Genomic DNA, 115,343 nt, shown 5'->3' on the forward strand with positions numbered 1-115,343 from the left:
AATTCCAGCGCGAAAGTCGTATTATGCTGCAATCGGTTAATGATATGAAAACCAATTAATAAATAAACAGTTACCCTTTAAAACGCCCATCATTGATGGGCGTTTTTTTATGGATTTTAACAGGTCACATTGTATTAATTAGCAATTGCTTAAGGTGATCTTTCTCTAACATTTAGCATCTCACTTTAGAAATGACTGTCGCTTATGGCACGTTTAGGTAGACTAGTTTTAAACATGCAAAAATAAAGCATGAATTTAAATTAGGAGTCTATCCATGTTCTGTATTCAGTGTGAGCAAACCATTCGTACACCCGCTGGCAATGGTTGTAGTTATTCCCAAGGTATGTGTGGCAAGTTGGCGGCAACGTCCGATCTGCAAGACTTGCTGATTTACATGCTACAAGGCGTGTCTGTATATGCGGTTAAAGCTCGCGAGCTGGGCATTATCGATGCTGAAATTGATAGTTTTGTGCCTAAAGCCTTTTTCGCGACCCTCACCAACGTCAACTTCGATGATGAGCGCATTATGGCCTATACCCAGCAGGCGGCTAAGTATCGTGCTCAGTTAAAAGCTTCTTACGAAGCGGCTTGTGAACAAGCCGGTATTGCTGCTGAGCAAGTGCCGCAAGTCGCTCAGTTAGTGCTGGGGACAAGTAAGATTGAAATGCTAGCGCAGGCACCGATTGCACTGCTGAATAAAGATAAGCATGAAGTTCATGAAGACATCATGGGATTGAGGTTATTGTGTTTATATGGCCTTAAGGGCGCGGCTGCTTATATGGAGCATGCTCGCGTGTTGGGGCAGACTGATGCTGATGTGGCAGGGCGCTTCCATGAAATCATGTCTTTCTTAGGTGAGCCGAGTGTAGATGGCGATAAGCTGTTTACTACGGCTATGGACATAGGTCAGTTGAACTACCGCATAATGGCAATGCTGGATGCGGGTGAAACTCAGGCCTTTGGTCATCCTGAGCCAACTGTGGTCAACACTAAGTCAGTTAAGGGCAAAGCCATACTAGTCTCTGGCCATGACATGAAGGATTTAGAGCTTATTCTCGAGCAGACTGTAGGCAAGGGTATCAATGTGTTTACCCACGGTGAAATGCTTCCTGCACTGGCGTATCCAGCCTTTAAAAAATATGCACATCTTGTCGGAAATTACGGCAGTGCTTGGCAGAATCAACAGCAAGAATTTGCCAATTTCCCTGGCGCTGTGGTGATGACATCTAACTGTATTATCGATCCAAATGTGGGTAGTTATAGTGATCGTATCTTTACTCGCAGCATAGTGGGCTGGCCTGGTGTGGTGCATATCGAAGGAGATGATTTCTCGGCTGTCATTGATAAAGCGTTAGCCTTAGAAGGCTTTATCTATGATGAAATCCCACACACTATCACTATTGGTTTTGCCCGTAATGCCTTGATGGCCGCAGCGCCCGCCGTGGTTGAAAATGTGAAGAGTGGTGCGATTAAGCATTTCTTCCTTGTTGGCGGTTGCGATGGCGACAAAGCCGACAGAAGCTACTTCACTGAACTTGCTAAATCCACACCTAAGGATTCAATAATCCTGACGCTAGGCTGTGGTAAGTACAAATTCAATAAGCTCGAATTTGGTGACATTAACGGTATTCCACGTTTGCTCGATGTGGGCCAATGTAACGATGCCTATTCAGCGATTCAGTTAGCGATTGCATTAGCTGAAGTGTTTGAATGTGATATCAATGAATTACCTCTGAGCTTAGTGCTTTCTTGGTTTGAGCAAAAAGCCATTGTAGTACTGCTGACGCTGTTGTCACTTGGCGTTAAAAATATTCGAACAGGCCCGACGCCACCTGCATTCCTGACGGCCAATTTAGCTAAAGTTTTGGAAGATAAGTTTGGCTTGCGTAATACCACGACAGTCGAAGCCGATTTAAAAAATATGTTAAACGTGGCTTAAATCAACCAAGAATTGTTGCTGAACTGCGGTTTTGGCTTGTTTACTGAGGCCGCAGTGTTTTGTGGGTAAATGCTATGAACATGAGTGTGATAGCGGGAGCGCGGGCATTATCGGTTTCGCCCCATAAACCCGGAAGTGTTAATCAATTAGTGTGCGTCGAACGCTGGAATGAAACCTCGGATGTCGTGAGTTTTCGTTTTCAAGCGGGCGAGCCGATGAAGTTTGACTATAAACCCGGTCAGTTTATGACCTTTGTGCTTGAGATTAATGGCGAGCAAGTGTGCCGCAGTTATACCTTGTCATCATCGCCATCTAGGCCCTATTCCTTGATGGTGACGATTAAGCGTGTTGCGGGTGGACTCGTATCTAAATATCTTATCGACAATCTATTACTCGGCCAGAGTGTACGAGTGCTGCCGCCCGCGGGGCAATTTAATCTGTTTGATATTGCTCGGCTAAGCCATAAACAGCCAGAGACTGAAAAGTTAGATGCTAATTTGTTAGCTATAACGGCGCAGAAATACCTTTTTTTGAGTGCTGGTTGCGGTATTACCCCCATGTACTCTATGTCGCGTTATCTGACTGATACACAAATTGATGCCGATATTGCCTTTGTGCACAGTGCGCGATCAGAGAATGATATTATTTTTAAGTCATCATTGGCGACTATGGCCAACCGTTTTAATGCATTTAAGCTCAGCTACGTACTTGAGACTGTCACTGAAACACTGGGGTGTTCACCAAAGATAGCATTCGATTTCGGGCGGTTAAGTGCACAGATGCTACAAACCTTAGTACCTGATTTTGCAGAGCGTACTATCTACCTTTGTGGTCCAGAACCTTATATGCAAGCGGTAAAAGCCTTATTGGTCGAACTCAATTTTGATATGAGTCGGTTATACCATGAGAGTTTTGCCACGGCCGAGAAAGTTGCCCGTAGTCAGCTTATGCAAGCAAACTCGTCAGATGGAACGAGTGAAAACCCACCAGAAGTGGCTTTCGCCTTGTCTATTGGCGATCGAAGCACGACGCTAAATCAAGGACAAAGTCTGCTGGAGGGAATTGAGGCGGAAGGGTTGCCGATTATTGCGGCCTGTCGTTCGGGCGTTTGCGGCGCGTGTAAGTGTCAAGTCTTGGAGGGCGAAACGGTATCGACAAGCGTGATGACACTGACTACTGCAGAAATTGAAGCCGGTTTTGTACTCGCTTGCTCCACAAAATTAGCATCCGACGTGACACTTAAACTTTAACGTGCTGCTAATTAGCGTCATTTACTTGTGACTTATTTTTAAATGGATGGAAATATTTCTAATCCTTAGTTGCGCTTATCTCAGTGAGAACGTAAGGTTAATGACAAGGGCGTATGATGTTTGCGCCCAGTCTATTAGTCTGGCTGGAGTCTCTCAATGACAATGACAACCACTTATGCCGCAAAAATTGAAGACCGTACTCTGGGACATTTGTTGTACGCCTTGATGTCGGGTTTTCCCTTATTATTACTTCCTGTGCTGCTAAGTTTGTTCATTAATGTTTCCCAACGCCAATTCCATGGTAATCCATTATTGGCGTCGCATTTACGTTGGCAACGGCATTCTAATCTCGCCTTTCTTGGCTTACTAGTGCTCGGCTATTGCGTTCCACTGACTTGGCTCAGTCTTTCGATTTATCTCTTTGGGATCATTTGGTTTTGCCACAGGATCATTAAAGGGTGGTTAAGTCTATTGGATGGTTTAGAAATCTAAACTTGTGCTAGAGTCTCTAAATTGATGATTTTTAGAGGCTCTTATGTCCAGCTACCAAATTCTGTGTGTCCTCTGCGCATTGGCGCTAGTGACTTCGGTTATCTCCTCTCGCGTCCATAAACTGCAGGAAACTGTGGCCATTACTGCTATTGCCCTAGGAATGAGTTTGTTGTTGCTCCTTGGGGGAAAGGCTTTAGGTGGGGACGTTTATGTGTATTTTGTCTCTGGCTTAGAGAAACTCGATTTTCAAGCTTTACTGCTCAATGGCATGCTCGGTTTTTTACTCTTTGCCGGCGCATTACAAATCCGCTTAAAAATACTGAGGCATCAAAAGTGGGAGATCCTAATCCTTGCTTTTATAAGCACCTTATTGTCGACATTTATTATAGGTGAGCTGTTATTTTGGTTCGCGCCTATGCTAGGTCTCCCGCTAGAATTCAGCCACTGCTTACTGTTCGGCGCCTTGATTTCGCCCACCGATCCTATCGCTGTTTTGGCTATTTTAAAGAAAATGGGGGCGCCGGAAGATATTGCGATTCAAGTAGAAGGAGAATCTTTATTTAACGATGGCATAGGGTTAGTGATTTTTGTGGCAATATCGCAATTGGCTTTCTCCACCGAGCCTCTGACGTTTATCCATATCTCTGAGTTATTTATTCGTGAGGCGGTAGGTGGGGTTATTTACGGTGGCGTACTTGGCTTTTTATTGCATCATTTTTTCCACTACTGCGAGGAAGAAACGCAATTAATGCTGGTTACCCTGCTGATCCCAACCGCGGGATATGTCATGGCGGATGTGCTTGGTGTTTCAGGTCCTTTAGCTATGGTGAGTGCGGGGATCATCATAGGAAATTTCAGTGTGCCTAAGTTTTTTGCTCGCAACGAGCGAGTGAAACTATTTACTTTTTGGTCGCTGATTGAATCCTTCTTTAATGCCTTACTCTTCCTATTGCTTGGTTTATTACTTTTGTTAGTCACTTTCAAAGCGCCATTATGGTGGTTTATGTTTGTGGCTATACCAATAGTCTTGTTGGCGCGTGCAATGAGTGTGTTATTACCTTATTTAGGCTTTCGATTGTTTAAGTCATACAACCCCTATGCAGAGACGATTTTGATTTGGGGTGGCTTAAGGGGAGGATTAGCCCTCGCTATGGCGATGAGTTTGCCAGAGGGTATCGTCATAGATGCTATTGGTGGTGTGGAGCTGCGGGAGTTGTTGTTAGTGATGACCTATGCCGTCGTCGTATTTTCGATTCTAGTGCAGGGCTCTACTATGACAGGGCTTATCCGTAGGAGTAATGCCGTTACTGAACCATCGAGTGCTGTTGGCTCTTCTTAAAATGCATAAAAGCTCGCTGCGCTGCAATACTAAACAATATTAAGCCTGCTAGTCATCACACTGGCTAGCAGGCTTGTCTGAGTCAATTAGGGATAAAAGATGTCTTATTTATCCCTTAACACACTTCGAACTAACCACATTTCACTTTAAATTAAATCACTCAAGATCAAAGCTTTAGTTCGCCCGATATAATTCCCGTACCACAGCGCTTATTAAGTTAAGCGACTCATGGTCATCACTGCTAGATAGTGGACAATTGAGTATCAATCCATCCACTTTAAGCTGTTTAATTCCTTGTGTTTGAACCAATAGGGCATCATCTGATACGGCATAACTTGGGTTGATTAAAATCGGCAAATGGCTCGTGGCTTTAATCTGGATCAGACTCGCTAAATCGAGTGAAGGTAGATTGGCGTTATTTAAGGTTCTAATGCCTGAGTCACACAGAACCAGTTGCTGATTGCCTTGGCTTAAAATGACTTCTGTTGCCGTGAGTAATTCTTCAAAACTTGCCATATCGTTACGCTCAAGTATTAATGGTATCGGTAGGGTTCCAGCTTGAGTCAGTAAAGTTTGGTTAAACATCTGCTTGCCTGCGAGGAATAACATATCGGCGTGCTGGACTGCTAATGGCATATCAGCTTCTTGCGCTATGGCAATAATGCACACTAGGCCATATTGATGCAGGATTTGGCGTAGTTTAGCGAGAGTAACTTCTGCCATAGTCAGTTGATTAACAGCGCTGAGCAAAACGGCTTGGAATCCCGCTTCTTTAAGCTGCTTCACTTGCTGCTCGAAAGCCGATAATGCTAAATGTGAAATGTCATTATTCAGTGTGATTTGGGCTATGGCACAGACATGCCCTGCACCGATTGTCATTGCGCCGCAGTTAATTTCACTGGCTTGCTCTTTATAGGCTTTGCTATATCGAACTGGACTGGCATTAGTACCATTTTCGCTGATGACTTGATCCTTAGAGGTGCTGGGCTCAATCAGTAGCTGGCTGTTGCTCAGCTGTGTGGGCTTGACTGTTTCACAAGGATAACAGCCTAATACTTTGATAAAACGGGTGATCCGCTCTAGTTGCTTTAAACCTGCCTGCATAGATTCACTGGAGATATTCGCGTCGATATCCAAATAGAACATCTCTTCCCAAGGAGTTCCTGGAATCGGGCGTGACTCTAATTTACTCATGTTTAACTGATGCGCTTTTAGAACAAGTAAGGCTTCCACTAAAGCACCGGCTTTTTGGCCCGTCGCCATGATCAATGTAGTCTTAGCGGGTAACTGCTCTGGTACGGCAACGGCTTTGCGCGCAACAACGATAAAGCGACTTTGGTTGATCTTCTGATTCGCTAAACCTGCTTCTATGGACTCAAGTTGATAGAGTGCACCACCTTCGGCGCTGCCAATCGCTGCTGCACTGTTATCTGGACTTTGGTTTACCTTTTCCATTGCTTCTGCGCTGCTTGAGCAGTATTCCAGTCTCAAGTCTTTGTGTTGAGTTAAATATCTGCTGCATTGGCTAATAGGCTGAGGGTGGGCATAGACAGTTTTGATATCAGCTAATTTACTGCCAGCTTTTCCTAGTAGGCAATGGCTGACTTCAATCGTCGTTTCGCCAACAATCGACAGACTGGTATGCTGTAGCACGTCGTAGACTTCGTTGATTGAACCTGAAGATGTGTTCTCAATCGGCAGGAAACCATAATCAGCATGTCCAGACTCAACGGCTTGCACTATTTCATCGAAACTTTGGCAACCTAAGTCCAGCATTTCAACTTGGCGACGTTGGCAATAGCGTGTAGCTGCGAGATAAGAGTATGAACCTCTAGCACCGAGGTAAGCGATACAATACTGTTGTTTTTGTGTCTCTGGATTGGCGCGGCCGTGAAGGTAAGCTTGTTGATTCAATACTGAATCTTCAATGATGCTCTGGTAAAGGGAGATAACATAGTGGGCATCTAATCCTTTCTCTCTGCCTTCTTTCACAAGTCGAGCGAGCAGTTCTTTTTCCCTTTGAGTATCTCTGATGGGTCTGACATCCACTTCTTTGCTACGGGCTACTTCTAAACTTAAGCGACGGCGCTCTGCGAGTAATGCCAGCAGTTCATTATCCAGATGGGTGATCTGCTCTCGGGTTTGATTTAAAGGCTGTGGTGTATGCATTCTGACCTCAATTGCCGCCATGTATTTTATCAATCGTTTAAGACAAAAAAGCCTCCCAGTTGGGAGGCTTTGGATTTTTACTTTCGTTTTTACACAGTAAATCCGCCTCCTAGAGTGGGGGTGTAAAAAAGAAAGTAAAAAAAGCTGCTGTTATCATTTTCATAGTCTTAAAACTAAAGGGCTAGGACTTAGCTGTCAATCAAAACTTTCTTAAAGGTAATCTAAAAAGAAAGCGCACCCGAGGGTGCGCTGGTTTGGTTCAAGTATGTATATGGTCAAGCGAGTTTATCCTCCTTATGGTCAGTGTGGGACAAGGTAACACATTCGTTTATCTTACATTTACGTGTAACAGTAAAACGTTGACAACTCACTAGATAACGACTTGCATTTACAATGAACATTAACAAGTACTTTATGCGGCATAGCGTATAACCTTGAAACTATGCAGTTTGCAGTACCAGCGAACTTACGTTGACATGTCTTGCACTTATATTTTAACAATTAACACTTGCATGGAGCTATAACATTAAAAACTAACACTAACAAAACGAACATTTAAAAATAAACGATTTACGGCTCATTGGTTGTACTAGGTACATTTTGCTGTAAGAACAGCTTAGCCTTGTCACGCGTTTAGGTCTTGCTACTTACATTATTACTTTTTACTTTAAAACCTAACATGTTAATACATGGAACGTATAAAAAGCTCTCATTTACTGTTATTACAATTTTCGTCAAGTCTAGATTCCCTCCTTTTTAATTGATAAGTAAACATTATTTAAGGTGTCTATAAATATCAAAACTCAACTAATGGTAAACGTTAACACATTACATAAATAAACATTTATACGATTTACAGTTTTTACTATACAAATAACACTAAGTAAACTAATGACTTTTAATCAAACCAACGTATTGCACTTACATTAAATCACACGCTAAAAACGCTAACTAACATATCTGTGTAAATATTACTCTCTTCAAACTAATCTACATCTAACTAAACGTGACAGTTGTTACCTCATTTATCTCAGTGTTTAGCACGTATTGGTGCTGACCCGTTTTACAATAAACGCTTTTATTCATGTAGCTTTTGTTAATGTGACTTTTGTTTATGTTTACCTAGGCCTCCATTGTGGATATAAAAAATTTGATAGTTAAAGGTTTTGCTAATGTACTCGTTGCGCTGTATTCGGCTCCTTATGTTAACTCTGGTATTCAGCAATGCCGCCTGTTTCTGGTGGTCATCCTGATATTGGGTCAAAATTGAGTACTGCTTTTAGTGAATGCCAACATACTTGATTGTTTCTAAAATCAAATTGTTCGCTCTTGTGTTGCCTCCTTTCCAAACTTGCTATTGAAAGTGGAACCTAGCTGAAAATAAAAATTGAACTTTTAAACGTAGAAATTATAAGTAAAATTAATCATTAACAGTAAACCTTAGTACTTAAAACTATATAGCTTAGATTAGTAGTGCTCCTTAGTTATATCCAGTAACGTTACTTAGAACTTAAGATCTGTTAATCAATATTTGTAAATCAAAATTTAAAGTAAATCAACATTTGAAACGATTTAAATCCGCACCACTTCGATTCTTGCTGTCACTTTGTAAAGTGTAGTAGGTATTTAGTCAAAAGAACTGTTTTTTTCATCATTAAAATGATTGCACTAAGCTTTTGTAAAAACTGTGATCTGATTAAATATTTCTACTTTATTGCTCTCAAAGTGATGCGTTTCTCGCACTCACTAGATTTAAATTATGCCGCATCTTCCTCCTCGTACTCGTCGTCAATTTCAACAACATTATTAGTCGGTGTTAGTGATGTGGAGCGTTGAGCTTCAGGTTTGTGTGTTATGCGATTGAGCTGCTTCTCTAATTTTTGGCCCATAGCGTTAATCGCAGTATATAAATTTTCATGTTTTGCTTGAGCGAAGAGTTCTCCATTTGGGATGCCAACCGATGCTTCAATTTTGAAACCAGGTTTCTCCTCCGTAATGATTACATGGGGATTTATCATTTGCACATCATGCCTTGAAAGTTTTTCGAAACGGCTTTCAATACGTTCGCGAATAGGAGATGTGACTTCAAGTTGCTTGCTAGTAATCTTTAGCATATTTCGAACCTTCTGTTGTTTCCTTGGATTTCAGATTACCAAGGTCTGTACTATAAAACGAGATGTAGATCACATTTCTGTGCCGGTTAGTTACTGTTCGTTGGATATTTGATCACTTAGACAAATATCAATAATTCCTGGCCAAAAAGCCTTGTATTGCCTGCTAAATCGGGTCATATTCGATGGGATAACTCCGCAGTCTTTGCCCTTATTTACTTATATTTACTTTAAGTTTCATCTCAAATCCCGATAAAATACCTCAACTTATTTCATTCGTTCACTTTGAGTTTGCCCATTTTATGAATACTGAACACGTTAAGATTAAGGTCTGGGATTTACCCACGCGAATTTTCCATTGGGGCATGCTGTGTCTGTTGGCGCTTCTATGGTGGAGTGCTGACGCTGGCGAAATGCAGTGGCATCAAATTTTTGCTTATAGTTTGCTGATCCTCATTGGATTTAGGATCCTTTGGGGGATCATTGGTAGCGATACGGCAAGGTTTAGCCATTTTGTTCATCACCCTAAGGTTGTGCTCGACTACTTGAAAGCAATCAAAACTAAGGGAATGTCCGTTGTGCTGGGGCACAATCCTATTGGTGGCTACATGGTTGTCGCACTGATTGGGATCATTAGCTTGCAATTAGTCACAGGCCTTTTTGCGACCGATGATATTTTTACCGAAGGTCCGCTCTATAGCTATGTCAGTTCAGATACCAGTGGATTTTTGACTTGGCTACATAAGATGAACTTTAACCTTATCCTAGCGCTGAGTGCCATTCATGTACTGGCAGTGGTTATCCATGCCATCAAGGGCGATAAGTTAGTTGGTGCTATGCTCAGTGGCTACAAGAAGGTCTCTAAGGTGACACTGTCATCAAGCGTGAATCGTGATCTTACATTCAAGTCAGAGTGGCTTGCCTTAGTGCTGCTGGCTGTATTAGCGGCAGTGGTCTTTGTGTATTTAATGTGGCCGATAGTGCAAGTGCTATAGTTTTACGTTGAGTGTTTGAGTAACAAAAAGCCTGCTAATTAGCAGGCTTTTTGATGGACGAAAAACTAAATAGACTAGTCTTTCTTATAAACGTCGTGACAACCTTTACAGCTTTTTCCTGTATTCATAAAGGCTTGCTTGATTTCAGCTTGATCACCTTTTTGAGCAACAGTAGCAAGAATGGCGGCATTCTCTTGGAAAGTTTTCATTTTTGCATCGAAATCAGCTCTGTCCTGCCAAACTTTGGCTAAGGCTTCAGTGTCGCCTTTGTCTGAGCCATCAATAAAACCTTCGAAAGGAATTTTGGATAATGCAGCAACATTCGTTGCGCGCATTGCGAAGGTTTCCGCTTCGAAAGGTTTTTTGCCTTTCATCATGGCAGCCATATCGCCGAAGTTATAAGCAATAAGACCAAATGCAGATTGGCGGTATTCAATCGCATCTTTAGAATCTTCGAAATTGTGTGCCTGTGCAGCTGAAGCCAATAGAGTACTGGCAACGAGAGTAAGTAGTAATTTTTTCATCGTATTCTCACAAATTAGCGTCGAAGTGTGACATTGCGCTTCTATTGTACACAAATTAACTTGATGTACTAGAAGCATTTTTGTCTGGATAAGATGACTAAACGTAACAAGTTATTTGTATGAAAATTGATGTCGGTTTAACAACAACACTAATCTAGATGGTTTTAGTGTTAAGCCAGTCATTGTCTAAGAAAGATTTGGCTATATATGAATTTAACAGTAAGCGACTAATTTTTGTATTTAACATAGATACAAGAAGGGCGCCTAGTGGCTGCCCTTCATTCAGTTAGAACCAATCATAACAAGTGAATCAGAGTAAATGAGAAGCTTAAGCTTCTAACTTAGCGAATTCTGATTTTTGTTCGTTGAGCTTGTCCATGTCACGCTTGAGATCGGTCATCTTAGCGCGCTCTTTGTCGATAACGTCGGCTGGAGCTTTTGCCACAAAACCTTGGTTCGACAATTTGCCTTCGATACGAGCGATCTCTTGGCCGAGTTTTTCAAGCTGTTTGTCGATACGGGCCATTTCGGCGGCGACATCGATTAAGCCTGCCATAGGGATCAGCAGCTCCATTTCGCCAATCAAACCTGTGGTCGACATAGGCGCAGTTTCGCCATCGGCTAAAATGGTCATGCTTTCTAAGCGGGCAAGCGTAGTGAAGAAGGTTTGGTTTGCTTCTACACGGGCTTTATCCTGCGCGCTAACACCACGAAGTAGGGCATTTAGCGGCTTAGATGGGGCAATGTTCAGTTCGGCGCGAATGTTACGCACCGCGACGATTACTTGCTTAACCCATTCTAAATCGGCCATTGCTGCGCTATCGACTTTAGCGGCATCAAATGTTGGGAACGGTGCCAGCATGATGGTATCACCTGTGACACCGGCTAACGGTTTAACGCGCTGCCAAATGGTTTCAGTGATATACGGCATCATAGGGTGCATCAGGCGTTGCATCGCTTCGAGCACTGTCACTAAGGTGTGACGGGTGCCGCGCATTTGCGCTTCGCTGCCGTTTTGCAATACCGGTTTAGTTAACTCTAAGTACCAGTCACAGAACTGGTTCCAAGTGAACTCATACAGGGTATTGGCCGCTAAGTCGAAACGATAGTTCGTCATGTGATCGTCAAAGGTCTTAACGGTTTGATTGAACAAGCCAATAATCCAGCGATCGGCTAACGACAGCTCCATCTCGCCACCTTTGTGCTCTGGTGAGCCAGGGCCGCAATCTTGATCTTCTGTGTTCATCAGCACGTAGCGTGAGGCGTTCCATAACTTGTTACAGAAGCTACGGTAACCGTCTAAGCGCTTCATATCCCAGTTGATGTCACGACCCGTTGATGCCATTGCCGCAAGCGTAAAGCGCAGTGCATCTGTGCCGTGGGCTTCGATACCGTCGGCAAACTCTTTGCGAGTGCTCTTTTCAATCTTGGCGGCCAGTTGTGGCTGCATCATATTACCGGTACGTTTTTCAACTAAATCTTCAAGGCCGATACCGTCGATCATGTCTAATGGATCGAGTACGTTGCCCTTAGATTTTGACATCTTGTTACCCGCTTCATCGCGGATAAGACCGGTTACGTAGACGGTTTTGAACGGGACTTGTGGCTTGCCGTCTTCATCTTTGATGAAGTGCATGGTCATCATGATCATACGGGCAACCCAGAAGAAAATGATGTCAAAACCTGTCACCAACACGTCGGTTGGGTGGAAGGTTTTTAAATCTTCTAAATTATCAGGCCAACCTAAAGTCGAGAAAGTCCACAGGGCAGAGCTGAACCAAGTGTCCAGTACGTCTTCGTCTTGGCGTAATGTCATTGAGTCGCTGATATTGTGCTTAGCACGCACTTCGGCTTCGTTGCGGCCGACATAGACTTTGCCATTTTCGTCGTACCATGCAGGGATGCGGTGACCCCACCACAATTGACGCGAAATACACCAGTCTTGAATGTCACGCATCCACGAGAAGTACATGTTTTCATACTGCTGTGGCACAAATTTGATGCTGCCATTTTCAACGGCTTCGATAGCGGTTTTCGCCATTGGCGCAACAGCCACATACCATTGGTCGGTTAGCATCGGTTCGATAACCACACCTGAGCGATCGCCATAAGGAACTTTTAAGGCGTGTGGCGCGATTTTTTCGAGCAGGCCTAAGGTTTCAAATTCAGCGACGATAGCATCGCGCGCTTTAAAACGATCAAGTCCGGCAAAGCGTTCTGGTAAGCTGCCATTGAGGGTGTTGTTAAAGGTGCCGTCAGAGTTTACCACTTCGGCGCTCACGCGAATGGCGGCATCTAAGGTCAGCACGTTGAACATGGGTAGGTTGTGACGTTTACCGACTTCATAGTCGTTAAAGTCATGGGCTGGGGTGATCTTCACGCAGCCAGTACCAAAGGCCATGTCGACGTAATCGTCGGCCACGATAGGAATGCGGCGGTTAACAATCGGCAACAGAATAAACTTACCGACCAGCGCTTGATAGCGTTCATCATCGGGATGCACTGCAACCGCACTGTCGCCGAGCATGGTTTCTGGGCGCGTGGTAGCGACTTCTAAATAGTCTTTACCATCGGCTGTCAGTTCACCGTCGGCCAGTGGATAACGCAGATGCCACATGTGGCCCTGTTTTTCTTTGCTTTCCACTTCTAAATCAGAGATAGCCGTGTGCAGCTTTGGATCCCAGTTGACCAAACGCTTACCGCGATAAATCAACTCGTCTTCGTACAGACGTACAAACACTTCTTGCACGGCCTTGGACAAGCCTTCGTCCATAGTGAAACGCTCGCGGTCCCAATCAACAGAAGCGCCCATACGACGTAGCTGCTTAGTGATAGTGCCGCCCGATTGCGCTTTCCATTCCCACACTTTATCCATAAAGGCATCGCGACCTAGGTCATGGCGATTTTTGCCTTCTTCGGCTTCAAGCTTACGCTCAACCAACATTTGGGTGGCGATACCCGCATGGTCAGTACCGACTTGCCATAGGGTATTTTTGCCTTTCATCCGTTGGTAACGGGTTAAGGTATCCATAATGGTGTCTTGGAAGGCGTGGCCCATGTGCAAGCTGCCCGTCACGTTAGGTGGCGGGATCATAATGCAATAATTGCCTTTGGATTCATCGCCGTGTGGCTTGAAGTAACCTTGCTCTTCCCAGTTTTGGTAAAGCGTTTGCTCGATGGACTGCGGATCGTATGTTTTTTCCATGGGAACGTGTCTGTCTCAAACTAATTAAGTGGATGTGTTGCTAAGTCTTGGGTCTGTAAATTGACCCCTAAGCCGCGATACTGTCGATAACGTTCGCGAGCGACCGCTTTATGCTGATCGTCATTGGCAACAAAATCGATAATGTGGCCAAAGTTTACCGCAAATGGGGGCGCTTGGTCTGCAAGATTAATCAGAACTTGGCGACTTTTGTTGGCGCCGAGGCGATCAAAACCAATTTCTACCGGCGATCCCGTCATCGGGCCCTCACCTTTGAGGTTATGGGGCACAAAAGCACTTGGCTCAAACTGCCATAAAAGTTCATCAATTGCATGGGCTTGCTGTTTATCTTGGCAATGGATATAGACCCATTGTTGCTTCACAAAAGCCTGTTGCGCCAGTTGGCATGCCAGAAGATGCATCTCGCAAAGTGCAGGGTTCGCATTCGCGGTTTCAACAGGTGAATCAGCCTTGGCTTTGGCAGGCGATGCCACTGGCGGCATAAGATAAAACAGCACTTGAGTCATGATTTCAATGCCTTGCTTCACTTGTTTTAGTGGCGAACGAAAGCAGCAGTTTACACTAAAAGTCAGTATGGGTTAATGCTTAGGGCAAACCTTACGGTGAGGTTTTATCTATCACTGTCTGGCGGGACTTAATGGGATGCTTTCAAACCGTTGGAGATGCAGAGGGTAGAACTATAACTCTTTGAAAAATGATTCTAAAACCATTAGTTGTTCAGTTTTTTTATTTTCTTAATTTATTCAGGAAATCGATTTTCTGATTAAATTAAGAAAATAAAAAAGGCGAAGATTTTCATCTTCGCCTTTCATTTATCGAGCCTTTAACACACTAAGGCCGGATAGTTGGTTATTCGCCGAGTTCGACGCCAGCACGATTGATCAGGAACTGAGTCAATAGTGGCACTGGACGGCCCGTAGAACCTTTGTTAGCACCGCTATTCCAAGCTGTGCCTGCAACGTCTAAGTGAGCCCAGTTGTACTTTTTAGCAAAGCGCGAAAGGAAACATGCTGCTGTGATAGCTCCAGCAGGACGGCCACCTAAGTTGGTCATGTCAGCAAATGGGCTGTCGAGCATATCTTGATACTCATCCCACAATGGCATGCGCCATGCGCGGTCACCACTTTGCTCACCAGCACTTAATAGCTCGTGTGCCAGAGGGTTATGCGATGAGAACAGACCCGATGCGTGTTTACCAAGGGCAATCACACACGCGCCAGTCAGGGTTGCAGTATCGATAACCAATTCAGGATCGAAACGCTCAACATAGGTTAATACGTCACATAGGACTAAACGGCCTTCTGCATCGGTATTTAACACTTCAACGGTTTGGCCTGACATAGTGGTCAGAATGTCACCTGGACGGTAAGCATTACCCGATGGCATGTTTTCACAGCCAGCCAGAATACCCACAACGTTGATAGGTAACTTCATATCACAGATGGCTTTCATAGTGCCGATAACACCCGCTGCGCCACCCATGTCGTACTTCATTTCGTCCATGGCTTCGCCAGGCTTCAATGAAATGCCACCCGAGTCGAAGGTTAACCCTTTACCGACTAATACGATGGGTTTTTCTGTGCTATCGACAGCGCCCTTGTATTCCATCACAGTCATGATGGATTCGTTGGCACTGGCGCGACCGACTGCAAGGTATGAGTTCATGCCCAGTTTGGCCATTTGCTCTTCACCAATAGTGGTGACATGCAGAGTGTCGTGTATTTCAGCCATTTGGCGAGCTTGAGAAGCTAAATAGGCTGGATTACAGATGTTCGGTGGCATGTTGGCTACATCGCGACATAAATGCATACCAGCAGATACTGCCATACCATGCTCGATGGCGCGCTCACCTAAGGTTAATTCACGGCGAGTCGGGACATTGAACACTAATTTACGCAATGGACGGCGAGTTTCACCTTTGCGGGTCTTCAAGGCATCAAAGCTATAAAGACTGCTATTAGTGGTTTCAACCGCTTGACGTACTTTCCAATACGTATCGCGTCCTTTCACGTGCAGTTCAGTTAAGAAGCAAACCGCTTCCATTGAACCCGTTTCGTTAAGGGTGTTGATTGTTTTAGTGATGATTTGTTTGTATTGGCGTTCGTCTAATTCTCGTTCTTTGCCACAACCCACTAATAATACACGTTCACTCAATACGTTAGGAACATGGTGCAGCAATAACATCTGGCCAGGTTTACCTTCCAGATCGCCGCGACGCAGTAGGTTACTGATATAACCTTCGCTAATTTTATCTAATTGCTCCGCGATACCCGACAGACGACGGGGTTCATAAACACCGACCACGATACAGGCTGAGCGTTGTTTTTCGGGGCTACCGCTCTTTACGCTAAACTCCATGAGCACTCCTAGATTCTTAAAGACAAATTTTTATATTTATTGGATAATGTCTGCTTGTCCCGAAAAGGGCCTAAGTTATTACTCCAAAGGTGATTTATTCTCGGCGCTTGAGTCACGCATTTCGTGACGTTAAGTTTACCTAGAACCCCTGAAGCTGGTCAGAAAACTATCAAAAGTAAACAGTTTACATGAAAGTTAGTCTGTTACCAGCAAAAAGATAAGTTTAGAGACCGGATCCTGCCTGTGATTGTATTTAAATACCTTATTCGAGAAGTTTTAAAGGCACAAATTGCGGTACTTTTAGTGCTGTTAACTATTTTTATTAGCCAGCATTTCGTGCGTATACTGGCCGATGCCTCCGACGGCGATTTTCCCGCCTCTTTAATCATGACTCTGATTGGGCTTAACTTGCCTTATCTGGTGATCTTAGTGCTGCCGTTAAGTTTGTTCTTGGGTATTTTACTGGCCCACGGCCGTATGTATTCCGAAAATGAAATGGTCATTCTCCACGGTGTTGGGGTCAGTGAGTGGTATGTCACCCGCGTAACGCTGATCCTCGCCGTGATCAATATGCTGTTTACTGGCTATTTATCCCTTTATGTAGCCCCTTGGGCAGAAGAACAGCAAAACCAAGTGCTCGAAAAAGCCCAGTCCGAAGCGGGTCTTGCCGCCTTAATCCAAGGGCGTTTTCAGGCGAGTCCCAATGGTCGCGCGGTATTATTTGTTGAGCGTATTGGTAAAGATAACGAGTTAGATAAAGTGTTTGTAGCCCAGTTACCTGATCCTGATGATGAAACTGGCGTGACCAATGTCGTGGTGGCTAAAGGTGGACGAGTACAGGAAGATAGTTCAGGTGCTCAACAATTGAACTTGAATGACGGTGTGCGTTATCAAGGCAGCCCGAAGGCGAAGGACTACCAAATGATCGAATTTGGTGGTTATAAAATGCAAATTAAAGAGCAGCAAGTTGATGAGCGTCGCCGAAAGTTATCTGCACTGCCCGTTGATGAACTCGTTAAAATTGAAGGTGCTGAAGCCGCTGCTGAATTCCACTGGCGTCTTGCTATCCCGCTCGCGATTCCAATTATGACCCTGATTGCTGTGCCGTTGGCGCGGGTGAATGTGCGCCAAGGTAAGTTCGCTAAGATGTTCCCAGCAGTACTTTTGTACCTTGGCTATTTTGGGCTAATGGTCGCGGGACGTAAGGCATTGCAAGATGGGATTATTCCATTGTATTTAGGTATGTGGTGGATCCATGTTTCTGCGCTCTTGATGGGGTTATTCTTGCTCGGTAAAGATAGGCCTATTTTCAGTCGTATATCGTCCTTGTTTGCCAATAAGAAGGTGGCAGCATGAAGATATTAGACCTTTATATCGCCAGAATATTGTTAAGCACTTCAGCGCTTTGTTTGCTGGTGTTGACTGGTTTGTCGGGCATCATCAAATGGGTTGATCAGCTGCGTTTAGTTGGCCGTGGCACCTACAGCATGATGGATGCTGGCATCTATGTTTTATTTTTAGTGCCACGGGATATTGAAATGTTTTTCCCTATGGCCGTCTTGCTAGGCGCTTTGATTGGTATGGGAATGTTGGCATCAAATTCCGAACTTGTGGTGATGCAAGCTTCTGGCATGTCACGTTTACAGATCACTATGTCGGCGATGAAAACTGCTGTGCCTTTGATGTTATTGGTGATGGTTTTAGGGGAGTGGGGCGCACCGATTGCTGAGCAAAAAGCGAATGAGTTACAAGCTGTTAAACTCTCTGGTGGGAGTTTAATTAAGTCCCACCGTGGAATTTGGGCAAAGGATGGTGATTTGTTCGTTAATATTGGTGAAGTTGAAAACATCAATAAACTCAGCAATATCACGCTTTATAAATTCAATAGCGAACTTAAGCTCACCAACGTAGTTCACGCAGACCGAGCGGTATTTTCCCAAGATCGCTGGCGTTTATTTGACGTTAAACGTACTGATTTAAGCTATGAAAAAGTCGTGCTTGAGTATCTTGAAGAAGACCAATGGCAGTCGAGTTTAACGCCAGATAAGCTCAGTGTGGTTTCGATTAAACCCGAGGCGTTATCTATACGTGGTCTGGTCGGTTATCTTGATTACCTTAAAACTAACAGTCAAGATCCCAGCCGTTATGAGCTTGCTTTATGGCGCAAGGTGATGCAACCCGTGACGGTCGCAGTGATGATGTTAGTGGCACTGTCGTTTGTATTTGGTCCGCTGCGGACTGTGACTATGGGTGCGCGCGTATTACTTGGGGTCGTAGCAGGTTTTAGCTTTTATATCAGTAATGAGATTTTTGGCCCCATGAGTATAGTGTATGAGCTACCTGCTTATGTGGGGGCTGTTGCGCCAAGCTTGTTGTTTACTGGCGTTGCCTTCTACTTTATCCGGCGATGATACGCAGCTTATTACTCCTTACTCCGGATTCCGTCAATTAAGAATAGTCCATAAAAATAGCCCATAAAAAACGACGCTTTTGCGTCGTTTTTTGTATTTCGGATTTACTTAAGAATAAACTTATGCCCCATGCCAGTTACGCATTTGGTTGGCTTCTTTAGACAGTACGACCACCTCTGAGCGAGTCATCATATCCTGCAGTGCGCGCTTATCATCATTGATTAAAATCCATAAATTGCCAATGCCGAGCAGTGACCAAATGATGCGAGCGTAGGCAGTGATTAGACTTAAGTTTTGGCCATTAGGATGTTGAATTTTAAGCCGCCAAGCGCGCATCCCTAAGGTTTGACCGCCCTTACTCCAGAATAATGCGTAGAAAGTGCCGACACACAAGGCAAGCCAGAGTTGATAAATTCCCTGATAAACTGGCGTGCCATTGAGTGCATCTGAGACATGTTCAAAGCCATTCATGCCAGCCAGTCCTGAAGCGGTGAGGCCGTAGAAAATCCCAAAGCCCATTGCGCCCGCAACCATATAGACGGCCACGGCTAACATCGAATCGTAAATTGCAGCGCCTAGGCGGCGGAAGAATCCTGCGCGGGGGAAATTAGCATGTTCGGTATTGAGCATTACAGTGTCCTGTTATTGAAGTGCTTACAGCTAATACAAAAAACAATTAATACATTAGCCTAGGCTTCAGGTTCTTCATCTCTGACAAAGTGGATATTGCTAAAACCAAAGCGGGCAAACTCTACTTTCCTGAATTCCTTTTCAGCCTTGGCACCTTTACGAGATGTCATGGCGACTTGTTGTTCCATAGCCAAAAATTTGGTCAGATCTATGCCTTCGGCTTCGGCCACAGCTTCATATAAATCATGGTGTTTGTCGTAGCTAAAGGCGATAGTTTTCGTCTTACCTTTGAAGGTATAAGTGACTTGACGGGCCATGGGGGAGCTCTCCTGAAATAAGTCTGAAATTAATTAAATTCACTTCTAAAAATAAAATACACAGCACCTAAGATGCACAGTCCTGCCCACAGATAATCGAGCTTCAATGGTTCTTTCATATAGAAATAGGCAAAGGGGACAAACAAACTTAAGGTGATGACTTCTTGTAAAATTTTTAACTGGCCGACATTCATTACTGTGTAGCCGATACGGTTAGCAGGCACTTGCAGCAAGTATTCAAATAGGGCGATACCCCAGCTCACTAAGGCCGCAATAATCCAAGGTTTTGAGCCTAGCGTTTTCAAATGCCCGTACCAAGCAAAGGTCATAAAAATATTACTTAAGCAAAGTAAACCGATAGTGGTTAGGGTTGGATTCATTTTTCATCTCTATGATTAAATTTATAAATCATATACATAGCATCGTTAGTATAGCTGCCAAGGCACTTGTCTATGGCCTGAGGTTTAAAGCCCATTTTTAGCCAATAACTGTCGGCGCCTTGAACGGCAACAAGGGACAAGGAATTGAGATTATAACGATCCGCCAGCAGTGTTAAGCGAGTGAGCGCCTTAGCACCTGCGCCTAAACCTTGGGCTTTGGCTGAAAGCGCAATATCGTGCAGATATAAAGTATCAGCCTTAGGTAAATGGGTAATGGGCTGATAGAGCGCTGGCGGCATATTGGTGGTCCAAGGGTGAGCCAAGCAATAACCGACAACTGAGCCATTCACTTCGAACACAAAACAGGACTGTGGCGATACCTGCCATTTACTTTGCAGCACGTGCAATGGCTCAGGGTCCAGTTGTGAGTAACACTCATCTTGGATTGCTAAAATGGCGTCCCAATCCTGTGGGGTGATTGCTCGCAGTAACATGGCCGACAATTATCCTGTTTCAAAAGTCCTGTTGAAGGAACTCCGTTGAAAGAGTCCTGATTCAAATAAGCTCGGCATTATAACCTCAAGCGGCTTCAAAATGCAGGCTTCAGCGGCAATATAAAGCGCTTTAAAACCCGTATAAACTGAGCTTTCAGCGCTTGTATACCCAAACAACCTGAAGATGCAGGATTCAGCGGGAGTTTAACGCACTTTAGGCAAGGCGGTTATTTGCAGACCTAGCGGGCTAAGTTAAAAATAACCAACGCAGCATAAAGTGCGTTAAAACCCGCCGGGACGGAGCGCCTAGGGCACTTCACTTCCGTGTTGCATCAATTCAAAAGGTGGCCGACATTCTGTCATTGATGCGCCTTGAATTGATGCACCCTAGGCGCTCTGAAACTCGACTCTTCAGGTAGCTTGGGTATAAGCGTTCGCAGCGGTTAAATGCCCAGATATCGTTGACGCAGGTGACGCTCAAGATATTGACCATTTAAGGTTTCGCCCGTTGCTTGGCGGATCAGTTCATCGGTCGTGAGCAAGGATCCCTTTGACCAAATGTGCTCGCGCAGCCATTGGAATACCGAGTCCAACTTGCCTGCATCGATTAGGGCTTCAATCGGTCCTAAGGCTTTTTCCATCGCAAAACGACATTGAGCGGCATACATGGCACCTAAGGTGTAACTTGGGAAATACCCTAGCTCACCGACAGCCCAATGGATGTCCTGCATGCAACCGTCGCGGTAATTGCCATCAGTATTGATCCCCAGTAGTTGTTGCATCTGCGTCGACCAAAAATCAGGCAAATCCTCTACGGTTAAGCTGCCGTCGACAAAGGCTTTTTCCGCCTCAAACCGCAGCAAAATGTGGCAAGGATAGGTGACTTCATCGGCGTCGACGCGAATAAGTCCGGGATTTACGCGGGTATAATGTTGTGCTAATTCTTGGGCTCTGAAATGACAGTTAAGATGCTGCGCGATTTTGGGCTGCAACTGACGCAAAAATGCCGGATTTGCTCCAAGCTGCATTTCGCAAAATAGACTTTGGCTTTCGTGGATGCCCATAGAACGTGCAAGCCCAGCGGGTTGACCGCGCCACGCTTGAGGTAAACCTTGCTCGTATCTGGCATGGCCTGTTTCATGAACTATGCCCATGATAGCACTGCTAAAATCGGCCTCATTGTAGCGAGTTGTTATCCGCACATCGCTTGGCACGCCGCCACAAAATGGATGGCTACTCATATCCAGCCTGCCGTGATTAAAGTCAAACCCCAAAAACGCCATGACGTCACGGCCAAGGGCTTGCTGCGCGCTGATATCGAAGGGGCCATTGAGCACAAGCTTAGGCTCGTTTGCCTGCTTAGCCAGCACTTCTTGGATGAGTGTCGGTAGCCAATCTTTCAGGCCGCCAAAGGTTTGTTCTAGCTTTGCCGTGGTCATTCCCGGTTCAAATTTATTGAGCAGGGCATCATAGGGCGTGATATTTTGCGCTTCGCCGCGGATCTGCGCTTCTTCCTTGGCAAGGTCGATGACCGCTTTTAGATTGGGCTTAAAGCCCTGCCAATCATTATTTTTACGCTGCTCGCGCCACGCATTCTCGCATTGATAAGCCATCTTGGTTTTGGCTTGTACTAGGTCGCCGGGCACTAAGTTGGCCTGTTGATACTGGTACAGTATTTCCCGCAGATTGGCTTCTTGCTCTGTTGAGAGAGATTCGTCCGCCGCGCCGTGTAAGTGCTCGGCTAAGGCGGCTGAGGTTTTGAGACCGTGGATATGCAGCGCCAGTTCTGCCATAGCATCACCGCGATCTTGACCACCGCCCATCGGCATCATGGCCGCTTGATCCCAGTCACCCAAAGCGCTGAAATGTTCAAAGTGAGAAATTTTCTGGAAATGTGCCGTCAGTTTGTCGTAACTTGGCGTTGGTACTTTAGTCTTAGGTGTGCCCATGGGATTTCCCTTCTGGCGCATAAAACCTGCGCGAATAAATAACAATAACAGGATGATAATACAATGAAGTCAAAATCATATAGCACTAAAACGCTTAAGGCTGCGCTGTGCCTGACCCTCGCCGCTATCGCTTCGACGGCGCAGGCGGGTGTCGATAAATTTGTGGCTGGGCCTGCTATTCCTGAGTTTGGTCAGATTGCTAAAGTCGATAGCATGATGCCCATTCCTAAGGGCATGAAGTTTAAAGTGGCTTTTGATATGAGTAAGGCGGCCGATGTGGGCAAGACGAATCGTCAGCTCGAAAGTTTAGCGCGTTTTATCAACATGCATGTGGCGGCAGGCGTTAAAGAAACAGATATCGAACTGGCTATGGTGGTGCACGGTGGCGGCATCAGCGATTTAGCTGATGATGTTTTTTATGCCAAGCAGCATTCAGGTGCCGTAAACGCTAATCGCGCTTTGGTTAAGGCTCTAGTTGATCACGGCGTGAAGTTTTATATCTGCGGACAGAGCGCCGCTTATTTTGATTTAACCAATACCTCATTATTACCTGGTGTTGATATGGCATTATCGGCGATGACAGCCCACGCTATTTTGGCGCAGCAGGGTTACAGTGAAAATCCATTTTAGGGTAAATTTTTAGTTTGGAAATAAGGCTTGCCTTGCTATTCTGTTGTGGTTAAGTCGATAATTACAGTGAAATAAATGGAATGCTGTATTGTTCAAGGAGATGACTATGTGGGCGTTTTTAGTTGAACAGCCTAATTTACCTTACACCATAGCTTTTGCCTGTGTTCTGGCCCTTGGTGTGTTTGAAGTCTTCGCATTATTCATAGGTTTAAGCATGTTAAGTGCGTTAGACCAATGGGTGCCTGCTGATGTGGAATATGATGCTGATGTGGGCGCGGGTGGACTCACGGGCATTGCCGGTTGGCTGTGTCTAAATAGACTCCCATTACTTATTTGGTTTGTGCTTGCGCTGACCAGTTTTGCGATTGCGGGTTATATCGTCAATTTTATCAGTGTTAGTCTTGCCGGTTTTTTACTGCCGCAACTGTTCACTTTACCCATTGCTATTGTCGCTAGTGCATTTTCTTGCCGTTATTTTGGCCGAGTACTTGCTGATCATTTGCCTAAAAATGAATCGAGTGCGATCTCGCTAGATGATCTTAGCGGCTATGTCGGCACTATCACCTTAGGTTGCGCAATTAAAGGCATGCCCTCTGAAGCTGTCGTTCGCGATAAACATCAACAAAAACATTACGTTTTAGTCGAGCCCGAAACTTCGGATATCGAGTTTGCCTCAGGCACTCAAGTCGTGCTGCTTAAGCGAGAAGGCCGAGTCTGGTCTGCTACGCGTTTTGATAATTAATCTTCCCAAGCCATAAATCAATTGAAAGGAAATCAAATGGATGTGTTAACAAACGTAGGTTCATCCGGTAGTTTTATTTTGCTCGTTGCGGGTATGGTGCTACTCGGCCTGATTGTGATCGGGTTAATTTTCGCTAAGTTATATAAACGTGCAACCAAAGAAATGGCCTTTGTGCGTACCGGCTTTGGTGGTGAGAAAATCATTAAAGATGGCGGCGCTATTGTGTTGCCTGTATTACATGAAACCATCTCGGTAAACATGAACACTTTGCGTATCGAAGTGGAGAAAACCCAGAAAGATGCGCTGATCACTAAAGACAGAATGCGTGTCGATGTGAAGGCCGATTTCTACTTGCGTGTAGCCCCACATTCCGATGGTATTTCAATGGCAGCACAAACCTTAGGCACGCGTACAAACCGCGTTGAAGAGCTTAAAAAGCTGATGGAATCTAAGTTTGTCGACGTGCTGCGTGCCGTGGCCGCCGAAATGACCATGACAGAAATGCATGAGCAGCGTGCCGATTTTGTGCAACGGGTGCAAAATAACGTCGCCAACGATCTGGAGAAAAACGGTCTCGAACTCGAATCTGTTTCATTAACGGGTTTCGATCAAACTGATTTGCAGTTTTTTAATGAAAACAACGCATTTGACGCCGAAGGTCGTGCGCGTCTGGCGAAGATTATCGAAGAGAAACGCAAAGAAACTAACGATATTCAGCAGGAAAACCGCATTAAGATCGAGCAGCGTAACCTCGAAGCTGAAAAGGAATCCTTAGAGATTGAAAAGTCGGAAGAAGAAGCGCGCCTGATCCAGCAACAGTCGTTAGAATTTAAACGCGCCGATCAAAAAGCGGAGATTATTAAGCAGAAAGAAAATAAGGCCCGTGAAGAACGCGAAGCCGAGATTGCCAAAGAGCGCGCCATCGAAACCGCTGAAATCGAAAAGACCAAAGATATCGAAACCCGTGAGATTGAAAAGTATAAGTCGATTGAGCAATCGCGCATTCAACAGCAAAGGGATATCGAAGTTTCTGAGCAGGAAAAACGCATTGCGGTTGCGGCCAAATCTGAAGAAGAATCAGCAGCTCGTGCCCGTGCAGCTGAAGCCGAAAAACTGAAAGTTGAAAAAGAAGAAGCGGTAATCACAGCGCGCCAAGTGGCAGAAGCTAATCGCCGCAAAGAGATTGAAGTGATTGATGCCCGTAAGGAAGCTGAGCGTGATGCAGTCGGCGTAACAGTGCAGGCCGAAGCTGAGAAACGTGCAGCTGAAGACAGATCGAGTGCCATTCTGATTGAAGCGCGCGCCAGTGCCGATGCGAAAAAACTGCAGGCCGAAGCGGATGAAAAAGTGTATGCCGTTGAAGCTGCGGGTAAACAAGCGCTTTACGAAGCAGAAAACGTTTTAAGTGATGAGCAGATTGCCCTGCAAAAATCCCTCGCCATTTTGAAGGCCTTGCCTGAAATTGTGGCCCAAGCCGTTAAGCCGTTAGAAAACATCGAAGGTATTAAGATTCTTCAAGGTTATGGTGCAGGTCATCAATTTGCTGCGGGTGGCGAAGGTGCTCACCATCAAGGTGGTATCGCAGAGCAAGTGACCAGTGCAGCGTTAAACTATCGCGCCAATGCGCCTGTTATCGATGCCATGCTCAGGGAGTTAGGATTAGTGAATGGTGACTCTGGAACCTTGAATGATTTATTGAACGGTAATAACACCTTAACCGCCGAAGCCTTAAGTGGTGTGACCTTGTCGAACTCTAGACCTAAGGACTATAGCCAAACGCAGGTAGTAGAGAGCCAAAGTGTGCTCAAACCTTAATCTCAACGACATTAAACTAAGTCAAATCAAGTAAAGCGCTCGCCGTTGCTCTTTTGAGCCTTGTGCGGACAAAAGATTGATAAATAGGACGAATGAAATAAAACCGCTCACCATTATGGTGAGCGGTTTTTTTTGCATTAAATCAAATCTAACGGCTTATTTGTGTACCTTGTAGACCCCCGATGAGCGACCTTCGGCATGACAGGTTGCGCATGACTCCTGTCCTGATTGGTAAATTCGACCACCGCTGGCATCGCTTTGGTAAACTCCGCCAAAGCTGCGTGCATGGACGACTAAACTATCGATAAGCGTGTGACAAGCCGTGCAGGTTGCTAAGGTTGGTGAGTACTCGGCAATTTGCCCTATGTTGGCTGCATCGGGTGTGGCAACTAACAGGGATTGCTGTGCACTTAGCCCCTCGAGACGGAGCTGTCCTGCGTTATGGCAAACACTACAGTTATTTTTTGCATTAGGGTAAGTGAGTTCGGGACGTGGGTTATCAAAACCCACTACAGTGCGGGTTCCCGCATGCAGTGAATGCACCATTTCCCTGTAGCTCAAAGTATTGTTGATGGTGCGATAGGGCTTGATTTGGCTGGCCCCAGGAGTATGCATCACATTGGCATTGAGATACATAATCGCATCATTACTGTGGCAACTTTGACATTGCCCATCGGTCAGTGCGGTTGCTGTTTGCGGTGCATGACAGGTGCCACAGCTGCTATTGGGTTCAAAAATTCCTTTCATTTGATGCGTCGACAGAACTCTATCTTCTAATCCTTGATCATGACATTGGCGACAGGCCTGTTCATCGACCTTAGCTTTTGCAGTAACAGCTTGACCTTGCAGGCTTAGCGAATTAATGGCACTGAGACTCACCTCTTGATTTGCGATATTACAGTTAACGGCAAAGCCGGTATTTTTATCGGCACAGAGCACCAGTTTACTGTAGAGTTTTGACTGACTCAGATCGCCAAAATCGGCAGCCGACAGGTTAGATATAGTGACTGTTAGCTGATTGGGCGCGGTAATTTTTAAGGCGACGTCGCTCCTGTTTGCTAATAAATCCCACACTTTACGCTGGCCGTTATTGATTGGCATGTTCGCGCTATTTGTTTCACCTGTGGCAATCAACCAGAAGGATTTTATCATAGGTTGACTGGCGGGCAGTTGCTCCATTTGCTGCACTTGCAATGTCACCGCAAGGGTCTTAGCTTCAACGCTTAGCTGCGAACTCAGTAACTTAACTTGGTAATCGCTCACCAGCTTAGTGGCTGTTTTCACAGCGGCATTGTGGAAAAGCCCGACACCTTCAGGATTAGTGCTATCAGGGTGGCAGCCGCTACAACCCAGTGCCCATGGGGTGGCAAAAATTTCCCTGTTGTGGAATAAACCCGCTACAGTACCATTCCAATCTGCGGGGATTTGCGCTTTGTGACAGTCAAGACACGCGGTTTTACTGGGGATATTACTATTGCCACTTTGCGCCGTTGCGCCGGGTATATGGCATTGCTGACATTGGGCCATATCACCGGGAAAGGTCACATTGGCGTAGTCATATAGCTGTCCCTTGTAACCTACAATTTGATATTTGGCTTGGTGGATCTGGTGTGTCAATGTCGCCATATCAAGGCTATTACCCGTTTCAGGATCGCCAGAGTAAGTCGTGTGACAGACAACGCAGCCCTCAAAGGCAAAACGTTTATTGCCGTGCATCAAAAGGCGAGTGTCGGTATTGGCTAAGTCTGGGTTATGGCATCGAAAACAGGCTTGTTCTGGCGCGATCACTTTACGGCCCATATCCGCCGCGACTGTCTGTCCTGTGGCGGGCACAAAATCGTACACGCTGTTGATCAACTGAGTGTCGATTGGGCTATTTGCGAACGGTTTTAACTCTAGGTAAATTCTGTGGGTGAGCTCAGGCGAGTACTGGGTATCTATCCCCGTAAATTGTGAGTAACCCGTGAGTGGTTTACTCAAAGTGTAACGGTATTGGCCCGCGCCTAAGGAGGTTAGACACGCCGTTTTACAGTTGCTTTCAATGCCTGCTTGCCACTGAGTCTGTGCATTCGCTTGGGCATTTGTTGCAGGTTCTACTTGATTATTGATGTAACTGGTCCATTGCAACGCAGCATCTGTCGCGCTTGCTGCAGAGTTAGTGACTTCTGTGCCAGTTGTTGCCATAGCATTCGCCGCGGCTTGGGTGATTTGATAGTGCTCCTGCGGCGGTGCTAATTTGGCAATACCGACACCTAAGGTATCTAGCTCCTTCAGGTTTTCTAGCCCTGTGACCGCAATACCATTGGCATTGCTGAGGAAGAAATCGACCTGCACATGAGTTTGTGCATCGATAACCACATTTTCTATTGTCGCTTTGAGTGTATCCGCTTGTTCAATGCTGATACTCACAATCCCTGGTGGACCTTCTTTCCCATCGTCACCATCGGAACAGGCTGTCATCAGACAGACTGCGACTGCCATTGGCGTAAAGATTTTCCATTGAGAACGGGTATTCGTTTTCATCATTTTCCATTCCTTTTTAATTAGATTCTGTCGGGACTCTAATCGGAATGTATGCGGTATAGATATTAACTTAGTTATGAGTTGAGTTGCACTTAATTAACCAAATTTAAAAGTTATTTGTTAATTATATCAAGGTAATTTGAAGTGAGGCATTATTTAAATTTTCTAGATGTTGAATTGTTAATTCTTGAAAACGTTACTCTGATGCATGTCGTGTAACTTGATCTAATAATGCCCCAATATGGGTAATTGTGACGCAGGTTAAAAATCAAAGACATAATTACTTTAGCATAAATTGTCGGGAATCAAAGTGTATGCATATTTTAATTATATTGCTTTGACTAATAAAGGATCAAATATGATTACCAGAAGAGGAATGCTTAAAGGCGGTATGGGCGTTGCTGTCGGTACAGTTTATAGCGGAACATTAATAAGTTTTCTGACCGGTTGTGGCAGTGACAGTAATAGCCAAGAGATAGTAGAAGTCATGCCTGGTGGACTCATGGTGGTGAACCCTACGGTTTGTGTTAGCTGCAGACGCTGTGAAATTGCCTGTGGTTGGAACCATGAAGGGGATAGCAGTCCGACACTTGCCCGCGTCAAAGTAGAAAGAAATATGAACTATGGCCCACATGGTGTGCAATTTGACTATGAAATACAACGAGGAGAATGCGGCGATAAAACCGTTGTTCCTTCCACTTGTCGCCACTGCGAAGTCTGCACTGAAGTTTGTCCACAGCAAGCTATTTCAACGAACGAACAAACTGGCGCCAAAGTGATTGATGAAGAACGTTGTGTCGGATGTGGTTATTGTGCAGATAAGTGTCCTCAGCAAGTCATTAAAGTTGTTCGCAGTAAAATGAAAGCCGTCAAATGTGATTTATGTAACGGTAAACCTGCCTGCGCGCAAGTTTGTCCTACAGGTGCAATTAAATTTTATAACTGGGAAGAGGCTGAAGCTGCATTAGAACAATACGAAAAATATACCGGCTTAGTTTCTTAAATTCAGGAGAAATAATATGAGTGATAAAATAGGTGGTTGGGCGGGTAAAGTCCTCAGAGTTAATTTAACAACTAATCATATATGGTATGAGCCAATCAATAAATATTATGATTATATCGGTGGTATGGGTATTGGTTATAAAATATTGTGGGATGATCATAAGGATAATATTACAGCAATCGACCCAGATAATATTATTGTCTTTTCTGCCGGGCCATTAACGGGTTCAGGCGTTATTTGTACTGGACGAACAACCATTACTTCCCGTAGTCCCGTAATTGAAAAACATCTGATTGCCGATGGTCATTTTGGTGGGCATTTTTCACCCGCAATGAAATTTGCGGGTTTCGATGCGATAGCAATAGAGGGGAAAGCGAGCAGTCCTGTGTGGCTTAAAATTGTGGATGATAAGGTCACGATTGAACCTGCTGACGCCCTATGGGGTAAAGGTATATTTGATACCCACGCTATGATCGCGCAAATGATGGGACCCAATGCACAAGTCGCTGCGATTGGCCAAGCGGGTGAAAACCAAGTGCCTCTTTCTGTCATTATGACTCAGGGCGGGCATTCAGCAGGTGGTCATGGCTCGGTAATGGGGTCCAAAAATTGTAAAGGGATCGGCATTATCGGCACTGGTGCCGTTAAAATCGCCGCCAATAATGAAAAGATGCGTGCCTTAGATGACCATATTTTAGGTATTATCGGTGCCAACAATAATGGTGTCGTTCCTTCAACGCCGCAATCTTGGGCTGAGTACTCAGCACCCATCAGCCGCTGGAAATCTCGGCCCGGTTTGAAGTGGGGCGCTGCCGATCAAGAAATCGATTTAGGCGAAGTGCCATGGAATGAACGCAATCGTATTGGGTTTCGAACTTCGATGGCAGAAAGCTACATAGGTGTGGAATATGCCAATAAGTGGATGAAGCGTACGGGAGGCTGTCATTCATGCCCAATACGTTGCTTCTGCGAGCTAAAAGTCCCTGAATTGAAAAGCAAATACGGTCGTAAAACCGAACATATATCTAACGTCTGTATGGGATTCCTCGTACCACAGTATTTAATGGGCACCAAAAATGGTACAGAAGCACATGCGATGGCGGGCGCTTTAGGGGCTCATATTCTCGATGACTATGGTATTTGGTGTAACTATGGCTCCATTTCTCATCTATTTAAATTCCTAAAAACAAAGGATATGTTTAAGCATTTATTACCTGAAGATGAATTTAATAGTATTCCTTGGGCGCTCTGGGATAACCAAGATCCCGCTTTCTTACTTGATTTTTATCACCGAGTGGCGTTTAAAGAAGGTGAAATTTCCCATATGGCCGACGGCTTATATGATTTGATCAAGCGCTGGGGTTTAGATGGAACCAATCCCAAGTTAGGTAATTGGGATATTCACAAAGAAAGTGCCACTAAGGTATTCAACAAGAAAACTAATGCTGCCGTGCACCATGCTAGTGAAACCGCGGGTCAGGTGGGTACGTTAATCAACGTCGTCTTTAACCGTGATGCTCAGTGCCATTCCCACATCAACATAGTTAACAGTGGTTTGCCACACGATATGACAGTGGCGATTGCCGAGAAAAAATGGGGTGAAGGTGCATTCGATAAGGTGAATTGGTATACCCCAATCAATGTGGCTAAGATCCGTTTTGCAAAATGGTCGCTGGTGAAAAACGTATTACATGACTCTCTGACACTGTGTAATTGGATGTTCCCACTGCTGGCATCACCGGATAAAAATCGCAACTATGAAGGCGATAGCACCATTGAATCGCAGATGTTCAGTTTAGTGACTGGGATTGAAACCACAGAAACGGAATTGGACTTTAAGGCGGAAAGAGTGCTGCATTTACACCGTGCCTTAACCGTATTGCAAATGAATGAAAGCAATATGCGCGAAGAGCATGATGTGCTCAGTGACTGGGTTTATGATTTGAATCCAGATAAAAACTTCGGTCAAGAGGGCACCATCAAGATGGACCGCGCTGACATGCAAACGGCGCTGGACATGTTCTATGAAGCCTTTGGTTGGGATATTCAAACCGGTGCGCCAACTCGGGCCACGCTCGACAAGTTTAGCCTAGGTTTTGTTGCCGATAGATTGGCGGCGCGAGGCCTGTTACCCAGTTGAACACTATAGTTGGACACTATGATTGAACTTGTCGGTTATATCAGGGTATTTAGCCAACACGGACGCTTAGTCACGGCGGAGCAAATCGCCGCCGTGGCAGGGCTCGAGTGGGATAGTGAGCAAACGGTTAACAGTTATATTCGCCTGATCCTCAATGAGGCTTACAAGGATGTGCAGATGCGTTTGTCGGATAAGCGGTATTTCTTCTATTCCGACAGAAGCATAGTTGAACGTTACGCTGAGCAATGGTTAGCATTGGAGCGGGGTGAAGCGTTTGAGGCGATTATTGCCCAGATCCGTCGCAATAGTTGCCGCCATACTGAGGTCTATCTGGAGAGTGTACTGACGTTTGCCCCCTATCTTTATGATGAGCCTACATTAGCCAATGTGCGTGAGCAATTACCACAACAGCTAGGGGCCGAGGATATCCATTATGCAGTGGACAATCAGGGGAAAGGTTATTACTACTCTACTCTGGGGTTGAGTCACAGCTATGCGGCCGTCCTCGCTAATTATGATCCTTGTGAATGGTCAAACTGAGATTCTGCTACCTTATTGATATTGATTAAGCGCCTTCGGGCGCTTTTTTATTGCAAATATCTCATATAGCTAGCGTGAAATTAGCTTGCCAGCGTTTGAGTGTACTTTTTGATGATTTCGTCAATTTTACCATTGGCCTTCAGTGTCGCTATGGCTTGATTGATGGCAGGAAGCAAATCGGCATGTTCTTTTCGCAACCTAAACACTAAGTCACCATCAGAATGCACTGCCGCCAGTGCGACAGGGATCCGCAACTGAGTCGACCAATACAAGGCTGGGTAATTACCAGCAATAACGGCATTGACTCTGTGTTTATCTAAGGCTTTGATCAGTTCCTGCTCTGAGGTAAAGTCAGCACGGATAAAATTTTTATCGTCATGATATAAATAACCGCGCACTGTACCTATTTCTTGGCCTTTTATCTGGCTGATATCTTTATATTTACTGACATTCTCTGGCAATGTGACCACATATTCAGTGATTTGCATTATGGGGGCCGATTTGACAAACAGCGGCCCTAAATCCTGCTTTTCAAACCAACTAGGGCTGACGATATCAAAGTCGAGTTGACCAGTTTCTAGCGCATTATTGGTGCGCTTTGGCGGCAGGGCGAGGATTTCACCTTTGATTTCAGCCATAGATAAAATCATCGGAATAAGCTCAGTGATCATCCCCGGCGCCTCGGCTTGATCACCGATAAAATACGGATACCAAGAATAGGAGCCAGTGATATTGTATTTGAGCTGTTCCGCAAAGGCGTGCTGTTGAGTCAAGCAAAGGGTGAACAAGGCAAATCGAACTAAGTGTTTATACTGCAAACATCGCTTAACCATATTGCTTTTATCCTTGTTATCTCTGCTTTAGCCAAGACCTATCCGATGGTCATTCTATCTAAACTGTGTGAATGAATTGTTTATTGGATCACAATCAGTCACATCCGCCATATTCAAGCTATTTTCTGCTTTTCGCTATTACACCTTAAGCCAATAGCTGACACAGGGCGGGTTGCTGATTTTTAGGGAAAATTTGATAGGTTTTATGGTGCTTAATCAAGCTGGTTTTCTTATTGCCTTGGCTCAGTAATAACCCATGGGACAGGGCGATACGCGTTAGTGTCTGTTCATCGGCGCGGACATATAAGTTGATTGGCTTGATCAGCTGATTGTCTTTAATATGTTGATTAAATTCTTTGGCATCAATCACTAAGCTAGATTGACCATCACCATCGAGTTTCAGCTTGGCACTGATTTCAGTGTCAGTAAAGACTAACCAATCGGCTTGTTTTAAGGTCTCAATCATGGCATTTAATGCCGTGCCTAAAGCGGGCTCAGATGTCTCAACAGATTGATATTGATACACTATCCTTTCTAGTAAACGCTTGAGTTCGGCGCCCGCACCTTGGCTGCGAGCCAAACGTATCCAAGCCGTGAGATCGTCGGCTACCAATTTAGAAAAGCGTTTTTCCTTTAAGGACTCGACCATCCAATTACACAAAAAATGACTTTCCTGCGCAGAGGTGCGCTGGGCTTTCTTGGTCTGTGCTGAAGCGGTTAAATCGGCAAGACCCGCAAGGGCGAGTTCGAGCACAGCTTGGTTATAGGTTTGAGAATTCATTATGACTCCGCCGCGGGCTGAAGTGATGTTATCTATTTGAACTTGGACGATATTGATTGCGGCGGAGCTAGTTTAGCAAAGCGGTCGTTAAACCGATATTTATTCTTGCGATCCCACCAAACTCGCGGCGGTTAAAATCAGCTTTGGCGCGGGCCTTACTTTGTAGTTTGGGTTGATATATTGAAAATGAATCAATCCCTTGTCGTCGCTGATATAAATAGCGGGTACAGGTAAGACTAAACGTTTGGCACCTTCAGGGGTGATCCATAAAGGATTCTCGAGCTTAAGGCGTGCGGTATAGGTTTCAGTCACCTTTTCGCTAGTGTAAAAAGCTAAACCAAAGGCTTGGGATGCCAGCATTTTTTCATCGGAAAGCAGCAGATATTTAAGTTCATTTTTTGCCGCCGAAGCCTTAAGTTGAGCTGGCGTATCGGGTGAAATTCCCACTAACTGAAAGCCCATTTTTAATAACTCAGGCTCAATCGCTTTTAGTTGCCCCATTTGATTGTTACAAAATGGGCACCAGCCACCACGGTAAAAGAAGAAAATGGTTGGTTTTTTCTGGGTTAATTCTGCTAAATCGACCGTTTTGTCATTGATATCTTGCAAGTTTACCTTAGGGATTTGCTGACCATTAAGTAGCGGACTGATGGAAAACTCATCCTTAGCAATGGGTTGCGCAATAGCCGTTAGACTTGTTAGTAGTAAGATGGTTGTGCAGTAAAACCTGTGTAACATCGAAGCGGTTTGCATATAAAGTCCTTAATTTGGTTTTGTTTTCTTCGTTTTTTAAGTCGTTGTTGTTAATATTTCCCTCGTTTTAGAAAAAGAGATATTGCGTAAATCTATATTTGTTATGTCTAACTTGCTTAAGAGTGGTTCGAGTTAGCACTAAACGGGTACGAGCATTAAAAGAGCGGCAATTGCCGAACATTCTTACAAGCCAATGCAGATGATTGCACCAATGTGATACTGATGGGGTTGGTTGGTGAGGTATTTATAACGGTAACCATTTGGATTTTATCGCGATTACAGCGTAGTGTTGGAGTGGTTAAAACGAGTGAACGACAAGCTGATGGGGCAAGCCTTAATTGATGCAGTGGTAAAACACGATATCATTACCGTAAAACAGTTGATCAAACAGGGTGTTGATGTCGAATATATCGACTCACAAAATATGACGGCTTTATTGCATTGCTGCCAACTGCAATTACTCGATATTCTCATGTTACTGGTTGAAGCTGGGGCCGATGTCCATCATGCCAATAACTTAGGTCACCTTCCTGTTGAACTGGCCCATTGGCATGGCGAGTTTCATATGGGTAGTTATACCGCCACGAGTCAAAAAATAGTGAAGTATTTGGTGGCGTTTAACGTGGTCATCGATAAATTGTATTGTACTTCAATATTCAATCACGGGAGCTGTAAATGGATAAGGGATTATTTAAAATATTAAAGAAAATCTATTTTAAAAAGTCTTATATCAAAGACGAAAATGGATATATGCAAAGAATAGATAATGGGGACCAGTTTGATTGTGAGTCTGGGACTACACACTATTCTAATGACGGTTTATCTAATGCAGAAATACTAACACTTGAAAAAAGTGGTTATCCTGTCAATCAGATAATCAAATATAGTCATGATGAATGTATTAACGCTTATAAAACGTTGCTTGAGCATCCTCACTTATCGATTGAGAATTTGATTTCGGCATATATATGTGGCTTTTCAAGTTTTCCAAGAGGAAGACAACCCATATTAAGTTATTTGTTCGCTCAAGCGGTTCCCGAACATAAAATAGTCAGCGAAGGGGATGTTTGCCCCGTTTGCTCAATAAGAAGAAATGTTTGGATAGAAAAAGGGCATAAAATATTCAGTTGCTATGCTGGGAGTGTATGGAATGAAAGGTGGTGTGGTAATCTCGTTGAATTAGAGGAGTTTACTGCCATTTCACCTTGTACTCCGACGTCAGAGGATATCAGTATATTGATATCGTTAATCGATATGATCCGTCAAGCTCCTCAAGATGAAACTCCTGGAAAATTAGAACAGCGCATCAAGAAAGCTAAAATTATTCCTAACTATGAGAAATATAGTTTTCGCGGACAATTAATGGTATTGGCTGAATTGGGAATTATGCCAAATCCGTATGTAAAACCTTTATATGATGGATTCACCCATTTTACCGATATCTGTAGTGTGAAATACCCTGGAAGTACTCGATCGGATATTATGCTTCCTCTCGCGGGGTGGCGAGGCGAAAATTGTATAAATGAAACAATGCTTCAAGCGTTATTGGGTAACATAATACGGTGAGATAAAGGTTACCAAGGTTATTATTGAGTGAGTATAAAAAAGCGTCCGGTTATGGACGCTTTAAAATCGCTGTTTTATCAATATTGACAAACACTGATAATATCAATCAACGGATAATTACTTAAGTTTTTTGGCCTTGCTCGGTGCTTGACCAACCTTCATTTTTACGCGGCGGCCCTGCATGTTTTTCTCAGCAGCAACTTGAGCGCCGACGTTGTCGGTTCTTTGTTGCTTTTTGGCAAAACTGCGGCGGGTTTGCAATTGCTTTAATAGCAATTCGCGGCTGCCAACTTCATAACCTGGCACAGTGACGCGGCGAATCTGTTGGCCAATCAATTTTTCGATATCGGCTAACGTGCGCTCTTCTTCGCGGCTCACAAATGAAATGGCTACGCCAGTTTTACCCGCACGGCCTGTACGACCGATACGGTGTACATAATCTTCTGCGAGGAAAGGTAAGTCATAGTTGACTACGTATTCAAGGCTTGGAATATCCAGACCACGGGCGGCGACTTCGGTGGCAACCAGCACCCGAACATCACCCGCCACAAACTCACGCAGGGCGCGGCGACGACTGCCTTGGCCTTTTTCACCGTGGACCACTTCAGATGGGATACCATCTAAGTTTAATTCTTTGACTAGTGTATCGGCGGCTTCACGGGTCGCAGTAAATACCAATACCTGTTGCCAGTTTTTCTTGCCGATAAGCTCAGAAAGCAGTTCGCGTTTACGGCGTTGTTCAACCGGATAAACTACTTGGCTAACGGTGTCGGCTGTAGTGTTTTGTTTATCAACGCTGATCACTTGCGGTTTAACCATCATGTCGTTGGCAAGTTTTTTCACCGCACTTGAGAAAGTGGCCGAGAATAACAAGTTTTGACGTTTCTTATTTACCGCTTGAAGGATTTTTTGGATATCGGCGCTAAAGCCCATGTCGAGCATGCGATCGGCTTCGTCTAGCACTAAAAAGTCGACGTTCGACAGGCTTAAGTTACAGGCGGTAAGGTGCTCAAGTAAGCGACCTGGGGTGGCAACAATCACATCGGCGCCGCGTTTCAGCTTTTGCGCTTGAGTCTCAATCTTTACGCCGCCGTAAATGGTTAAGACGCTGAAGTTTAAGTATTTGCAGTAAGCCGTAACGTTGTCAGCCACTTGAGCGGCAAGCTCACGGGTTGGCGTAAGGATTAATACGCGGGCATTCGATTTTAGCGTTTCGCTTGGCTTTTCAACCATCTTTTGCAGGATCGGCAGCGCGAAAGCGGCGGTTTTACCCGTACCGGTTTGGGCACTGGCTAAGACATCTTGGCCGCGGCGGATAGCAGGTATCGCTTGCTGCTGAATAGGCGTCATTTGTTGATAACCGCAATCTGAGATAGCGCGCAAAATCTCGGGGGAAAAACTAAAAGATTCAAATCTCATTTTGGATTCCTATCGTTCACTTATTCAAACATTCAAGCGCCGCTAGCCTCTTTATCACTTGTCTAAAGGAGAGAGGTGTATCGGCTGGCTCATTCTTCCACACAGATTTTATAAGAAAAATGGCGGGCGCGGAGTATAGCAAAAATTTCGGTTAAAACCTGTACTTTTTAGTGTTTTGGCATTTTATCTGCATCATTTCATCAGGAGGGGATAAAAGGCTTGGTACTGGTTCAGGTGGGCTAGGTCTTATTGATCTATACAAGGGTTGAGTAAAATATGGACTCAACAATAAGGATTAAAGCTCGCTATATTAGAGAATACCGCAACCTAGGCTGCGGTATTTTGGATCTTGTACTTATGTTTAACCGAAGGTGCGCCTCAGGCCAAGGGCTTTTTCGGCATTGTGTTTAAGAAGATGGGCTGCATCACCAATCAGATGGGTTGCGGCTAAGTTCTCGGCGCTGGCATGGGTGATGGAGTGAATATTACTGGCGATCTCATTGACCACTTGACGCTGTTGATCGGCTGCCACTGCATTTTGTTGGGCAAAGGTGTGGATATCACTCACTTCTTGGTAAATGGTGTTTACATTGTCGGCGGACAGTTGAATATCGCTGGCACAACGCTCCGCATGTTGACGGCTTTGTTCCATTTCTTTGGCCCATGCGTTGAGCATAGTGAACATCTTATCGACACTCTTAGAAATACTGTTGGTCGATAGCTGGGTTCTGCTCGATAGGGCGCGTACTTCATCGGCGACCACGGCAAACCCACGGCCTTGTTCACCCGCACGGGCAGCTTCAATTGCGGCATTGAGGGCGAGGAGATTCGTTTGCTCGGCAATAGAGTCAATTTCGCCCATCGCATTAGCGACTTGCTCGGCTTCTTTATTTAATTGATGGGCATTGTTGGTGGCATCGGCAACAGACTTTGCCAGTTGCTCCATTTTTTGAGTGTTGGCCTTCATGTTGGCACTGCTTTTAAGGCAGAGATCATAGGCGGTATTGATGCTGGTGGACGTGAGATGTGTATTCTGCGCCACTTCTGTGATGGTTGAACTCATTTCTTCCATCGCGCCAGAGAGCTGTTCTAGCTGACTTTTCTCTTGATCTAGGCTGACATAGGTTTGCTCGGTTGCGACCACTAATTGATCGGCAATGGCATGTAATTGATTGGCTTGATCTTGGGTGCGCCCAAGTACGCCATTCATTTTGGCCTGTAGCATGATGAGCTGGAAATCGAGAATAGAAGAGGTATCTGCACCCGAGTAAATGTAACGACTGATAGAGTCATATTTGGTTTGCATTTCAATCAGTTTAGCGGGAATACGAAAAGCCTCATCGTAGAAAATGGCGAGGTTTAAACTCATCAGAATCGCCCCTGCTATAATCACGCCCCAGCCCCAAAAGTAGCCAGCGATCAGTAAACCTGTGGAGGCGACAACCGCAGATACGATACGTTTTTGCATTAAACTTAAGGGTTTAGGAATGGATTTGTCTAATTTGAGTCTTTGGTAAATCTCATTAGCTTTCGTGACGTAGGCGACTTGAGGCTGAATGCGCACCGATTGGTAACCGACAATAATGCCGTTTTCAAACAAGGGAGACACAAAGGCATCGACCCAATAGAAGCCACCATTTTTACAGCGGTTCTTGACTATGCCGCGCCAAGATTGGCCTGACTTAAGTTTTCCCCACATTTCCTTAAAGGCGGCACTCGGCATATCTGGATGGCGCACCATATTGTGGGCACTGCCAATTAATTCTTGATCGCTATAGCCTGAGACTTCGGCAAAACGGGCGTTAACGTAAGTGATGATACCGCGAGTATCAGTGGTGGAAATGAGTTCATCTTGTGGTGTTAGGCGGATTTCTTGATCTGATCTCTGTGTATTAACTATTTTATTCGCTGAGGCGTTACTCTGGCTCATTTAGTGTGTCCATTCAGGGCCGATGTGGTTCATTAGGGTTCAGGGCGCGGTGTTAGGCGCGAATTTTCTTGTGCTGACTCTCATCGGAGTAAGCTTGTTATGTGATAAGAGTATCATTTTTGTGTGGGTATAGGAGAGCGGTTTCTCATGGCTGACTAGTGAAAATCAATCGTTCGTCGTATTTATAAGCTATTGCAATATATAAAGTTTTTAAGTAGTGAGAATATGATGTTAAACGAGCGTTTATCCTGTTAAATCGTTAATTCTAGTATTTTGTATAGGGTTATTCTTTTATGTCTTGAGTGGGTATTTGTCATTCATCTTAAATATAAATTATGTTCGATGATATTGGACTAATGTCGTTGATTCGGCTTGATATCGCAGTATTCATGGAGCGCTTTATTGGCCTTAGTCTATTCTTTAATGGGCAACAAAAGATGGCTTATTTCTCCTTGCTTCAGCGGTGTATCTTGATTTTGCTCTTCTACTTCATTAGCTCACAGCGGGAATGCTACATAAGAGGAACTTCCCATGGCGATATCACTTAGGCGTGGTGTAACTAAATTAGCCACAGCGTCCTTGGGAACAGCGGCGGCACTGCCACATTGGCGACGTTTGATCTTTGAACGTTTATTTGGCTTTCTAGCGATTCTCTGCGTGCCTGTATATATCACAAGTGTGTATTTATGCGTCATCGCCGATCTCTGGTTTATGGTGGTATTTGATACGCTGGCTTATCTGTTTTTACTGCTTTTACTGTATTTTCCTAAGCTTGCTGATAGTACGCGTTTTGGCTGTGGCTGCTTGCTGGGTTTTGCTATCGGCATCGGTTTTTTAATTGCGATTGGCCCTTCGGGAGCTGGTTTTTTCTGGTTATTTATTTTCCCGCCGTTAGTCGGTATTTTTTTAGGAAATCGAGCCAGCTTATATGCCCAGTGTTTGAATGGGCTAAGTTTGGTATTGATTGGTTTTGCCTATCATTTTAATTGGCTCAATTGGCCTGAAACCCAAGGTTATAGCGTCGGTATTTGGGCGGTTGTCGTGGTCAATTTTGTCGTGACCAATGCTATGTTGACGTTAACCATCACTTATTTATTAGGTAAGTTGGCTGACGCACTCGATTCAACCTTAGCATCACGCCAAGCTACCGTATTAGGCTTAGCTAAACTCGCCGAATACAGAGATAACGAAACGGGCGCGCATTTGCTACGTATGCGGCAGTATTCGAAAATGCTTGCGTCGCAGCGACTACTGGCCGCCAATCCTCCTGCAGAATTGAACGAAGATTATATTCAAGACATTAGTTTGTCGGCCATTTTGCACGATATAGGTAAAGTCGGTATTGCCGATGCGATTTTGCTTAAACCGGGTAAATTAACGCCGCAGGAGTTTGAGCAAATTAAAGCTCATCCTGTGATCGGGGGACAAGTGCTACGCAGTTTGTTGGAATATGCGCCCCAATGTACTTTTATTCAGATGGGTCGCGATATTGCCTCGGGTCACCATGAAAAGTGGGATGGTAGTGGTTATCCCCTTGGTTTGAAAGGTGAAGATATTCCGCTTTCGGCGAGGATAGTGGCCCTAGTTGATGTTTATGACGCGCTGACTTCTCCCCGATGTTATAAGCGGCCCTTTAGCCACCAAGAGGCTATCGACTTAATTATTGAAGGCAAAGGTCAGCATTTCGACCCTGAATTAGTCGATTGTTTTATTGAAATTCATCAGGACTTTGAATTGTTGTCTAAAGCATCGCTGGATGATGCTTACCAGCCGATGGCACAACCTACTATGGTTTAGCGACTCATGTTTTTAAATCGTGTTTTTAAATCGTGTTTTGAAATCATGGTTTTGAAATAAGGCGTGGGTTTTAAAACACACAGATAGCGCTAAAAAAACGCCCAATGCTAATTGCCTTGGGCGTTCTATTTTATAGTGTGTAAGTGACTAATATAACGACTTAAATCGCTACTTATCAGCGGAGTGCTAAATTGCTTTAGTCACTTGAGTTAACCAAGCCAATTCATCACCCGACATTAACGGAGAAAGTGTATTGAAGACTTGCTGATGATAAGCATTAAACCAGTCTATTTCCCCTTGCGTTAACAGGCTCTTATCAATAAGGCGCGCATCCATAGGGATCATAGTCAACGCATCGAACTCATACATTTCACGCTCAGCCCCTTTAAGTGCTTCACAGTGCTGAACGACGACGAGGTTTTCTAGGCGAATACCGAAGTCGTCGGCGCGGTAGTAACCCGGCTCGTTGGAAAGCACCATGCCGGGCATCAATGTGATACCGTTGACATTTTTACCTATGCGCTGCGGACCTTCGTGCACACTTAAAAAATGACCCACACCATGGCCTGTACCGTGATCGTAATCAAAACCATGTTGCCATAAATATTGGCGGGCGAATGCATCGAGCTGCTGGCCTGAGGTGCCTTTCGGGAAGCGAGCTTGGTCGAGGGCAATATGACCTTTTAGCACCAGCGTAACCATTTTTTTATGCTCATCGGTCACTTTGCCAATTGCAATGGTACGGGTCACATCTGTCGTGCCATCAATATACTGAGCGCCAGAATCCACTAAGTAGATGCTGTCCATTGTCATCATGGCTGGTGTGCCATTGTTGTGATTGTAATGGCACATAGCGGCATTAGGACCGGCAGCTGAAATCGTGTCGAAACTTGGCTCGCGGTAACGCTCATCTTCTAGGCGAAAGCTTTCCAATTTATCCGCAAGGGTGCCTTCATCGTGCATACGATTGGCTGCCACTTCGGCATCGAGCCATGCAAGGAATCGACTCACGGCGACGCCATCGCGGATATGGCAGGCACGCATGCCGGCCAGTTCTGCGGCGTTTTTCTGCGCTTTAGGTAAAGCGACAGGATCGATTCCAGCTATCAATTTTGCTCCTGCCTCACGGGCAATGTTTTGTGCCCAAGCGTTTGCAGAATTCGGATCGGCAAGTAGTTTTACATCCTGCATGCTGGCGAGTGTATCGGCAAGAGATGCCTCGCCCTTAAAGCTTACGCCAGCACCAACATGCTCCTCAATGCCCTCTGGGAGTTTGCTTAAATCGGTGAAAAGCTGCATATCGCCATTGGCGTGGAGCAGGGCACTGCCGAGTACAACGGGCAGGCGCGGTACATCATTGCCACGAATGTTGAGTAGCCAGCAGAAAGAATCTAAAGCGGCGATTAAGGCGACATCACCACCGGCTTTTTTTACTAATGCACCAATTTCAATGCGTTTTTGCAGGCTGGTTTTACCAGCACTCTCGTTGCTAAACAAAGTGATAGGAGCGTTCGACTGTGCTGGCCGATTCTGCCAATGCAAATCGATAGGGTTTTGTTCAACTGCAACTAATTCGATTTGGGATTTATTTAAGGTTGCTTTGGCATTTTCATACCAAGCTAAGGTATGTAAGCGCGCATCGAAGCCGACGCGTGACCCCGCTGGTAGCGTGTCACATAACCACTCAATTTGTGGTGTATCGGTTAGGCTTTCATAACTGAAAAGTGTGGCATCGACTTGCAAACGAACTTGAACCGTATAGCGGCCATCGGTAAATATTGCGGCTTTATCTTTCAATACGATAGCCATACCCGCCGAACCGGTAAAGTTGGTTGCCCAGTACAAACGTTCGTTATGTGCTGGCACATATTCGCCCAGATATTCGTCGGCACGGGGAATAATAAAAGCATCGAGATTAGCAGATGTTAATTCGTTACGAATAGCACCGAGACGGTTAGCGATTGATTGTGACATATGGGCTCCAATAGAGACTGGCATGCTATGCGAGTCGGTAGGCGAAGATCGACTAAGGATGAGTAGGTTTATGTTGATTTGAGTTTTAACCGGCTCGGATTATCGCAAGTCTAGCGCGCTAGATGCAAGGGTAGCGAATAAAGGATTTTGTATACAATCGTGAATTTGTGCAGGTAAGACGCTTGAGGTTATGGGGTTTGTTGTTAATTTATTTATGTGATTTTGAGCATGAAAAGTGAATTAAATAAAAGGTTGGTCATGTTTTAATTAGGACTTGTTCCTTACAAATTAGCAACTTAAGTTTTATTCAATCGCTAACATTTGGACCCTATGCTAACATTTGCCATCTCTACTCGGGGTCAGAGTGGGGCACATGTATCAGTGGAGTAAGCGATGCAAATACTAACAATAGATGTGGGCGGTACCAAAGCCCTGTTCGAACTTCAGCTCGCGGGGCATACAGAACAATATAAAATCCCCACAGGTGAAGGTTTTAAAATTGAAGAGTTAAATAATCAAATTGCGGCGTTTGAACGTGATTATGATTTACAGCATTACCAACTAGCGATTGCCGTACCTGGACTGGTACAAAATAATCGTTTGGTTTCTTGTAAATCTTTACCTGGACTCAATGGATTGAGCTTCGATACAGTCAAAACCCAGGGTGAGCTTAAGTTTATCTGCAACGATATCGATGCGGGTATGCAAGCGACTTGTGATGCCAAATATGCCTGTGAGTTATTGGTCATGTGCGGCACTGGGATCGGTATGTCTATTGCCTTTAATGGACAAGTCTTTACGGGAGCGACGGGCGTGGCGGGGGAGTTGGGGCCTTGTCGCGTGATGACAGAATCTGGCGAGTTTAGTTTAGGGCAACTGGCCAGTGGCGATTCAGTGCGCAGCCGCAAAATCTCCACTCAGGATGATTTATATCGCGCGGGCAGTTATCTCGGCATGGGATTAGCGTGGGCGGTTAATTTATTTAATCCCAATCGAATTTGGCTTGCTGGCGGTATGATGAATAGCGCTCCTTACTACAAAGGTTGCCTCGAAAGCTTAAAGCAAATGGCATTGAGCGCGCCCTTAGCTGAGATGAAAATCAATCGTGTCGATGATATGGAAACCTTGGTTTGCCGCGGTTTATCAGTGATGCTCGCAAGGGACTATCCTCGTGCATAAGGATCATAAATGCCCCGCGCATAAGGATCATCATGTTGTTCGACAATGGTTTGCGCCATGAATGTTTAGTGATTGAGGTTTAGCTGCATAAGCGACGTAAATTGTGAAATATAAAGCAGGACTTATGATGCCTTTGGCATATCGAGTCCTGTTTTTTTATTCTTAAAGTATTCAGATGATCCTCATTACCCAAAGTAAATATTAGCGATAGTTTAATTTGCATAATTCCTTTCTTATCAGATGCCTAGTTCTATTTACGATTTTAGCCAATAACACAGTTGATAATATTTTGTTGCAATTTTATTGCGCTTACGCTTATGCTGATATTTGCAATGACAACGTTGTCATTGTGTGTAAAAGGCAAACCAGTTGAAAAACTGGGACGCAAAGCCTCCGGTCTAAGGGTTCGTCTGTACCTATGATAGCGGGGATACCACAGGTTTTTCTTCGTGCAGTTGTCAGTCGTTTTGCATGGTTTTAAGAGAGTGCTGTTTCCTGTCTACGCTTTGTTTGCCTTATTGATTCATATAAAAATTCAATAGGGATATCTCATGTTCAAGACTCAAATTTCAACATCAGCCTTGCTAGTGGCATCAGCGCTGGCATCTACCATCAGTGCCAGCGTTTTTGCAGCGGCGCCCGGTAAACCGACTTTAGGTTGGGGCGAAACTAAGTTCGCTATTATTGAAGTGAATCAAGCGGCTACCGCTTACAATCAATTAGTTACGGTGAAAGATGCCGCCGATGTCTCCGTCAGTTGGAACCTTTGGAGTGGCGATGTGGGCAATAAAGCCCAAGTGTTGCTCAACGGCAATGTGGTTTGGGAAGGCCCATCTGGCGCGTCGGGAATCGCTAACTTTAAGGTGAACAAGGGCGGCCGTTATCAGATGCAAGTACAACTGTGTAACAGCGATGGTTGTACGGCTAGTGATGCTAAACAAATCCTCGTGGCTGATACTGACGGCAGCCATTTAGTGCCACTCAATGCTCCCCTAAAAGAAAACAACCGTCCCTATGCTAATAAATCAGGCAAAGTGGTGGGAGGTTACTTTGTCGAATGGGGCGTATACGGTCGTAAATTCCCGGTCGATAAGATACCTGCGCAAAACTTAACCCATATTTTATATGGCTTTACCCCAATTTGTGGTGGTAATGGCATCAATGATAGCTTGAAAGAAATCGAAGGCAGTTTCGAAGCGTTGCAACGTGCTTGTAGTGGTCGTGGTGATTTTAAAGTTGCGATTCACGATCCTTGGGCGGCGATTCAAATACCGCAGGCGGGAGTGAGTGAGCATTCAGATCCTTACAAAGGTAACTTCGGTCAATTGATGGCACTTAAGCAAGCACATCCAGATTTGAAGATTTTACCTTCGGTCGGTGGTTGGACCCTCTCGGATCCCTTCTTTTTCTTCGGTGATAAAGCCAAGCGCGATATCTTTGTCGCTTCGGTGAAAGAGTTTCTACAGACATGGAAATTCTTCGATGGCGTTGATATCGACTGGGAATTTCCAGGGGGGAATGGCGCTAACCCAAATTTAGGTAATGCCAATGACGGTGAAACCTATGTGACTCTGATGCGTGAACTGCGGGCGATGCTTGATGAACTAAGCGCCGAAACGGGTCGTACCTATGAGCTGACCTCAGCCATTAGCGCTGGTGACGATAAAATTCAAAAAGTCGATTATCAGGCTGCTCAGCAGTACATGGATTACATCTTCTTGATGAGTTACGACTTTAATGGTGGTTGGACTAATACTGAACTCGGCCATCAAACCAATCTGTATGAAGCGAGTTGGGATCCCAATACCCGTTACACCACAGCTAATGGCGTTAATGCGCTGTTAGGCCAAGGTGTGACCCCAGGGAAAATTGTGGTCGGTGCCGCTATGTATGGCCGCGGCTGGACAGGTGTTAATGGCTACAGTGGTAATAATCCTTTCACGGGGACGGCAACGGGCAAAGTGAAAGGTACTTGGGAAGCTGGTGTGGTGGATTATCGTCAGATAGCGAACGACTATATGGGAAGTGGTTGGACTTACAGTTACGACGAAACAGCTGAGGCGCCATCTTTGTTCAAGGCATCTACTGGCGATTTAATCACTTTCGATGATGCTCGTTCAGTTAAAGCCAAGGGGCAATATGTGCTTTCTAATCAACTTGGTGGGCTTTTTGCGTGGGAACTTGATGCCGATAATGGTGACATTCTGAATGCCATGCACGAAGGTTTAGGTCATGGTGAAGGCACCACTCCGCCAGTGAATAAAGCGCCCATTGCCAATGCGGACGCGGATGTGAATGTCACAGGTCCCGCCGATGTGACGCTCAATGGTAGCGGTTCGCGCGATCCTGAAAACGCTGCTTTAAGCTATCTCTGGACTCAAGTCTCTGGGCCAAGTGTTGCCATCGCGAATGCGGATATGGCGAATGCGACTATTCAACTGGGAGCAACCCAAACCGATGTCGCCCATGGTTTTAGCCTTAAAGTCACCGATCCTGAAGGGTTATCTGCCACAGATTCAGTGACAGTAACCAACAAGGCTGATACGCCTAATCAAGCACCTGTAGTGACTCTGGCTCCGACTGCGACAGTTGAAGCGGGTAAAACCGTCAGTATAGTAGCGAGTGCCTCCGATGCAGATGGTGATGCCTTAACCTACGCTTGGACTGTGCCCGCAGGCGTGTCGGCAATCGGACAAAATAGTGCCACGTTAGTGGTTACTGGCCCCAATGTTACCGAAGCGACCCGCTATGGTTTGAGTGTGCTGGTTTCCGATGGTGCCTTAGATGCGAGCGCATCGACTAATCTGACCGTGACGCCAAAAGTGGTCGGCGGTGGATGCGATGCAACCGATCCCAATGCCGGTAACTATCCTGCTTGGCAAACCAGTGTGGTATACAACACGGGTAATACTGTGAGTCATAGTCAGTTGGTATGGAAAGCAAAGTATTGGACTCAGGGCAATACGCCATCTCGCACCGCAGACCAATGGCTGCTACTCAGCCAAGTTGATCTCGGTTGGGATGCGGGTGTGGTGTATAACGGCGGTCAAACTACTCGCTATAACGGTCGTGTTTGGAAGGCGAGTTACTGGACTAAAGGTGATGTACCGGGTGTTGCAGCAGTATGGGTTGATATTGGCGCGGCAACCTGCCAGTAATTATCCAAAATTTTGATATTATTGGTTAAAAAATAAAGCCCTGCGAAGATTCAGGGCTTTTTTCTTTATTAAGCGTTAGGTTTTTTATGAATACAGCCGAATGCGTTAAGACAGACTCATTGAAGACTGATTTAATCAATCTTAAGCAGTTCCACATCAAAAATTAACACAGAACCACCACCAATCTTGCCCGTGCTACGGTTACCGTAGGCGAGTTCACTGGGAATAAAAAACCGCATTTTATCGCCAACGACCATAAGTTGTACGCCCTCGGTCCAACCTTTAATCACCCGATTAAGCGGAAATGCGATAGGCTCGCCGCGATCAACCGAACTATCAAACACAGTACCGTCAATCAAAGTGCCATGGTAATGCACTGTCACTGTATCGCTGGCTTTAGGATGAACTGTGCCATCGCCTTGAGTTAACACTTGATATTGCAAACCCGAAGCTGTGGTGATCACACCTTCTTTGGTTTTGTTTTGCGTTAAAAATTCATTGCCTAAACGGATATTCTCTTGGGCGGCTTTTTGGCCGTTCATCGAGGTAAAGAAGTAAAAAATCACCCCAGCAATCACAGCAACGGCAAGTAACATTTTCATATAAAGAGCACCTTAGTTAATTTTCGCCATATTATCAGTTTTTTAGCTTGAGATGCTATTGGCACTCGCACCTGCGTTGAGCGGGATATCTGCAGCTACTACTTCAAGGCGTTAAAAATCCCCTCAAGACTTTATCCCGCTTTAGAGATCGCTTAATCTGTGGGCTTAAGACTCAATAAAAATTCAATAAAAACAGATAAAAACTAGAATTTAGATAATAAACAAGGAAAGTCTATGTTAAACAAAGCGGCAAAACCTTTGGTCAAACTCGTCGACCGATATCTACCCGATCCCTATATTTTCGTCCTTTTACTCACCTTAGTGGTGTTAATTGCAGCTGTGGTCGCAGAACACAAAACTCCGCTGGAAGTCATCAATTATTGGGGCGATGGTTTTTGGACCTTGCTGAGTTTTTCGATGCAGATGCTGTTAGTGCTGGTGGCGGGATTCATGCTGGCAAGCTCGCCGCCGATTAAAAAGCTGCTCGATGCGATTGCAGGATTCGCTAAATCGGCACCGCAAGCCATTATTTTAGTAACCTTGGTTTCACTGGCCGCCAGTTGGGTTAACTGGGGATTCGGGCTAGTGGTGGGCGCGTTATTTGCCAAAGCCTTAGCGCGTAAAGTGAAAGTGGATTATCGGCTGCTGGTCGCCAGCGCCTATTCTGGCTTTGTGGTTTGGCATGGTGGGCTTGCGGGTTCTATCCCATTAACCATAGCAACGGCGGGGCATTTCTCTGAATCGCAAATTGGCATTATCCCCACCAGTGAAACCATTTTCGCGAGCTTTAACTTACTGTTAGTGGCGATTCTTTTTGTGGTCATGCCATTAGTGAATCGCTTTATGCTGCCTGAAGACAAGGACAGCATTTATGTCGACCCAAGCGCCCTTGACGACAAAGGCAGCGAACTCGCAGCTTCGGCGCTGGAGCTTAACCCTGCCAATGTGAGCGAGTGTCAGCTTGAAAGCCGACCTGCGGATAAGTTAGAAAATAGCCGCTTACTCGGCTGGAGTGTCGGTGGCGCTGGGCTTGTGTACTTAGGCTATTACTTTTGGGTACAGGGCGGCAGCTTAAACCTTAACTTAGTGAACTTCTTATTCTTGTTTCTCGCCATCCTCTTACATCAAACGCCACGCAGTTTATTAACCAGCTTGAATGAGGCCATTAAGGGCGGCGCAGGGATTGTGATCCAATTCCCTTTCTATGCGGGCATTATGGCTGTGATGGTGCAGTCGGGTTTAGCCCAAAGTATTTCGGAAGGTTTTGTGGCCATAGCCAGTGCCGAGAGCCTGCCATTTTGGAGCTTTATTAGCGCGGGAATTGTAAATATTTTTGTGCCATCGGGAGGGGGTCAATGGGCCGTGCAGGCGCCGATTATGTTACCCGCTGCCGAAGCCTTGGGCGCCGATGTTGCTCGGGTGGCTATGGCCGTAGCTTGGGGTGATGCTTGGACTAACCTAATTCAACCTTTTTGGGCACTGCCCGTGCTGGCAATTGCGGGCTTAAAAGCGCGGGATATTATGGGCTTTTGTTTAATGCAGCTGATGATCACAGGCGTGATTATCAGTATCGCGTTGAGCTGGTTCTAAAGGCAAAATGACAGCCAATTTTGCATTTTAGAGTAAAGTGTAGGGCAATTTAAAATTGCCCTTTTTTATTGGCGATGAATGATTAAAACCACTTTTGTGGGTATTGCCGGCGGCAAAGTAAGTTGTGATACAGCCAACCAAAAGCCAGAATGAGCGCAACACCACTGGCGACGGGCATATACAGAAAATCCCAGTGCTGCGCCGTGAGCATAACGACCAGAGGATTCGCTCCCGCTGGTGGATGCACAGTATGGGTTAGCATCATCACCGCTATGCCTAATCCGACCGCAAGCCCTAAGGCTAGCGGGGAGACTCCTAAAGTATTTAGAATTATCAGTCCAACCAAACTCGTGAGTAAGTGGCCGCAGAGAATGTTTCTCGGTTGAGCGAGCGGACTTTCTGGCAAGGCAAACAACAACACCATAGTGGCACCAAAGGGGGCCATCAACCAAATGGTTTGCGGTGTTAGCTGTTCAAGCGTCGCTAAACTACTGATACACAACGTGGCTCCACATCCTGCGAGCAAGGCCATCTTTAGATTCTGTGGATTGATTCTTTGCATCTTTTCTCCCATTAATGGCTTGTGTTAAGCCCTTATTTTTATAATGAATTGTGTACGTGAATGTTCAGCAAGCCATCGCCGTTAACATGCTGTGGTGTTCCGTGTTCACTCTTGATTTCACTATTAACTTAATTTAGTTATCAAAGTAGACAGATTTGTCTGCCTCTATGAATATTCTCACGAGTAGACTGACTTATCTACTCATGAGAACATAGGACTCATAAACATAGGACTCATATTTGTTAGCTAAGATTTGCTAACGAATGTTTACCAAAAAAGAGGAATGAGTTGATGCAGGGCATTGAGATTCAGACAGGTACGCCATCGGATAAACGGCAGCAATTGGTCACTACCGCATTTAAACTGTTTTATTTTCAAAGTGTGCATGGGGTTGGGATTAACCAGATTTTGCAGGAATCGGCGATCGCCAAAAAAACCCTGTACCACCACTTTGCCAGTAAAGATGAGTTAGTTGAAGCCGTGGTTTGCTATCGTGATGAGGTATTTTATCAATGGCTTAGCGAGCGAGTGAACGCATCGCCAGCGGGACGAGAGGGCATTGGTGGGTTATTTATCGCGCTCGATGATTGGTTTAATCAAAGAGTGCCGCAACTGTGTGAGTTTCGCGGCTGTTTTTTTATCAATGTCAGCGCCGAATTTACTGAGCCGAGTCATCCTGTGCACCAACTCTGCGCCCTGCATAAACAGCGAGTGGCGAGTTTAATTGAACAGCAAGTATCGGCATTGGGTTTGCCAGAAGCCAAGACCCAATTTCTCGTTGCGGCAATAGGTTTACTCAAAGAGGGGGCGATAGTGTCGGCACAATTAAAAGGTGACACTCAGTCAGCACTCTTGGCGTTGTCTGTGGTTGAGCAGTTGATCGATGCCGCGACTCATGCTGCTTAGACTGCCACTCTCAGATGGCGATTCTTAGATAAGGCGCCTTATATAAAAGCCTTTGTATAAAAGCTCTTACATAAAAGCCCTTAAATAAGAGCATTAGATAAACATATCTACGGCGCCGGTTTTTATGCCATAACCCAGTACGGCTAAGTTGGCGACAACGGTGAGCCAAAAGACGTTTCTAAATGAGGCTTTAACGGACTTGTGTCTTAACAGGTTTTGGGCAAATAGAGCGCCGGGCCAACCGCCCATGAGGGCGAGCAGATGTAATGTGCTTTCTTTAGTTCGCCATTTGTTACGTTTAGCGGCGGATTTATCGATGGCATAGGCGATAAAGGTCAGCAGGCTCAGCGTGAGGTACATGCCCGCAATCCCGACTGGCAGCATATGTTGCTGCGCCGCGCCGATTAAGCCAGCAAGAAAAATCACCACCAATAACAGCGGCATAAGGCTTGAGCCTGAAGCGGCTGTATTGGATTTTTGAGCGCGACCGCTTTGTGCTCGACTCTTTTGAGAACGATTGGTTTGAGGTGAAACGCTGTTGCCCGTTTTGGCAGGTTTTTTGTTCGTCATTATCTGGTATCAATCTCGTGTCAGTGTTTTTAAGCTTGCTTGTGTTCTTGTGATGCCGTGTATTTTTTAAATGTGAGGTGGCGCCACAGTTTCTCCAGCGGCCCTTGCTTGAAATAGCGTAAGTACAGGCTGGCTAACAGTAATTGCACTACTGAATAAACCAGCGCCATGGCCATGTATCCCCATCTATCTAAGCTCAATAGCAATTCGGGAGCTAAGTGTCTAAACACTAACACGCCAACGATGGATTGCAGAATATAGAGACTAAACGCGAGTTTGCCAACATTTTGCAGCGGAGTCAGTATATTAGGATTATTCTGGCAAACTTTAACTATAATATGGATGTAAATCAGCGTCATAGGAATAGCACTTAGCATGATTAACACATCTGAAAACGCAACAAGAATAGTATTTTTCGTTAAACCTAAGATGGTATCAAGCAGTGATAGCGTTACGCTTGCTAGCACTAACTTTACCAGTACCGATTTGCTAAAACCCCGCTCAAAAGTCCCCTGTTGATACAAGGCCATGCCGAGCAACATCAAGCCAGCTGTAAACCACATTATGGTAAAAGGGATCACCAGTGCCATATAGCCAACTTGCATCAATTGCAGTAATAGTTGGTCGGCATAGCCAGAGGTCCATGCACTGTATTGCTCTGCAAATAGACTCGATTCTCGAGTGAAAGGTTCATCGCTGCCCGTAAGGCTAACCAGCGTAATGATAACTAAGGCGCTTAAAATAAAAATATTCGCTTTGCGCTTAAGGGCTTCAACACTTAAATCTTTGTAACACAAAGCTAAAAATCCGCTGATGCCATAGGTGAATAAAATATCACCTGACCAAATAAAAATGCCGTGGAGTAGGCCAAATACAATTAACCATTTTAAACGTGATCGCAGTAGTGGGTAAGCTTCTAGGCCTTTGGCGCTAAATCGCTGATATTGAATAAAAAGCCCGACGCCAAACAAGATGGAAAACAGACTGATAAAGCGTGCCTCGATGAAAAAGTTACTGAACACTTTGATAATGTGATCCGACAGCGGCTGTGTTTCATGGGGCGCATAGCCAAAAAAAGTAATGCCCATAAAATAGATATTCATAAAAAATATCCCCAACACGGCTAAGCCGCGAATAGCATCGAGGTTGGCATTACGCTGTGCGGGTATCGTCATTACAACAGGCTGCGTGGAGTCTGATCTTGACCAAGGGTCTTTAGGTAAGTTTTCTGGCACGTTAGCTGAGTTCCTTTCGCTAGTAGACATGTTCCACTTTTCACTGGAATTTGGGAGGGCTAGCCTAGCAGGCGCTAGCCCCCAATGAAATACAGCCAACACAAAAAGTAAAATACAGGAAAGGTAGAAAGTGAAATAGCGCCAACGTAAAAAGTGAAATACAAAAATGCAGAAACGGATTGAGAAGACTGTCGAATCATTACTCGCCGATATCTTCGTTCCAGAGTGTGGGATTACTGGCGATAAAGTCCTGCATCAATTGTTTGCACTCGGCATTATCGACCACAGTGACATCCACACCGCGGGATTTTACATAGGGTTCAGGCCCTTGGAAGGTAGCGTTTTCACCGACGATGACTTTTGGTATGCCATAAAGTAATACTGCGCCGCTGCACATATCGCAGGGCGATAGGGTGGAATACAAGGTAGCCCTTTGGTACTCGGCGGCGCTAAATCGGCCGGCATTTTCGAGACAATCCATTTCGGCATGCAGTACTGAACTGCCTTTTTGTACCCGTTTATTGTGGCCGCGCCCGACGATTTTGCCATCGATCACTAATACCGAACCAATGGGGATACCGCCCTCGGCGAGTCCTTGTTTGGCTTCTTCAATGGCTGCCGCTAAAAATTCATCCATCTTGATATCCTTAAAATATGAACCCTGAGTATTGCACTCAGCATAGCACTCGTTTGGGAGACAATCTAAATGGTTTTGATTTGTTGCTTCAATAAGTCCCTCAGGCTATCGATAATCGGCAGCGAAGCTATTTCTGGCCGATAAATCAGGCAGATATCGGCGGGGATGGTTTGTTTTAACTTAATAAATTTTACCCTAGGCCAAGGTTGTGAAGCATAACTTTGCGGCACTATGGATACCCTGTTATCGCCAGTGATGATGGCCATCAAGCTATTGGGCTCGACCATTTCCTGTACTAATTGCGGCATAAATCCTGCGGCCTGACAGCTGGCGATAATTAAATCGCTAGAGGCGGAATTGGCACGGCTGAGTAAGGTAAAAGGCTCATCTTTGAGTTCACTCAAGTCGATGCTTTTGCGTCTGGCTAAGGGATGCTTACTTGCCAGTGCTAACACCATAGGTTCGCTGGTGATGGTTTCGGCGAGAAGGTGCGGCAAATTTAAGGTATCGGCGTAGCGCACTAGGCCAAAATCGATTTCTTGATGTGCTAAGGCGACTTTTTGAGTTTCGGGTGATAACTCTTGAAATATCAGCTCATTATTAGGGCATTGCTTACGAAAGCTTTTCAGTATGTCACCAAATCCCATCCAAAACAGCGAGCTCATGATGCCAATTCGAATATGGTTTCTATCGAGTCGCCCAAGCTGAGCCACTTGTTCCAATGAGATATTCACCAGTTCGAATATTTGCTCGCACTTCTCTCTTAACAATTGGCCATAGGGCGTGAGTTTGACCTGACGAGTGCTGCGGGTGAATAGCTCAACGCCAAGGAGCGATTCTAGCTCTTTGATTTGTGCACTCAGCGGAGATTTCGATAAATGCAGTTGCTCGGCGGCAGCGGTGAAGTTTTTCACTTCAGCCACTCGATGGAAATACCGCAGCATCTTCAAGGTGACGAGTTCAGGTGCGTTTATCTTGCTCATCTTAGGCTCATTATTTTCAGTTATTGTCATTTTTATCAGCACAATAGTGCGATTAATCGCGATTATTTACAACCCTAAGCCCGCTTATACTGAGGGCGTTTACTCTTTCATTCCTTTGCTATGAGGTACCTTGTATGAGCCATGATCCCGTTATTAATGCCCTTGCGACGATTCGAGCCCGTAAACCGAATTTCTCTCCCCGTGCTGCTATGATTTTGGGCTCAGGGCTTGGCGCGTTTGCCGATAATTTAGATAACAAAGTAGTGATCCCCTATGAAGAGTTAGACGGCTTTCCTGTGAGTACCGTCGTCGGTCATTCGGGAGAGCTCGTGCTCGGCAGCTTACATGGCATCGATATAGTGTGCATGAAAGGCCGCGGGCATTTTTACGAGCACCAAAGCATGAAGGTGATGACGACACCTGTGCGTACTTTCAAACGTTTAGGGTGTGAATTGTTACTCGTGACTAACGCTGCGGGTTCATTACGGCCAGAGCGGATCGGCGTGGGATCATTAGTGATTTTTAGCGATCACATTAATACTATGCCGGGTACGCCCATGACGGGCGCAAATGATGATAACTACGGTCCACGCTTTTTTAGCCTAGCCAATGCTTATGATAAAGACCTGAGATCAGAAGCCTTAAGTGTCGCAAAAGCCGCAGGCATTGAAGTGAATCAAGGGGTCTTTGTGTCTTACTCTGGCCCGTGTTTTGAAACCGCGGCCGAAATCCGCATGATGCAAATCATCGGCGGCGATGTAGTGGGAATGTCCGTGGTGCCAGAGGTGATTTCGGCGGCGCATTGTGGTTTGCCCGTGTTGGCTGTGTGTGCCATTACCAATATGGCAGAAGGGTTGGGGGACGTGCAGTTATCCCATGAACAAACCTTAAAGTGTGCCAAGCTTGCTGAAGCCGACTTTATCCGTTTAATTGAGCGTTTTACTGCAAGCCATTTTGCTTAATATTTTGCATCACTGGGCTGCTATTTTAATAGCTCGTATTTAAGCATTTCGGATTTAAAAGAACAGATTTAAAAGTTTGTACTTTTATGCGAGCAAGGCGCCGCGCAATTCAGTTCACCGAATGTTTTTGCGAAATACGGCGGGAGGTTAAAAAGTAAAGGGAGCGAAGCTCCCTTTTTTAAATGCTGACATTAAGTGTAAGTCTTGATTCAAAGCGTTTATTTTTGCGGTTTTTCTGAAATCCACAATTTGATATGTCCTTTCACCACAACCACTCCTTGGGTGTCGTAGGCGGTAACGGGGACCAGCATATCGCCAGGAATCCATTGCTCTGGTGTCACTTCGGCGACACATAAAATATCGCTGCCTGCTTTAGCCGTATAATCCAAACTCATGCCCTTAGGGATCCAACGTAAATGTTTTGGAATAGAGGCTTCGGCCATCACGCCCATGGCCATTTCTAGACCATTACAAATCGCAATCACATGCACAGTTTTTATATGATTATGAACGGCATGGCGTTTTTTAATTAAACAGGCGCAATGATTAAGGCGTAATTCAGTGATCAGTGGTTTGATGGTGCCGAAATAGGGCGCCATGCGTGAAACCATGATTGAAAACAGTTTTTGGCCGAAGGGATAACGGCGAGTTTTGTGGTAGAGCGCAAGCACTTTATTAGGTTTTTGTTCTGCAGTGCTAGAAGAGTCTGTCTGGCTCATGGTCATCCTTAATAATGGTGCAAAGGGGTGTTGTTATCTTGAGCCTGTTCCAAGTTGAGCTTGGGTTGCTCTGGTCGGATGAGTGTAACATTAGGATAACAACAAATACCAGTCGGCTTAATTAAGTAAACTTCATTTCGCGGTTTTAAGTGTAACACCGTATAATTGCGGCCAATTTGTCGTGTAGCGGCAATGGCATGTTGATTTAACTACAAGGACTCACAGTGAAATATTTGCTGACGTATTTTAAGGGAATGGCCATGGGCGCTGCTGATGTTGTGCCTGGCGTTTCGGGCGGCACCATAGCGTTTATTACCGGTATTCTCGATACTTTGCTCGATAGTGTAAAACGCATTAATCCTTCCCTTTGGGGCGTAATCAAGTCGCAGGGCATAAAAGGGGCATTTGCCCATATTAATGGTGGCTTTTTAGTGAGTCTGCTGGCGGGGATCCTGACCAGTATTTTTACCTTTGCGAAGCTGATTTCTTGGTTGTTGGCGGTACATCCCATCCCGATATGGTCGTTCTTTTTTGGGCTTATTCTTATCTCTGTCGTGCATATGCTTAAGCAAGTGAGTGGTTTCACTGTGGCACGTTTAGGGTTATTTGCGCTTGGTGTGCTGGCTGCATGGGCCATTACTGTGCTGAATCCGGTCGCGGTAGAAGCCAGTTACATGAATATCTTTTTCGGCGGCGCGATTGCGATTTGCGCTATGGTATTGCCAGGGATTTCAGGCAGTTTCATCTTATTATTGTTAGGGTTATATCCTGTGGTCCTCGCTGCCGCTAAAAATATTCAGCTGGATATTTTGGCCTGTTTTGCTGCTGGTGCCGTGATGGGATTACTGACGTTCAGCCATTTATTGTCGGCGCTGCTGCGTAAATACCATGATGCCACTATCGTGTTTCTAACCGGATTAATGTTAGGTACCTTAGGTAAAATTTGGCCATGGAAAGAAATCTTAACTTGGCGGACCAACTCCCACGGCGAACAAGTACCTTTGCTGGAGCAAAATATTTCCCCGCTTAATTTTGAGCAAGTAACGGGTCAGCCTTCACAACTGATGTTAGCCATTGTGTGTATGTTAGCGGCGATTGCACTGGTTTGGGGGTTAGAGAAAGTGGGCAAAAGAGATTAGCCCTTTGTTACCTCAACATCATATTCAATAAAAGCAGCGAGATACGCTGCTTTTATTTTTTTGCTCATATGCTCATCTTACTTGAATCAGGTCAGCTTTCGACTTTAGGGCAATGTCATTTTAGCCCTGTTTTGGTTACAATCACAGTTCACATTTAGCGTACTCAGTCGACGTTATGTTCCAGTTTAAACTCAGTGAGAGTTTGCAGTTACGATAAGGATATACTTGTGGATAAAAAACAGGTCTCGTGGGGCGGTGTAGCGCTGGCGATTTTTGCTTTGGGTCATGTGGTTAACTTACTCATAGATAAACAGGATTCTGATATATCGCCCGAATTAAAACAGCAAATTTCTGACACGATATTGGCTCACAGATCACCATCCGCCGCGAATAATTCATTAACGTCCATCCCGAGCAATCTTGAGGTGGCCGACGATTCTACCAAAATCCCTATGCCTGCCCAGTTAGCCAAAGTGAGTCAAATCTACAGTAATCTCAATGCATTTGCGGCACTCAAGCAAGACGGTACTGTGGTGGCATGGGGCGATGCTGAATGTGGTGGCGATATCAATAATGCCGCAGAGCCTCTGGTCAATGTAAAAGAGTTATACGCGGCGGAGAATACCTGTGGTTTTGCGGCCTTAACCCGTGATGACAAACTTATCCCTTGGGGGATGGGGATGAAGCAAGTGCTGACAGGCGTTCGTTCTTTTGTGTTGGCAGAAGGGCTTTATGCGGCCATCAAACAAGATGGTAGTGTAGTCAGTTGGTCTAATCTGGATTCAACACCAGCCGAACTGCTCTCGGGTCAATATGCTGCGCCTGCGATGACCAATATTGATTTTGTGTTGATTAATAAAGGTGCTTTTGCTGCCTTAAAGCTGGGGGGAGCAGTAGTGACTTGGGGCGATGCCGCTTATGGTGGCGATAGTCGCCACGTGGCCTCTGAGCTTAACCATGTCGATCTGCTCTATGCCAACAATAATGCTTTTACCGCGAGGACTGCGACGGGAAAATTAGTGTCTTGGGGCGGGGTCAGCGATGATCAAAAAGGCCGTGAACAACTTGCAAAACTCAGCCAATTAGCGCCCGCCGTGAAAGTTGTCAACACGGATCATGGGTTTGCGGCGCTGCTGGCGGATGGCAGCGTATATACCTGGGGTGAGGGCGAATTGACTGAGTATCACGTCGCGTTTCCAGCGCGTTTATCTACTACAAAACGCGCCAATAAAGTGATTGATATTTATGCAAATCGTGGCGCATTTGCCGCCCTAACCATCAGTCGTCAACTGCACGTATGGGGAAGTAAATTCAATGGTGCCGATACATCAGTCCTACAGGATAAGTTGCAAAAAGTGCACAAGGTTTATCCCTTTGAGGAGGGTTTTGTCGCGTTACGCAGGGATAATACGGCCATTGCTTGGGAAGGTTGGGACTTGGTAGACAAGCAACCACGTTATCAAGAAGTCACTCAGGTGAGCAAAGTGGTGACCTATGAGCGGGAGTTTGCCTTTTTAAAACAGGATGGCACTGTGGTTGATGGCCACTCTGGACCCAAAACTCAAATCACCCAAGCAACGGATATTTTCCCGACAGGCTTAGGGTTTACGGTTAAACGCCAAGATGGTTCGATTGCGGTGTGGATGGGAGACGAGGCTGCGTTAACATTAGATAAACAAGCCGTTGATTTGAGCCAAATGCGCGACATTCGCAGCAATTTGCTCGATGTCATTGCCTTAATGGCCGATGGCACAGTGCAGGCATGGAATATGATGGGCTTTAGCGGACAAGCTGCGCAATAACAAGCGCAATCACAAGTGCAAAAATAATAAATAGAAAGGGCTAAGGTTATTTACACCTTAGCCCTTTCTATTTAGGCGAGTTTTTTCTCGCTTTAAGCTTGATTGGCTTTGATTTCCCGCAGATAGCGATAAATCGAATGCACTGAAATCCCCAATCGAGTGGCCGCGACTTGGGCACTGTCCTTGAGTTCGAAAATCCCTAACTCATGCAATTGATTGACGATTTCGCGACTCTTTTGTGAAGGTGAAATCGCGGGATTCGCGCGAACCTCATGGTTCACACTGTCGATAGTGCTATGGAGCGCTTCATCGATATTGCGGGCAAACACTTCGGGCGAGCTGGTCAGTTCGCTGCCAAGGAGTTGCTCTGGCATCATAGTGCGCAGTACTGATTGCAGTGGTGCATCCATGTCGCTGTTAATACACAGTAACCCTATGGGTTGATTTTTACTGTTACGGATCACCGTCGTAATTGATCTTAGCGTCTTACCATTGGCACATTTAGTCAGGTAAGAGTTGGAAATATCCTGACCGGTTTTGAGCTTGAGCAAGGCAAGGTTGGTTATTGGAGCACCCACTTCACGGCCTGTGACATGGCCATTGGCAATTTTGACCACAGACGGATGTTTCGCATCTAGGCTGTGCAATACCACTTCTGTGTGTTGGCCATACATGGCAGCGATGCCATCGACGATATTTTCGATGGATTTCAGAATATCCAGATCACTTTGCGTTAAATCTTGCAGTTTCACAATTTCAACCTTTAGTTATTAACCCGCAAATATTCAGCGGGTTAAAATCATCATGCCGACATAATATCGATAATAGTGACATCTGTGGATGACATGCCATTGAGGATCATTTTGCCAATGTTTTTAATGGTTTTCTCTACATCGGTAGCAATAATACCTTGGCCTGAGACATTGTGACTACTGAGCGCCATCAAAAATGAGCGCACGGCCGCACTGGATGAAGTGCTAACCTTCATGGCGCAGGACGCTTTAGCGCCGTCACATACCATGCCAGAGCTGTCGCTGATCACGTTTTGAATCGCGAAACAGGATTGTTCGAACGAGCCACCGGCTAAATACACCATGGCCATAGAAGCGGCTGCGCTGGTGACGGTATTGCCACAAAATGCCGACAGTGGTGGATAATGGGACTTGATATAAATCGCCCCTAGATGGCTCATAATCAAGGCGCGGGCGAGTTTTTCTTCTGAAACCTTATAGCATTGTGCCGTCAATACCACAGGGATAGTTGCCGCTATGCCTTGATTACCACTACCAAGATTGCTCATGGCGGGCAAGTTTGCCCCGCCCATGCGAGCATCGGATGCTGCAGCAGTTAACATGACGATTTTGTTCAGTAAGTCTTCACCGATAATGCCGGCGGCTATGCCGCTTTTCATGGTGCGGCCGACTTCAAGCCCATAGGGATTCGCCATGCCTTCATCGGATAATTTGCCATTTAACTCAGAGGCTTCGAGAATGAATTTGATTTCTTCAAAGGGGACGTCTTCGGCGAAGCGATAAATGGACTCGATAGTGATATCTACCCCTTCACAAATAGAACCTGTTGCGGTGGCTTTCGCACTATCGACACTGAAGACGGATTCGCCGTTGAGGCGCTTCTCGGCGATCAGTGTATGGCCGCCGCAGATTTTCACTAAGGCTTCGCGGTCGCCTTTTTTCGCGATGACACAACAATAGATAAATTCTGCTGTTTCGGTGCGCTCGACCGTCACTTTGCCCGCATCGATAAGGGCCTGTGCTCTAGCGACTTGTTCTGGCGTGATCACGGCCAATACTTCTAAGCCCGCATCCGGATTACCCGCAATGGCGCCTGCTGCAGCGGCAATTGCCAGACCGATTTTGCCTGTGCCAGGCACAAACACGCCCATAGAGTTTTTATAAAGATTGTCAGACACTTGTACTGCAATTGAATCGGGTTCAACACCCAGCAAGGCGCGGGCGACGGCGGCGGCGTAAGCGGCGGCGATGGGCTCTGTGCAGCCTAATGCGGGCTTAACCACTTGTTTAATGATTTGAATATACTGCTGCCATTGGGGTTTCATGAGCTTACAACCTTATGTTAATGCTTAGATTTTAACGTGTGCTATCGCTTCAACTTCTACTTTAACGCCCAGTGGAAGGTCCTTCACTGCAAAACAGCTACGAGCTGGGCAGTCGGTTTTAAAATAGGTTTTATACACTTCGTTAAAGGCGGCAAAGTCACTGATCTCTGCAAGATAACAAGTGGTTTTAAGAATCGTTTCTAAGCTGCCACCACCCGCTTCGAGCACGTATTTGAGATTCTCTAATGATTGAATCGATTGCTCAGTAATCCCACCGTCAACTACGCTGCCTTTCTTTTTACAAACAGGGAGTTGGCCAGAGGTAAAAATGAGGTTGCCATAGGCTGTGCCATGGGAATAAGGGCCAATGGCCGCGGGAGCACGTTCTGCGTGAATAATGGTTTTCATTGTCTCTCCAACTTGCAAATAAAATTGAATGCCTAGGTCGGCGTATGTGCAACATTATTTGTATTTTTATGTTTTATTGCAATTATTTTTTAATGAATTTCATTTGTCACTGCGGTTTGTGCGCTATTTATCTCGTTTTCAGTCAAGTTGTGAGCTTTGACTCTTTGTTCAACAAAAGTTGAGTATTTTGATTGCTGAGTTTGTTTTGTTCAAATATATTTGCACAAAATAATACCAACTAGGTAAAGGTGAAATGATGGATGCAACAATTACTGCTGCACAGTGGAAAGCAGATACCCGCTTCGATAGTACGGATTGGGGCTGGATTATCATGAGTATCGGAATGGCGATTGGCGCGGGGATCGTATTCTTGCCTGTGCAGGTCGGTTTGATGGGGTTATGGGTTTTCTTACTGTCTGGCATTATTGGCTATCCTGCCATGTATATGTTCCAACGGTTGTTTATCAATACCTTAGCAGAATCTCCAGAATGTAAGGATTACCCGAGTGTGATTTCGGGTTACTTAGGTAAAAACTGGGGTATGTTGTTGGGTGGTTTGTATTTCATCATGTTGGTCATTTGGGTGTTCGTTTATTCAACGGCCATTACAAACGACAGTGCTTCATTTTTGCAGAGTTTTGGGGTCACCAAAGCGTTATTGTCAGAAAATCCTTTCTATGGTTTAGCCTTGATCTGCGGTCTTGTTGCTTTAGCCTCCCGCGGTGAGAATCTTTTGTTTAAGATCTCTACTTTTATGGTACTGACTAAGTTGGGCGTTGTCGCCGTGCTAGGGTTATTGATGGTGGATAAATGGGATATCAATAATATCGGCGCTATCCCAGCAACGGGAGATTGGTTAAAAGATGCGGTCGTTATGCTGCCCTTTACGCTAACATCGATTCTGTTTATTCAAAGTTTAAGCCCTATGGTGATTTCATACCGTTCGCGGGAAAAATCCCTTGCGGTAGCGCGCTTTAAAGCGATGCGCGCTATGAATATTGCCTTTGGCGTCTTGTTTGTCGTGGTGTTCTTTTATGCTGTGTCATTCACCCTAGCAATGGGACATGATCAGGCTGTGCGTGCATCGGAAGAAAATATCTCGGCTCTTGCTATGGTTGCCCAAGGTATGCAGGGACAAACACTGAAATTGCTGAGTTTAACCTTGAATATTTTTGCGGTGATGACGGCTTACTTTGGCGTATATCTCGGTTTTAGGGAAGCTTGCCAAGGATTGACCATGAACATGCTGCGCCGTTATATGCCTGAAGATCGTATCAACAAAAAGCTTGTTGGTTACGGCATCATGATTTTTACCATTCTATTATCTTGGGGCGCGATTGTGTTGAATGCGCCAGTGCTGAGCTTTACGTCGATTTGTAGTCCAATTTTTGGTTTAGTCGGTTGTTTGATCCCCGCTTATTTAGTGTACCAAGTACCTGCATTACATAAGTACAAGGGTGTGTCGCTGTATATCATTATTATCACAGGCTTATTGCTGTGTGTATCCCCCTTCTTAGCGTTTAGTTAACAGGGATAAAGTGGTACAAAAAGATAAGCTTTAAGGAATTAAAAAACCGGTATTAAGTGTAAGCTCAATACCGGTTTTCTATGTTGAGCAATCATTTCGATAATGCTCTATGGTCAAAGTTTGAATTGAGATGTGGCGTTTTTCAGTTCATCGGCAAAATCGACTAATCCCTCAGAAACATTGCGAACCTGCGACAGAATTTGCAATGTCTGTTCAAATGAAGCGTTCATATTGACGACGTTATCGACCACTTGAGAAGCGACCGAGGCTTGCTCCTCCGTTGCCGAGGCGATGTGAGTATTCATACTATTGATACTGACAATCTGCTGTTGAATTGATTTCAGCGCACTCCCTGTATTTTGAGCATTGGTTTCATTTTCCGATGACTTCGACATCGCCACATTCATGGTATTGACCGAGGAAATGGCCGCCGTTTTAAGGTTTTGTAACACATGGCGAATTTCAGTGGTTGCATCGGCTGTTTTAGAGGCGAGAGCGCGAACCTCATCAGCGACTACGGCAAAGCCTCGTCCTTGCTCACCCGCGCGGGCGGCTTCGATGGCGGCATTAAGTGCCAACAGGTTGGTTTGCTCGGCAATAGAGGTAATCACATTTAAGATAGAAGTGACATTTTCAGTATCTCTAGCGAGCTCGTTGATCGAGTTAGAAGCCGCCTGAATTCCTGTATTTAATTGCTGTGAAATATCGATGGTACGCTGAACGACTGTCATACCTTGCATCGCTTCTTTCTCCGCGACCTGTGCTGCACTGGCGGCTTGGCGGGCATTTTGCGAGATTTCGATGACAGAGTGACGCATGTCTTCCATTGAGACTTGTACTGCGCTGGCATCATGGCTTTGCCGCTGGGTGGCATGCGTCGCATCTTCCATGCGCTGTTTGAGTGAGCGCGAGCTATCAAGTAAGGGATCGGTAACATTCACCACCCTTCGAATAGAATCTCCGAGCAAGCGAAGAAATCGATTGAAGTTACTTGATACTTGGCCGAGTTCATCGCTACCAGACACTTTGAGCTGATGACTAAGATCGCCTTTGCCATCGGCCAGCTCACTCAGTGACTGGGCGACATTACGCGCAGATGAGCTGATAGCACGTGCAATGGCAATAGTGACAATCAACATCACGATCAGCAAAGCGATGCCGATGGAGAGGGTGAGCCACAAACTTTGCGCAGATCTGTCGCCAGCTTCTTTTATTGATTGTTTAAATTCGAGTACTTTGCTTTGTTTGTAATCTTGTATTTCATTAAGTACAGCTTCATAGGCTTGGGATTTTTCTTGGCTGATCTGGCCAATGTTTGCCATATCAATCGTACCCGCCAACATGCCTTTAGCCAGCTTAATCGTCATGTCGTTATAGCGGGTTAATTTAGCGGATAGATTACTGAGTTTATTGGCTTGTGAGGGATCGACACTATCTAATTGTTGTAGGTTTTTACGTAAAGATTCATACATAGTACCTGCATTAGTTAACAGGTCTTCGTCGGCAAAAGAAACCGATTGAGTATAAAGTTCATCGAGTCGTTGGATAAAAAACACGTTTTGATTGGCGAGTTCAACTCTTTGGTAAACTTGCTGCTCCATATAATTAAGTGTGGTGCGATTTTTATTTATGGAGATGACACTAATGCTTAAGTTTAAAGCGAAAATGATGACAGCTAAAATAAATATCGCGATAACTTTTTTAAAAATAGAAATATCATTAAAGAAATTCATCCCTTGCCCCCAAGTTGTGCCGAGCTTGAGCTCGGCACTCCAATCTAAAACTCGGCAATAACTTTTACCGAATCATTGGCCTCACTACTATCAATATAGCCAATAATATTGGGGTTCGATGCAACTAATTTTATCATCTCCGCCCCACTAGTGACTTCCTTGGGTGGCGTTCCTTTGCCTGTAAATACTTTTTGTGACCAATATGACTTAAGTTGGCTGGATGACTTGTCCAGCACTTTAGTATCAAAGGTTTCCCTTAAGGGCATAGCACTGTCAAGATTGACCGGCACGGCCTGCGCTCCACCAGGAAAGGTCTTTGTTTTCCCTAGAAAAATATTTTCAATAACCTTTTGGTCGACAGTGTCTGCATTACTGGGATGAACGATGACAACCACACCAGCAAATAGTGGCATTGAGACTAAGCTGAGTAGGATTAAGCAAAGTAACTTATTCATTTCTCTCTCCTAAAATACTAAGTCAATGCCAAGACTGATGGATTTCGAATCCCCTGCGACTTTCATACCTGGGCCACCATTATCTTTAACGTCATCATACTGAATTTTAAAGGCCGCCGAAGGATGGAAATCCCAACGTATACCTGCAGAACTTGTATGGTGAACTTCACCGCCTTCACCATCATTGAAGTCCGAATAGGAAATGTAAGGCATCACTGAATCGATACGATAGCCGAACGAGAGAAGATAAGTATCTAGATTACTCCCATCGAGATCTAAGCGGTTAAGCTCAGATAAAAAAAGGAAATTCTCATAATCTATATTAACGGATAGGCCATAAAACTTACCCGTACGTTGGTTGCTACCATTCCATTCCTGCTGAATACCACCAATATAACGTTCGTTAGTATATTGCATATGCGTGAGGCGAATATCTAACCAATCTTTATTGAATTGAACAACAATACCGCCTATATCCTTCCATACTTCTCGGGTATTTTCGAGGAAGAAAAAATCAGATAAAAGCTTATTAGGTTCGCTATCTTCGCTACCGTAATAAACTTGTCCAGACATAGTCCAGTCGCCAATTAAATAGTTATATAAGGCGCTGACACCTGTGTAGTTAAATATTTGCCATGTGTAATTATCTGCGGGTGGACGTACCCAAGGATAAGCATATCCAACATCAAAAAAGTCACTGTAATAGTAGAGCGGTAAGCGTTTTTTACCTCCTTGTACTGTCCAATGCTCATTGATCTCATAGGACAGATAAGCCCATTCGAAACTTGCCGAAAAGTCATCAGCCCCCCGGGAAACAACCTGTGCAGTGGCAGATAAACCTTCGAGCAAATCCGCTGAGAATTGAATACCAAATAAGGTATCGGGTTTGAAACTAATATCTTCATCATAGGCGCCAACGAGTGGATAGTCGGCGAGAAAGGTGGGGCCTAAATCAAACTCTGCAACGCCCGAACCTTCGAGAACTTGACCAGCAACAACTGAGGCAAAACCTGAAATGTTGACTTCTGCATAGGCGGTGGAGCTGAGCAAAAGTGAGCAAAGACCTAATGAAAGCTTATGTTTCATAAAAAAGCCCTTTAAGTGAGTATATTCGTTTTTAAGCCTAGAACAGGCACAAACATACGCAAACTTTTATTAAACATTTTTGTAACATGGTGGTCTGGCTCCCATTTTGAAAGATAAGTTTGATATTTTATGAGTAAAAAGCGTTAGGTAATTCGAGCTAACTTAAGTCAAAACTGTAAGTTCAATATTCTAAATTTGGAATGATTACTCAGCCATACCATTAAACTGTTCAGGTGAGACTGTGATCTCCCTGAAAACTGTTTCGCAAATTTGCCAAAGAATATTACTGATTTTGCTAAATGAGAGACTCAAAGCTTGAGTGAAAAGTGGTGAGATAATTATCTTTATTAACAACATTAGCTAAAGCTAAATATAGTTGTTATTTAGCCTTTAGATTATAAAAATAACGTAATTGATACTTTTTTATTAAACTAAATTGTTTTTTTTACATAAAAATGCTCTAAATCTATCATTGATTATGCTTGTTAAGTCAACGTCGATATTTATTCCATTTTCATGAGTATGCCAGCGCTGTAGCATATTTTCCTGAGTATTTTTCTCCGATGTAGTGGTTTTATACTGTATGGTTAGCGGCTTGATTGCTGCACAGTGCTATAGCACCTATAATCTTGCTCTCTTATGTTGAGTTTCTCTTCTTTCTAAACATGATCCAATAAAAGGAATGTCATAATGCAAAGACGCAATTTTTTAAAAAGTGCGGCTATTTTGTCGACTGCGGGATTTATCACGCCAGTACTGGCATCTTCCTCTAAATCGAGTGTGGTTAAACATAGCTCAAGCGATGGACGCCGCCGTTTTACCTTAATCAATACTTACCATCTTATTGCCCCAGAAGGGTCTGAGGGTGTGGTTAAGTTGTGGATCCCTTTGCCCGAAGACACGCAATTCCAATTGGTGAGTCAGCTGAATTTTACGGGTAGTTTTAAAGACGCCTATATCAGCTCAAACAACAGTTATGGCGCCAAAACCCTGTTTGCGACTTGGCCCGATGCCAAAGCGAACATGACAATAACGGTTGATCTTGATATTGAAACGATAGATTGGGAACCCGTTAAAAGCGGCGCCTTAACCCATTACCGCACCCCAGAGCAGATACATTATCCTGCAGATGTTGAACGTTATTTGCTGCCGACTAAACACATGCCGATTAATGGTATTGTGAAGCAAACAGCAGATAAGATCGTTGGCAGCGAGACTGAACCACTGAAGCAAGCACGACTGATTTATCTTTGGGTTAGCGCTAATATGTTTCGCGATAATAGCGTGATTGGCTGTGGTACGGGTGATGTAGCAAGTATCCTCGAAAGTGGCAAGTTAGGCGGTAAGTGTACTGATATTAACTCAGTATTTGTGGCGCTAATGCGCGCAGTGGGGATCCCTGCCCGTGAGATGTTTGGGATTCGCTTAGGTCAGGCGATCAAGATGGGCGAATACTCTAAAAAGGCCTTTGGTAGTGCCGATGACAAAGGGGTTGCCGATGTCAGTGGTGGTCAACATTGTCGCGCTATGTTCTATTTAGCGGGTTATGGTTGGTTGCCAGCCGATCCCGCCGATGTGACAAAAATGCGTTTGACGGAGAAAAAAGAACACAGCGATCCCGCAGTTCAGGCCGTGAATGATTACCTCTTTGGCAATTGGGAAATGAACTGGGTTGGCTTTAACTATGGCCGCGACTTTGATTTATTCCCTACAGCCGAACAGACACCACTGAATAACTTTGGTTACCCGTATGCCGAAGTTGATGGCGATCCCGTGAACTATTATGAGCCTAAAGTGTTTGCCTATGACTACCAGTCAACCGAACAACGCTAAGGGCCTCTTAGCGACTATGGCCGCCGCAGTGGTTGCTGCGGTTGCTTCAAGCCTATGCTGTATTGCACCGCTTATTTATCTGGTGTTCGGGGTGTCGGCCGCAAGTCTGTCGGGGATTGAGCAACTGAGCTGGCTGCAAGTGCCCATGTTGATACTGTCGACTGGGCTGATTCTGATGGGATTTTGGCGGCTCTATTTTGCTAAAAAGCCACTGTGTACAGCGACGTTGAGTCGTACTCATATGCTGTGGCTGTACTGGTTAACTGTACCTGTTGTGCTGGCATTTCAGTCATATCCTTTTGTATTACCTTGGTTATTAGAGGTGCTTGAATGAAGTTAGTGTTATTTCTCGCCTTAAGTCTGTGTTCAGCGTCGAGCTGGGCGGCAAACGTGCTGGTCACCTTAGATGTTAAGGGCATGACTTGTCCGCTGTGTGTCACTGTTGTGAATAAAGCGCTGCGTAAAACCGATGGGGTGATTAAGGCCAAGGCTTCGTTAAAAACTGAGCAAGCCTTAGTGACAGTGCCAGAGGATTTTAATCTAGATAGTTTGCTTAAGGCCGTCGACGAAACTGGGTATAAGGGCAGTATTAATAAGGTAGAAAAACAATCCTAAGCGTCGGTGTCTTTAGTAACGGATTGAGCGACATTATAAAATATCAGTCTAGCTCCAAATGATTAGACTGATATTTCACCGAGAAAATACACTCTGTATCCCACCAGTTACTTCCTTCACTGCCAATTTTTTCCTTTGCGGGTCATTTCTTCGTTAGCTGTAATACACCTCGGACTCGATACGACGTTGCCGCTCTTCATTTTTCTCCGATGATTCTTTAATCAGATCCAATTTTTGCGCTTGCAGTAATTCTAGTTGCTTGGCTTTTTGTTCTTCAGATAGATTTTCATCGGCTGCAACCTTCGCCATTTCTTCATCTATCTTATTAATTTTATCCCTATCGACTCTTGTACGGTTATCTAAAATAGCCTGCATGGCTTTGTCCAACCTGTTGATGCTTTTGTCTGGTTCAGGCGTGCCTGCAATGGCTTGCACATTACCCGTGTAGCCTTGTTTAGCGTTAGGGGCCAGATGGCTATAGGTATCGGCAGTCGTTACCGATGCTGCAGAGGAGAGCGTTACAGTATCTTGGCTTATTGATGAAGTTAGATTCTCCGCCGTCATTGAATTTGCACGAGTTCCTAGGCCATTTGTGCTCGGCTCGACTTGCTTGAGTGGCACATTGGCATAACTTTTCGCAAAGGTATTGGTATAACTATTGGGGTTAATTGTGCTCATATTCGACTCCTTTATATATGAATCTGTCCCTTGGCCACCTGCGGTTTAAAATGTTGAGCGGTTAACTAATGGGTGTTGCTGGACGTTTCAATATTATCTGATGACAACTTTGCAGTTTGAATTAGCAAGTTATAGGCCAAGTTAGGTTTATTTGTGGTTGACTTATCAGGAGTCACTGTTAAACGATACTTTTAAAAAATATTTATACAAAAACTTGATCCTTGTACAACTATGGTCCGTAATTAGAAGCATAGTGATACAAGGAGTCGACTTATGTACAAGTTTAACCCGCAGCGAATTCAGATTGGGATCAGCGCTTGTCTATTGGGGGAGAAAGTTCGTTTTGATGGCGGACATAAAAATTCGACCTATTGTAATCAAGAGATTAAGCAATTTTTCGATTATGTGCCCATCTGTCCTGAAATGGCGATTGGCTTAGGTGCACCCCGGAAAAGTATCCGACTAGTCCGTGCTGGGGAAACCATCTTAGTTCAGAGTGGTGACGGTAGCTTAGATGTGACCGATAAGCTCAATGAATACAGCGAAAACAAGGTTGAAGAGCTCGATTTCCTCGGAGGATACTTATTTTGCGCTAAGTCGCCAACCTGCGGCATGGAGCGGGTAACAGAGTATAAAATTGGCACTAACAATGGTTCTAAGTCTGGCATTGGTGTATTTGCTCGCAAGTTGATGGAACGATATCCACTATTGCCCGTGGAAGAAGAAGGCCGCTTGCATGACATGGTGCTGCGGGAGAACTTTTTCACCCGCGTTTATGCCTATCACGATTGGCACCTGATGAAACATGAAGGGCTTACTAAGCATAAGTTAGTGAAGTTTCATTCCCGCTATAAATACCTATTAATGGCACACAGCCCGACATGGTATCGCGAGCTTGGTCCGATAGTGGCCAATATTGAGAATCTTGAGCAAAGCGCGACCCGCTACTTTGAAGGTTTTATGACGGCGCTGAAAATTAATGCGACCCGTAAAAATCATACCAGTACGCTGCAGCATATTCAGGGTTACTTTAAAAAGCATTTGAGCAAAGAGCAAAAGACAGAACTGTCTGAAGCGATTATGAAATATCGCCAAGGTCTATTGCCGTTATTAGTACCTATCACGCTCATTAACCATTATCTACGCGAATTTCCAACACCTTATATTGAAGAGCAAGTGTACTTAAACCCTCATCCTGAGGCGTTAAAGCTGCGCTATGCCTATTAACATTTATCTAATCGCATTCAGTTGATTTTAGCTTTTGATTTAGTGAGTTATTACTGAAATATGAAACAAACTATAGAGAACACGGCCCACACAGAACCCAATGGTGAGATATTACTCCCCATTGGTGAAGTGTCGGCCTTAACGGGCGTGAATGCCGTGACCTTAAGGGCATGGCAGCGCCGTTTTGGCTTAGTGATCCCTGCACGTACACCCAAGGGACACAGATTATATACGAGCGAAAATATCCAAGAAATCCATGAGATTAATGCATGGCTAGCTAAAGGTGTTGCGATCAGTAAGGTTAAACCTTTGCTGATGAGTGCTGCTAAATCTTCATTTACAGAAATAGTTCAAACCCAAGCCATTGATTTATGGTGCGAGCAAGTCACTGCGCTCAATACGGCATTATTCGATTTCAATCAGCACAAATTACAGCAGATATTAGATGATGCATTTGGCTTATATCCTTTCCAATTGGTGAAAGAAAAGTTGCTACAACCTTGGCTTAATCAACTCGAGGACTTAGTGAATGAGCGACTTGATGCCGAGTTGATTATTGCTTGGTTAAAGAGCGAGCTACTTAACCGAGTGGGTGGACGTCATGCCTTTACTGGGCAGGCCGTGACGGCGAGAATCGCTGTGGTGAGTCTATCCCGTGGGGTACATACCTCGCTTAATTCCACCCGCACTAACATTCTGTTTTCTCTACTTCTATCGCTCGAGTTAGCGTCGCTGCGGGTATCGGTTATTGATCTTGGCGAGCAAGCCATGGGCAGTTTACCTTTGCTGCGAGGCAGGCTTAACGTCGATGCACTTTTGCTTATTCCCGACTCAAATCATTCTGGTTCTGAACAGACTGAAATGCTGACTGTATTGGAGCAAATGACTTTCCCATGCTGGTTTATGGGTCCTTTTGCGCCAACGTTAAGCCCTTTATCTGCTTTTTTGGCGTCTTCGATGACAGACTTGATTGGAAAAATGCCATCTCGTTTAGCGGGGAAGGTGAATAGAAGTCGTAAGCACAGTGGAAAGATGAATACCGTGAATCAAAGCGAGCAGATAAATAGCGAGAAAAACAATGACATTAGCTAACGATTCAATGCAAATAGATTCAATCCCAATAAAAGTGCAGGGCAATAATGCACTGATGTGGTTTCGCCAAGATTTACGCCTTGCCGATAATCAGGCGTTAACCGCAGCCTGTGATTGGGCGCGGGAGAATGGCGTGGCACTTAAGGCGATTTATATCGCTACACCAACCCAGTGGCAGCGCCATGACGTTGCGCCAATTCAGTTGGATTTTATCGAACGTCATATCAATTTACTTGCCCAAGGACTGGCGAGTCTTGGTATTGGATTCGAGTTAATTCAGTTAGATACCTTTGCTGATGTACCTGAGTTTATCGGTCACTATTGTCAGCAACAGGGGATTGGTAGAGTGTTTGCTGGTCGCGAGCCTGAGATTAACGAGCAACTGCGCGACCAGGCCTGTATTCAGGCGGGTATTCCTCTAGTATTAACCGAAGAACACTGTTTGCTTAAGCCGGGTACTGTGCTGAATTTGTCCGGCGACATGTACAAGGTTTTCACTCCTTTTAGCCGTAAGTGGCGAGAAATTGCCGCCCGCCATGCCATTTTGCCGCTTCCTGTTCCGGCGCCACTTGGACCTGTGTTGGCCGAGCCAAAGCCGCTTTTGTTTAACAATGTCACTAAAGTGTCGAGTGAACTTTGGGCTGCGGGAGAAGGGCAGGCAAAGCGTTTGCTCTCGGCATTTATTCAGCAGAAAGTGCAGGATTATAAGCAAGATAGGGATTTCCCCGCCATTGATGGCACTAGTTCAATTTCACCCTATCTGGCCATTGGTGTGGTTAGCCCAAGACAATGCGTTGCCGCGCTGCTGCATCAATTCCCTGAGGTGATTGTCGACGACACTAGCCCTGCTCGTACTTGGTTAAATGAGCTTACTTGGCGTGAGTTTTACCGTCATTTGCTGGTGGCATTTCCCGATTTATCTAAGAATCACAATTTCAATCGTCAAGCCGACCATGTGCTGTGGCGCAATAACCCGCAGGAGTTTGCTGCTTGGTGTGAAGGTCGTACTGGCTATCCGATTGTGGATGCGGCAATGCGCCAGCTCAATCAAACGGGTTGGATGCACAATCGGCTGCGTATGGTGGTGGCGAGTTTCCTGACTAAACATCTGCTGATTGACTGGCGCTGGGGCGAGCGCTATTTCCGCCAAAAACTGATTGATGGTGACTTAGCCGCGAATAATGGCGGCTGGCAGTGGTCTGCGGGTTGTGGCTGCGATGCTCAGCCTTATTTCCGTATTTTTAATCCTATAAGCCAGAGTGAAAAATTTGATCCAGATGGCAGCTTTATCCGTAAGTATTTACCAGAGCTCGCATCTTGGGGAATTAAGCAATTACATCAACCCAGTACAGCGCATACACCGTCCTTGTTTGAACAGCCGTTATTCAACACTAAAACGGCTTATCCAAGTGCGATTGTCGAGCACAGTGCAGCAAGAGCAAGGGCATTAACAGTATTAGGCGTATTGAAAAAGGCCACGGCCCAATAAATAGGATCAGGAGCAATAACAAGATGATAAACCAAGCGACGACTGAGACTAATACGCTTGTTGATGATTTTATTCAGCTTTATCAAGCTTTAAATAAAGATAACTTGCATCTGTTAGGTCGGGTTTACGACGACAGTATTAGTTTTACCGATCCTATGCATCAAATCACAGGGCTAGCGTCGTTAACTCAGTACTTCGCGAAGTTATATAAGAATGTTAAGCATATTCAGTTTGAGATCAAAGAAGTACAGCAGGATGCGAATCAAGCCGCGCTGTTCTGGCAGATGGAATATAGCCACCCTAAGTTGAATAAAGGCGGACTTATCCGTGTTGATGGCATGAGCCAACTTAAATTCAACGACAAGATTTATTTTCACAGGGATTACTTCGACTTAGGGCAAATGTTGTATGAGCATTTGCCTTGCATGGGCGGCCTTATCCGCTTGCTCAAAGACAGGGCGGCAAAGTAATGGACGCTGTTAAGCCGATGAAAATAAATACAGTGCTGATTACAGGTGCAAGCTCAGGCATTGGGTTGCAACTGGCGCAGGATTATTTGTCCTTAGGTTGGCACGTCATTGCCTGTGGCCGCTCCCAAGAAAGGTTAGAGGCGTTAGCCTTGAATGAACTAGTCGGTGCTACGTTGTTAATTTTTGATATATCCCAGCGCGACCAAGTTCAACAAGCTGGCCAAAATGTAGCTGAGCTATTGGCGAAAACAGATTCTCAGCTCGATTTGGTCATTTTGAATGCGGGCAGTTGTGAATATATTGATGATGCTAAGGCTTTCGATGATGTGTTGTTCGAGCGCGTTATCCATACCAATCTAATTGCAATGGGATATTGCCTCGGGGCATTTTTACCTTTAATGCCTAGGGGGTCACGTATTGGCTTAATGAGTTCCAGCGCTATTTATTTACCTTTCCCTCGCGCTGAAGCTTACGGCGCCTCTAAAGCCGGCGTGCAGTATTTAGCCTCGAGTCTTGCGCTCGATCTTGCCAAGAACGACATAGGCGTGAGCTTGATTTGCCCTGGTTTTGTGGCGACACCACTGACCGCAAAAAATGATTTTTCTATGCCAATGCAAGTGAGTGTACAAACCGCTTCTAAGGCGATACGTAATGGGCTGAAAGGTGACAAGCGCGAGATCCATTTTCCGCGACGCTTTACTTATCTATTGAAGTTGATGTCGTTTTTACCTGCCTTTGTGTGGCAAAAAATGATTGCAAACGATACTCAAGCCAAGCCGCTAAAGGACAAGAGTTTATGAAAAATATCGCCATCGTCGGCACCGGCATTTCTGGATTAACCTGTGGCCATCTATTAAGTGAGTCGCACAGGGTTACAGTGTTTGAGGCCAATGACTATATCGGCGGCCACACGGCGACAGTCGATGTGGAGCATCAAGGGCAAACCTACGCTATAGACACTGGTTTCATCGTGTTTAATGACAGAACCTATCCACGATTTGAACGTTTATTAGCTCGCCTTAATGTCACCATATTACCGACTGAGATGAGTTTTAGCGTGCACAATGCGCTGACTGGGCTTGAATACAACGGCCACAATTTAGGCAGTTTGTTTGCCCAAAAGCGTAACCTCCTGAATCCACGCTTTTGGGCCTTTTTAAAAGAAATTTTGCGCTTCAATAAAGGCTGTAAGGCACTCTATCAACAGGATATTTATCCCGAAGGTAACTTAGGTGATTATTTAGACAATGAACACTTCTCACCATTTTTCGCTGAACATTACATTTTGCCCATGGGTGCGGCGATTTGGTCTTCGAGCATAGAAGATATGCGCGCGTTTTCGTTGAAGTTTTTTATTCGTTTCTTCCAGCACCATGGTTTATTAAATGTCAGTGATAGACCCCAGTGGTATGTGCTAAAGGGTGGCTCGCGTAGCTATATTCCTGATCTTATTGCGCCCTTTAAAGACAATATCCGCCTTAACTCACCTGTGACAGGTATTGAACGCCATGGCAATGGGGTGAAGTTACAAGTTCACGGTGAATGGTTGGAATTCGATGAGGTGATTTTAGCCTGTCATAGCGACCAAGCACTGCGGATGTTAAACGATCCTACGCCAACAGAACGCGCCATTTTAGGCGACCTCAGCTACCAGAATAACGATGTGGTGCTGCACATGGATACGCGTATTTTACCGAAGCGAAAAGCCGCTTGGGCGAGTTGGAACTATAGGCTAGATGGGAACCTAAAACGTCCTGCGTCAGTGACTTACAACATGAACATACTGCAACAGTTGCCAGCCAATGCGCCGACCTTTTGTGTCACCTTGAATCAGTCAGAGTTGATTGATGAGGCGAAAGTGATACGCCGCTTCAATTATGCCCACCCAGTGTTTAACGAAGCCAGTCTTAAGGCTCAGGGCCGCCGTGAGGAAATATCCGGGCAAAATCATACCCATTTTGCTGGCGCCTATTGGCACAATGGTTTCCATGAAGATGGCGTTCGCAGTGCACTTGATGTGTGTGCCCATTTTGGTGTCAGCCTATGACAGGTTTAAATGTGACAGGTCTAAATATGACAGAGCTCAATAGCGGTATTTATTACGGCACTGTATCCCACAGCCGTTTTACACCGATTAAACATAGCTTTAGTTATGCCATGGCGCTGTTGGCGATTGATTTAGATGAAGTCGATAAGATCAGTGCCATGGGGCGAGTTTTTGCCAGCCAGCGCCGCGCTTTACTGAGATTCAATCCTAAAGACTATTTAACGTCTTTTACGACTAAATCCAATGACAGCGGTGAAGTGGCTGTTGTCGATCCGAGCGCAGCTGCACTTAAGAGTCGCGTATTGACTCAAGTGGCAGCGTTAGGCGCAGATAAACTGTGCGATCGAGTTTTGTTTGTGGGTCAGATCCGCCATTTTGGCGTGTATTTTAGCCCAGTAAATTTCTACTTTTGTTATCAAGATCAAACGCCTTTATACATGTTGGCCGAGGTGAGTAACACGCCTTGGGATCAGCGCCATTGCTATTTAGTCGATTTAGCCGCGCCCAAACCTTCTGACAAAGTGTTTCACGTGTCTCCCTTTATGACTCTCGATATGCGTTATCTCTGGCATGTGTCTGCGCCGAGTGAAGACTTAAACATCGGTATTGAAAACAAGTCGATGCAAGAGAATGGCAAAAAACTGTTTAATGCCAATTTAGTGATGAAACGCCAACCGATCACGGCGGCCAATTTACGGACGCTTTTGTTTCGCTTCCCTTTTATGACTCTCAAGATCTTCTTCGGGATTTATTGGCAAGCGCTAAAACTCTTTTTTAAACGTGTGCCCTTTGTGCCGCATCCAGCTCAGATGGAGAAATAACATGGAAAATACGGCTTCGCAAACCTCAGTCACCACAGGGAAACTGCCCGACAGTATTGCGCGTAAAGTCTTGCTTAAGGCGCTGGAAAGTCTCCCACATGGCTGCTTGACCTTGGTTGAGGGCGACAAGAGTTATCGTTTTGGTGAGAGTCATACCGACTTGCACGCTACGCTTGTGGTTAAACACCCGAGTTTTTATCGTCAAATAATGCTTTCAGGCTCCATTGGTGCGGGTGAAGGTTATATTCAAGGCCATTGGACGAGCCCTGATCTCACCAAAGTCGTACAACTGTTTGCCCGTAATTTAGCCTTACTCGATAAGATTGAAGCCAAATTCTCTTGGTTAACTGGCACGATAAACCGTGTGAAGCATGTGCTGAATCGCAATTCTCAAGAGGGCTCAAAGCGGAATATTCTCGCCCACTATGATTTGGGTAATGCTATGTATGAGCAATTCCTCGACCGTGAAATGTTGTATTCCAGCGCGCTTTATCCACATGAGGAAGCCAGTTTGCAGGAAGCGCAGTTGTTTAAGCTGATGACTATTTGTGAGCGGCTCGATTTACAGCCGGGTCAAACCTTGCTTGAGATTGGTACAGGCTGGGGCGCGCTGGCTATTTATGCGGCTAAGCATTATGGCGTGCACGTGACAACAACAACGATTTCAGATGCGCAATACGCCTATACCAAAGCCCGTGTCGAACGCGAAGGGCTAAGCGATAAAGTGACGCTGCTGACAGAGGACTATCGCAATCTCACCGGAGAATACGACAGGGTTGTTTCTATCGAGATGATTGAAGCTGTGGGGCATGAGTATTTACCAGGCTTCTTTAAAAAGCTGGAAACATTGTTAAAACCCAATGGGCGCATGCTGCTACAGGCGATAACGATTGCCGATCAACGTTATGACAGCTATCGCAAAAGTGTGGATTTTATTCAGCGTTATATTTTCCCCGGTGGCTGCTTACCCTCAGTGAGCCAAATGGTCGGTCACATTGCCAAACAGACGGACATGGTGGTTTGGTCGCTCAATGATATGGGGCTCGATTACGCTAAAACCTTAAAACATTGGCATAAGAATTTTGATCATGCGATAGGCGAAATCCAAGCTTTAGGTTATGGCGATGATTTTATTCGGATGTGGAAATTTTACCTAAGTTATTGTGAAGGTGGATTTTTAGAACGTACCACAAGCACAGTGCATTTAGTGGCTGTGCGTCCGGACTATCGCATTGCTAGCCATCATCTCCCAAGCAATAGCCCTAATGCGACGTAATTTGTTTTGATTAAGCAGTTACTTTAGTGGAAATAACCATTTTCGTTGGAATGAGCCGCTTTGTTTGCAGCAAGATAAAAGTGAGGCAAAGATGAAGTCCATGTTAGCTAACTCTCGGGTTCCTTTTAAACATCAGGGCTTTATTCTCTATAACGCCTTGAGTTTTCAGGCTGTGTGGTGGTCTAGCGTACTTTGGCTTAACACCTCACTGTTGTTAACTATCCCTTTGTTATTATTTCACTTTATCCTGCTAGCTTCCTTAAGTAAGCCCGAGTATCGCAAAGTGGATTTGCTATTGATGCTAAAGGTTGCAGCCTTAGGAATAGGCATCGATACCGTACTCTCTGTTTTAGGGGTGTTTGAGTTTGCTCTTTTCCCTTGGTGGCTTGGTTGCCTGTGGCTGCATTTTGCTTTGACCCTGAATTATAGTTTGGCCTTTATGCGACCTTTACCGCTGATATTTCAGGCGTTACTCGGGGGCGTATTTGGTGGGTTAAGCTATTTGGCTGGCGCACAATTTAATGCCGTGAGCTTGCCCTATGGCAATGTTATTTCTGCTGTGGTGTTATTTTTGGTTTGGCTAGTCTTGTTGCCATTTTTAATCCAACTTGCTAATCCCTATGGATTTAATCGAAGCACTAAAGCGCGTTCTTTTACTGTGTTTGGGCGTTAATTATTGAGTTGTAGGAATTGATCGCGGTTAAGTCATTATGCCGTTTTTAGTTAAGTACCTGTTGTAAGACATCATGCAGTAAAAGGGGGATCCCATGTCGTCAGTTCGTAATCGTAGCCCAAATCTTGGTTTTTCATTTTTGAATTCAAGCTGCTTAAGTCTATTGGCCCTCAGTTTATTGGCCGCACCTTTAAAAGCGTTAGAGGCGAAAACGCCTGATTTTGAAAACATTACTATCGAACTGAATGATGCCACCGATGTGACGCAGACTTTTCAGGAAGTGGGCCGCACAGAAATGGATTGGCTGTGGTTTAGTTTGTATAAGGCGAGACTGATGACGGTAAATGGCCGTTATCAACAGGGGCAATATCCTCTGGTGTTAGATATTGAATATTATCGAGATATTGAGTCAGAGGATTTGCTCGAAGCGACAAAAGATCAATGGCAGCATCTAGCGTTTGCCGAAAATGATATCCAACGTTGGTTGGGTTTATTAAATGCGACTTGGCCCGATGTGAAGCAGGGCGACCATTTAAGTTTTAAGGTGATAGATGGACAAACGAGTCAGTTTTTCTTTAATCATCAACCACTCGACATTATCCATGATGCTAATTTTGCTGAGGCATTTTTAGCGATTTGGTTATCGAAAGCTACTAGTCGTCCTGATTTGCGGGCGCAATTACTCGGAGAAAAACCATGCGATTGTTGAAACGGCTTGTTGGCCGAAAGTTATTTTTAGGTTTAATAATGATAGGGCTGTTGTCGAGTTGTTCATCGGTGGAAGTGACTGATTATAAAGATACTCATCCGACATTGGTTTTGGAGTCATTTTTTAATGGGCCATTAAAAGCCTCTGGGGTCGTACAAGATTTTAGTGGCAAAGTAATCCGCAAATTCAATGTCATTATGGAAGCCAGTTGGCAGGGAAGTGAGGGAGTCATTAATGAATGGTTTGTGTATGATGATGGTGAAACTCAAACTCGTGTATGGCGCATCAAGGCACTAGGGGAAGGGCGATACTCAGGAACTGCAGGTGACATTATCGGGACTGCCGATGGCCAATCTAGCGGCAGTGCGCTACGTTGGAAATACGATATGTTATTGCCTGTGGATGGTGAGGAATATCAAGTTCATTTCGACGATTGGATGTTCTTAGTGAATGATAATACCATTATAAATCAGAGTGATATTATTAAGTTTGGCATCACAGTTGCCAAAGTCACTTTAGTTATTCAAAAATAGTCTCAGCAATTTTTAGTTAAGTTGGCTTACCCCAGCTTGTCTTGGATTAACTCTGTTGATTAAGACTTAAATTGGCTTAAACAGTATAGCTTGGCTAATAACCCCCTTTTTTCTGCATTAAAGTGTTGAAGTCAAACCAAAGTTGCAGCTAGGCATTTTTGCTAGTGGCATAAGTGATATATGGGGGTAAGGTTATTGCAACCCATTGTTTAAATTTAATTAATCTGAGCTTAAGTCTAAGTCTAAATAGATAGGGGGTAGTCGATGAATAAACACGTTGTTTTATGGGGAATATTTTTTAGTCTGTCGTTAACTGCTTGTTCATCTTTTGACTTTAAGTTTGAGGATCATTCTGAGAAACAAGTCGATCCTCATCAACCCGTAAGCGATCCTATGGTGCAAGATAATGAACGTCGTATTCGAGATGCGAGAAAAGACGGTCAGTTAGAATCCGATTTTCTAAAACCTAGGTATCCAGTTAAGTTTAAATAAGAAAATGCCTTAGGAGCTCACTTCAACCTCAATACTTAACTATCAATAGCAAGTATTAAGGTTGCTAGGGGAGAGGCGAAGAACTAACCCGCTTGACGACTGTTATCTATCGATTTTTTGTCATAATATTCAAACGGAAACAGATTACGAATCCTTTGCTTTACATTTTCACTCACGTTGGCAGAAATGTGTAAGCGTACATCTCCTGATTTTTCAGCCCTAACAGTACAAGTCAGTTTTTCGGTTTTAGCGATTTGGCGGCATTCCCGTTCGAATCGTTCGGGGATCTTGCCCTTATGCTGAGTCATACGGCCATCTTTAAAATGCATTTCAAAAATAGTCAGACCTTTCTTGCCACCAAATATCAGTTTGTAAACGAGAAATATACCAATAGCGACAAAAATGAGTTTGAAAATATCGGCTGTCATAACGCCTCCTATCTTATGTTTATAGAACCAAGATACTCCCGAGTTAGTTGTTTTAACAGTGCGCTAACGCGCAATTTTGAATTGGCAATAAAATGATTCCAGCCTAGACTTAACTGGCTAAGGAAAAGTAACCCCTCAGTTAAGGAAAACGCCATGTACTTATCAAATGCAGATCGTTGGTCATTATTGTGTAAGAAGCAAATCGATGTTATCGAAAAACTTGCTACACATTTCCCCGAGAGAAAAGCACATCTAAGTGAGCTCACTCAAGGGTGGCGCCATGTTCAACATCAAGTTCAAGCAGGTGATAGGCCTATGCCACTCGAGCTCATCAAATAAGCACGATTGAGTCATTTGGAACTAGATAGTTTGTATAAGAACGCAAAGCCACTCAATAATGAGTGGCTTTTTTATGTGGCGAATATAAAACTATCATTTATAGGAGGAAAGGATGAAGCGATTGTCCGTTGCGTGAAGTCAATACATTATCTTAACGCTCGATTTGAACGCTTATTGTGCCAGTATTGAGGGCGCTATCGTTATTACTGAGGGAAGTTCGTTGTGTTTTGCTTTGAAACACTTCAAATTTCAGATACAAAAAAGCCACTCATTGAGTGGCTTCATTGTTTATATGGTGCCGGCACCAAGAGTCGAACTCGGGACCTACTGATTACAAGTCAGTTGCTCTACCAACTGAGCTATGCCGGCTAAATTGTGGTGCCCGAACCCGGAATCGAACCAGGGACACGAGGATTTTCAATCCTCTGCTCTACCGACTGAGCTATTCGGGCAACTAAACTAAGCGTTAGTTAACTACTTTGAACTAAGTCGTGAAGACCTTGTTCGTTCGAAGTGCGCGTATAATATAGTGCTCGCTTTAGCTGTGCAAGCCCTTTTTAAGTGACTGATTAACTATTAAACAAAATGCGCTTATTTATTTGATTCTTTCGTTTTACTCTTATTTTACCGCTGAAAGTTTCAGCACTTTAACGCCAATAGGTGTTCCATATGGCTGTTTATCCTAACTTCCTCATTCATTTATCTGCTATTGGGGAGAGAAAAATTAAGGTTTAAGCTCATCTATTGCAAGCAAGGAGCTGTGGAGCGCAGTGGGTATTGTTGAGCTTTGATTGATGGAAGCGGAGCAACTAAGAGTAAGCGAGTGGCTTCATTGTTTTATATAGTGCCGGCGGCACCAAGAGTCGAACTCGGGACCTACTGATATTATCAAGAGTAAGTCAGTTGCGATTGACCACAGACTTTATTAGTTATTATTCAAATTTCAGATACAAAAAAGCCACTCATTGAGTGGCTTCATTGTTTTATATGGTGCCGGCACCAAGAGTCGAACTCGGAACCTACTGGTATTATCAAGAGTAAGTCAGTTGCGATTGACCACAGACTTTGTGAGTTATTATTCAAGTTTCAGATACAAAAAAAACCACTCATTGAGTGGTTTCATTGTTTTATATGGTGCCGGCACCAAGAGTCGAACTCGGGACCTACTGATTACAAGTCAGTTGCTCTACCAACTGAGCTATGCCGGCTTAAATCTTTACTGCAATTTTTACTACAGAATAATGGTGCCCGAACCCGGAATCGAACCAGGGACACGAGGATTTTCAATCCTCTGCTCTACCGACTGAGCTATTCGGGCAACTAAACTAAGCGTTAGTTAACTACTTTGAACTCATTGGCTAAGCCGTATCGTTCGAAGTGCGGCTATATTAGCTAGGGTGTTTGACCTCTGCAAGTGCTTTTTCCCGATAAATCACTCGTTCGGCTGTTTAATGCACATCTTGGGTGTTTTTTATCTCTTATTTTGCGAATTCAGCTCAATTTCATTCGTTGACTGTAGTTTTCAAGTCAGAGGGATACTGATGTTTACTATAGCGTTGTGCTCACAGATCATGATTTTTGGCTTACTTTCTAAAATTTAGAAAGATATAAGCGATTTTTACTGATTTTAGTTTTTAAATTTAGATTTATGATAATGAATATTATTTCATGGATAGCATGAAGAAAACGCGAGTACGGAGTCGCAGTATGTTTCGAAATAGTCAGTTTGCTTATGGAATTACCGCCATTGTGACCCATTGGTTGAGTGCGTTCATCGTGATTGGGTTATTTGCAGTCGGTGTGTGGATGGTGGAGTTAACCTACTACAGTACTTGGTACAAGACTGCGCCGCATCTACATAAAAGTATTGGGATTCTGTTATTGGCTGCGACAATATTTCGTTTGGTATGGCGCTTAGTTAATCCCAAGCCTGTACCTGAGGCGAGTCATAAACCGTGGGAAAAGACGGCCGCACATTTGGCGCATTTTATTATTTATGTCTTGCTCTTTGTCATTATGACTGCTGGCATTTTGATCTCAACCGCAGATGGCCGTGGTATCTGGGTGTTTGATTGGTTTGAACTACCAGGATTGGGACTTTTGTTTGAAAACCAAGCTGATATCGCGGGTGATATTCACCAGTATGCGGCTTACAGCTTGATCGCGCTGGTCGTTATTCACGCGGCGGGCGCATTAAAACATCACTTTATCGATAAAGACACTACCCTACTTAGAATGATTAAATTTAAACGAGGATAATACAATGAAAAAGCAACTGTTAAGCGCACTGATTGGTGTATCTCTATTGGTTCCTATGGCGGCTTCTGCTGCAGATTATGTGATTGATACAGAAGGTGCTCATGCTTCTATTACTTTTAAAGTAAACCATTTAGGTTATAGCTATGTGGTGGGGCGTTTTAATGATTTTAGCGGTGATTTTAGTTACGATGCGGCTAAACCAACAGCGATGACTGTAAATGTTACTGTGAATACATTAAGTGTCGATTCAAACCATGCTGAGCGTGATAAACACATTCGCGGCGAAGATTTTCTTAATACTGGCAAATTCGCTAAAGCGACCTTTGCATCTACTTCGGTGGAAGATAAAGGCAATGGCGATTTAGTGATTAACGGTAACTTAACTTTAAATGGTGTGACTAAACCATTAGCGATCAAGGCCCATGCTGTGGGTGAAGGTCAGGACCCTTGGGGTGGTTATCGTGCCGGTTTTACGGGCACAACCACCTTTGCGATGAAAGATTTCGGTATCAAGATGGATTTAGGTCCAGCATCTAGCCATGTCGAGTTAGATCTAGTGGTTGAAGGCGTGCGTAAGTAACTCTTTATTCTGCCATTTAGATAAACAAAAAGCGCCGAAAGGCGCTTTTTTGTAAGCTTTATACTTAGAGCCGACTAACGACCAGAATTAATCTTGGTCTTTTTCTGGTACAAAACCTTCAATTTCAACATCTTTACCTTCAAATAGGAAAGAGGTCATTTGTTCTTCAAGAAATTTACGATCATCAACATTCATCATGTTGAGTTTTTTCTCGTTGATCAGCATGGTTTGCTTTTTTTGCCATAGGCCCCAAGCTTCTTTGCTGATGTTATCAAAAATGCGCTTACCTAAATCACCTGGATACAGTTGAAAGTCTAGGCCGTCGGCTTCTTTATTTAAATATACGCAATTGACTGTACGCGCCATGATTATTCCTTACTGACTGCGGAGTGAACGAGTGATCCCAAATTGGCTAGCACGCGCTCGGTGGCTGCGGCGAGTCCCACTTTGGAAGGATGACTTATGTTATACCAGAGAGACTGGTTTTGTTCCATGACAGCACCCACGCTCTGTTTATTGCCGAGGGTTTTATCGCCGTGAGTTTTATCTAAGTTAAGCATCATGGGCTGAATATCTAAATGGAAGTGGCTAAACGTGTGTCTAAAGCCAGTTAACCATTCGAGTTGCTGCGCAGCAAACCCTTGCTCTTCAAGATGAGTTTCAAGGGCGGCTTGGGTAGCGAATTCAGGGAAACACCAGAGCCCGCCCCAAATTCCCGCTGGCGGACGTTTAGCTAGAAAGACTTGATTGTCTTGCATCATCACTAACATCCACGCCGCTTTGGTTGGTATGGTTTTTTTAGGCTTTTTGCCAGGGAAATCGGTTTGTCTGCCAATCAGTTGAGCTTTGCAATCAATCGCTACAGGGCAAGCGGCACAGTTAGGTTTGCTACGAGTGCAAATACTGGCGCCGATATCCATCATGGCTTGATTATATTTCTGAATATCTTGCTGCGGTGTGAAGGCATCCGTCAGTTGCCAAAGTTGCTCTTCAACCGTCTTTTGCCCTGGCCAACCTGCGATTGCCCCATGTCTTGCTAATACACGTTTTACGTTGCCATCGAGAATGGGGTGATGTTGCCCAAGTGACAATGACAATACTGCGCCTGCCGTCGAGCGGCCGATGCCGGGTAGGGCGAGCACTTGTTCAAAATGTGTTGGAAATAATCCCTGATAATCATCGCGGATTATTTTGGCTGCTTTATGCAGATTACGCGCCCTAGCGTAATAGCCAAGACCGGTCCAATGATGTAATACCTCATCGTCTGGCGCGTTAGCAAGTGCTAACACATCGGGAAAACGCGCCATAAATTTAAGATAATAGGGAATAACAGTCGTAACCTGAGTTTGTTGCAGCATGATTTCAGAAACCCATACGCGATATGGGGTTTTATCTTGCTGCCAAGGGAGGGTTTTACGACCGTGATTGTCGTACCAAGAGACGATACGTGTAGCGAAGGAGGCTGTAGATTTCATCGGCGCAGTGTAGCGGCAGTTATCTTCTTAGACAAGCGTCAAAGATAAGTTGGCAAAGGATCTAAAGCTAAAAATCGCTGCTAAATTCGCACTCTTAAATAATCTTGGTATACTTTCGCCCCATTAGTGCTTGCACTGTATGTTGAACTTTGGATAATGCCCTTCTTTTATAATGGTGTTGTCCACTAGACGAGGCAAAAATGAGCGAAGTCACTACCGCTGAATTTAATGAAGAAGGCAAGTATCTGCGCAAGATCAGAAGCTTTGTCCTGAGAGAAGGTCGCTTAACCAAAGGCCAAGCACACGCTATTGAAAGCCAGTGGCCAACAATGGGTTTAGATTACAGCCCAGTGCCATTGGTACTGAGCGATGTTTTTGGTCGTGAAGCCGATACTGTGCTGGAAATTGGCTTTGGCATGGGCGCCTCTTTAGTACAAATGGCTAAAGATGCACCAGAGCAAAATTTCATTGGTATTGAAGTACATAAACCGGGTGTAGGCTCTTGCCTCAGTGATGCCGCCATTGCTGGTGTGACTAATTTACGTGTGTATCATCACGATGCCATGGAAGTATTAGAACATGCGATTGCTGACGGTTCATTAGCCCGAGTGCAATTGTTCTTCCCAGATCCTTGGCATAAAAAACGTCACCATAAACGCCGCATCGTACAAGCTGAATTTGCCGAACTGATTCGTCGCAAGCTAAAAATTGGCGGTGTGTTCCATATGGCCACTGACTGGGAAGAGTACAGCGAGCATATGTTAGAGGTGATGCAAGCCGCTCCGGGTTATCAAAACCAGTCGGCCGACGGCAGTGTGGTGCCGCGTCCTGATCATCGTCCATTGACAAAGTTTGAAGCCCGCGGCCATAGACTGGGTCACGGTGTATGGGATCTGATGTTTGAGCGTATCGCTTAATCACGAACTCAATTTTAGCTAATTTTAAACACAAAAGGGAAAATCACTATGGCAACTAATCGTAGCCGTCGTTTACGTAAGAAAATGCGCGTTGATGAATTCCAAGAGTTAGGTTTCGATATGGCTTGGACTTTTGATGCATCAGTATCTGAAGCCGATATCGATGCAACTGTAGATAAATTCATCGATGAAGTGATCGAAACCCGTAAATTAGGTTTCCATGGCGGCGGCCACATCGAATGGGAAGGCATTATCGCCACTCAAACGATTGGGAAATGTACCGAAGAAGATATTGCTGCAGTTAAGGCATTCTGGGCGACCCAAAAAGTGTCTCAGGTTGAAGTTAGCGAACTGTACGACATTTGGTGGGGTTAATGCCCGAGTTGGCATTACTTGAGGAAGTGGTCGAGAAAGTTCGACCCTTGCTCGGCCAAGGAAAGGTTGCAAATTATATCCCCGCACTGGCCAGCGTTGATGCTGGCAAATTAGGCATTGCCGTCACGACTGTTGACGGTGAAACTTTAGGTGCGGGCGATTACCTTGAGCCGTTTTCGATTCAAAGTATCTCCAAAGTTTTCAGCTTAACCTTAGCGTTAACTTTATATGAAGAAGCCGAAATCTGGAGCCGTGTTGGCAAAGAACCTTCGGGCCATTCATTCAACTCTTTAGTACAAGTCGAGTTAGAACGTGGCAAGCCGCGCAACCCATTTATCAATGCTGGCGCGTTAGTGATTGCTGACTTATTGCAGAGTCGTTTAGGTGCTCCTAAACACAGAATGCTTGAGTTAGTCAGGCAACTAAGCCAAAACGATAAAGTGTGTTTCGATAAACAAGTAGCAGATTCAGAATATCAGCATAGTGCGCGCAATGCGGCTATCGCTTATTTGATGAAGTCATTTGGTAATTTTCAAGGTGATGTTGATACTGTGTTACGCACCTATTTTCATTATTGCGCCTTGAAGATGAATTGTGCTGACTTGTCTAAGGCCATGTTGTATTTGGCTAATCGCGGCAAAAGTATCACAGGGACTGAGCTTATTTCTCAAGTGCAAACTCGGCAACTTAACGCTCTGTTGGCAACCTCGGGCTTATATGATGGTGCTGGTGAGTTTGCTTATCGTGTTGGTATGCCAGGTAAAAGTGGCGTCGGCGGCGGTATTATTGCCGTGATCCCTGGAGAACTGTCGATTTGTGTATGGTCCCCAGAACTCGATAATAATGGCAACTCACTTGCGGGCACTGCGATGCTTGAGCATCTAAGTCAGCGTCTCGGTCGTTCTATTTTCTAGTCTTATCTCTCGTTTTTATTAGCACTATTAGACTAAATGTTAGCGAATTTCGCTAATGACCTTTTAGTGCTAACTTTTCAAAATTCAACATAATCAAATTGTTATAAAGTTGGCACGTCTCCTGCTATAAGCTATTCAGTAGTTTAGGTTTATCGAATTATTCAGATTAAAGGACGAACAAAAATGAAATTAAATAAGTTATTAACTGGATTTGCATTATCTGGCGTGATTTTAGGAGCATCTAGCGTACAGCTGGCGCAAGCACAAACAGAACCAAAAATAGATGAGCGCTGTGAAGTCTCCTTAAATTATGACGTTATGGTCGAGCCTAAAAAATTAGTCATGAGCGAGAAGGGCACAGAAAAGTATCGTATCGAAGTTGACAAGTTATTTGTGGAAGGTAAGCAAGTTAACTTAACCGACAAGCAGAAAAAATTGGTTACTCAATATGCCGATGAAGTTTCGACTCAAGTGCCAGAAGTGATTGAACTGGTGAATGAGGCAGTATCTCTTGCTTCCAAAGCTGTTGGTATGGCCTTAACACCTTTAATGGGTGATGCTGCTGGTGCAAAATTTGATGAAATGATGGCTGGCGTTCAAAAACGGGTTGATTCAGTGGCTTATAAGAATGGTGATAGCTTCTATTTAGGGGCGACTGAAGACTCGATGCAAAGTACATTTAACGATGAATTCGAGCAGGAAATGGAACAAATTGTCCAGAATTCAATTGGCGCCATTATGATGAACTTAGGTGGCCAAATCATGTCTGGTGGCGGTGAAAATTTTGAAGCCAAGATGGATACCTTCTCCAAAAAAATGGACAATTTAGGCCAAGATATTGAGCAACAAGTTGAGAGCCAATCTAAGGGATTAGAAGCTAAGGCTGACCGTTTGTGCGACCGATTTGAACATCTGTTAGTGCTTGAAAATCAATTGCGCCAAGAAGTGCCAGAACTAGCACCTTATGTGTTGACACAAAACTCAACCAAGGAACTGCGTGAATAGTTCTTGCAAATAGTTCTTGTAAATAATCCTTGCGAATAGGCCTTAGTTTTAACTGCAATAACTTCTATCTCCTTGTGCATGAGTCAAATTTGAATGCTACGCCCCTAGTCAATTTATCGACTAGGGGCTTTTTTATTGGCTACGGTTTAATCGTGGTGACAACCGTTATGGCTAAGTTGATGTGGCTTATAGGCTAGGCTTGCAGCGATTTAGTTCGGAATGTTACAGTCTAGAGACGAATATTTGGTATACTCTTAAAATATAATTAAAAGCTGGCATATCAGTCAGATATAACCCCCTACTTTAGTGGACTTTTTCGGTCTAAATCTCTGCGTTATATCATTTTGATGCGAGATATCAATGCTATGGTTATTTTTAAGCGATGATTACGCTAACCATAGCTGCTCACCGAAAGTTAATATCATTGTCGTAAACAGCTTAAGGCGACTTCCATGTTAGAACTGTTAGAACCTATTGCGATTTTTACTCATGTGGCCAGAGCAGGTAGTTTTAGTGCCGCCGCAAGAAGGCTTGGGATCTCTAAGTCTAAGGTCAGTACACAAGTCGCCGATCTTGAACATAGACTTGGTGTTCAATTAATTCAACGTACCACCCGCAGCTTAAGTCTGACTGAAGCAGGGCATTTGCTGTATCTGCAAGGTGAAGAACTGCTGCGTGACGCTGAACAAGCGATAGCCAGCGTGCATAACTTAAATGATGCGACCCGCGGCGTGCTTAAGGTGGGAATTTCCCAATCCTTTGGGGTGATGCATATCATTCCTGCGTTGCCATCTTTTATGGCAAAACACCCTGAGCTTGAGCTACAAGTGAGCTTACTGGACCATAAAGTGGATGTCGTGAGCGAAGGCTTAGACTTACTGTTAACTATGTCTGAGCAATTACCGCTTGGCATGGTTGCTAGACCTCTGATGAAGTGCCAATTCCTGTTAGTTGCTTCGCCTGGCTATATTGCTCAACATGGCGAGCCAACTCGACCTGAGCAGTTAGTTGACCACAATTGTTTGGTCTATCAAGGCGAGTGGCATGAGCACAGCATGTGGCAATTTAAGAAGGGTGATGACTACTGTGAAATTGGCGTATCGGGTAATTTCAGGGTGGATAATGCGCCTGCATTAAAATCTGCTGCAATCAGTGGTCTTGGCGTTGTGTATCTTGCGAGTTATTTGATGGAAGATGAAATTGCCAAAGGGACATTAGTGCCTTTACTGAAGGATTGGCAATTGACCCACCATCTGCCATTGCAGGCGGTTTATCCCCGTCGTAAGCACTTAGCACCTAAGGTCAGTTCTTTTATCGAATTCATCAAAGATCACATAGGAACGCCACCGTATTGGGATGCTCCCTATGTCGAATTATTCAGTAAACGTCAGTAAAATAGGAAACATTGTTCTCAAAAGCAGTCTTATGTGGTTTTAAATTGAGCGCGCACTTTTATGGTCATTTAAAATCAATACGTTAGATTGAGTTGATGAGTACATTTGTTGATGGTTTTTTAGGGGTTCCTAAAGCACTTTTTTATAACATCCTTGAACTCTGTTCTTAATTGAATACAATGGTGGCAGTTGATTCGGAATGACCTGAGTCCTATACGTTTATTGGAAATGACCCCTTTCAATTTTTGTATACAGGTCGGCGTTAATGCAGTTTTGGATCACAGCCAACAGAAGTTTGAGAACTAAAACAATGTTGGCTCTTTAAACCATCATCCTAGTTTTTGGTTTACCTCAGCCTTATCGCTGAGGTAATTTTTTTATTGATGGTTTGCAGCCTTGAGCACAAGTTTTGTCTCCCTGTACCCTAAAGTCGCAACTGTGTGTTAAATGATGTGAAGGCGAGTGCTAAAGCATATATTAATGCAACAAATATAGTGACCCACAGTGAGAAGGGTTCTGTTATCTAACGGGATAATGGTACCAATAAAAAAGCCACTTTCGAGTGGCTTTTTTATTGGCTGCAGCTTAAGACTTTCACTTATGTCGCTTTAGTCGTGAAGCAAGTTAACAGTGCTTCACGACTCAGCATTAAGGCATTAAGGCATTAAGGCATTAAGGCATTAAGGCATTAAGGCATTAAGGCATTAAGGCATTAAAACATTAGGGTATTAGGCCTTCTTCTTGCTGGCTATCCAGAGATCGACTTGTTGTTCTAACACATCCAGTGGCAATGCGCCGTTAGCAAGTACTAGCGTATGGAAGTCGCGGATATCAAATTGACTGCCAAGCTGTTGCTCTGCTTTATGTCTGAGTTCCTGCAGCTTAATCATGCCCACTTTATAGGCTGTCGCTTGTGATGGCATAACGATATGGCGTTCAACCATTTTCACCGCATCTGATTTAGCATTTGGCGTATTATCCACGTAATAGGTTATGCCTTGCTCGCGGGTCCATTTTTTTGTGTGGATGCCAGTATCAACGACTAAGCGACAGGCACGCCACAACTCCATTGCTAGGCGACCAAAGTCAGAGTAAGGATCGGCGTAGAGTCCCATTTCTTTTGGGAAAGATTCGCTATATAAACCCCAGCCCTCAATATACGCAGTATAGCCCCCAAACTTACGGAATTTAGGAATATTTTGCAGTTCTTGGGAAATGGCTATCTGCATATGGTGACCCGGAATACCTTCGTGGTAGGCCAGCGCCTCCATTTGGTATTTTGGCATGGCTTTCATGTCATATAGGTTTGCATAGTAGCTACCTGGACGCGAACCATCCGGTGCCGGTTGTTCATAGAAGGCTTTACCCGCGGATTTTTCCCTAAAGGCTTCAACCTGCTTCACTACCATGGTGGCCTTAGGTTTTACTTTGAACACTTCATCCAAGCGCGACTTCATATTGTCGATGAACTTAGTCGCCTCAGCTAAATAGGCGGCTTTACCTTCGGCGGTATTGGGGTAGTAGAACTGGGGATCGTCACGCATGAAGCTAAAGAATTGCTGTAAATCGCCTTTAAAATTGACCTTCTTCATAATGGCGCGCATTTCATTATGGATACGTTCCACCTCAGAAAGGCCTAAGTCATGGATTTGATCGGCGGTCATATTTGTGGTGGTAGTGCGGGCCAAAGCATTATTGTAAAAGGCCGCGCCATTAGGGAGTTTCCACGCACCATCGCGGTCGTCAGCTCTGGTTGCTAAGGTTTTGATGTAACTGATGAGCTTGTTATAGGCGGGCTCGACTTGGGTCACTAGTGCTTGCTCAGCCTGTTGAATCAGTGCTTGCTTTTCCGTTTCTTGAATCGCTAGTGCGTTCACTTTACGGCGAAAATCTGCGAGTAGCGCGCTGTCGTCGCCCTTATCAAAAGGCGCACCTTTGATGATGTTTTGGCTGTCTGAAATCACATAAGCGAATACAAACTTAGGCGCGATAATGCCTTTATCTGCGCGGACTTCTAAAACTGTCTGTAATTGACTTAAACGTTTAGGCACGCCATTCAAGCGGCTGATATAGGCCTTGGCATCGCTGGCATCGGTAATTTGATGTTGGTTAATCAAGAAGGAGGCGATCATAGAGTGGCCGCCATACATCTGATTCACAGGGTAATTATGGTAGCGCCATTGGTCATCTTCGATGTCATTTTGCAGATTTTGTTTGAGTAAGGTGAGGCTGAGGTTTGTTTGTGGATCGAGTTTGGCCGCATCAATCAGATTGACCTGTGCCAGTTGTTTTTTTGTGCGTGCTAGGGCTTTATCATCGGCGGCATCACCCAGTTCATCCCATTTATCATAGTCTTGCTTGATCCCCATATAGGTTTGCGAAATAGGGCTCGCCATGATGTTTTCCATGAAGATGGTTTCGAACAACGCATTGGCTTTTTCTGACTCGGTTTGCACCACTGTATTCACAGGTTCGCTTGCACTGTGAAAGGCTGGCGAAGTTGATGCTGCATACGCGGGAATGGTCAATAGAGCTGAAAGGGTCAGTGCGACTAAGCTGATTTTAGTTTTTATTGGCATGATCAGGCTTCCTAGATTGAGTTGCATCAATTCTAAAGAAGCTGGACAAGAATGTATGGATATTAATGTTAGAAAATGTGTTAGCAGTAATAGTATTTAACGACACTATTTGTTACTAACACATTATTTATATAGCTATTTTAACGGCAGGCTTAGCAGAATTGTGTCAGTAAATCATTAACAAACATGTGACCTTTGCTGGTTAATTGCCAATGTTCAGCGGATTCTGTGAGTAAACCGCGCTGTTTGGCCTTTTCCATTCCTTCGGTCAATGTGTCTCTGTGTTGTCCGGTACGCAGTTCAAATTCTTGCTTAGGGATAGGTGTCATCAGGCGCAGGCGATTCATTAAATATTCGAGCGCGCGGTCTTCCTCTGCAACTTCAATCGATTCGAAGGTGTAGTTGTGGGCACTCAGATATCCCTTAGGATGTTTAATTTTTACCGTGCGTATGATGCGGTTTTCTTCTGGCAACGTCACTTTGCCGTGGGCGCCACAGCCTATGCCTAGATAATCACCAAACTGCCAGTAGTTGAGATTGTGCCTACATTGGTAACCAGGTTTTGCGTAGGCAGATATTTCGTATTGCTCATACCCTAATGCGGCCAGCTTTTGTTGACCTTGCTCATAGATATGCCAGAGCGCTTCGTCATCGGGCAGCTGCGGCGGTTTTGAGTGGAATAGGGTGTTGGGCTCAATTGTTAACTGATACCAAGATAGGTGTGGCGGGTTAAGCGCCGCTGCCGTGTCGATATCGGCCATAGCTTCAGCAAAACTTTGGTTGGGTAATCCATGCATTAAATCGAGGTTAAAACTCAAGTATCCCGCTTGGCTGGCTTTTTGAGCGGCGACTTGTGCCTCGTTTTGATCGTGAATACGTCCGAGTAAGTTGAGTTTATCCTTAGAAAAGCTCTGCACACCAATAGATAAACGAGTGACGCCCGCTGCACGATAGGCACTAAAGTCATCGTGCTCTAAAGTACCAGGATTGGCTTCCATAGTGATTTCGATATTGTCACTAAAGGGGATTAGCGCATTGGCACCATCGAGTATGCGTTTGATTTGCAAAGCATCGAATAAGGATGGCGTGCCGCCACCGATAAAGATGGTATGGATCTGCCGCCCTTGGACGAGATGTAAATCTTGGCGTAAGTCTTCCAATAGCGCATCAACATAAGCCTCTTGTGGCAGTTCGCCATTTTGGCCATGGGAATTAAAGTCACAATAGGGACACTTTTGTACGCACCAGGGAATATGGATATACAGACTGAGTGGTGGCAGTTCGAGCTTCATTGCAGTAGTCACGGCAGTTGACGACATTATTGTGCATTCCCGCCAGTTAACACGCCTTGGGCTTGCATGGCGGCGATGAGTTGCACTAGGGCTTTACCACGATGGCTTAAGGCATTTTTCTCGTTGCTGCCCAGCTCCGCCGCGCTACATTGATAATTTTCAGGGATAAAAATCGGATCGTAACCATGGCCATTAGCGCCGCGTTGGCTAAAGTCGATTTGGCCTTCCCATGAGGCTTGGCAAATAATCGGGGTCGGGTCTTTTGCATGGCGCATATATACCAGTACGCATTGGAATCTTGCCCCGCGAGGTGCTGGCTGGTCTTTTAATGTCTCAAGTAGTTTCAATACGTTGTCTTGATCTTTGGCATTTTCGCCCGCGTAACGTGCTGAATAAATGCCTGGAGCGCCTTGGAGTAAATCCACTTCTAAACCCGAATCATCGGCAATGGCCGCAAGTCCGGTGATTTCGGCGGCATGCCTTGCTTTGATAATGGCATTCTCTACAAAAGTGGTACCCGTTTCTGCTACTTCGCTGACATTAAACTGGCTCTGCGGCAGTACAGTGACACCGTAGCTTGCGAGCATTTGATCGAATTCAGCGAGTTTGCCTTTATTACCGCTGGCGAGGACGATTTGTTGCATGGAATACCTATCATAAATGGGGCGACGTGCGTTGGCACTATGATACCCAAGCTCAATAGTAAAGGACAGGGAAAGGGGTTGGCGCTACAGGAAAGCAACGCCAACAAAGGTATAAAATAGGTTTATTCAACGTAGAATTTTTGCTTGAACTGTAAGTTCGTGTTCAGTTGATTGCCATATTTAATTGCGATATTGAAGTTGATTTCCTGATCATCGCGGTAGGGCACTTCGGCAATGTAATAAATCGCATCACCTTCGCGGATCTCTTTAAACGTTAGATTGATTCGCGCATCTAACAAATTATTAGCAACTCCAGTAATTTCAACGGGTACTGCGGGCTTATTCGCTTCGCTAATATCTAATACGGCAATATTGATGATGCCAGTGTAGCTACTGCGCTTAATGCCATAGGATTTGGCTATGCTAGGCGTTAAAAATGTACTGCCAAGTGCCATGTAATGAATATCAAAATTGCCGACAGTTTCTTTTTGCTCGGCATTTGCAACACCGCAAAGGCTGGCCGTGAGGGCTAATACAGCGAGAAGATTACGGAACATGATGGGATACCTCATATTAGGGAATGTTGGATTATAGGGCCGCCGTGACTATTTTTTCCAATAAATTAATAGCATTCAAAGGATTAATTCGTTTTCAGTTGTACGATTCTTTAACTGATTGATCTTTCAACTGAATTACTTTTCACTATCTTGCCCCATCAGTTCAGTAATGACACTTGGGATGATCTTAGGGTCAATAATGCGGATTTGTTTATGTCGGCCAAGTTCACCTTTTATTATGTGAATGTCGCTCTTTGGCACTTTAAAAGCTTTTGCTAAGTACTTGCTTAAATGGGCATTCGCTTTGCCATCAATAGGCGGCGCAGTGATGGCTACTTTTAGCTCATCACCGTGCAATCCTACAATTTGATCTCGGCTAGCCTTAGGCTGAATGTAGAGATTAAGCAGCAAGTCACCTTGCTGCAAAGTCACTGCACTCATTAGATCACAGCCCAATAAGGTATATATTGAGCAAGTAACATATTGAGGAAATTCATACCAATAATAACCAGCATTACGGATAAATCTAAACCACCAATTGGCGGTATGATACGACGTATTGGTGCTAATACGGGCTCAGTTAACTGACCCATGATCATTACAATTGGATTATAGCCTTGGTTAAACCAGCTTAAGATTGCGCGTATTAATAGCATCCAAAACAGCAGTACCCCTGCTTTTTTGACCACAGATACAACGGCAAACAGCAAAAATAACAGTATGTCTATGCCACCGCCCGCAATGAGGCTAATTAGTAGCAGCTTGGCTATCACAACCAATAATGCGAGGACGAAAGATGCGGTATCAAATCGCCCTAAGGAAGGCAAAATACGGCGCATTGGTGCGATGAGCGGGTGAGTTGCTTTAACAATAAATTGGCTAAAAGGATTGTAAAAATCAGCCCTTGCCAGTTGTAACCAAATCCGCAAAATCACCACCATCAAATAGAGATCGAATAGAGTGGTGATTAAAAAGGTAAATGCATTCATCGAGATTTCTACCTATTAAAGTTCGATATAAAAAACGTGTTAGTGGATCAAAATGTTTTAGCCATTTCTTCTGCACGATTAATACAGTTTTCCATGGCTTTTTTTACTAAGCCGCGCATATCCGCAGCTTCAAATGTCGCCAGCGCTTGTGCGGTGGTGCCGCCCTTTGAAGTAACATTTTCCCTTAAATTACCTAAGGTCAGTTGTGGGTTTTGCTTAGCCATCATAGCAGCGCCAAGCGCAGCTTGCTGCACTAAACTTCTGGCTTTTGTTTCATCCATTCCCATTTCTTTGCCTGCATCTATCATAGACTCCATTAGCAAAAAGAAATAAGCCGGTGAACTGCCCGATAGTGCAATCACTTGATCTAAATCTGACTCTTCATTTACCCACACTATTTCGCCGCCGCTTGACATCAAACGATCGCAAATGGCTTTCTGCTCGGTAGTAATGCTTTGAGGCGCATAGAGGCCAGTCATACCAACACTAATTTGCATCGGCGTATTTGGCATGGCGCGGATAAGCTTGATGTCTTGTGCCAGATAGTCGGTATATCGCTTTGCTTTAATGCCCGCAGCGATAGTGATGACTAACTTATTCGACAGCTCGACTGTCTGTAATGCTTCACAAACTTGTTGCATCAATTGTGGTTTTACTGAAAGTACTATGACATCGGCAGCTTGCGCCGCGGCTAAATTATCCTGAGAAACCAAAATCCCAAAATCGCCTTTTAGTGCATCGAGTTTACCTTGGCTGGGATTAGTCGCTTGGATGAGTTGAGCTGGATAGCCGCTATTGACTAAGCCACTGATGATGCTGCGCGTCATATTGCCGGCACCGATAAAGCAGATTTTCTGTTGATCCATTTGATTCTCTTCAGTGTGTTAACCGTTAACTTGTAACATCTTCACCTTAAATTAAGATGATAAAACGGTTAGTCATTTGAATGACTGATCCTGATTATCGACTCTCGCTAATTGCTCTTAAATCGTTAATGTTCGGTATTATTAAATACAGTATTTGGGCATAAAGTGCTAAAAACAAGGTTAAACTGACCTCTAACTAAATGCCTAACGTGGATTTTACGCAGTGTAATTGCGCTCCCCAAAAATGGCACTGCCAATACGCACCATAGTTGAACCGCAGCTAATCGCTGTATCTAGGTCATTACTCATCCCCATTGAAAGCGTATCTACAGCGGGATAATGCGTTTTAAGTTCTTGAAATAGATTGTTTAACATGGAAAACTCTTTAAGCTGTAACTCTGTATCTGCGGTAGCCGTTGGAATTGCCATTAGGCCCCTCAGTGCTAAGTTAGGTAGCTGAGCTATCAGTTCGGCCAGTGGCAGCATTTGAGCCGCATCTATGCCAGATTTTGTGTCTTCAGCACTGATATTAATTTGAATACAGACGTTTAATGGCGCCAATTCGGCCGGACGTTGCTCATTGAGACGTAGGGCAATTTTGTCGCGTGAAACGGTATGCATCCAATCGAAATGCTGGGCGACTATGCTGGTTTTATTGGATTGGAGTGGGCCGATAAAATGCCATTCTATGTCCGGGAAATCCCCCTTGAGCGCAGTAATTTTTTCAGCGCCTTCTTGGACATAGTTTTCGCCAAAGCAACGCTGACCCGCTTGGTAGGCTGCTATAATGTCTTCAATAGGTTTAGTCTTGCTGACGGCAAGTAAGCGAATACTGCTGGGGTGGCGGGCACATTTTTGCGCTGCTTGTGTGATCCTGCGCTGGGCGATTGCGAGTCTGTCTGCTATTGTTGTCATGATGTAATTATCTAGTTGCAAGGATATCCCAAACGATGGAAATCACTGAGTTATTGGCATTTAGTGTAAAACACAAAGCCTCGGATCTACACCTTTCTGCAGGGATATCTCCCATGATCCGTGTTGACGGTGAAGTGAGAAAAATTAACCTGCCCGCGCTCGATCATCAAGGTGTACACAGCTTAGTGTACGACATAATGAATGATAAGCAGCGCAAGGACTACGAAGAACATTTAGAAATCGATTTCTCGTTCGAAGTCCCTAATCTTGCACGCTTTCGTGTTAACGCATTCAATCAATCCCGTGGTGCGGCGGCTGTGTTTCGTACCATTCCAAGTGACATTTTGTCACTTGAGCAATTAGGTGCGCCGGAAATTTTTAAAAAAATTGCCAGTTTCCCTCGCGGATTGGTCCTAGTGACTGGACCTACGGGGTCGGGTAAGAGTACCACACTTGCCGCTATGGTGGATTACGTGAATGAAAATCGACATGATCATATCTTAACCATTGAAGATCCTATCGAATTCGTTCACCAAAATAAGCAATGTTTGATTAACCAACGTGAAGTTCATCGCCATACCCACAGCTTTAATGCGGCGCTTAGAAGCGCACTGCGTGAAGACCCAGACGTGATTTTAGTCGGTGAGATGCGTGACCTTGAGACCATTCGTTTGGCTATGACTGCGGCTGAAACAGGCCACTTAGTGTTTGGTACCTTGCATACCACCTCTGCCGCGAAAACGATTGACCGTGTGGTCGACGTATTCCCCGCCGGTGAAAAAGACATGGTGCGCACTATGTTGTCGGAATCGCTGCAAGCGGTTATTTCGCAAACCCTGATTAAAAAGGTGGGTGGAGGCCGTGTCGCCGCCCATGAAATCATGATGGGCACTCCCGCTATCCGTAACCTTATTCGTGAAGACAAAGTGGCGCAGATGTATTCGGCGATTCAAACCGGTATGGCCCACGGAATGCAGACCTTAGAGCAATGTTTACAGAACTTAGTCAATCGTGGTCTTATCACCCGTGAAGATGCAATGGCGAAGAGTTCGAATAAACAAGCGACATTTTAAGGATTTATGATGGATGTTCTTCCGTTTTTAAAAGTGATCGTTGAGCGCAAAGCCTCCGACTTGTTTATCACAGCTGGCTTTCCGCCGAGTGCCAAGATTGACGGTGAATTGCGTCCCTTGGCAGAAAGTGCGTTTACACCAGCACAATCACTGGATTTTGTTGAGTCGTTAATGACAGAGGCGCAGAAGCAAGAGTTTCATTCCACTCGTGAGTGTAACTTCGCTTTTGCGGCAAAGGATTTAGGTCGTTTTCGGGTGAGCGCTTTTTGGCAGCGTGAATCGCCTGGCTGCGTGATGCGCCGTATTGAGACTAAAATCCCTGATGTCGATGATTTAAAATTGCCGCCTATTCTAAAAGATCTGGTGATGAGCAAACGTGGCCTCATCATTATGGTAGGCGGAACGGGAACGGGTAAATCAACGTCCTTGGCGGCCTTGGTGGGTTATCGCAATGGTCATGCTCGTGGGCATATTTTGACTATTGAAGATCCGGTTGAATTCGTTCATGACCACAGAAAAAGCATAATCACTCAGCGTGAAGTGGGTATAGATACTGAGTCTTTTGATGCGGCGCTAAAAAGCTCCCTTCGCCAAGCTCCCGATGTGATCTTGATTGGTGAAATCCGTACCCAAGAGACGATGGAGTTTGCGCTGTCATTTGCAGAAACGGGTCACCTTTGTATGGCAACCTTGCATGCCAACAACGCCAACCAAGCGTTAGACCGGATTATGCATCTCGTGCCTGAGAGTAAGCATCAACAGTTATTGTTCGATTTATCATTGAATTTACGCGGTATTGTGGCGCAGCAATTGATACCGAAAGTCGATGGCACAGGGCGTCGCGCCGCGATTGAAGTATTGATTAACACCCCAAGAGTGGCGAGTTTAATTGCGAAGAACGAGCTGCATTTACTCAAAGAAACCATGGCAAAATCCAACGAGCAGGGCATGCAGACGTTCGATCAGGCCTTGCTGAAACTTTATGTCGATGGCGAGATTAGTTACGCCGATGCGCTGCACCATGCTGATTCACCGAACGATTTACGTTTGATGATTAAATTACAGAATAAAGAATCCACGGGCTCAGGCTTTATGGAAGGTGTCACCTTAGACATGGACTAACACGAGAGCCAGATTCTGGATTAAGCAGCTCTTTATGGGCTGCTTTTTGTTTGTGTATTAGATTTTCGTTCAGCTCAATCGGTTCTACTTCATCGCTATGTTGCCATTATTCATAGCTTTTATTTTTTAATTCAATATGATCTTTACCTAGTGCGTTTGCGTAATGTACTGGTAAAGGAGAAAGCAATGAAAAAATTACCTATGATATTCGCTATGACAGCGAGCTTGATGAGTGTTGGCAGTATGGCGGCCACTTGTCCCGAGTATCTGAACCTTGAAGTACGAAAATTACATTCTGAAGAGACAGTTAATCTGTGTGAATTGACTCAGGGAAAACCAGTCTTGATTGTTAACACGGCCAGTAACTGTGGTTACACCCCGCAGTTTAAAGCGCTCGAAACATTGCATGAAAACTACAAAGATAAAGGCTTAGTGGTCATTGGTTTCCCATCGGATGATTTTTTCCAAGAAGAAAATGATGAGAAAGATACGGCTAAGGTGTGTTACATCAATTACGGTGTCACCTTTACTATGCTGTCGACATCGCCAGTACGTGGTAGTGACGCTAATAGTGTCTTCAAATACTTAGCCGAAAAAACTGGTGCGCCTAAGTGGAATTTTTATAAGTATGTCGTCAGCGGTGATGGTGTGGTTGTGCAACAGTTCAATTCTAAAGTGAAGCCAGATAGTGAAGAGCTTAAGCAAGCGATAGAATCTGTACTTTAATATTACGAATATTTATTAATTAAGAGGCTGTTTTGGCTAAATTTTCAGGCTTATCCAAAGAAGTTGGACACGGGCAGCGCGGCAAAGTAGGCGTGTTGTTGTTGAATTTAGGTACTCCAGATGAACCCACAGCATCTGCTGTTAGACGTTATCTTGCAGAGTTTTTAGCGGATCCACGAGTCGTCGAGATCCCTAAGCTAGTGTGGATGTTGATTTTACACGGGATCATTTTGCGGGTACGGCCAGCAAAATCGGCAGCGTTATACCAAAAGGTATGGACTGCGGCAGGTTCTCCGTTGATGGACATTAGTTTGCGTCAAACCGCAAAGTTAGCGGATAAGCTTAAAGCCGATAACTATGATGTTTCTGTGCATTTAGCAATGCGTTACGGTAATCCGTCGGTTGCTAGCACCTTGCAGAATATGCATCAAAATGGCATAGATAAAATCGTGGTGTTACCTCTGTATCCCCAATATGCGGCCCCAACCACAGGTTCTGCATTTGATGCGATTGCTGCTGAGTTGTCCAAGTGGCGCTATATTCCAGCACTGCATTTTATTAATACTTATCATGACAATGCTGACTTTATTAACGCGTTAGCTAATTCGATCACGGCTGATTTTGAAGCCCATGGTAAACCGCAAAAATTGGTGTTGTCTTACCATGGTATGCCTGAGCGTAATTTGCATTTAGGCGATCCTTATTACTGCTTCTGTATGAAAACGACTCGACTTGTCACCGAAAAGCTTGGGTTAGGTAAAGATGAGTTTGTCATGACTTTCCAATCGCGTTTCGGTAAAGCCAAATGGCTACAACCTTATACCGATGCGACTTTGAAAGCGTTGCCGCAACAAGGCGTGCGTGATATTGCTATCGTCTGCCCAGCTTTTAGCGCTGATTGTTTAGAAACGCTGGAAGAAATTGTTGGTGAGAATGGTCATCTCTTTGCCGAGGCGGGTGGTGAGAAGTTCCGTTACATCGCTGCACTAAACGATGATGATGCACACATTACTATGATGGCCAACTTAGTGAAGCCACATTTTTGATCCGGTAATTTATCGGGTTAAACATCAAACTAAAAGGATAAGGCAACTTATCCTTTTATTTTTGTTGTGGTTTTATTTATTGTGGCATTACTTGCTGAAGTTATTTTCGAAGTAGCTTTCGATGATAAGGACTGCAGACACCGCATCGACTTGACCTTTGGTCAGAGCCTTAAACCCACCCAATTCGAATAATCTGGCCTTAGCATCAGTGGTAGTTAATCGCTCATCTTGAGTGGCTATTTTGACTTTGAACTTAGCATTGATGCGATTAGCAAATTTACGCGCCCTGTGGGTCATATCTTGCTCTGTGCCATCCATGTTTAAGGGCAGGCCAACGACGACTAAGTCAGGTTGCCACTCTTTGATTAAGTCGCCTATCTGATCCCAATTTGGGATACCATCGACGGCCTTGAGTGATAATAACGGTGTGGCGCTGGCAGTGATCTCTTGGCCTATAGCCACACCAATGCTCTTAGTGCCAAAATCAAAGCCTAATACGGTTTTCGAATTCATAGTGTGCGGACTTATATTAATAAATAGGCTTAAGCGTGACCCGCTTGAGCTGAAACTTGCCAAGCATCAAATCCGAGAGCACGGCTGGCCTGTGGCCAACGGTCTTCGTGTTTAATGTCAAACAAGAGCGCATTCGTTGCTGGAATTGTGAGCCAAGAATTATCGGCAAGCTCTTGTTCGAGCTGATCTTTACTCCACCCAGCATAACCTAAGGCGACGAGAAACTTCTCGGGCGATCTGTTGCTTCCAATCGCGGTTAACACATCACGGGAAGTGGTTAGCATTAAACCACAACCCAGATCTGTGCTATTGGCCCAATAGGGCTGAGAGGTATGCAGCACAAAGCCGCGATCTTGGGAGACGGGGCCGCCCATCATGACATTGGCATTGAGCACTAAATCCGCGGAGACTTGCTCTGCCGGCAAATCCATTTGTTCTAATAGCGAATTAACTTCGATACCGAGCGGTTTATTGATCACCAGCCCCATGGCGCCTTTGGCATCATGTTCACAGATATAAATGACTGAGCGTTCAAAAAACGTACCGTGTAGTGAGGGCATAGCAATTAAGAAATGGTTCTGCAAACTCTCCATTAAACTACTCCGTTTGATGTGGCTAAGTTGATCTAGCTTGCTGCTATATTGCTAAGTCGGGCGAGATTAACCGCCAGCTAATTTAACTTTGTAGTTTTGTTTCTCAAGTAATAGCTTTAATTGCTCGCGGTTGTCTGTTTGGACCTCAATAGTGAAATCTTTAACCGTACCACCACAACCACATTGTTTCTTAAGGGTTTGTGCCATTGCTTTTAACGCTGCTTCATCGAGACCTAACCCAGAGATAATCGAAACGCCTTTACCTTTGCGGCCTTTACTGTCTCTATGGATCCTGACTATGCCATCGGATTCCGGAATCGCTTTAGTGATGGGCTCTGCATTTATACGGCCTTTATCGGTACTGTATACTAAGGATACATTAGGATCTGCTTTCATTGGTTTCATTCATTGATATTAGAAGGTGACTTATACCCGTTGAGTTTATCAAATTTGCAGGGGTTCTGGGAGGTAAAAAAAGACCACTTGAGGATTCTCCTTAAGTGGCCAATACAAAATGCTAACTCTTTGCAGGGAAGTAAGCATATTTTTGAAAAGTAAGCTTAAAGCTCAGGATTAATTCATTCGCATGAATACCATGGCTATCAGCGCCACAGCGGTGAGTAATGCACTGGGCATAATAAATTTATGTAACTTAGGTAACGCAATTAAGCAGGCTGTTGTAACAAAACCAAATGCAGCGACTGTGGCATAGTTAGTGCCATTAGCAATGGTATCAATAACCAACCAGCCAAGCACTAGGAGGGGTAATATCAGTAAACTAGTAGGCAAATGACGTTTTATTTTTGCGTTATTCGCCTCGAGAGAAATTTTTTCTGGTGCAAGGAAAAAAATGGCAGATGCAACCATAAACGCGCTAATAAACCAGTACATTTCAACACCCCCTTTAAATCTTAATTGATAATCATTATCATCTTTGATTTTGCTGAAGTCAAGCTGAATGAGATGCTGCTTTTTAATCAATTGAGTTGTAGATTAGGCTATTGCTCTGTAAGCTAAATTCATATCTCTGATACTTGTCTTTGTTCGGGTCGAACATCTGAGGAAATTAAGATGAAAAATATTTTTGTAGCATTAGCTGTGTTGGCACTCAGTGCCTGTAGTTCGATGAAGTCAGGTTGGGATTTTGATCCTAGCGCAAATTTTACCCAATATAAAACCTATGCTTGGGTTGCTCAGAAAACGGATTCTGCCGGATATCATCTAGATGGCTTGATGGATCAACGGGTCAGAGAAGCGGTGAATAGCCAGTTAGCGAGTAAGGGGATGACATTAGTTGATGTAAAAGATGCTGATGTACTTGTTAATTATCTGACCAAAGTTGATAAGAAGATTAATGTTGATACCTTCAATAGTAATTTTGGCTACAACCCATACTATGGTCCAGGATGGGGTTGGGGCGGCAATATGCAGACCCAAACCACAGTAAGAGAATATGAAGTTGGCACCCTGATTATTGATTTGGTTGATAATAAAACCACTAAACTGATCTGGCGTGGTTCTGTTGCCGATACCATTCGCGACAAAAATACCCCAGAAGAAAGAGTACAGATCATCAATCAAGCAGTGGGCAGTGTAATGGCAAATTATCCACCTAAGCCTGACACTAAGTAGTTCTGATTCAGTTTGAATGAACATTAAGCGGCCTAAGGGCCGCTTTTTTGTGGTTGATTTTTATGCTTTTTGTCTACGGTATTAGATGATCTGCAGTTATTTATCATCTGATTGGATTTACGTTATTAATACTTATTAAAAATTCTATTTTCATAGATGACAATGTGAAAGTAACATTTTTATAACTGACTATTTTGTATAATATTTATCCTATAACATTAATAATGTAATAGGAGTCTGCATCAGATTATTAATAAGATGATGAATTAATTTTTCTAATGATGAATTCAAAATAAAATCATTATAGAACTGAGAGGTTATCAGGCAGAATCAATTTTTTGAGTTGTTGGTAGTAACAAAGATGCATGAGACGCAGATTATTGGATTACTTTGGCTGATTGGGATTATTGCCGAGGCGATGACGGGCGCTCTGGCGGCTGGCCGCAAGCAGATGGATTTGTTTGGTGTGGTGATCATTGGCTGCGCAACGGCAATTGGTGGCGGCACACTAAGGGATATGATGCTCGGAAATTACCCCTTAATTTGGGTTGAGCATGTGCATTACCTTATTGCGATTGCATTCGCTTCTTTGCTCACTGTCGCTATCGCCCCTGTGATGCGTTATCTGTCTAAGTTATTTTTGGCTATTGATGCCTTAGGCTTAGCCGTATTCTCCATCGTGGGCGCACAAAAGACGCTAATGCTAGGATTTAGCCCAACAATAGCCGTAGTCATGGGATTGGTCACTGGTGTCTTTGGTGGCGTTATCCGCGATATTCTGTGTAACCAAGTGCCTTTGATTTTTAAAAAAGAACTCTATGCGGTGATTTCACTACTGACGGCAGGCTTGTATATCGTCTTAAAAGCTTATCAGTTAACGGAATGGATTAATTTGGTTATTTGTTTAAGCGTTGGTTTTAGCTTACGGATGTTGGCGCTGCGATATCATTGGTCTATGCCGACCTTTGACTACCAATCCAGTGGCGATCAACATACACATTAAATCGTAAAACCAAATCGTAGAAATAGAATCGTTAAACAAAAGGGCAGCTAAGGCTGCCCTGTTTTTAGCGGTAAATTACTGCTGGGCTTGAAGGGTTTTCAGCGCTTCAAGTGCGGCATCATAGTTAGGATGCTCTGTGATGTTTGGTACTAACTCTTGGTATTGGAGCTTACCTTCTGCATCTATGATGAAAATGGCTCTAGCCAGCAAGCCATAATCTTGAATTAACAAACCATACTTTTCACCAAAATCACGCCACACGCTATCTGATAGCACTTTGATTTTATCTACGTTTTCCACTTTACAGAAACGCTTCTGTGCGAAGGGTAAATCGGTACTGATCGTTAGCATGATGACGTCATCGGAAAAATGGCCAACTTCGCTGTTGAAGCGCTTCGTCTGCAGTGCGCAAACACCTGTATCTAGGCTTGGCACGGTACTTATCAGTACAGTTTTACCCTTAAAATCACTTAGCATCACTGGCGTGAAATGCTCATCAACGACTTTAAAACCCGGCGCCATTTGCGACAATTTTGGTCTTTTCCCTTCTAAGGTGACTGTTTTTTCACCCATTAAAACCTGTGTTTTCTCACTGGCGAGTGTATTGGGGCTCATCAGAACTAGGCTATAAATACAGCTTGCGGCTAAAAATGAAACATATTTTTGCATTGGATTTCCTCACACATGAATATCTGTGCCTTCGCTAATATCTGTCCATTAAGGTACGCTAAAATGATGCGTAGAACCATAAAAAAAGGCCGGTAATTACCGACCTTTTTTATCCACTAATTGTTATTTGCTTAGCGGTAATTCTTTGACATGGATATCCATTTGTGGGAATGGAATGCCTATATCTGCAGCGTCTAATGCATTTTTTATTTGCTCAAGCAGTTGGAAACGTGCAGTCCAATAATCAGATGTTTTTACCCAAGGACGAACCACGAAATTGATTGAAGAGCTAGCCAATTCAGAAAGTCCAACTGTATATGCTGGATCTTTTAACACATACTGGTTGTTATCTAAAATATCGGTCAATACTTTTTTAGTGAGTGCGATATCGGCGGAATAAGATACACCAATCACTAAATCGATACGACGACTATCCATTGCTGAGTAGTTAGTGATAGTGCCATTCATGATAGATGAGTTTGGCGCTACGATAACTTTATTATCAGGAGTGCGAAGCTTGGTTGAGAATATGGTTATTTCATCAACAGTGCCGGCGATACCTGCAGCTTCAATATAGTCACCTACGCGGCAAGGGCGGAATAACACCATTAACACACCCGATGCAAAATTAGACAGAGAACCTTGTAGCGCTAAGCCTATTGCTAAACCTGCAGCACCGATAACGGCTACCAGTGATGCGGTTTGTACGCCAATTTGGCCTAACGTAGCAATAACCGCGAAAACAAATACCACTGCCCAAGCGAGGTTTGCGACAAATGAAACGACTGTCGGATCAACTTTACGGCTGTTAAGTAATTTACGAACAAGCTTCTGTGCTACGCCCGCAAAGTATTTACCAACAAAGAAGATGATAATGGCGAATAATGTTTTTAAGCCATAAGTCACAATCAGATCTGGTGCTTGTTTTAATAAACCTTCGAGGTTTTCCATTGAATAACTCCCTAAATATACGCTAACAAAAACTATTTATTATTGACGATAAATTCTACTCGTCGATTTAAACTGCGCCCTTCGCTAGAACGGTTGTCCGCTACAGGTTCAGATATACCTTTACCCATTACGGTAAAGCGATTTGGATTAAAGCCATAATCTTCAACCAAAATACGTTTTACATTTTGAGCCCGTTGAAGTGATAGTTGATAATTAAACTCTGGTGTACCAACGATATCTGTGTGGCCTACTAAGGTTAATTCAGCATCATTTGTTTCTAAGAATGCTTTTACTAAGGCTAAAGTTTTCCATTGAGAAAAGTCAACCTCGGCAATGGCAAATTCAAAATACACCATAGCTGCAGAAATATTATGACAATCTGTGTTTAACTCAGCATTTGAATGACTCATATCGCAAACTGGTGATGCAGTCATTTCCACAGCGGCTTCTTCCACACAACCATTAGCCATAACAGGTGTATTTGGCTCTGTGTTAGGACAGGCATCTTTGATATCTGGCACTCCATCTCGGTCAGTGTCAGACCAAGCAAATACCTGTGATGTTAGGCTTAAACTTAATAGCAAAAGCGCTAGCTGAATCCATCGAGATTGGGAGTTTTTCACTACAAATCACCTATTGAACGATAAGTATTAGTCAAAATTACTAAAGCGATCGCATTGTTGTAGCATGACCATCTTAGTGTGGCATTCTAACGAGTAAGACTCTTTTCGCCAAGCTAAACGCGTACAAGCGTCCATACATCGACAGATAGATATCGGCAAGATCTTGAGTATATTTATGTTTTTATTAGTAGATGTCAGTATGTCGATACTTGTTTCAAGTATATGCGAGGTTCTACATCGGTAAATTTGTCGACAAGTATGACGATAAACTATACAAAATAAGCCTTTAGCGCTAGAGTCTTGAGCCCATTATGCGCCAACCAAACTTTAAGTTGAGGACAAGATGATAGATTTACGCAGTGATACTGTTACCCAGCCAACAGCAGCCATGCGGTTAGCCATGTCCAGAGCCGAAGTGGGTGATGATGTTTACGGTGATGACCCTACGGTAAATAGTTTGCAGGATATGGCTGCGGAGATGTTTGGCTTTGAAAGTGCATTATTTACCTGTTCGGGTACTCAAGCAAATTTATTGGCTTTGATGGCCCATTGTGATCGTGGTGATGAGTACCTGTGCGGTCAGCAGGCTCACAATTATAAGTTCGAGGGCGGCGGCGCTGCTGTCCTAGGCAGCATTCAACCTCAACCTTTAATTAATCAATTAGATGGCACTATTGCATTAGCTGACATTGAAGCCGCAATTAAGCCTGATGATATCCATTTTGCTCGTACTCGTTTGCTTAGTTTAGAGAATACGATTGGCGGTAAGGTTCTCCCGCAAAGCTATTTGGCGGACGCGCAGGCATTAGCCTTTAATCGCGGATTAAAAATTCATTTAGATGGTGCGCGAGTTGCCAATGCTGCGGTTGCGCAGAATATTGCAATAAGTGATATCACGGCGCACTTTGATTCAGTGTCGATTTGTTTATCCAAAGGATTATGTGCGCCAGTCGGCTCATTACTCTTAGGTGATGAACGCTTGATTAAGAAAGCCATTCGTTGGCGTAAAATGCTTGGTGGTGGCATGCGTCAAGCTGGGATACTTGCCGCTGCGGGTAAGCTTGCTTTAACTGAGCAAGTACAACGGCTTAGTGAAGATCATGACAATGCAGCGTACTTAGCTCGGCAGTTGGCAGAATTCAGTGAGTTCGACGTCAATTTAGCCGCAGTACAAACTAATATGTTATTTGTTACATTAGCATCCCATATTGATGCGAACTTATTGGCTAAACACTGTCGAGCGGAAGGCATCCTGATAAGCCCAGGGCGTACGCTTCGGCTTGTGACTCATAAAGATGTCAGCCGTCAGGACATAGATAAAGTGTTGCGTGTTGTTAAGCAGTACCTCAAAGCCTAAGTGTGGATTGATTTTCAGTTTTACTGAAATGCCCGAGCTTTGTCTTGGGCATTTTTATCGGCAGATATTGCTTAATGTTGAATTATTAAGCAATTAATGAATGATTTGCTAAAACAAGCTTTAGACAACAGGCGAAATGTTTGCGTTTATCTATACTAAAAACAACAAGATTATATCGCTAAGGTAACTTTAGGTTGAAGCCTAATAACAATACTAATAAAGGGGTCGATTATTGGACAAATCGGATCAGTGAATTGGAAATGCCAGCACTGTGTTCGACGGTTAAATCGCTAGAAAAGCTCGCCAAGGATGACGTTTCCTCTCTCGCATTACTCGGGCGTAGCGTGATGCACGATAACGCCTTAACCTCTCGTATTCTTCGAGTTGCTAATAGCGCTATTTACCATAAAGGTAGTAGCCAAATCTCTACTGTCAGCCGAGCGGCTATAGTGCTTGGTTTCGATGCAGTGCGAAATATCTGTATCACAGCCAAGTTACTCTCAAGCTTGTTAGAGAGTAAAAATTTGGCACCTAACGTATATCAAAGATTAATAAAGTTGATGGCTAAAGCATTTCAAGCCGCCATGATTGCACGGATGATGTTGAGCCATTATGACGAAGAAATGCAGGAGGAAGCTTTTATAGCCTCTTTACTGTATCACATAGGTGAGAGCGCTTTTTGGAGTATTGGTGGTGAGTTCACCGAAGAGTTAGATCTAAAACTACGTGAATGTGCAACGCCAGCAGAGGAACGAAGTATAACCCGCGAAGCCCTCGGCACTTCTTTTTCACTATTAACTCAAAGTATTGCTCGCAATTGGGGATTGGGAGAACTGTTGGTCCATGCAGTTAATAATCCTGAAGACCAAAGACCTGAAATTCGGTCTATTTTTATTGCGGATAAGCTCTGCGATATTTTATCTCAGCCTAATCTTGATAAGCAGGAATTAGGGAAACGTATCACGCAAGCGGCGAGTTTTACTGGACTAGAAGAAAATGAGTTTATGGTGCGGATGCAACGCTGCGCGAATGCGACCCATAAGTTAGCTGAAGTATATGGTGCTAAGGTGTTGCTAGACTATCTACCTGATCCTAAGCGTATGGTCACAGTTAAACCTGTTCCACTTCCCATTTCATTAGATATGCCTGTCTATCAAGTTAACTTGAATATTCAGTTAGCTAAGCTACGAGAATTAACAGGCTTCGCCATTAATAAAGCCGATTTTAACCAAATCATGCAAACGGTTCTCGAAGGTATACTTGAGGGCGTTGGCGTTGACCGGTGTGGCGTGCTGTTATTGTCACCAAGCCGTAAACAACTTCAACCTAGAGTGATATTAGGTCGTGATGCAGATGCCATTAAGCAAGAGTTTATTATCGATTTGAGCGATAGGCGGGGATTATTTTACCAAGCGATGGAGCATAAGTTACCGCTTTGGGTAGATGATCCTAGCTCTAAGAAATGGCAAGAGCAGTGTAAAGAATTACAAGCGCAACATGTGTCACGTCAAGGCTTTTTATTAGCACCATTATTAGTCGATAGTAAAGTGATCGGGTTTTATTATGCGGATAGGGGCCCTTCGGAAAGGGCATTTGAAGACGTGGATTTTCAAAGTTTCATCCACTTCTCCCAATTAGCTAATGTGTGTTTTACTGTGTCCCTGAGATAGCGATATAACTTAAGTGATTACTTTTTTAAGCGATTTAATTTCAAGCTGTATTCTTTCGAAATTGCACTCTTTCAAACCGTATTTTGGGGAGTGCTGCGCTATTGTTTGTTTGCGGCTTTAATCTCGGCAGTTATTTGCTTAGCTACCTCATTAGGAATGGGAAAGCTTAAATGGTATTGCGCTATTTCCCAGTTGCCATTGGTTTTGATTAAAGTGCCAGTTCCTCGACTGACGCCATAGGCTGGACTATTTAATAACTCGTCAAACAATATGACATTACCGTGTTGGATTAAATGACGCTCAGTTAAATCATAGCGCCAACCTTTTGTGGGGCGGGAGTAACGTTCAAATTCCGCCATTCCCCAGCGCTCACTCGCATCCGTGCCAATAAAAATGCCGTCTTTTCGGTACAGGGCAAAGTATTTATCCCAATTGGCATCGCTTGAATATTGGTTGAGTAAATCTAATACGTGAGCCGCAGCTTGTTGATCAGGATTCGAAGTCGTTTGAGCGCTTTGTGTTGGCGAGTCCTGTGCCTGTACGCTTACATTAAGGCCGCCAAGCATTAACGCGCTGAGCAGTAACCCCAAGGTAGCGCGATTAATATTGGAACCTTTAACTGAGAATGCATGAGTGTCTTTGAGCATTTGCGTGCCTCTACTTTTATGGGTTAATGCCAGTTTATCGGATCGAGTTGATAAAAGCGGCTTAGTTCCCGATACAAGTCTGGGTGTTGTTGGTAAAAATCCTCTGGTTTCTCAAAAAAGACTTCGGTGATGACGGCAAAAAACTCAGCGGGATTAGTTGCACCATAATAATTAAATAATGAGGGTGTGCCAAAATTTGCACAGTGTTGTAATTGGGTAAATTCCCTACTTAGCACTTCAGACCAAGTGCTGTAGTCGGCAAAATGCTGCAGAATGGGTGCGCCATTGGCTTGGCCATCTTCTTGATCGAGCTGATGGGCAAACTCATGGATTACGACATTATTACCATCATGGGGATCGGCGGCGCCGTCTAAAGTATTTCTCCATGAGAGCACAACTTTACCGTATTCCCATGATTCCCCTGCCAGCACATTGCGTTGTTCCCACACGATACCGCTAGTGTCTTTATGTTGATTATTGACGATAAAGGCATCGGGATAGACCAAAATCTGTTTCAGTTTGGGGTAAAAGTCGGTTTTACGATTGAGTAGCAGTAGACAGGCTTGGGCCGCGATTGTGACTCTTACTTCATCCGTGATCTCAAAATTATCGCAGCCGATAAAGACTTTTTCATCGATGAAAATTTGGATATGCCGTTTGAGTTGCAGTTGTAGATCTGCGGGTAGAGCATGGAAGTAAGGCAGTCTTTTTTTGAGAATGCTGCGCCATTCTTTTGGAAAAGGTTTCATCGTGACTCGTCGACGATGTAAGGTCCTGCGCCAACGACTCGACAGTAGCCAGGTAATTGCGCCAATTCCTAGGATAAGCGTGATAACAATAGCGAGCATACTTCCCTGACTTTATCCTGATTAACTTAGTATTAGCTAATGGGGGTGAAGTCAGCGTAACTCAATCCTCTGGTGAAAAAAGAAACTGAACAGTCGCCGCATTTTATGGTTAGGAATAGCGAACTGGCTGGTTTAGTCGTGTCTCTGTACGATTACGACCTGTTAGTTTGGCGTGATAGAGAGCCTCATCAGCTTGATTAATTAAGCTATTCGTATCCATAGGTTGTGATCGCTCCCAGCAAGTAATACCAGCGCTGATGGTCAGTATGCCGTCATGGGGGGAGTCTTCATGTGGTATACTTAAGTTGATGATTTTATTGCGTAATACTTCAGCAAAATGATATACCTCCTCGAGATTGCTCGATGGCAGTACTATCATGAACTCCTCTCCGCCATAGCGGGCAAGCATGTAAGTGGGTTGTTTCAAGATCGATTTGGTGGCATTAACGATTTTCTTAAGACATTGATCGCCTGCGACATGACCATACCTGTCGTTAAATTGTTTAAAATTATCAATATCAAACAGAATTATACCTAGGGGCATGTTGTGGTCCCTTGCATACTCTAATTCTTTTTGGAGTTGTAAATCTAAATAGCGGCGATTATAGCAGCCAGTTAATCCGTCGGTTTCGGCCATGCCTTTAACCTGAGCTGCATAGCTTTTTAATGTCTCTAAGGAGCTCACCATTTGCTGGAGCTCTAAGTTATCAGTGACAGGCATTCTGGCGTCGAGTTTTTCATTGGCAATGGCATTCATTGCATCTCGAGTCGCCATGACAGGCTTGATGATTCCCTTAGTGATAAAGTGCCAACTGGTGAGCCAGATGAAGAAGCAATATAAGATGCCACTGCAGAAAATTAATACGATAAATGCGGTGCTATCGTTTTTAAGTTCGCGGCCTGTTTGCTGAATTTCATTTTCAACTTGGTTAACGAGATCCTGCGTATAGGTCGCAACGATTTGTGCGGCATCAGCTTGGTATTCTAAATGCGCATTGGCGATATGAGTGCTTCTAATTGCTTTGCGAGAAAGTTCAAAGAGGTTGTCTTCACCGACCATGGTCTGTTTTATTTGTGATAACAAATTAAAATATAAGTTTTTATCGCCACCGATACTATCAAGCATAGCCTCCATGCTTAACAGCAGTCGCATAGCATCTCTTTGGGTTTGGTTTAGTTCAACTAGATTGTCGATGATATTCACTTGAGTTAACTGGGTAAATAAGTGTTCTCCTAGATGACTAAATAAAGATAGCTGCTGATTTGTATTGATATTTAAAGCAATCTGGTCAACGTTTCTCAGCTTAAGCTGACGTTCAGAGTCCGTATTAATACGCTGAAATTGGGTTTGCATTTCATCGCTAAATCCCGACGCCATTGACGTTAAGTTGGCTTGAATATTGGAAGCCTGTGAATTGGCTTGTAAGGCAGTATCGGTTAACGTGTTGAGTAATGGCAGTTGTTGTAAGTAATACAGTTGAGTATCTAAGGCGTGATTTAATTCTTGCTTATTGACAGTAGAAGTTTCTATTGAGGCCAGTAGTCGTGAGTCATTGATGAGTAATTCCCATTGTGCAGAAAGTTCGTCTAATAGGCTAGTTCTTTGTTTTTCATCATAATAATTATTCAATCGTGCAGTAATGATTTGTAGTTTTTCACTGTTTTTTGCCAGTTGCAGCGCAGTGGTGACTTTTACCACATCGACCCCGACTAAGTGTTCAATTTCTGATTTGAGTTGCTGTGACAGTAGTATGGCGACAACACCATTTAATAGCGCCATGCCCACTATGATATAGAAGGCTGAGGTTATTTTTTGTTTCAAACTTTTCAGTGGTTTAGTGCTTGGCATTATTTTCTTTGTCAATAGCAGGTACCTCTCCATAGGTATTTTGGAGGTATTTTATCTCTGCACTTAATTTAATGAAAATATCTTCACTGTTAGCGGGTCTGCGGCTTGCGCTAAAACAGGCGTGGCTGAGTTCAGGGTAAATTTGTCCCATGGCAGTACTGGTGAAATGCCCAAAGGATAAGACCTTAGTAGACCAAAACATATTGGCTATGTGGCTTGCCTCAAATGCGCCAGCTATGCCTCTTAAAGATTCATCTTTAAATTCTGGGGCTGTTACTACATCCATACGACAGGGATTACCACCCCCCATAGCATAGGCATGTTGTGCCTCATAGGTGCCCATATATTTGAGCAGCCAATAGGCAGCTTGAGGGTTTTTGCTGTCGTAGCTAACGGCAAAGGCATAAGCGCCATTGTAGGGATAACCGCCAGGCACTTGGCTTACGGCTAGACGCGCGCCGAGAATGTTCTGTTCAACTTTAAAGGATTTATACCACAGATTATTGTAGGCAAAAGGCCACATTGCTGCTTGACCTGTTGCAATAGCATTAGCTGCTTCATTGAAAGCAAACTGCTCGTTAGCGGGAACGGCATAGGGCATTAATTCGCGATATTGCTTGGCCGCTTCAATGGCTTCATGGTTGATGGTAGGCACTTCAAAATGGGAGATCTGTTTCTGGCTGTTATAGACGGGCTGCATCCAAGTGCCACCTAAGCTCCAAATCATGCTAGAGAATTCATCGTTAATATGTGGCTTATCACCCGACATTAGCGCTAGACCGTAAAAGTCATGAGTCAGTATTTTATCCGCCAATGTAGTGCCTGCTTTACGAGTGAAGAACTGAGCTTGATCTCGTAACTCTGTTAAGGTTTTTGCTGGTGCGAGTGGATAGCCAAACTGACGCAGAAAGTGAGCTTTTTCAGTTTTATTATCAAAGAGATCTGCTCGATAATGATTCCCCATAACATAATTGTTATAGGGAATAGCATGGATTTCACCTTGATAGGACAAGATGTTAAGTAGCGATGGGTAATAGGGTTCTAGGTATTTCTCCATGGCCTTTTCGCCATCGGGATCGTAAAGTTTAGCGAGTTCAATTAAGGGCACTGTATAACCATTGGCAGCCCATTCTTTAGCCCAGCCCGCTTCCATTGTGAGTAAATCGTATTTGCCTGAACC

Annotated in this window: 110 protein-coding genes, 4 tRNA genes, 1 riboswitch and 1 other annotated feature (2 of these 116 cut by a window edge); of the genes, 56 read left to right on the plus strand and 58 right to left on the minus strand. The window is 44.4% G+C overall.

From position 1 onward, the window contains the following. From tyrA to L5M29_RS00535, 5 genes are all read left to right on the plus strand, one after another. Positions 1–59 carry the 3' end of a bifunctional chorismate mutase/prephenate dehydrogenase gene (gene tyrA, locus L5M29_RS00515; RefSeq protein WP_028760808.1) on the plus strand. The gene continues 1,081 nt to the left of window position 1, outside the view, so only the last 59 of its 1,140 coding nucleotides appear in the window; the start codon falls outside the window, past its left edge; the stop codon is at positions 57–59. 215 nt (positions 60–274) lie between these two features. After that, positions 275–1,939: a hydroxylamine reductase gene (hcp, locus tag L5M29_RS00520; RefSeq protein ID WP_263165645.1), complete on the plus strand. Its 1,665-nt coding sequence runs from the start codon at positions 275–277 to the stop codon at positions 1,937–1,939. A gap of 74 nt (positions 1,940–2,013) precedes the next feature. After that, a complete protein-coding gene (locus tag L5M29_RS00525; RefSeq protein ID WP_263165648.1) occupies positions 2,014–3,189 on the plus strand; it encodes a hybrid-cluster NAD(P)-dependent oxidoreductase in 1,176 nt (391 codons plus the stop codon). A 156-nt stretch (positions 3,190–3,345) separates the two neighbouring features. Further along, on the plus strand, positions 3,346–3,681 hold the full coding sequence (locus L5M29_RS00530) for a hypothetical protein (protein ID WP_105249849.1): 336 nt from the start codon (positions 3,346–3,348) through the stop codon (positions 3,679–3,681). Positions 3,682–3,724: 43 nt separating this feature from the next. Further along, complete coding sequence (locus L5M29_RS00535; RefSeq protein WP_263165651.1) at positions 3,725–5,020, plus strand: cation:proton antiporter; 1,296 nt, start codon at positions 3,725–3,727, stop codon at positions 5,018–5,020. Between the two features lie 174 nt (positions 5,021–5,194). On the opposite strand, the gene L5M29_RS00540 is transcribed toward L5M29_RS00535, so the two are convergent. Beyond that, positions 5,195–7,189 carry a chorismate mutase gene (locus tag L5M29_RS00540; RefSeq protein WP_113940694.1) on the minus strand — a complete coding sequence of 665 codons (1,995 nt, stop codon included), beginning with the start codon at positions 7,187–7,189 and terminating at the stop codon, positions 5,195–5,197. Positions 7,190–7,230: 41 nt separating this feature from the next. After that, positions 7,231–7,347 (minus strand) — a sequence feature (Phe leader region). 1,599 nt (positions 7,348–8,946) lie between these two features. Beyond that, the gene (gene hpf / locus L5M29_RS00545; protein WP_105249847.1) at positions 8,947–9,303 is read right to left on the minus strand and encodes a ribosome hibernation-promoting factor, HPF/YfiA family; all 357 of its coding nucleotides are present in this window, start codon (positions 9,301–9,303) and stop codon (positions 8,947–8,949) included. Between the two features lie 299 nt (positions 9,304–9,602). Between hpf and L5M29_RS00550 the strand changes: the two genes are divergently transcribed. Further along, positions 9,603–10,295, plus strand: coding sequence for a cytochrome b/b6 domain-containing protein (locus L5M29_RS00550; protein WP_263165654.1), 693 nt, complete (start codon positions 9,603–9,605; stop codon positions 10,293–10,295). A gap of 74 nt (positions 10,296–10,369) precedes the next feature. On the opposite strand, the gene L5M29_RS00555 is transcribed toward L5M29_RS00550, so the two are convergent. From L5M29_RS00555 to pepA, 4 genes are all read right to left on the minus strand, one after another. Continuing rightward, a complete protein-coding gene (locus tag L5M29_RS00555) occupies positions 10,370–10,819 on the minus strand; it encodes a c-type cytochrome (RefSeq protein ID WP_006080801.1) in 450 nt (149 codons plus the stop codon). Between the two features lie 328 nt (positions 10,820–11,147). Continuing rightward, a complete protein-coding gene (locus L5M29_RS00560) occupies positions 11,148–14,024 on the minus strand; it encodes a valine--tRNA ligase (RefSeq protein WP_263165657.1) in 2,877 nt (958 codons plus the stop codon). A gap of 20 nt (positions 14,025–14,044) precedes the next feature. Further along, entirely contained in the window at positions 14,045–14,548 is a 504-nt protein-coding gene (locus L5M29_RS00565; protein WP_131523599.1) for a DNA polymerase III subunit chi, read from the minus strand. A gap of 343 nt (positions 14,549–14,891) precedes the next feature. Then, positions 14,892–16,400 (minus strand): leucyl aminopeptidase, encoded by a 1,509-nt coding sequence (pepA, locus tag L5M29_RS00570; protein ID WP_006082597.1) that lies wholly within the window; start codon positions 16,398–16,400, stop codon positions 14,892–14,894. A gap of 243 nt (positions 16,401–16,643) precedes the next feature. Between pepA and lptF the strand changes: the two genes are divergently transcribed. Together lptF and lptG are read left to right on the plus strand one after the other, a co-directional pair. Then, a complete protein-coding gene (gene lptF / locus L5M29_RS00575; RefSeq protein ID WP_113939369.1) occupies positions 16,644–17,756 on the plus strand; it encodes an LPS export ABC transporter permease LptF in 1,113 nt (370 codons plus the stop codon). Then, entirely contained in the window at positions 17,753–18,811 is a 1,059-nt protein-coding gene (gene lptG / locus L5M29_RS00580) for an LPS export ABC transporter permease LptG (protein WP_105251819.1), read from the plus strand. Before lptF ends, lptG begins: the two co-directional genes overlap by 4 nt. Before the next feature lie 120 nt (positions 18,812–18,931). On the opposite strand, the gene L5M29_RS00585 is transcribed toward lptG, so the two are convergent. From L5M29_RS00585 to L5M29_RS00605, 5 genes are all read right to left on the minus strand, one after another. Beyond that, a complete protein-coding gene (locus L5M29_RS00585) occupies positions 18,932–19,441 on the minus strand; it encodes an RDD family protein (RefSeq protein ID WP_131523600.1) in 510 nt (169 codons plus the stop codon). 59 nt (positions 19,442–19,500) lie between these two features. Next, positions 19,501–19,758: a DUF2960 domain-containing protein gene (locus tag L5M29_RS00590; RefSeq protein WP_006082593.1), complete on the minus strand. Its 258-nt coding sequence runs from the start codon at positions 19,756–19,758 to the stop codon at positions 19,501–19,503. Between the two features lie 29 nt (positions 19,759–19,787). Beyond that, complete coding sequence (locus L5M29_RS00595) at positions 19,788–20,138, minus strand: DMT family protein (RefSeq protein ID WP_006082592.1); 351 nt, start codon at positions 20,136–20,138, stop codon at positions 19,788–19,790. After that, positions 20,135–20,632 carry a GNAT family N-acetyltransferase gene (locus L5M29_RS00600; RefSeq protein WP_263165658.1) on the minus strand — a complete coding sequence of 166 codons (498 nt, stop codon included), beginning with the start codon at positions 20,630–20,632 and terminating at the stop codon, positions 20,135–20,137. Before L5M29_RS00600 ends, L5M29_RS00595 begins: the two co-directional genes overlap by 4 nt. Before the next feature lie 443 nt (positions 20,633–21,075). Continuing rightward, on the minus strand, positions 21,076–22,581 hold the full coding sequence (locus tag L5M29_RS00605; protein ID WP_263165660.1) for a carboxypeptidase M32: 1,506 nt from the start codon (positions 22,579–22,581) through the stop codon (positions 21,076–21,078). A gap of 63 nt (positions 22,582–22,644) precedes the next feature. On the opposite strand from L5M29_RS00605, the gene L5M29_RS00610 reads away from it, so the two are divergent. From L5M29_RS00610 to L5M29_RS00620, 3 genes are all read left to right on the plus strand, one after another. Further along, a complete protein-coding gene (locus L5M29_RS00610) occupies positions 22,645–23,211 on the plus strand; it encodes a DsrE family protein (RefSeq protein WP_263165662.1) in 567 nt (188 codons plus the stop codon). 106 nt (positions 23,212–23,317) lie between these two features. Continuing rightward, positions 23,318–23,953: a YqiJ family protein gene (locus L5M29_RS00615; RefSeq protein ID WP_028761348.1), complete on the plus strand. Its 636-nt coding sequence runs from the start codon at positions 23,318–23,320 to the stop codon at positions 23,951–23,953. A 36-nt stretch (positions 23,954–23,989) separates the two neighbouring features. Next, positions 23,990–25,768, plus strand: coding sequence for a flotillin family protein (locus L5M29_RS00620; protein WP_028761347.1), 1,779 nt, complete (start codon positions 23,990–23,992; stop codon positions 25,766–25,768). 156 nt (positions 25,769–25,924) lie between these two features. Here the strand turns inward: L5M29_RS00620 and L5M29_RS00625 are convergent, their stop codons facing one another. Continuing rightward, positions 25,925–28,294: an OmcA/MtrC family decaheme c-type cytochrome gene (locus L5M29_RS00625; RefSeq protein WP_263165664.1), complete on the minus strand. Its 2,370-nt coding sequence runs from the start codon at positions 28,292–28,294 to the stop codon at positions 25,925–25,927. Between the two features lie 355 nt (positions 28,295–28,649). Here L5M29_RS00625 and L5M29_RS00630 point away from each other — a divergent pair, with 355 nt between their 5' ends. Genes L5M29_RS00630 through L5M29_RS00640 form a run of 3 tightly spaced genes read left to right on the plus strand, consistent with a single transcriptional unit; the run spans position 28,650 to position 31,974 of the window. After that, positions 28,650–29,294, plus strand: coding sequence for a 4Fe-4S dicluster domain-containing protein (locus tag L5M29_RS00630; protein ID WP_105251824.1), 645 nt, complete (start codon positions 28,650–28,652; stop codon positions 29,292–29,294). A 16-nt stretch (positions 29,295–29,310) separates the two neighbouring features. Next, positions 29,311–31,434 (plus strand): aldehyde ferredoxin oxidoreductase, encoded by a 2,124-nt coding sequence (locus L5M29_RS00635; protein ID WP_263165665.1) that lies wholly within the window; start codon positions 29,311–29,313, stop codon positions 31,432–31,434. Between the two features lie 18 nt (positions 31,435–31,452). Beyond that, positions 31,453–31,974: a hypothetical protein gene (locus L5M29_RS00640; RefSeq protein ID WP_028761343.1), complete on the plus strand. Its 522-nt coding sequence runs from the start codon at positions 31,453–31,455 to the stop codon at positions 31,972–31,974. 80 nt (positions 31,975–32,054) lie between these two features. On the opposite strand, the gene L5M29_RS00645 is transcribed toward L5M29_RS00640, so the two are convergent. From L5M29_RS00645 to L5M29_RS00655, 3 genes are all read right to left on the minus strand, one after another. After that, positions 32,055–32,807 carry a substrate-binding periplasmic protein gene (locus L5M29_RS00645; RefSeq protein WP_263165667.1) on the minus strand — a complete coding sequence of 251 codons (753 nt, stop codon included), beginning with the start codon at positions 32,805–32,807 and terminating at the stop codon, positions 32,055–32,057. Between the two features lie 145 nt (positions 32,808–32,952). Further along, entirely contained in the window at positions 32,953–33,588 is a 636-nt protein-coding gene (locus tag L5M29_RS00650; protein WP_131523605.1) for a DUF2913 family protein, read from the minus strand. 99 nt (positions 33,589–33,687) lie between these two features. Further along, entirely contained in the window at positions 33,688–34,341 is a 654-nt protein-coding gene (locus tag L5M29_RS00655; RefSeq protein WP_263165668.1) for a peroxiredoxin-like family protein, read from the minus strand. Between the two features lie 307 nt (positions 34,342–34,648). Between L5M29_RS00655 and L5M29_RS00660 the strand changes: the two genes are divergently transcribed. Together L5M29_RS00660 and L5M29_RS00665 are read left to right on the plus strand one after the other, a co-directional pair. Continuing rightward, complete coding sequence (locus tag L5M29_RS00660; RefSeq protein WP_263165669.1) at positions 34,649–35,044, plus strand: ankyrin repeat domain-containing protein; 396 nt, start codon at positions 34,649–34,651, stop codon at positions 35,042–35,044. Further along, the gene (locus L5M29_RS00665) at positions 35,017–35,907 is read left to right on the plus strand and encodes a hypothetical protein (RefSeq protein ID WP_263165670.1); all 891 of its coding nucleotides are present in this window, start codon (positions 35,017–35,019) and stop codon (positions 35,905–35,907) included. The genes L5M29_RS00660 and L5M29_RS00665 overlap by 28 nt, the downstream gene beginning before the upstream one ends. 117 nt (positions 35,908–36,024) lie before the next feature. Here the strand turns inward: L5M29_RS00665 and L5M29_RS00670 are convergent, their stop codons facing one another. After that, positions 36,025–37,326, minus strand: a complete 1,302-nt coding sequence (locus tag L5M29_RS00670) for a DEAD/DEAH box helicase (RefSeq protein WP_028761337.1) — start codon at positions 37,324–37,326, stop codon at positions 36,025–36,027. Between the two features lie 361 nt (positions 37,327–37,687). Continuing rightward, complete coding sequence (locus tag L5M29_RS00675; RefSeq protein ID WP_212600787.1) at positions 37,688–39,256, minus strand: methyl-accepting chemotaxis protein; 1,569 nt, start codon at positions 39,254–39,256, stop codon at positions 37,688–37,690. 531 nt (positions 39,257–39,787) lie between these two features. On the opposite strand from L5M29_RS00675, the gene L5M29_RS00680 reads away from it, so the two are divergent. Then, positions 39,788–41,053 (plus strand): HD-GYP domain-containing protein, encoded by a 1,266-nt coding sequence (locus L5M29_RS00680; protein ID WP_263165671.1) that lies wholly within the window; start codon positions 39,788–39,790, stop codon positions 41,051–41,053. Positions 41,054–41,239: 186 nt separating this feature from the next. On the opposite strand, the gene L5M29_RS00685 is transcribed toward L5M29_RS00680, so the two are convergent. Next, entirely contained in the window at positions 41,240–43,027 is a 1,788-nt protein-coding gene (locus tag L5M29_RS00685) for an aminopeptidase P family protein (protein ID WP_263165673.1), read from the minus strand. 393 nt (positions 43,028–43,420) lie between these two features. Between L5M29_RS00685 and L5M29_RS00690 the strand changes: the two genes are divergently transcribed. Together L5M29_RS00690 and L5M29_RS00695 are read left to right on the plus strand one after the other, a co-directional pair. Then, the gene (locus L5M29_RS00690) at positions 43,421–44,206 is read left to right on the plus strand and encodes an ROK family protein (protein WP_263165676.1); all 786 of its coding nucleotides are present in this window, start codon (positions 43,421–43,423) and stop codon (positions 44,204–44,206) included. 349 nt (positions 44,207–44,555) lie between these two features. Beyond that, positions 44,556–44,644, plus strand: a riboswitch (cyclic di-GMP riboswitch). Between the two features lie 113 nt (positions 44,645–44,757). Continuing rightward, positions 44,758–47,364 (plus strand): glycosyl hydrolase family 18 protein, encoded by a 2,607-nt coding sequence (locus tag L5M29_RS00695; RefSeq protein ID WP_263165677.1) that lies wholly within the window; start codon positions 44,758–44,760, stop codon positions 47,362–47,364. Positions 47,365–47,495: 131 nt separating this feature from the next. On the opposite strand, the gene L5M29_RS00700 is transcribed toward L5M29_RS00695, so the two are convergent. After that, positions 47,496–47,966 carry an FKBP-type peptidyl-prolyl cis-trans isomerase gene (locus L5M29_RS00700; RefSeq protein ID WP_263165678.1) on the minus strand — a complete coding sequence of 157 codons (471 nt, stop codon included), beginning with the start codon at positions 47,964–47,966 and terminating at the stop codon, positions 47,496–47,498. 234 nt (positions 47,967–48,200) lie between these two features. On the opposite strand from L5M29_RS00700, the gene L5M29_RS00705 reads away from it, so the two are divergent. Further along, entirely contained in the window at positions 48,201–49,556 is a 1,356-nt protein-coding gene (locus tag L5M29_RS00705; RefSeq protein WP_263165680.1) for a short-chain fatty acid transporter, read from the plus strand. A gap of 82 nt (positions 49,557–49,638) precedes the next feature. On the opposite strand, the gene L5M29_RS00710 is transcribed toward L5M29_RS00705, so the two are convergent. Next, positions 49,639–50,118, minus strand: coding sequence for an HPP family protein (locus tag L5M29_RS00710; protein ID WP_131523614.1), 480 nt, complete (start codon positions 50,116–50,118; stop codon positions 49,639–49,641). A 291-nt stretch (positions 50,119–50,409) separates the two neighbouring features. Between L5M29_RS00710 and L5M29_RS00715 the strand changes: the two genes are divergently transcribed. Next, positions 50,410–51,024, plus strand: coding sequence for a TetR/AcrR family transcriptional regulator (locus L5M29_RS00715; RefSeq protein WP_263165682.1), 615 nt, complete (start codon positions 50,410–50,412; stop codon positions 51,022–51,024). A gap of 93 nt (positions 51,025–51,117) precedes the next feature. Here the strand turns inward: L5M29_RS00715 and L5M29_RS00720 are convergent, their stop codons facing one another. The 4 genes from L5M29_RS00720 to L5M29_RS00735 all read right to left on the minus strand — a co-directional run bounded on the left by L5M29_RS00720 (position 51,118) and on the right by L5M29_RS00735 (position 54,449). Then, a complete protein-coding gene (locus L5M29_RS00720; protein WP_263165684.1) occupies positions 51,118–51,594 on the minus strand; it encodes a DUF1294 domain-containing protein in 477 nt (158 codons plus the stop codon). A 29-nt stretch (positions 51,595–51,623) separates the two neighbouring features. After that, the gene (locus L5M29_RS00725; RefSeq protein ID WP_263166087.1) at positions 51,624–52,829 is read right to left on the minus strand and encodes a DUF418 domain-containing protein; all 1,206 of its coding nucleotides are present in this window, start codon (positions 52,827–52,829) and stop codon (positions 51,624–51,626) included. A gap of 199 nt (positions 52,830–53,028) precedes the next feature. Next, entirely contained in the window at positions 53,029–53,466 is a 438-nt protein-coding gene (locus L5M29_RS00730) for a nucleoside deaminase (RefSeq protein WP_173497562.1), read from the minus strand. A gap of 65 nt (positions 53,467–53,531) precedes the next feature. After that, on the minus strand, positions 53,532–54,449 hold the full coding sequence (locus L5M29_RS00735; protein ID WP_263165687.1) for a LysR family transcriptional regulator: 918 nt from the start codon (positions 54,447–54,449) through the stop codon (positions 53,532–53,534). A 134-nt stretch (positions 54,450–54,583) separates the two neighbouring features. On the opposite strand from L5M29_RS00735, the gene xapA reads away from it, so the two are divergent. Next, entirely contained in the window at positions 54,584–55,411 is an 828-nt protein-coding gene (gene xapA, locus L5M29_RS00740; protein ID WP_028761323.1) for a xanthosine phosphorylase, read from the plus strand. Between the two features lie 218 nt (positions 55,412–55,629). Here the strand turns inward: xapA and L5M29_RS00745 are convergent, their stop codons facing one another. Next, positions 55,630–56,130: a hotdog fold domain-containing protein gene (locus L5M29_RS00745; protein WP_131523620.1), complete on the minus strand. Its 501-nt coding sequence runs from the start codon at positions 56,128–56,130 to the stop codon at positions 55,630–55,632. 224 nt (positions 56,131–56,354) lie between these two features. Here L5M29_RS00745 and L5M29_RS00750 point away from each other — a divergent pair, with 224 nt between their 5' ends. Then, positions 56,355–57,269: a DUF368 domain-containing protein gene (locus L5M29_RS00750; protein WP_028761321.1), complete on the plus strand. Its 915-nt coding sequence runs from the start codon at positions 56,355–56,357 to the stop codon at positions 57,267–57,269. Between the two features lie 227 nt (positions 57,270–57,496). Continuing rightward, a complete protein-coding gene (locus L5M29_RS00755) occupies positions 57,497–59,071 on the plus strand; it encodes a hypothetical protein (protein ID WP_263165688.1) in 1,575 nt (524 codons plus the stop codon). A gap of 92 nt (positions 59,072–59,163) precedes the next feature. On the opposite strand, the gene L5M29_RS00760 is transcribed toward L5M29_RS00755, so the two are convergent. From L5M29_RS00760 to L5M29_RS00770, 3 genes are read right to left on the minus strand one after another with little or no spacing between them, the layout of a single operon-like run. Beyond that, on the minus strand, positions 59,164–59,823 hold the full coding sequence (locus L5M29_RS00760; RefSeq protein ID WP_113939392.1) for a transcriptional regulator: 660 nt from the start codon (positions 59,821–59,823) through the stop codon (positions 59,164–59,166). Positions 59,824–59,873: 50 nt separating this feature from the next. Further along, positions 59,874–61,148 (minus strand): serine dehydratase subunit alpha family protein, encoded by a 1,275-nt coding sequence (locus L5M29_RS00765; protein ID WP_263165690.1) that lies wholly within the window; start codon positions 61,146–61,148, stop codon positions 59,874–59,876. Between the two features lie 24 nt (positions 61,149–61,172). After that, positions 61,173–61,556: a RidA family protein gene (locus L5M29_RS00770; RefSeq protein WP_173243577.1), complete on the minus strand. Its 384-nt coding sequence runs from the start codon at positions 61,554–61,556 to the stop codon at positions 61,173–61,175. A 256-nt stretch (positions 61,557–61,812) separates the two neighbouring features. Between L5M29_RS00770 and L5M29_RS00775 the strand changes: the two genes are divergently transcribed. Continuing rightward, positions 61,813–63,084: an amino acid permease gene (locus tag L5M29_RS00775; protein ID WP_028761316.1), complete on the plus strand. Its 1,272-nt coding sequence runs from the start codon at positions 61,813–61,815 to the stop codon at positions 63,082–63,084. A gap of 113 nt (positions 63,085–63,197) precedes the next feature. Here L5M29_RS00775 and L5M29_RS00780 read toward each other — a convergent pair whose 3' ends face one another. The 3 genes from L5M29_RS00780 to L5M29_RS00790 are packed head-to-tail and all read right to left on the minus strand — an operon-like array spanning position 63,198 to position 66,358. Further along, positions 63,198–64,817, minus strand: coding sequence for a methyl-accepting chemotaxis protein (locus tag L5M29_RS00780; protein ID WP_168823013.1), 1,620 nt, complete (start codon positions 64,815–64,817; stop codon positions 63,198–63,200). A 44-nt stretch (positions 64,818–64,861) separates the two neighbouring features. Next, positions 64,862–65,272 carry a phosphate ABC transporter substrate-binding protein gene (locus L5M29_RS00785; protein WP_263165694.1) on the minus strand — a complete coding sequence of 137 codons (411 nt, stop codon included), beginning with the start codon at positions 65,270–65,272 and terminating at the stop codon, positions 64,862–64,864. Positions 65,273–65,281: 9 nt separating this feature from the next. Next, entirely contained in the window at positions 65,282–66,358 is a 1,077-nt protein-coding gene (locus L5M29_RS00790) for a porin (protein ID WP_263165695.1), read from the minus strand. A 690-nt stretch (positions 66,359–67,048) separates the two neighbouring features. Between L5M29_RS00790 and L5M29_RS00795 the strand changes: the two genes are divergently transcribed. The 3 genes from L5M29_RS00795 to L5M29_RS00805 are packed head-to-tail and all read left to right on the plus strand — an operon-like array spanning position 67,049 to position 68,806. After that, positions 67,049–68,191 (plus strand): transglutaminase-like domain-containing protein, encoded by a 1,143-nt coding sequence (locus L5M29_RS00795; protein WP_263165697.1) that lies wholly within the window; start codon positions 67,049–67,051, stop codon positions 68,189–68,191. Positions 68,192–68,207: 16 nt separating this feature from the next. Next, the gene (locus L5M29_RS00800; protein WP_317630238.1) at positions 68,208–68,525 is read left to right on the plus strand and encodes a hypothetical protein; all 318 of its coding nucleotides are present in this window, start codon (positions 68,208–68,210) and stop codon (positions 68,523–68,525) included. Further along, on the plus strand, positions 68,522–68,806 hold the full coding sequence (locus L5M29_RS00805; protein ID WP_028761311.1) for a heavy-metal-associated domain-containing protein: 285 nt from the start codon (positions 68,522–68,524) through the stop codon (positions 68,804–68,806). The genes L5M29_RS00800 and L5M29_RS00805 overlap by 4 nt, the downstream gene beginning before the upstream one ends. A 153-nt stretch (positions 68,807–68,959) precedes the next feature. Here L5M29_RS00805 and L5M29_RS00810 read toward each other — a convergent pair whose 3' ends face one another. Then, entirely contained in the window at positions 68,960–69,484 is a 525-nt protein-coding gene (locus L5M29_RS00810; RefSeq protein WP_263165700.1) for a hypothetical protein, read from the minus strand. 273 nt (positions 69,485–69,757) lie between these two features. On the opposite strand from L5M29_RS00810, the gene L5M29_RS00815 reads away from it, so the two are divergent. The 12 genes from L5M29_RS00815 to L5M29_RS00870 all read left to right on the plus strand — a co-directional run bounded on the left by L5M29_RS00815 (position 69,758) and on the right by L5M29_RS00870 (position 80,313). Beyond that, a complete protein-coding gene (locus tag L5M29_RS00815; RefSeq protein WP_263165701.1) occupies positions 69,758–70,711 on the plus strand; it encodes a YbgA family protein in 954 nt (317 codons plus the stop codon). Positions 70,712–70,771: 60 nt separating this feature from the next. Then, positions 70,772–71,803 carry a MerR family transcriptional regulator gene (locus L5M29_RS00820; protein WP_263165704.1) on the plus strand — a complete coding sequence of 344 codons (1,032 nt, stop codon included), beginning with the start codon at positions 70,772–70,774 and terminating at the stop codon, positions 71,801–71,803. Beyond that, a complete protein-coding gene (gene phrB, locus L5M29_RS00825; RefSeq protein ID WP_263165706.1) occupies positions 71,790–73,292 on the plus strand; it encodes a deoxyribodipyrimidine photo-lyase in 1,503 nt (500 codons plus the stop codon). The genes L5M29_RS00820 and phrB overlap by 14 nt, the downstream gene beginning before the upstream one ends. A 23-nt stretch (positions 73,293–73,315) precedes the next feature. Beyond that, positions 73,316–73,762 (plus strand): nuclear transport factor 2 family protein, encoded by a 447-nt coding sequence (locus L5M29_RS00830; protein ID WP_219251282.1) that lies wholly within the window; start codon positions 73,316–73,318, stop codon positions 73,760–73,762. After that, a complete protein-coding gene (locus L5M29_RS00835) occupies positions 73,762–74,562 on the plus strand; it encodes an SDR family NAD(P)-dependent oxidoreductase (RefSeq protein WP_263142397.1) in 801 nt (266 codons plus the stop codon). The genes L5M29_RS00830 and L5M29_RS00835 overlap by 1 nt, the downstream gene beginning before the upstream one ends. Next, entirely contained in the window at positions 74,559–75,809 is a 1,251-nt protein-coding gene (locus L5M29_RS00840) for an NAD(P)/FAD-dependent oxidoreductase (RefSeq protein WP_263148721.1), read from the plus strand. Before L5M29_RS00835 ends, L5M29_RS00840 begins: the two co-directional genes overlap by 4 nt. Next, positions 75,806–76,630, plus strand: a complete 825-nt coding sequence (locus L5M29_RS00845) for a DUF1365 domain-containing protein (protein ID WP_198573741.1) — start codon at positions 75,806–75,808, stop codon at positions 76,628–76,630. The genes L5M29_RS00840 and L5M29_RS00845 overlap by 4 nt, the downstream gene beginning before the upstream one ends. Position 76,631: 1 nt before the next feature. Continuing rightward, the gene (locus tag L5M29_RS00850; protein WP_263165709.1) at positions 76,632–77,906 is read left to right on the plus strand and encodes an SAM-dependent methyltransferase; all 1,275 of its coding nucleotides are present in this window, start codon (positions 76,632–76,634) and stop codon (positions 77,904–77,906) included. A 91-nt stretch (positions 77,907–77,997) separates the two neighbouring features. Next, positions 77,998–78,579 (plus strand): DUF2878 domain-containing protein, encoded by a 582-nt coding sequence (locus L5M29_RS00855; RefSeq protein ID WP_263165711.1) that lies wholly within the window; start codon positions 77,998–78,000, stop codon positions 78,577–78,579. 94 nt (positions 78,580–78,673) lie between these two features. Next, positions 78,674–79,288, plus strand: a complete 615-nt coding sequence (locus tag L5M29_RS00860) for a chalcone isomerase family protein (protein ID WP_263165713.1) — start codon at positions 78,674–78,676, stop codon at positions 79,286–79,288. Beyond that, a complete protein-coding gene (locus L5M29_RS00865; protein ID WP_105251860.1) occupies positions 79,276–79,821 on the plus strand; it encodes a DUF3833 domain-containing protein in 546 nt (181 codons plus the stop codon). The genes L5M29_RS00860 and L5M29_RS00865 overlap by 13 nt, the downstream gene beginning before the upstream one ends. A 264-nt stretch (positions 79,822–80,085) precedes the next feature. Next, positions 80,086–80,313: a hypothetical protein gene (locus L5M29_RS00870; RefSeq protein ID WP_263165715.1), complete on the plus strand. Its 228-nt coding sequence runs from the start codon at positions 80,086–80,088 to the stop codon at positions 80,311–80,313. 83 nt (positions 80,314–80,396) lie between these two features. Here the strand turns inward: L5M29_RS00870 and L5M29_RS00875 are convergent, their stop codons facing one another. Then, entirely contained in the window at positions 80,397–80,741 is a 345-nt protein-coding gene (locus L5M29_RS00875) for a DUF3634 family protein (protein ID WP_263165716.1), read from the minus strand. Positions 80,742–80,894: 153 nt separating this feature from the next. Between L5M29_RS00875 and L5M29_RS00880 the strand changes: the two genes are divergently transcribed. Continuing rightward, complete coding sequence (locus tag L5M29_RS00880) at positions 80,895–81,080, plus strand: hypothetical protein (RefSeq protein ID WP_105251863.1); 186 nt, start codon at positions 80,895–80,897, stop codon at positions 81,078–81,080. A 293-nt stretch (positions 81,081–81,373) separates the two neighbouring features. Here L5M29_RS00880 and L5M29_RS00885 read toward each other — a convergent pair. From L5M29_RS00885 to L5M29_RS00900, 4 genes are all read right to left on the minus strand, one after another. Next, positions 81,374–81,449 (minus strand) — tRNA-Thr (locus L5M29_RS00885). 7 nt (positions 81,450–81,456) lie between these two features. After that, a tRNA-Phe gene (locus L5M29_RS00890) sits at positions 81,457–81,532 on the minus strand. A 680-nt stretch (positions 81,533–82,212) separates the two neighbouring features. Further along, a tRNA-Thr gene (locus L5M29_RS00895) sits at positions 82,213–82,288 on the minus strand. A gap of 34 nt (positions 82,289–82,322) precedes the next feature. Continuing rightward, positions 82,323–82,398 (minus strand) — tRNA-Phe (locus tag L5M29_RS00900). A 389-nt stretch (positions 82,399–82,787) separates the two neighbouring features. Between L5M29_RS00900 and L5M29_RS00905 the strand changes: the two genes are divergently transcribed. Further along, positions 82,788–83,339, plus strand: a complete 552-nt coding sequence (locus tag L5M29_RS00905) for a cytochrome b (RefSeq protein WP_263165718.1) — start codon at positions 82,788–82,790, stop codon at positions 83,337–83,339. 4 nt (positions 83,340–83,343) lie between these two features. Next, complete coding sequence (locus tag L5M29_RS00910; RefSeq protein ID WP_011788658.1) at positions 83,344–83,919, plus strand: YceI family protein; 576 nt, start codon at positions 83,344–83,346, stop codon at positions 83,917–83,919. An 87-nt stretch (positions 83,920–84,006) separates the two neighbouring features. Here L5M29_RS00910 and L5M29_RS00915 read toward each other — a convergent pair whose 3' ends face one another. Then, positions 84,007–84,285 carry an oxidative damage protection protein gene (locus L5M29_RS00915; RefSeq protein WP_011788659.1) on the minus strand — a complete coding sequence of 93 codons (279 nt, stop codon included), beginning with the start codon at positions 84,283–84,285 and terminating at the stop codon, positions 84,007–84,009. A 2-nt stretch (positions 84,286–84,287) separates the two neighbouring features. Beyond that, the gene (gene mutY / locus L5M29_RS00920) at positions 84,288–85,394 is read right to left on the minus strand and encodes an A/G-specific adenine glycosylase (protein ID WP_263165721.1); all 1,107 of its coding nucleotides are present in this window, start codon (positions 85,392–85,394) and stop codon (positions 84,288–84,290) included. Positions 85,395–85,594: 200 nt separating this feature from the next. Here mutY and trmB point away from each other — a divergent pair, with 200 nt between their 5' ends. The 5 genes from trmB (at position 85,595) to L5M29_RS00945 (ending at position 89,999) form a co-directional block, all read left to right on the plus strand. Then, positions 85,595–86,311 carry a tRNA (guanosine(46)-N7)-methyltransferase TrmB gene (trmB, locus tag L5M29_RS00925; protein WP_105251866.1) on the plus strand — a complete coding sequence of 239 codons (717 nt, stop codon included), beginning with the start codon at positions 85,595–85,597 and terminating at the stop codon, positions 86,309–86,311. A gap of 48 nt (positions 86,312–86,359) precedes the next feature. Further along, a complete protein-coding gene (locus tag L5M29_RS00930; protein WP_028761293.1) occupies positions 86,360–86,686 on the plus strand; it encodes a YggL family protein in 327 nt (108 codons plus the stop codon). Next, a complete protein-coding gene (glsB, locus tag L5M29_RS00935; RefSeq protein WP_113939414.1) occupies positions 86,686–87,600 on the plus strand; it encodes a glutaminase B in 915 nt (304 codons plus the stop codon). The genes L5M29_RS00930 and glsB overlap by 1 nt, the downstream gene beginning before the upstream one ends. Before the next feature lie 183 nt (positions 87,601–87,783). Then, positions 87,784–88,605, plus strand: a complete 822-nt coding sequence (locus L5M29_RS00940; RefSeq protein ID WP_168824598.1) for a YggN family protein — start codon at positions 87,784–87,786, stop codon at positions 88,603–88,605. A 452-nt stretch (positions 88,606–89,057) separates the two neighbouring features. Continuing rightward, on the plus strand, positions 89,058–89,999 hold the full coding sequence (locus L5M29_RS00945) for a LysR family transcriptional regulator (protein ID WP_006082526.1): 942 nt from the start codon (positions 89,058–89,060) through the stop codon (positions 89,997–89,999). Between the two features lie 728 nt (positions 90,000–90,727). Here the strand turns inward: L5M29_RS00945 and L5M29_RS00950 are convergent. From L5M29_RS00950 to L5M29_RS00985, 8 genes are all read right to left on the minus strand, one after another. After that, positions 90,728–92,578, minus strand: coding sequence for a DUF885 domain-containing protein (locus L5M29_RS00950; protein ID WP_263165723.1), 1,851 nt, complete (start codon positions 92,576–92,578; stop codon positions 90,728–90,730). Positions 92,579–92,730: 152 nt separating this feature from the next. Then, entirely contained in the window at positions 92,731–93,897 is a 1,167-nt protein-coding gene (gene hemW, locus L5M29_RS00955) for a radical SAM family heme chaperone HemW (protein WP_263165725.1), read from the minus strand. Continuing rightward, a complete protein-coding gene (gene rdgB, locus L5M29_RS00960; protein ID WP_263165726.1) occupies positions 93,897–94,514 on the minus strand; it encodes an RdgB/HAM1 family non-canonical purine NTP pyrophosphatase in 618 nt (205 codons plus the stop codon). The genes hemW and rdgB overlap by 1 nt, the downstream gene beginning before the upstream one ends. A 122-nt stretch (positions 94,515–94,636) precedes the next feature. Next, positions 94,637–95,071, minus strand: coding sequence for a DUF4426 domain-containing protein (locus L5M29_RS00965; protein WP_113939419.1), 435 nt, complete (start codon positions 95,069–95,071; stop codon positions 94,637–94,639). A 135-nt stretch (positions 95,072–95,206) separates the two neighbouring features. Then, on the minus strand, positions 95,207–95,512 hold the full coding sequence (gene yggU / locus L5M29_RS00970) for a DUF167 family protein YggU (RefSeq protein ID WP_028761286.1): 306 nt from the start codon (positions 95,510–95,512) through the stop codon (positions 95,207–95,209). Beyond that, a complete protein-coding gene (locus L5M29_RS00975) occupies positions 95,512–96,060 on the minus strand; it encodes a YggT family protein (RefSeq protein WP_105251874.1) in 549 nt (182 codons plus the stop codon). The genes yggU and L5M29_RS00975 overlap by 1 nt, the downstream gene beginning before the upstream one ends. A gap of 47 nt (positions 96,061–96,107) precedes the next feature. After that, positions 96,108–96,926 (minus strand): pyrroline-5-carboxylate reductase, encoded by an 819-nt coding sequence (proC, locus tag L5M29_RS00980; protein ID WP_263165728.1) that lies wholly within the window; start codon positions 96,924–96,926, stop codon positions 96,108–96,110. A 216-nt stretch (positions 96,927–97,142) separates the two neighbouring features. Next, positions 97,143–97,841 (minus strand): YggS family pyridoxal phosphate-dependent enzyme, encoded by a 699-nt coding sequence (locus tag L5M29_RS00985; protein WP_263165730.1) that lies wholly within the window; start codon positions 97,839–97,841, stop codon positions 97,143–97,145. Between the two features lie 35 nt (positions 97,842–97,876). Between L5M29_RS00985 and L5M29_RS00990 the strand changes: the two genes are divergently transcribed. The 4 genes from L5M29_RS00990 to hemH all read left to right on the plus strand — a co-directional run bounded on the left by L5M29_RS00990 (position 97,877) and on the right by hemH (position 101,808). Further along, entirely contained in the window at positions 97,877–98,914 is a 1,038-nt protein-coding gene (locus tag L5M29_RS00990; RefSeq protein WP_006082517.1) for a type IV pilus twitching motility protein PilT, read from the plus strand. A gap of 9 nt (positions 98,915–98,923) precedes the next feature. Beyond that, positions 98,924–100,036 (plus strand): PilT/PilU family type 4a pilus ATPase, encoded by a 1,113-nt coding sequence (locus L5M29_RS00995; protein WP_006085705.1) that lies wholly within the window; start codon positions 98,924–98,926, stop codon positions 100,034–100,036. A gap of 186 nt (positions 100,037–100,222) precedes the next feature. Beyond that, positions 100,223–100,762, plus strand: coding sequence for a glutathione peroxidase (locus L5M29_RS01000; protein ID WP_263165731.1), 540 nt, complete (start codon positions 100,223–100,225; stop codon positions 100,760–100,762). A 32-nt stretch (positions 100,763–100,794) separates the two neighbouring features. Beyond that, on the plus strand, positions 100,795–101,808 hold the full coding sequence (gene hemH, locus L5M29_RS01005) for a ferrochelatase (protein WP_219251296.1): 1,014 nt from the start codon (positions 100,795–100,797) through the stop codon (positions 101,806–101,808). Positions 101,809–101,895: 87 nt separating this feature from the next. Here the strand turns inward: hemH and ruvX are convergent, their stop codons facing one another. The 4 genes from ruvX to L5M29_RS01025 all read right to left on the minus strand — a co-directional run bounded on the left by ruvX (position 101,896) and on the right by L5M29_RS01025 (position 103,805). Continuing rightward, positions 101,896–102,321: a Holliday junction resolvase RuvX gene (gene ruvX / locus L5M29_RS01010; protein WP_028761279.1), complete on the minus strand. Its 426-nt coding sequence runs from the start codon at positions 102,319–102,321 to the stop codon at positions 101,896–101,898. 29 nt (positions 102,322–102,350) lie between these two features. Then, complete coding sequence (locus L5M29_RS01015; protein WP_173243658.1) at positions 102,351–102,914, minus strand: YqgE/AlgH family protein; 564 nt, start codon at positions 102,912–102,914, stop codon at positions 102,351–102,353. 66 nt (positions 102,915–102,980) lie between these two features. Further along, complete coding sequence (gene yciH, locus L5M29_RS01020; RefSeq protein ID WP_263165733.1) at positions 102,981–103,310, minus strand: stress response translation initiation inhibitor YciH; 330 nt, start codon at positions 103,308–103,310, stop codon at positions 102,981–102,983. Positions 103,311–103,487: 177 nt separating this feature from the next. Then, entirely contained in the window at positions 103,488–103,805 is a 318-nt protein-coding gene (locus L5M29_RS01025) for a hypothetical protein (RefSeq protein ID WP_105253083.1), read from the minus strand. Positions 103,806–103,985: 180 nt separating this feature from the next. Here L5M29_RS01025 and L5M29_RS01030 point away from each other — a divergent pair, with 180 nt between their 5' ends. Together L5M29_RS01030 and L5M29_RS01035 are read left to right on the plus strand one after the other, a co-directional pair. Beyond that, positions 103,986–104,546, plus strand: coding sequence for a DUF4136 domain-containing protein (locus L5M29_RS01030; protein ID WP_263165734.1), 561 nt, complete (start codon positions 103,986–103,988; stop codon positions 104,544–104,546). A gap of 361 nt (positions 104,547–104,907) precedes the next feature. Further along, on the plus strand, positions 104,908–105,549 hold the full coding sequence (locus tag L5M29_RS01035; protein ID WP_028761275.1) for a trimeric intracellular cation channel family protein: 642 nt from the start codon (positions 104,908–104,910) through the stop codon (positions 105,547–105,549). A gap of 75 nt (positions 105,550–105,624) precedes the next feature. On the opposite strand, the gene tpx is transcribed toward L5M29_RS01035, so the two are convergent. The 3 genes from tpx to L5M29_RS01050 form a co-directional block, all read right to left on the minus strand. Next, positions 105,625–106,218, minus strand: coding sequence for a thiol peroxidase (gene tpx, locus L5M29_RS01040; RefSeq protein WP_263165736.1), 594 nt, complete (start codon positions 106,216–106,218; stop codon positions 105,625–105,627). 123 nt (positions 106,219–106,341) lie between these two features. Continuing rightward, a complete protein-coding gene (locus tag L5M29_RS01045) occupies positions 106,342–107,169 on the minus strand; it encodes a mechanosensitive ion channel family protein (RefSeq protein WP_028761273.1) in 828 nt (275 codons plus the stop codon). Positions 107,170–107,201: 32 nt separating this feature from the next. Then, positions 107,202–107,792, minus strand: a complete 591-nt coding sequence (locus tag L5M29_RS01050) for an OmpA family protein (RefSeq protein WP_219233944.1) — start codon at positions 107,790–107,792, stop codon at positions 107,202–107,204. 343 nt (positions 107,793–108,135) lie between these two features. On the opposite strand from L5M29_RS01050, the gene ltaE reads away from it, so the two are divergent. Beyond that, positions 108,136–109,149, plus strand: coding sequence for a low-specificity L-threonine aldolase (gene ltaE / locus L5M29_RS01055; RefSeq protein WP_263148737.1), 1,014 nt, complete (start codon positions 108,136–108,138; stop codon positions 109,147–109,149). A gap of 194 nt (positions 109,150–109,343) precedes the next feature. After that, positions 109,344–110,819 carry an HDOD domain-containing protein gene (locus L5M29_RS01060; RefSeq protein ID WP_263165739.1) on the plus strand — a complete coding sequence of 492 codons (1,476 nt, stop codon included), beginning with the start codon at positions 109,344–109,346 and terminating at the stop codon, positions 110,817–110,819. 98 nt (positions 110,820–110,917) lie between these two features. Here L5M29_RS01060 and L5M29_RS01065 read toward each other — a convergent pair whose 3' ends face one another. The 4 genes from L5M29_RS01065 to L5M29_RS01080 form a co-directional block, all read right to left on the minus strand. Continuing rightward, positions 110,918–111,466 carry a nuclear transport factor 2 family protein gene (locus L5M29_RS01065; protein WP_105251882.1) on the minus strand — a complete coding sequence of 183 codons (549 nt, stop codon included), beginning with the start codon at positions 111,464–111,466 and terminating at the stop codon, positions 110,918–110,920. Positions 111,467–111,489: 23 nt separating this feature from the next. After that, positions 111,490–112,314, minus strand: coding sequence for a zinc-dependent peptidase (locus L5M29_RS01070; RefSeq protein ID WP_263165742.1), 825 nt, complete (start codon positions 112,312–112,314; stop codon positions 111,490–111,492). Positions 112,315–112,423: 109 nt separating this feature from the next. Further along, positions 112,424–114,163, minus strand: a complete 1,740-nt coding sequence (locus L5M29_RS01075) for a GGDEF domain-containing protein (protein ID WP_263165744.1) — start codon at positions 114,161–114,163, stop codon at positions 112,424–112,426. Next, a protein-coding gene (locus tag L5M29_RS01080) for an ABC transporter substrate-binding protein (protein ID WP_263166089.1) crosses the window boundary here: on the minus strand, positions 114,150–115,343 show its 3' portion. The gene runs 210 nt beyond the window's last position; only the last 1,194 of its 1,404 coding nucleotides appear in the window; its start codon lies beyond the right edge, outside the window — the gene reads right to left on this strand; the stop codon is at positions 114,150–114,152. Before L5M29_RS01080 ends, L5M29_RS01075 begins: the two co-directional genes overlap by 14 nt.

It is taken from the genome of Shewanella sp. SM95 (genome assembly GCF_025653595.1).
Classification (GTDB): Bacteria; Pseudomonadota; Gammaproteobacteria; order Enterobacterales; family Shewanellaceae; genus Shewanella; species Shewanella oncorhynchi.

Coding starts and splice junctions, on each gene's coding strand:
- hcp (WP_263165645.1), top strand. CDS start 275: ATGTTCTGTATTCAGTGTGAGCAAACCATTCGTACACCCGCTGGCAAT.
- L5M29_RS00525 (WP_263165648.1), top strand. CDS start 2,014: ATGAACATGAGTGTGATAGCGGGAGCGCGGGCATTATCGGTTTCGCCC.
- L5M29_RS00530 (WP_105249849.1), top strand. CDS start 3,346: ATGACAATGACAACCACTTATGCCGCAAAAATTGAAGACCGTACTCTG.
- L5M29_RS00535 (WP_263165651.1), top strand. CDS start 3,725: ATGTCCAGCTACCAAATTCTGTGTGTCCTCTGCGCATTGGCGCTAGTG.
- L5M29_RS00540 (WP_113940694.1), bottom strand. CDS start 7,189: ATGCATACACCACAGCCTTTAAATCAAACCCGAGAGCAGATCACCCAT.
- hpf (WP_105249847.1), bottom strand. CDS start 9,303: ATGCTAAAGATTACTAGCAAGCAACTTGAAGTCACATCTCCTATTCGC.
- L5M29_RS00550 (WP_263165654.1), top strand. CDS start 9,603: ATGAATACTGAACACGTTAAGATTAAGGTCTGGGATTTACCCACGCGA.
- L5M29_RS00555 (WP_006080801.1), bottom strand. CDS start 10,819: ATGAAAAAATTACTACTTACTCTCGTTGCCAGTACTCTATTGGCTTCA.
- L5M29_RS00560 (WP_263165657.1), bottom strand. CDS start 14,024: ATGGAAAAAACATACGATCCGCAGTCCATCGAGCAAACGCTTTACCAA.
- L5M29_RS00565 (WP_131523599.1), bottom strand. CDS start 14,548: ATGACTCAAGTGCTGTTTTATCTTATGCCGCCAGTGGCATCGCCTGCC.
- pepA (WP_006082597.1), bottom strand. CDS start 16,400: ATGGAGTTTAGCGTAAAGAGCGGTAGCCCCGAAAAACAACGCTCAGCC.
- lptG (WP_105251819.1), top strand. CDS start 17,753: ATGAAGATATTAGACCTTTATATCGCCAGAATATTGTTAAGCACTTCA.
- L5M29_RS00585 (WP_131523600.1), bottom strand. CDS start 19,441: ATGCTCAATACCGAACATGCTAATTTCCCCCGCGCAGGATTCTTCCGC.
- L5M29_RS00590 (WP_006082593.1), bottom strand. CDS start 19,758: ATGGCCCGTCAAGTCACTTATACCTTCAAAGGTAAGACGAAAACTATC.
- L5M29_RS00595 (WP_006082592.1), bottom strand. CDS start 20,138: ATGAATCCAACCCTAACCACTATCGGTTTACTTTGCTTAAGTAATATT.
- L5M29_RS00600 (WP_263165658.1), bottom strand. CDS start 20,632: ATGTTACTGCGAGCAATCACCCCACAGGATTGGGACGCCATTTTAGCA.
- L5M29_RS00605 (WP_263165660.1), bottom strand. CDS start 22,581: ATGGGCACACCTAAGACTAAAGTACCAACGCCAAGTTACGACAAACTG.
- L5M29_RS00610 (WP_263165662.1), top strand. CDS start 22,645: ATGAAGTCAAAATCATATAGCACTAAAACGCTTAAGGCTGCGCTGTGC.
- L5M29_RS00615 (WP_028761348.1), top strand. CDS start 23,318: ATGTGGGCGTTTTTAGTTGAACAGCCTAATTTACCTTACACCATAGCT.
- L5M29_RS00620 (WP_028761347.1), top strand. CDS start 23,990: ATGGATGTGTTAACAAACGTAGGTTCATCCGGTAGTTTTATTTTGCTC.
- L5M29_RS00625 (WP_263165664.1), bottom strand. CDS start 28,294: ATGATGAAAACGAATACCCGTTCTCAATGGAAAATCTTTACGCCAATG.
- L5M29_RS00630 (WP_105251824.1), top strand. CDS start 28,650: ATGATTACCAGAAGAGGAATGCTTAAAGGCGGTATGGGCGTTGCTGTC.
- L5M29_RS00635 (WP_263165665.1), top strand. CDS start 29,311: ATGAGTGATAAAATAGGTGGTTGGGCGGGTAAAGTCCTCAGAGTTAAT.
- L5M29_RS00640 (WP_028761343.1), top strand. CDS start 31,453: ATGATTGAACTTGTCGGTTATATCAGGGTATTTAGCCAACACGGACGC.
- L5M29_RS00645 (WP_263165667.1), bottom strand. CDS start 32,807: ATGGTTAAGCGATGTTTGCAGTATAAACACTTAGTTCGATTTGCCTTG.
- L5M29_RS00650 (WP_131523605.1), bottom strand. CDS start 33,588: ATGAATTCTCAAACCTATAACCAAGCTGTGCTCGAACTCGCCCTTGCG.
- L5M29_RS00655 (WP_263165668.1), bottom strand. CDS start 34,341: ATGCAAACCGCTTCGATGTTACACAGGTTTTACTGCACAACCATCTTA.
- L5M29_RS00665 (WP_263165670.1), top strand. CDS start 35,017: ATGGATAAGGGATTATTTAAAATATTAAAGAAAATCTATTTTAAAAAG.
- L5M29_RS00670 (WP_028761337.1), bottom strand. CDS start 37,326: ATGAGATTTGAATCTTTTAGTTTTTCCCCCGAGATTTTGCGCGCTATC.
- L5M29_RS00675 (WP_212600787.1), bottom strand. CDS start 39,256: ATGAGCCAGAGTAACGCCTCAGCGAATAAAATAGTTAATACACAGAGA.
- L5M29_RS00680 (WP_263165671.1), top strand. CDS start 39,788: ATGGCGATATCACTTAGGCGTGGTGTAACTAAATTAGCCACAGCGTCC.
- L5M29_RS00685 (WP_263165673.1), bottom strand. CDS start 43,027: ATGTCACAATCAATCGCTAACCGTCTCGGTGCTATTCGTAACGAATTA.
- L5M29_RS00690 (WP_263165676.1), top strand. CDS start 43,421: ATGCAAATACTAACAATAGATGTGGGCGGTACCAAAGCCCTGTTCGAA.
- L5M29_RS00695 (WP_263165677.1), top strand. CDS start 44,758: ATGTTCAAGACTCAAATTTCAACATCAGCCTTGCTAGTGGCATCAGCG.
- L5M29_RS00700 (WP_263165678.1), bottom strand. CDS start 47,966: ATGAAAATGTTACTTGCCGTTGCTGTGATTGCTGGGGTGATTTTTTAC.
- L5M29_RS00705 (WP_263165680.1), top strand. CDS start 48,201: ATGTTAAACAAAGCGGCAAAACCTTTGGTCAAACTCGTCGACCGATAT.
- L5M29_RS00710 (WP_131523614.1), bottom strand. CDS start 50,118: ATGCAAAGAATCAATCCACAGAATCTAAAGATGGCCTTGCTCGCAGGA.
- L5M29_RS00715 (WP_263165682.1), top strand. CDS start 50,410: ATGCAGGGCATTGAGATTCAGACAGGTACGCCATCGGATAAACGGCAG.
- L5M29_RS00720 (WP_263165684.1), bottom strand. CDS start 51,594: ATGACGAACAAAAAACCTGCCAAAACGGGCAACAGCGTTTCACCTCAA.
- L5M29_RS00730 (WP_173497562.1), bottom strand. CDS start 53,466: ATGGATGAATTTTTAGCGGCAGCCATTGAAGAAGCCAAACAAGGACTC.
- L5M29_RS00735 (WP_263165687.1), bottom strand. CDS start 54,449: ATGAGCAAGATAAACGCACCTGAACTCGTCACCTTGAAGATGCTGCGG.
- xapA (WP_028761323.1), top strand. CDS start 54,584: ATGAGCCATGATCCCGTTATTAATGCCCTTGCGACGATTCGAGCCCGT.
- L5M29_RS00745 (WP_131523620.1), bottom strand. CDS start 56,130: ATGAGCCAGACAGACTCTTCTAGCACTGCAGAACAAAAACCTAATAAA.
- L5M29_RS00765 (WP_263165690.1), bottom strand. CDS start 61,148: ATGAAACCCCAATGGCAGCAGTATATTCAAATCATTAAACAAGTGGTT.
- L5M29_RS00770 (WP_173243577.1), bottom strand. CDS start 61,556: ATGAAAACCATTATTCACGCAGAACGTGCTCCCGCGGCCATTGGCCCT.
- L5M29_RS00775 (WP_028761316.1), top strand. CDS start 61,813: ATGGATGCAACAATTACTGCTGCACAGTGGAAAGCAGATACCCGCTTC.
- L5M29_RS00780 (WP_168823013.1), bottom strand. CDS start 64,817: ATGAATTTCTTTAATGATATTTCTATTTTTAAAAAAGTTATCGCGATA.
- L5M29_RS00785 (WP_263165694.1), bottom strand. CDS start 65,272: ATGAATAAGTTACTTTGCTTAATCCTACTCAGCTTAGTCTCAATGCCA.
- L5M29_RS00790 (WP_263165695.1), bottom strand. CDS start 66,358: ATGAAACATAAGCTTTCATTAGGTCTTTGCTCACTTTTGCTCAGCTCC.
- L5M29_RS00795 (WP_263165697.1), top strand. CDS start 67,049: ATGCAAAGACGCAATTTTTTAAAAAGTGCGGCTATTTTGTCGACTGCG.
- L5M29_RS00800 (WP_317630238.1), top strand. CDS start 68,208: ATGGCCGCCGCAGTGGTTGCTGCGGTTGCTTCAAGCCTATGCTGTATT.
- L5M29_RS00805 (WP_028761311.1), top strand. CDS start 68,522: ATGAAGTTAGTGTTATTTCTCGCCTTAAGTCTGTGTTCAGCGTCGAGC.
- L5M29_RS00810 (WP_263165700.1), bottom strand. CDS start 69,484: ATGAGCACAATTAACCCCAATAGTTATACCAATACCTTTGCGAAAAGT.
- L5M29_RS00815 (WP_263165701.1), top strand. CDS start 69,758: ATGTACAAGTTTAACCCGCAGCGAATTCAGATTGGGATCAGCGCTTGT.
- L5M29_RS00820 (WP_263165704.1), top strand. CDS start 70,772: ATGAAACAAACTATAGAGAACACGGCCCACACAGAACCCAATGGTGAG.
- phrB (WP_263165706.1), top strand. CDS start 71,790: ATGACATTAGCTAACGATTCAATGCAAATAGATTCAATCCCAATAAAA.
- L5M29_RS00830 (WP_219251282.1), top strand. CDS start 73,316: ATGATAAACCAAGCGACGACTGAGACTAATACGCTTGTTGATGATTTT.
- L5M29_RS00835 (WP_263142397.1), top strand. CDS start 73,762: ATGGACGCTGTTAAGCCGATGAAAATAAATACAGTGCTGATTACAGGT.
- L5M29_RS00840 (WP_263148721.1), top strand. CDS start 74,559: ATGAAAAATATCGCCATCGTCGGCACCGGCATTTCTGGATTAACCTGT.
- L5M29_RS00845 (WP_198573741.1), top strand. CDS start 75,806: ATGACAGGTTTAAATGTGACAGGTCTAAATATGACAGAGCTCAATAGC.
- L5M29_RS00850 (WP_263165709.1), top strand. CDS start 76,632: ATGGAAAATACGGCTTCGCAAACCTCAGTCACCACAGGGAAACTGCCC.
- L5M29_RS00855 (WP_263165711.1), top strand. CDS start 77,998: ATGAAGTCCATGTTAGCTAACTCTCGGGTTCCTTTTAAACATCAGGGC.
- L5M29_RS00860 (WP_263165713.1), top strand. CDS start 78,674: ATGTCGTCAGTTCGTAATCGTAGCCCAAATCTTGGTTTTTCATTTTTG.
- L5M29_RS00865 (WP_105251860.1), top strand. CDS start 79,276: ATGCGATTGTTGAAACGGCTTGTTGGCCGAAAGTTATTTTTAGGTTTA.
- L5M29_RS00870 (WP_263165715.1), top strand. CDS start 80,086: ATGAATAAACACGTTGTTTTATGGGGAATATTTTTTAGTCTGTCGTTA.
- L5M29_RS00875 (WP_263165716.1), bottom strand. CDS start 80,741: ATGACAGCCGATATTTTCAAACTCATTTTTGTCGCTATTGGTATATTT.
- L5M29_RS00880 (WP_105251863.1), top strand. CDS start 80,895: ATGTACTTATCAAATGCAGATCGTTGGTCATTATTGTGTAAGAAGCAA.
- L5M29_RS00905 (WP_263165718.1), top strand. CDS start 82,788: ATGTTTCGAAATAGTCAGTTTGCTTATGGAATTACCGCCATTGTGACC.
- L5M29_RS00910 (WP_011788658.1), top strand. CDS start 83,344: ATGAAAAAGCAACTGTTAAGCGCACTGATTGGTGTATCTCTATTGGTT.
- L5M29_RS00915 (WP_011788659.1), bottom strand. CDS start 84,285: ATGGCGCGTACAGTCAATTGCGTATATTTAAATAAAGAAGCCGACGGC.
- mutY (WP_263165721.1), bottom strand. CDS start 85,394: ATGAAATCTACAGCCTCCTTCGCTACACGTATCGTCTCTTGGTACGAC.
- trmB (WP_105251866.1), top strand. CDS start 85,595: ATGAGCGAAGTCACTACCGCTGAATTTAATGAAGAAGGCAAGTATCTG.
- L5M29_RS00930 (WP_028761293.1), top strand. CDS start 86,360: ATGGCAACTAATCGTAGCCGTCGTTTACGTAAGAAAATGCGCGTTGAT.
- glsB (WP_113939414.1), top strand. CDS start 86,686: ATGCCCGAGTTGGCATTACTTGAGGAAGTGGTCGAGAAAGTTCGACCC.
- L5M29_RS00940 (WP_168824598.1), top strand. CDS start 87,784: ATGAAATTAAATAAGTTATTAACTGGATTTGCATTATCTGGCGTGATT.
- L5M29_RS00945 (WP_006082526.1), top strand. CDS start 89,058: ATGTTAGAACTGTTAGAACCTATTGCGATTTTTACTCATGTGGCCAGA.
- L5M29_RS00950 (WP_263165723.1), bottom strand. CDS start 92,578: ATGCCAATAAAAACTAAAATCAGCTTAGTCGCACTGACCCTTTCAGCT.
- hemW (WP_263165725.1), bottom strand. CDS start 93,897: ATGTCGTCAACTGCCGTGACTACTGCAATGAAGCTCGAACTGCCACCA.
- rdgB (WP_263165726.1), bottom strand. CDS start 94,514: ATGCAACAAATCGTCCTCGCCAGCGGTAATAAAGGCAAACTCGCTGAA.
- L5M29_RS00965 (WP_113939419.1), bottom strand. CDS start 95,071: ATGTTCCGTAATCTTCTCGCTGTATTAGCCCTCACGGCCAGCCTTTGC.
- yggU (WP_028761286.1), bottom strand. CDS start 95,512: ATGAGTGCAGTGACTTTGCAGCAAGGTGACTTGCTGCTTAATCTCTAC.
- L5M29_RS00975 (WP_105251874.1), bottom strand. CDS start 96,060: ATGAATGCATTTACCTTTTTAATCACCACTCTATTCGATCTCTATTTG.
- proC (WP_263165728.1), bottom strand. CDS start 96,926: ATGGATCAACAGAAAATCTGCTTTATCGGTGCCGGCAATATGACGCGC.
- L5M29_RS00985 (WP_263165730.1), bottom strand. CDS start 97,841: ATGACAACAATAGCAGACAGACTCGCAATCGCCCAGCGCAGGATCACA.
- L5M29_RS00990 (WP_006082517.1), top strand. CDS start 97,877: ATGGAAATCACTGAGTTATTGGCATTTAGTGTAAAACACAAAGCCTCG.
- L5M29_RS00995 (WP_006085705.1), top strand. CDS start 98,924: ATGGATGTTCTTCCGTTTTTAAAAGTGATCGTTGAGCGCAAAGCCTCC.
- L5M29_RS01000 (WP_263165731.1), top strand. CDS start 100,223: ATGAAAAAATTACCTATGATATTCGCTATGACAGCGAGCTTGATGAGT.
- ruvX (WP_028761279.1), bottom strand. CDS start 102,321: ATGAATTCGAAAACCGTATTAGGCTTTGATTTTGGCACTAAGAGCATT.
- L5M29_RS01015 (WP_173243658.1), bottom strand. CDS start 102,914: ATGGAGAGTTTGCAGAACCATTTCTTAATTGCTATGCCCTCACTACAC.
- yciH (WP_263165733.1), bottom strand. CDS start 103,310: ATGAAAGCAGATCCTAATGTATCCTTAGTATACAGTACCGATAAAGGC.
- L5M29_RS01025 (WP_105253083.1), bottom strand. CDS start 103,805: ATGTACTGGTTTATTAGCGCGTTTATGGTTGCATCTGCCATTTTTTTC.
- L5M29_RS01030 (WP_263165734.1), top strand. CDS start 103,986: ATGAAAAATATTTTTGTAGCATTAGCTGTGTTGGCACTCAGTGCCTGT.
- L5M29_RS01035 (WP_028761275.1), top strand. CDS start 104,908: ATGCATGAGACGCAGATTATTGGATTACTTTGGCTGATTGGGATTATT.
- tpx (WP_263165736.1), bottom strand. CDS start 106,218: ATGCAAAAATATGTTTCATTTTTAGCCGCAAGCTGTATTTATAGCCTA.
- L5M29_RS01045 (WP_028761273.1), bottom strand. CDS start 107,169: ATGGAAAACCTCGAAGGTTTATTAAAACAAGCACCAGATCTGATTGTG.
- ltaE (WP_263148737.1), top strand. CDS start 108,136: ATGATAGATTTACGCAGTGATACTGTTACCCAGCCAACAGCAGCCATG.
- L5M29_RS01065 (WP_105251882.1), bottom strand. CDS start 111,466: ATGCTCAAAGACACTCATGCATTCTCAGTTAAAGGTTCCAATATTAAT.
- L5M29_RS01070 (WP_263165742.1), bottom strand. CDS start 112,314: ATGCTCGCTATTGTTATCACGCTTATCCTAGGAATTGGCGCAATTACC.
- L5M29_RS01075 (WP_263165744.1), bottom strand. CDS start 114,163: ATGCCAAGCACTAAACCACTGAAAAGTTTGAAACAAAAAATAACCTCA.